The organism is Gilliamella sp. Pas-s27 (genome assembly GCF_009795865.1).
Classification (GTDB): domain Bacteria; phylum Pseudomonadota; class Gammaproteobacteria; order Enterobacterales; family Orbaceae; genus Gilliamella.
Genome location: NZ_WTEW01000009.1, coordinates 1 through 85,300, shown reverse-complemented (window position 1 = coordinate 85,300; position 85,300 = coordinate 1). Strand labels below are relative to the sequence as shown.

The 85,300-nt window shown below is 34.6% G+C and carries 83 protein-coding genes and 5 tRNA genes; 56 read left to right on the top strand and 32 right to left on the bottom strand.

The annotated features are described in order from the left end of the window. The first annotated feature begins 255 nt into the window (after positions 1 to 255). The 10 genes from rppH to gltP all read left to right on the top strand — a co-directional run bounded on the left by rppH (position 256) and on the right by gltP (position 11,793). Complete coding sequence (gene rppH / locus GQ589_RS05250) at positions 256 to 828, top strand: RNA pyrophosphohydrolase (RefSeq protein WP_160400471.1); 573 nt, start codon at positions 256 to 258, stop codon at positions 826 to 828. Continuing rightward, a complete protein-coding gene (gene lgt / locus GQ589_RS05245) occupies positions 825 to 1,694 on the top strand; it encodes a prolipoprotein diacylglyceryl transferase (protein WP_160424956.1) in 870 nt (289 codons plus the stop codon). The genes rppH and lgt overlap by 4 nt, the downstream gene beginning before the upstream one ends. Beyond that, positions 1,691 to 2,485 (top strand): thymidylate synthase, encoded by a 795-nt coding sequence (thyA, locus tag GQ589_RS05240; protein WP_160400473.1) that lies wholly within the window; start codon positions 1,691 to 1,693, stop codon positions 2,483 to 2,485. Before lgt ends, thyA begins: the two co-directional genes overlap by 4 nt. A 239-nt stretch (positions 2,486 to 2,724) precedes the next feature. Beyond that, positions 2,725 to 3,675, top strand: coding sequence for an LpxL/LpxP family Kdo(2)-lipid IV(A) lauroyl/palmitoleoyl acyltransferase (gene lpxL, locus GQ589_RS05235; protein ID WP_160400474.1), 951 nt, complete (start codon positions 2,725 to 2,727; stop codon positions 3,673 to 3,675). A 44-nt stretch (positions 3,676 to 3,719) separates the two neighbouring features. Continuing rightward, entirely contained in the window at positions 3,720 to 4,802 is a 1,083-nt protein-coding gene (gene rlmM / locus GQ589_RS05230; RefSeq protein WP_160400475.1) for a 23S rRNA (cytidine(2498)-2'-O)-methyltransferase RlmM, read from the top strand. 20 nt (positions 4,803 to 4,822) lie between these two features. After that, entirely contained in the window at positions 4,823 to 6,667 is a 1,845-nt protein-coding gene (locus GQ589_RS05225) for a penicillin-binding protein activator (protein WP_160412236.1), read from the top strand. Beyond that, a complete protein-coding gene (locus GQ589_RS05220; protein ID WP_160400477.1) occupies positions 6,639 to 7,004 on the top strand; it encodes a YraN family protein in 366 nt (121 codons plus the stop codon). The genes GQ589_RS05225 and GQ589_RS05220 overlap by 29 nt, the downstream gene beginning before the upstream one ends. Positions 7,005 to 7,019: 15 nt before the next feature. Next, positions 7,020 to 7,598 (top strand): SIS domain-containing protein, encoded by a 579-nt coding sequence (locus tag GQ589_RS05215; protein ID WP_160400478.1) that lies wholly within the window; start codon positions 7,020 to 7,022, stop codon positions 7,596 to 7,598. A 96-nt stretch (positions 7,599 to 7,694) separates the two neighbouring features. Next, positions 7,695 to 10,391: a DNA topoisomerase (ATP-hydrolyzing) subunit A gene (gene gyrA, locus GQ589_RS05210; protein ID WP_160400479.1), complete on the top strand. Its 2,697-nt coding sequence runs from the start codon at positions 7,695 to 7,697 to the stop codon at positions 10,389 to 10,391. A gap of 79 nt (positions 10,392 to 10,470) precedes the next feature. Continuing rightward, on the top strand, positions 10,471 to 11,793 hold the full coding sequence (gltP, locus tag GQ589_RS05205; protein ID WP_160400480.1) for a glutamate/aspartate:proton symporter GltP: 1,323 nt from the start codon (positions 10,471 to 10,473) through the stop codon (positions 11,791 to 11,793). A 145-nt stretch (positions 11,794 to 11,938) separates the two neighbouring features. Here gltP and rpmG read toward each other — a convergent pair whose 3' ends face one another. Then, a complete protein-coding gene (gene rpmG, locus GQ589_RS05200; RefSeq protein ID WP_034884348.1) occupies positions 11,939 to 12,106 on the bottom strand; it encodes a 50S ribosomal protein L33 in 168 nt (55 codons plus the stop codon). A gap of 15 nt (positions 12,107 to 12,121) precedes the next feature. Next, a complete protein-coding gene (rpmB, locus tag GQ589_RS05195) occupies positions 12,122 to 12,358 on the bottom strand; it encodes a 50S ribosomal protein L28 (RefSeq protein ID WP_034884345.1) in 237 nt (78 codons plus the stop codon). 392 nt (positions 12,359 to 12,750) lie between these two features. On the opposite strand from rpmB, the gene aroE reads away from it, so the two are divergent. From aroE to argA, 5 genes are all read left to right on the top strand, one after another. Next, the gene (gene aroE, locus GQ589_RS05190; RefSeq protein WP_160400481.1) at positions 12,751 to 13,581 is read left to right on the top strand and encodes a shikimate dehydrogenase; all 831 of its coding nucleotides are present in this window, start codon (positions 12,751 to 12,753) and stop codon (positions 13,579 to 13,581) included. Positions 13,582 to 13,744: 163 nt separating this feature from the next. Further along, entirely contained in the window at positions 13,745 to 14,098 is a 354-nt protein-coding gene (locus GQ589_RS05185; RefSeq protein WP_160400482.1) for a DUF1870 family protein, read from the top strand. Positions 14,099 to 14,320: 222 nt separating this feature from the next. Next, the gene (gene aroL, locus GQ589_RS05180) at positions 14,321 to 14,827 is read left to right on the top strand and encodes a shikimate kinase AroL (RefSeq protein ID WP_160400483.1); all 507 of its coding nucleotides are present in this window, start codon (positions 14,321 to 14,323) and stop codon (positions 14,825 to 14,827) included. Between the two features lie 129 nt (positions 14,828 to 14,956). Continuing rightward, positions 14,957 to 16,156 (top strand): MFS transporter, encoded by a 1,200-nt coding sequence (locus tag GQ589_RS05175; protein WP_160424954.1) that lies wholly within the window; start codon positions 14,957 to 14,959, stop codon positions 16,154 to 16,156. 232 nt (positions 16,157 to 16,388) lie between these two features. Then, positions 16,389 to 17,717 (top strand): amino-acid N-acetyltransferase, encoded by a 1,329-nt coding sequence (gene argA / locus GQ589_RS05170; RefSeq protein ID WP_160424952.1) that lies wholly within the window; start codon positions 16,389 to 16,391, stop codon positions 17,715 to 17,717. A gap of 50 nt (positions 17,718 to 17,767) precedes the next feature. On the opposite strand, the gene mutH is transcribed toward argA, so the two are convergent. From mutH to GQ589_RS05155, 3 genes are all read right to left on the bottom strand, one after another. Continuing rightward, complete coding sequence (mutH, locus tag GQ589_RS05165) at positions 17,768 to 18,439, bottom strand: DNA mismatch repair endonuclease MutH (protein WP_160424950.1); 672 nt, start codon at positions 18,437 to 18,439, stop codon at positions 17,768 to 17,770. Between the two features lie 73 nt (positions 18,440 to 18,512). Then, positions 18,513 to 19,061: an NADPH-dependent FMN reductase gene (locus GQ589_RS05160; protein WP_160400487.1), complete on the bottom strand. Its 549-nt coding sequence runs from the start codon at positions 19,059 to 19,061 to the stop codon at positions 18,513 to 18,515. Between the two features lie 82 nt (positions 19,062 to 19,143). Next, positions 19,144 to 19,680: a Dps family protein gene (locus GQ589_RS05155; protein WP_160400488.1), complete on the bottom strand. Its 537-nt coding sequence runs from the start codon at positions 19,678 to 19,680 to the stop codon at positions 19,144 to 19,146. 258 nt (positions 19,681 to 19,938) lie between these two features. Between GQ589_RS05155 and srlA the strand changes: the two genes are divergently transcribed. From srlA to GQ589_RS05125, 6 genes are all read left to right on the top strand, one after another. Continuing rightward, positions 19,939 to 20,487 (top strand): glucitol/sorbitol-specific PTS transporter subunit IIC, encoded by a 549-nt coding sequence (srlA, locus tag GQ589_RS05150; RefSeq protein ID WP_160412243.1) that lies wholly within the window; start codon positions 19,939 to 19,941, stop codon positions 20,485 to 20,487. A 20-nt stretch (positions 20,488 to 20,507) separates the two neighbouring features. Beyond that, positions 20,508 to 21,515, top strand: a complete 1,008-nt coding sequence (locus tag GQ589_RS05145; protein WP_160412244.1) for a PTS glucitol/sorbitol transporter subunit IIB — start codon at positions 20,508 to 20,510, stop codon at positions 21,513 to 21,515. Positions 21,516 to 21,578: 63 nt separating this feature from the next. Then, complete coding sequence (locus GQ589_RS05140; protein ID WP_160412246.1) at positions 21,579 to 21,956, top strand: PTS glucitol/sorbitol transporter subunit IIA; 378 nt, start codon at positions 21,579 to 21,581, stop codon at positions 21,954 to 21,956. 2 nt (positions 21,957 to 21,958) lie between these two features. After that, positions 21,959 to 22,738, top strand: a complete 780-nt coding sequence (gene srlD / locus GQ589_RS05135; protein ID WP_160424949.1) for a sorbitol-6-phosphate dehydrogenase — start codon at positions 21,959 to 21,961, stop codon at positions 22,736 to 22,738. Positions 22,739 to 22,819: 81 nt separating this feature from the next. Beyond that, the gene (gene gutM, locus GQ589_RS05130; RefSeq protein ID WP_160412250.1) at positions 22,820 to 23,185 is read left to right on the top strand and encodes a transcriptional regulator GutM; all 366 of its coding nucleotides are present in this window, start codon (positions 22,820 to 22,822) and stop codon (positions 23,183 to 23,185) included. Between the two features lie 100 nt (positions 23,186 to 23,285). Next, complete coding sequence (locus GQ589_RS05125) at positions 23,286 to 24,065, top strand: DNA-binding transcriptional repressor (RefSeq protein WP_160424946.1); 780 nt, start codon at positions 23,286 to 23,288, stop codon at positions 24,063 to 24,065. Positions 24,066 to 24,342: 277 nt separating this feature from the next. On the opposite strand, the gene serA is transcribed toward GQ589_RS05125, so the two are convergent. Together serA and rpiA are read right to left on the bottom strand one after the other, a co-directional pair. Then, the gene (gene serA, locus GQ589_RS05120; protein WP_160412253.1) at positions 24,343 to 25,584 is read right to left on the bottom strand and encodes a phosphoglycerate dehydrogenase; all 1,242 of its coding nucleotides are present in this window, start codon (positions 25,582 to 25,584) and stop codon (positions 24,343 to 24,345) included. A 73-nt stretch (positions 25,585 to 25,657) separates the two neighbouring features. Beyond that, the gene (rpiA, locus tag GQ589_RS05115) at positions 25,658 to 26,323 is read right to left on the bottom strand and encodes a ribose-5-phosphate isomerase RpiA (protein WP_160424945.1); all 666 of its coding nucleotides are present in this window, start codon (positions 26,321 to 26,323) and stop codon (positions 25,658 to 25,660) included. Between the two features lie 207 nt (positions 26,324 to 26,530). Between rpiA and GQ589_RS05110 the strand changes: the two genes are divergently transcribed. The 4 genes from GQ589_RS05110 (at position 26,531) to GQ589_RS05095 (ending at position 29,644) form a co-directional block, all read left to right on the top strand. Beyond that, positions 26,531 to 27,430 (top strand): LysR family transcriptional regulator ArgP, encoded by a 900-nt coding sequence (locus tag GQ589_RS05110; protein WP_160400491.1) that lies wholly within the window; start codon positions 26,531 to 26,533, stop codon positions 27,428 to 27,430. A 99-nt stretch (positions 27,431 to 27,529) separates the two neighbouring features. Beyond that, the gene (gene hemE, locus GQ589_RS05105) at positions 27,530 to 28,603 is read left to right on the top strand and encodes a uroporphyrinogen decarboxylase (RefSeq protein ID WP_160424944.1); all 1,074 of its coding nucleotides are present in this window, start codon (positions 27,530 to 27,532) and stop codon (positions 28,601 to 28,603) included. Beyond that, positions 28,596 to 29,189, top strand: coding sequence for a YjaG family protein (locus GQ589_RS05100; protein WP_160412259.1), 594 nt, complete (start codon positions 28,596 to 28,598; stop codon positions 29,187 to 29,189). Before hemE ends, GQ589_RS05100 begins: the two co-directional genes overlap by 8 nt. A 182-nt stretch (positions 29,190 to 29,371) precedes the next feature. Then, a complete protein-coding gene (locus tag GQ589_RS05095) occupies positions 29,372 to 29,644 on the top strand; it encodes an HU family DNA-binding protein (RefSeq protein WP_110434661.1) in 273 nt (90 codons plus the stop codon). 179 nt (positions 29,645 to 29,823) lie between these two features. Here the strand turns inward: GQ589_RS05095 and ybaK are convergent, their stop codons facing one another. The 4 genes from ybaK to glyQ all read right to left on the bottom strand — a co-directional run bounded on the left by ybaK (position 29,824) and on the right by glyQ (position 34,324). After that, a complete protein-coding gene (ybaK, locus tag GQ589_RS05090; RefSeq protein ID WP_160412261.1) occupies positions 29,824 to 30,309 on the bottom strand; it encodes a Cys-tRNA(Pro) deacylase in 486 nt (161 codons plus the stop codon). A 105-nt stretch (positions 30,310 to 30,414) separates the two neighbouring features. Continuing rightward, positions 30,415 to 31,233, bottom strand: a complete 819-nt coding sequence (locus tag GQ589_RS05085) for a hypothetical protein (protein ID WP_160424943.1) — start codon at positions 31,231 to 31,233, stop codon at positions 30,415 to 30,417. Positions 31,234 to 31,308: 75 nt separating this feature from the next. After that, entirely contained in the window at positions 31,309 to 33,381 is a 2,073-nt protein-coding gene (gene glyS / locus GQ589_RS05080) for a glycine--tRNA ligase subunit beta (protein ID WP_160424957.1), read from the bottom strand. Between the two features lie 10 nt (positions 33,382 to 33,391). Continuing rightward, the gene (glyQ, locus tag GQ589_RS05075; RefSeq protein WP_160400496.1) at positions 33,392 to 34,324 is read right to left on the bottom strand and encodes a glycine--tRNA ligase subunit alpha; all 933 of its coding nucleotides are present in this window, start codon (positions 34,322 to 34,324) and stop codon (positions 33,392 to 33,394) included. Positions 34,325 to 35,024: 700 nt separating this feature from the next. Between glyQ and envC the strand changes: the two genes are divergently transcribed. Further along, positions 35,025 to 36,236: a murein hydrolase activator EnvC gene (gene envC, locus GQ589_RS05070; protein ID WP_160424942.1), complete on the top strand. Its 1,212-nt coding sequence runs from the start codon at positions 35,025 to 35,027 to the stop codon at positions 36,234 to 36,236. Then, entirely contained in the window at positions 36,236 to 37,054 is an 819-nt protein-coding gene (locus GQ589_RS05065) for a divergent polysaccharide deacetylase family protein (RefSeq protein ID WP_160424941.1), read from the top strand. Before envC ends, GQ589_RS05065 begins: the two co-directional genes overlap by 1 nt. A gap of 8 nt (positions 37,055 to 37,062) precedes the next feature. Here the strand turns inward: GQ589_RS05065 and rapZ are convergent, their stop codons facing one another. The 4 genes from rapZ to dsbB form a co-directional block, all read right to left on the bottom strand. Next, positions 37,063 to 37,911: an RNase adapter RapZ gene (gene rapZ, locus GQ589_RS05060; protein WP_160424939.1), complete on the bottom strand. Its 849-nt coding sequence runs from the start codon at positions 37,909 to 37,911 to the stop codon at positions 37,063 to 37,065. Positions 37,912 to 38,001: 90 nt separating this feature from the next. Then, positions 38,002 to 38,595, bottom strand: coding sequence for an XTP/dITP diphosphatase (locus GQ589_RS05055; RefSeq protein ID WP_160401040.1), 594 nt, complete (start codon positions 38,593 to 38,595; stop codon positions 38,002 to 38,004). Between the two features lie 68 nt (positions 38,596 to 38,663). Then, a complete protein-coding gene (gene rluA, locus GQ589_RS05050) occupies positions 38,664 to 39,320 on the bottom strand; it encodes a bifunctional tRNA pseudouridine(32) synthase/23S rRNA pseudouridine(746) synthase RluA (protein ID WP_160412270.1) in 657 nt (218 codons plus the stop codon). A 77-nt stretch (positions 39,321 to 39,397) separates the two neighbouring features. Continuing rightward, the gene (gene dsbB / locus GQ589_RS05045) at positions 39,398 to 39,931 is read right to left on the bottom strand and encodes a disulfide bond formation protein DsbB (RefSeq protein ID WP_160412272.1); all 534 of its coding nucleotides are present in this window, start codon (positions 39,929 to 39,931) and stop codon (positions 39,398 to 39,400) included. Between the two features lie 148 nt (positions 39,932 to 40,079). Between dsbB and rluC the strand changes: the two genes are divergently transcribed. Together rluC and GQ589_RS05035 are read left to right on the top strand one after the other, a co-directional pair. After that, positions 40,080 to 41,051, top strand: a complete 972-nt coding sequence (gene rluC / locus GQ589_RS05040) for a 23S rRNA pseudouridine(955/2504/2580) synthase RluC (protein WP_160424937.1) — start codon at positions 40,080 to 40,082, stop codon at positions 41,049 to 41,051. A gap of 49 nt (positions 41,052 to 41,100) precedes the next feature. After that, positions 41,101 to 41,763: a histidine phosphatase family protein gene (locus GQ589_RS05035; RefSeq protein WP_160401044.1), complete on the top strand. Its 663-nt coding sequence runs from the start codon at positions 41,101 to 41,103 to the stop codon at positions 41,761 to 41,763. 67 nt (positions 41,764 to 41,830) lie between these two features. On the opposite strand, the gene GQ589_RS05030 is transcribed toward GQ589_RS05035, so the two are convergent. Both GQ589_RS05030 and proS read right to left on the bottom strand, forming a co-directional pair. Next, positions 41,831 to 43,282, bottom strand: a complete 1,452-nt coding sequence (locus GQ589_RS05030) for a M48 family metalloprotease (protein WP_160424936.1) — start codon at positions 43,280 to 43,282, stop codon at positions 41,831 to 41,833. 179 nt (positions 43,283 to 43,461) lie between these two features. After that, positions 43,462 to 45,183 carry a proline--tRNA ligase gene (proS, locus tag GQ589_RS05025; RefSeq protein WP_160401046.1) on the bottom strand — a complete coding sequence of 574 codons (1,722 nt, stop codon included), beginning with the start codon at positions 45,181 to 45,183 and terminating at the stop codon, positions 43,462 to 43,464. A 158-nt stretch (positions 45,184 to 45,341) separates the two neighbouring features. On the opposite strand from proS, the gene GQ589_RS05020 reads away from it, so the two are divergent. The 4 genes from GQ589_RS05020 (at position 45,342) to GQ589_RS05005 (ending at position 49,661) form a co-directional block, all read left to right on the top strand. Next, positions 45,342 to 45,746 carry a hypothetical protein gene (locus tag GQ589_RS05020; RefSeq protein WP_160401047.1) on the top strand — a complete coding sequence of 135 codons (405 nt, stop codon included), beginning with the start codon at positions 45,342 to 45,344 and terminating at the stop codon, positions 45,744 to 45,746. Positions 45,747 to 45,783: 37 nt separating this feature from the next. Next, positions 45,784 to 46,185 carry a hypothetical protein gene (locus GQ589_RS05015; RefSeq protein WP_160412281.1) on the top strand — a complete coding sequence of 134 codons (402 nt, stop codon included), beginning with the start codon at positions 45,784 to 45,786 and terminating at the stop codon, positions 46,183 to 46,185. Positions 46,186 to 46,833: 648 nt separating this feature from the next. Next, complete coding sequence (locus GQ589_RS05010) at positions 46,834 to 48,129, top strand: serine/threonine transporter (protein WP_160412283.1); 1,296 nt, start codon at positions 46,834 to 46,836, stop codon at positions 48,127 to 48,129. Positions 48,130 to 48,293: 164 nt separating this feature from the next. Further along, complete coding sequence (locus GQ589_RS05005; RefSeq protein WP_160424934.1) at positions 48,294 to 49,661, top strand: L-serine ammonia-lyase; 1,368 nt, start codon at positions 48,294 to 48,296, stop codon at positions 49,659 to 49,661. A gap of 111 nt (positions 49,662 to 49,772) precedes the next feature. Here GQ589_RS05005 and GQ589_RS05000 read toward each other — a convergent pair whose 3' ends face one another. The 5 genes from GQ589_RS05000 to xerD all read right to left on the bottom strand — a co-directional run bounded on the left by GQ589_RS05000 (position 49,773) and on the right by xerD (position 55,161). Continuing rightward, positions 49,773 to 50,132 carry a helix-turn-helix domain-containing protein gene (locus GQ589_RS05000; protein ID WP_160424932.1) on the bottom strand — a complete coding sequence of 120 codons (360 nt, stop codon included), beginning with the start codon at positions 50,130 to 50,132 and terminating at the stop codon, positions 49,773 to 49,775. 65 nt (positions 50,133 to 50,197) lie between these two features. Beyond that, the gene (gene mpl / locus GQ589_RS04995; protein WP_160424930.1) at positions 50,198 to 51,586 is read right to left on the bottom strand and encodes a UDP-N-acetylmuramate:L-alanyl-gamma-D-glutamyl-meso-diaminopimelate ligase; all 1,389 of its coding nucleotides are present in this window, start codon (positions 51,584 to 51,586) and stop codon (positions 50,198 to 50,200) included. Between the two features lie 118 nt (positions 51,587 to 51,704). Continuing rightward, positions 51,705 to 53,441 carry a single-stranded-DNA-specific exonuclease RecJ gene (gene recJ, locus GQ589_RS04990; protein ID WP_160424928.1) on the bottom strand — a complete coding sequence of 579 codons (1,737 nt, stop codon included), beginning with the start codon at positions 53,439 to 53,441 and terminating at the stop codon, positions 51,705 to 51,707. A gap of 81 nt (positions 53,442 to 53,522) precedes the next feature. Next, the gene (gene dsbC / locus GQ589_RS04985) at positions 53,523 to 54,221 is read right to left on the bottom strand and encodes a bifunctional protein-disulfide isomerase/oxidoreductase DsbC (RefSeq protein WP_160424926.1); all 699 of its coding nucleotides are present in this window, start codon (positions 54,219 to 54,221) and stop codon (positions 53,523 to 53,525) included. A 25-nt stretch (positions 54,222 to 54,246) separates the two neighbouring features. Continuing rightward, a complete protein-coding gene (gene xerD / locus GQ589_RS04980; protein ID WP_160424924.1) occupies positions 54,247 to 55,161 on the bottom strand; it encodes a site-specific tyrosine recombinase XerD in 915 nt (304 codons plus the stop codon). A gap of 156 nt (positions 55,162 to 55,317) precedes the next feature. On the opposite strand from xerD, the gene GQ589_RS04975 reads away from it, so the two are divergent. After that, positions 55,318 to 55,944, top strand: a complete 627-nt coding sequence (locus tag GQ589_RS04975) for a Pr6Pr family membrane protein (RefSeq protein ID WP_160424921.1) — start codon at positions 55,318 to 55,320, stop codon at positions 55,942 to 55,944. After that, positions 55,941 to 56,591: a glutaredoxin 2 gene (grxB, locus tag GQ589_RS04970; RefSeq protein ID WP_160412294.1), complete on the top strand. Its 651-nt coding sequence runs from the start codon at positions 55,941 to 55,943 to the stop codon at positions 56,589 to 56,591. Before GQ589_RS04975 ends, grxB begins: the two co-directional genes overlap by 4 nt. A gap of 151 nt (positions 56,592 to 56,742) precedes the next feature. Here the strand turns inward: grxB and GQ589_RS04965 are convergent, their stop codons facing one another. Next, positions 56,743 to 57,783 (bottom strand): tagatose 1,6-diphosphate aldolase, encoded by a 1,041-nt coding sequence (locus GQ589_RS04965; protein WP_160412296.1) that lies wholly within the window; start codon positions 57,781 to 57,783, stop codon positions 56,743 to 56,745. A gap of 292 nt (positions 57,784 to 58,075) precedes the next feature. Between GQ589_RS04965 and adhP the strand changes: the two genes are divergently transcribed. Beyond that, entirely contained in the window at positions 58,076 to 59,110 is a 1,035-nt protein-coding gene (gene adhP, locus GQ589_RS04960) for an alcohol dehydrogenase AdhP (protein ID WP_160424919.1), read from the top strand. Positions 59,111 to 59,294: 184 nt separating this feature from the next. Beyond that, the gene (locus GQ589_RS04955) at positions 59,295 to 60,740 is read left to right on the top strand and encodes an APC family permease (RefSeq protein WP_160424917.1); all 1,446 of its coding nucleotides are present in this window, start codon (positions 59,295 to 59,297) and stop codon (positions 60,738 to 60,740) included. Positions 60,741 to 60,816: 76 nt separating this feature from the next. Here GQ589_RS04955 and GQ589_RS04950 read toward each other — a convergent pair whose 3' ends face one another. From GQ589_RS04950 to GQ589_RS04940, 3 genes are read right to left on the bottom strand one after another with little or no spacing between them, the layout of a single operon-like run. Continuing rightward, complete coding sequence (locus GQ589_RS04950; protein WP_160424915.1) at positions 60,817 to 62,187, bottom strand: PTS ascorbate transporter subunit IIC; 1,371 nt, start codon at positions 62,185 to 62,187, stop codon at positions 60,817 to 60,819. A 20-nt stretch (positions 62,188 to 62,207) separates the two neighbouring features. Continuing rightward, the gene (locus GQ589_RS04945; protein ID WP_160401069.1) at positions 62,208 to 62,480 is read right to left on the bottom strand and encodes a PTS sugar transporter subunit IIB; all 273 of its coding nucleotides are present in this window, start codon (positions 62,478 to 62,480) and stop codon (positions 62,208 to 62,210) included. A 27-nt stretch (positions 62,481 to 62,507) separates the two neighbouring features. Beyond that, positions 62,508 to 62,951, bottom strand: coding sequence for a PTS sugar transporter subunit IIA (locus tag GQ589_RS04940; protein ID WP_160424913.1), 444 nt, complete (start codon positions 62,949 to 62,951; stop codon positions 62,508 to 62,510). Positions 62,952 to 63,544: 593 nt separating this feature from the next. On the opposite strand from GQ589_RS04940, the gene GQ589_RS04935 reads away from it, so the two are divergent. Together GQ589_RS04935 and GQ589_RS04930 are read left to right on the top strand one after the other, a co-directional pair. Further along, the gene (locus GQ589_RS04935) at positions 63,545 to 64,630 is read left to right on the top strand and encodes a PAAR domain-containing protein (RefSeq protein ID WP_160424912.1); all 1,086 of its coding nucleotides are present in this window, start codon (positions 63,545 to 63,547) and stop codon (positions 64,628 to 64,630) included. After that, entirely contained in the window at positions 64,627 to 64,824 is a 198-nt protein-coding gene (locus GQ589_RS04930) for a hypothetical protein (protein ID WP_160424910.1), read from the top strand. The genes GQ589_RS04935 and GQ589_RS04930 overlap by 4 nt, the downstream gene beginning before the upstream one ends. A gap of 610 nt (positions 64,825 to 65,434) precedes the next feature. Here GQ589_RS04930 and GQ589_RS04925 read toward each other — a convergent pair. Both GQ589_RS04925 and tgt read right to left on the bottom strand, forming a co-directional pair. Beyond that, a tRNA-Pro gene (locus tag GQ589_RS04925) sits at positions 65,435 to 65,511 on the bottom strand. Positions 65,512 to 65,584: 73 nt separating this feature from the next. Continuing rightward, entirely contained in the window at positions 65,585 to 66,721 is a 1,137-nt protein-coding gene (gene tgt, locus GQ589_RS04920) for a tRNA guanosine(34) transglycosylase Tgt (protein WP_160412298.1), read from the bottom strand. A gap of 136 nt (positions 66,722 to 66,857) precedes the next feature. Between tgt and GQ589_RS04915 the strand changes: the two genes are divergently transcribed. After that, positions 66,858 to 67,538, top strand: coding sequence for a M48 family metalloprotease (locus GQ589_RS04915; protein ID WP_160412301.1), 681 nt, complete (start codon positions 66,858 to 66,860; stop codon positions 67,536 to 67,538). Between the two features lie 83 nt (positions 67,539 to 67,621). On the opposite strand, the gene queA is transcribed toward GQ589_RS04915, so the two are convergent. Beyond that, positions 67,622 to 68,662: a tRNA preQ1(34) S-adenosylmethionine ribosyltransferase-isomerase QueA gene (gene queA, locus GQ589_RS04910; protein WP_160401085.1), complete on the bottom strand. Its 1,041-nt coding sequence runs from the start codon at positions 68,660 to 68,662 to the stop codon at positions 67,622 to 67,624. A gap of 156 nt (positions 68,663 to 68,818) precedes the next feature. Between queA and GQ589_RS04905 the strand changes: the two genes are divergently transcribed. After that, positions 68,819 to 69,577 carry a M48 family metalloprotease gene (locus GQ589_RS04905; protein WP_160412302.1) on the top strand — a complete coding sequence of 253 codons (759 nt, stop codon included), beginning with the start codon at positions 68,819 to 68,821 and terminating at the stop codon, positions 69,575 to 69,577. Positions 69,578 to 69,668: 91 nt separating this feature from the next. Next, positions 69,669 to 70,217 (top strand): hypothetical protein, encoded by a 549-nt coding sequence (locus tag GQ589_RS04900; RefSeq protein ID WP_160424908.1) that lies wholly within the window; start codon positions 69,669 to 69,671, stop codon positions 70,215 to 70,217. Positions 70,218 to 70,302: 85 nt separating this feature from the next. On the opposite strand, the gene GQ589_RS04895 is transcribed toward GQ589_RS04900, so the two are convergent. Beyond that, complete coding sequence (locus GQ589_RS04895) at positions 70,303 to 71,517, bottom strand: pyridoxal phosphate-dependent aminotransferase (RefSeq protein WP_160401088.1); 1,215 nt, start codon at positions 71,515 to 71,517, stop codon at positions 70,303 to 70,305. Positions 71,518 to 71,644: 127 nt separating this feature from the next. Between GQ589_RS04895 and GQ589_RS04890 the strand changes: the two genes are divergently transcribed. The 7 genes from GQ589_RS04890 to GQ589_RS04860 all read left to right on the top strand — a co-directional run bounded on the left by GQ589_RS04890 (position 71,645) and on the right by GQ589_RS04860 (position 78,638). Continuing rightward, the gene (locus tag GQ589_RS04890) at positions 71,645 to 71,914 is read left to right on the top strand and encodes an ACT domain-containing protein (RefSeq protein ID WP_160401089.1); all 270 of its coding nucleotides are present in this window, start codon (positions 71,645 to 71,647) and stop codon (positions 71,912 to 71,914) included. A gap of 35 nt (positions 71,915 to 71,949) precedes the next feature. After that, the gene (locus GQ589_RS04885) at positions 71,950 to 73,305 is read left to right on the top strand and encodes a PFL family protein (RefSeq protein ID WP_160424906.1); all 1,356 of its coding nucleotides are present in this window, start codon (positions 71,950 to 71,952) and stop codon (positions 73,303 to 73,305) included. 319 nt (positions 73,306 to 73,624) lie between these two features. After that, the gene (locus tag GQ589_RS04880) at positions 73,625 to 74,101 is read left to right on the top strand and encodes a PTS sugar transporter subunit IIA (RefSeq protein WP_160424904.1); all 477 of its coding nucleotides are present in this window, start codon (positions 73,625 to 73,627) and stop codon (positions 74,099 to 74,101) included. A 9-nt stretch (positions 74,102 to 74,110) separates the two neighbouring features. Beyond that, positions 74,111 to 74,389, top strand: a complete 279-nt coding sequence (locus GQ589_RS04875; RefSeq protein WP_065566501.1) for a PTS sugar transporter subunit IIB — start codon at positions 74,111 to 74,113, stop codon at positions 74,387 to 74,389. 10 nt (positions 74,390 to 74,399) lie between these two features. Then, positions 74,400 to 75,785: a PTS galactitol transporter subunit IIC gene (locus GQ589_RS04870; protein WP_160401093.1), complete on the top strand. Its 1,386-nt coding sequence runs from the start codon at positions 74,400 to 74,402 to the stop codon at positions 75,783 to 75,785. Between the two features lie 93 nt (positions 75,786 to 75,878). Beyond that, entirely contained in the window at positions 75,879 to 77,942 is a 2,064-nt protein-coding gene (locus GQ589_RS04865; protein WP_160424902.1) for a BglG family transcription antiterminator, read from the top strand. Positions 77,943 to 77,969: 27 nt separating this feature from the next. Continuing rightward, entirely contained in the window at positions 77,970 to 78,638 is a 669-nt protein-coding gene (locus tag GQ589_RS04860) for a class II aldolase/adducin family protein (protein ID WP_160412308.1), read from the top strand. A gap of 105 nt (positions 78,639 to 78,743) precedes the next feature. On the opposite strand, the gene dhaL is transcribed toward GQ589_RS04860, so the two are convergent. Then, on the bottom strand, positions 78,744 to 79,373 hold the full coding sequence (gene dhaL, locus GQ589_RS04855; protein WP_160401096.1) for a dihydroxyacetone kinase subunit DhaL: 630 nt from the start codon (positions 79,371 to 79,373) through the stop codon (positions 78,744 to 78,746). 1 nt (position 79,374) lies between these two features. Further along, entirely contained in the window at positions 79,375 to 80,379 is a 1,005-nt protein-coding gene (locus GQ589_RS04850) for a dihydroxyacetone kinase subunit DhaK (protein ID WP_160424900.1), read from the bottom strand. Positions 80,380 to 80,667: 288 nt separating this feature from the next. Between GQ589_RS04850 and tcdA the strand changes: the two genes are divergently transcribed. From tcdA to GQ589_RS04815, 7 genes are all read left to right on the top strand, one after another. After that, positions 80,668 to 81,462: a tRNA cyclic N6-threonylcarbamoyladenosine(37) synthase TcdA gene (gene tcdA, locus GQ589_RS04845; protein ID WP_160412313.1), complete on the top strand. Its 795-nt coding sequence runs from the start codon at positions 80,668 to 80,670 to the stop codon at positions 81,460 to 81,462. A gap of 319 nt (positions 81,463 to 81,781) precedes the next feature. Then, positions 81,782 to 84,481, top strand: a complete 2,700-nt coding sequence (gene adhE / locus GQ589_RS04840; protein WP_160424898.1) for a bifunctional acetaldehyde-CoA/alcohol dehydrogenase — start codon at positions 81,782 to 81,784, stop codon at positions 84,479 to 84,481. A gap of 155 nt (positions 84,482 to 84,636) precedes the next feature. Continuing rightward, a tRNA-Thr gene (locus GQ589_RS04835) sits at positions 84,637 to 84,712 on the top strand. A gap of 32 nt (positions 84,713 to 84,744) precedes the next feature. Continuing rightward, a tRNA-Tyr gene (locus tag GQ589_RS04830) sits at positions 84,745 to 84,829 on the top strand. A gap of 55 nt (positions 84,830 to 84,884) precedes the next feature. Next, positions 84,885 to 84,959, top strand: a tRNA-Gly gene (locus GQ589_RS04825). Positions 84,960 to 84,962: 3 nt separating this feature from the next. Beyond that, positions 84,963 to 85,038: transfer RNA gene (locus tag GQ589_RS04820), tRNA-Thr, on the top strand. Positions 85,039 to 85,215: 177 nt separating this feature from the next. Then, a partial coding sequence (locus GQ589_RS04815) for a GTP-binding protein (RefSeq protein WP_010312103.1) occupies positions 85,216 to 85,300 on the top strand: 85 nt, incomplete at its 3' end.

The following is an 85,300-nucleotide window of genomic DNA, read 5'->3' as shown; positions in this document are numbered from 1 at the left end:
TGTGAGAGTAGGGTGCCGCCAGACTTTTAAATAGATGAGCCCAGCAGTGATGCTGGGCTTTTTTGCTTTTGGGATTTTTATTTAGAGAAATAACGAAGCAGTAAGCTATGATGATTAATATTATGATAAATATTGATTAGTGTGAAAAATACACAGAAAAGGCGTATTTATTCTATTAGTACTATTTTTTTATTTATTTATTGCTTTATGTATGAAACAATTTAGCTGTATAAAAATAAATTTTTGAGGTAGTCAGTGATTGACAATGATGGCTACCGTCCAAATGTAGGAATAGTTATTTGTAACAGGTATGGTCAGGTACTTTGGGCTCGTCGTTATGGGCAAAATTCTTGGCAATTTCCTCAGGGCGGCATAAAACAAAACGAAACGCCTGAGCAGGCAATGTTTCGCGAATTAAACGAAGAAGTAGGTTTATCATCAAAAGATGTAAAAATTTTATCTGTTACTAATGGTTGGTTACGATACAAATTACCGAAAAGAATGATTCGTTGGGAAAATCAACCTGTTTGTATTGGGCAAAAACAAAAGTGGTTCTTATTAGAATTAATATCTGATGTATCTGTAATTAATCTTAATATGTCGTCAACTCCTGAGTTTGATGATTGGAAGTGGGTTAACTATTGGTATCCTATTCGGCAAGTTATTTCTTTTAAAAGAGATGTATATAGGAAAGCAATGAAGGAGTTCTCTTGTATTGTTTTTTCAATTCAAATTGAAATAGATGTACCTATTACCAATATTCCTAAAAAGAAACGATTTAATTTCTTTGCTCATAAACGTAAAAATAAAAAGCGTATAAAAAAATGAATCAATATTTGCAATTTCCTCAAATCGATCCAATAGCTTTTTCTATTGGCCCTATATCGCTCCATTGGTATGGTGCAATGTATTTATTTGGTGTACTTGGAGCCCTTTATTTGGCTAAACGCCGGGCAAATAAACCAAATAGCAAGTGGACATTACAACAGGTTGAAAATTTGTTATTTTGGGGATTTTTAGGCCTTTTTATTGGAGGTAGGTTAGGTTACGTTTTCTTCTATAATTTTGATTCATTTATAAAAGATCCTGTAATTTTATTTAAAGTTTGGGAAGGTGGCATGTCTTTCCATGGAGGCTTGATTGGCTCTATTTTTGTTATTGCTATTTTTGCCAAAAAGACAAAGAAAACTTTTATGCAAGTAGGTGATTTTGTTGCTCCACTCGTTCCAATTGGCTTAATGTTTGGACGATTTGGTAATTTTATTAATGGAGAACTTTGGGGAAGAGTAACTAATTTGCCTATTGGTATGCTATTTCCAACATCATCACATGCCGATTTTATGTTTGTTCAATCTCATCCTGAATGGTTTTCACTTTACTCTCAGCTCAATGGCATTTTGCCACGACATCCTTCACAGCTTTATGAAATGATGTTTGAAGGAATTGTACTATTTATTATTTTGAATATTTTTATCCGAAAACCAAGACCTACTGGCTCAGTATCTGGATTATTTTTGCTTTGTTATGGTTTATTTAGATTTGTTATAGAGTTTTTTAGACAACCAGATGAACAGTTAGGTTTATTTTTAAATGTTATTAGTATGGGGCAAATATTATGTCTGCCAATGATTATTGGTGGTATTTTAATTATTTTGTTTGCGTATAGATTTAATAATAAGGCGAAAATACGATGAAACAATATTTAGCGTTAATGCAAAAAATTTTAGATGAAGGCGTGCCTAAGTCAGATAGAACGGGTACTGGAACGCTATCTATTTTTGGGCATCAAATGAGATTTAATTTACAAGAAGGTTTTCCTCTTGTCACAACTAAAAAATGTCATTTACGTTCAATTATCCATGAGTTACTTTGGTTTCTAAAAGGCGATACTAATATCCAGTATTTAAAAGATAACAAAGTAACAATTTGGGATGAATGGGCTGATGCCAACGGTGACTTAGGGCCTATTTATGGGAAACAATGGCGTACATGGGGGACTACCGATGGTCGTCAAATAGATCAAATTTCACAATTAATTGATCAAATTAAAAATGATCCTGATTCTAGACGTATGATTGTTTCTGCTTGGAATGTTGGAGAATTAGAACAAATGGCATTAGCACCATGTCATGCTTTTTTCCAATTTTATGTTGCAAACGGTAAACTTTCTTGTCAGCTTTATCAGCGTTCTTGTGACGTGTTTTTAGGGCTACCATTTAATATCGCCAGCTATTCATTGTTAGTTCATATGGTTGCACAACAATGTGAACTGGATGTAGGTGATTTTGTGTGGACTGGTGGTGATACACACCTTTATTCTAATCATATAGAACAAGCCCATTTGCAATTAAGTCGTGCACCAAGAGTTTTGCCAAAATTAACTATTAAACGTAAACCTCTAACAATTTTTGATTATAGGTTTGAGGATTTTGAAATTGTTGGTTATGATCCCCATCCCGCAATCAAGGCGCCTGTTGCTGTTTGATTTTTTGTCAAAAAGTTTCAGAAAAATATTTGTCTCAGCATAAAAATAGGTAATTTTGAAAATTGAACATAGCTAATAGTTTTAATTATTAACGATGACTTAACTTAATATAATTTGATAACAAATATTACAACTGAATAATGATATGACGCCTTAAGCTTTGTTTATTTTTATGCTCCCGAAAAACAAGATATAGTATATAATAAATAACTGTATTATTAATAATATTTGATCTTAATATGAGTCAAAATCAAGAAATTCGCCCTATTTTTACTAAAAATTTATTATATCCCCGTTATTGGTTAACGTGGCTTGGTATTGGTGTTTTATATTTAATTGTTTTATTGCCATACCCAATTATTTATCAATTGGGAAGAGGGTTAGGATTACTCTCGATGAAGTTAATTGGTAAACGTAAAGAGACAGCGAGACAAAATCTTAAACTCTGTTTCCCTGAAAAAACACAACAAGAACGTGATCAGATGTTACGTGAGAATTTTATTTCTACTGGGTTAGCTATTTTTGAAACTGGTATGGCTTGGTTTTGGTCCGATAAACGTTTAGCGCGTCATACATCTATTATTGGTGATAATTATATAACAAAGGCGCAACAGTCAGGTCAAGGTGTTTTACTTATCGGTATCCATTTTTTAACATTAGAATTAGGCGCACGTATTTTGGGAATGAGTCATCCTGGTGTGGGGGTGTATAGACCGAATGATAATCCTGTTATGGATTATATTCAACTTAAAGGTCGTTTAAAATCAAACAAATATATGTTGGAACGTCATAACACAAAAGGTATGATTCGAGCATTAAAAAATGGTGAATTGCTTTGGTATGCCCCCGATCATGATTATGGTCCTAAAAATAGTGTTTTTGCTCCACTATTTTCAGTCGAAAAAGCTGCGACAACAGTAGGTACGCGTATATTAGTTAAGTTAGGTCATCCTGCTATTATCCCATTTACACCTAAACGGGAAAAAAGTGGCCGCTATATTGTTTATATTTCTCCTAGAGTTGAAGGGTTTCCTGTAGAAGATGATGTTTTAGCGGCAACGTTCATGAATAAAATCATTGAACAAGAAATTTTAAAAGCACCTGAACAATATATGTGGTTACATCGTCGATTCAAAACTCGCCCGAAAGGAGATGCCCCTTTATATTCTGATAGTGTGCAATCTGATTAATACGGTTTTTTATAATATCAGTTAAAAGAGCAAAAAATTACAATATGCAAAAACTAAATAAAATTATTTTATATTGTCGTCCTGGATTTGAAAAAGAGTGTGCGGCGGAAATTACAGATAGAGCTGCGAAAAAAGAAATATATGGTTTTGCTAAAGTAAAAGAACACAGCAGTTATGTTATTTTTGAATGTTATCAAGATGATGATGCTCAATTACTAATAAAGGATTTGTCTTTTCGGACACTTATTTTTGCACGACAAATGTTTGTTTCTGGTGACTTATTAGTTAATTTACCAACAAATGATCGTATATCTCCTATTACTAATGCATTATCTGGATGTATAGATAAAGCGGGTGATTTACGAGTTGAAGTTGCTGATACTAATGAAGGTAAAGCACTTTCAGGTTTCTGTCGTAAATTTACGGTTCCTCTTCGTCAGGCATTACGAAATAAACGTATTTTATTGAAAATTGAAAATCCTTCTCGTCCTGTTATTCATTTATTTTTTATCAATAATAATAGTTGTTATGTTGGTTATTCATTTAGCCAAAATAATTCCCCTTTTTATATGGGAATTCCACGACTAAAATTCCCTTCTGATGCTCCGAGTCGCTCTACGTTAAAATTAGAAGAAGCTTTTCATATCTTTATCCCTTATGAAGAGTGGGATGAGCGATTAAAAGGCGGGTTGAATGCTGTTGATTTAGGAGCTTGTCCAGGGGGATGGACTTATCAACTTGTAAAAAGAAGTATGATGGTTTATGCCATTGATAATGGATCGATGAATGAAAAATTAATGGAAACCGGTCAAGTCAAACATTATAGAGAAGATGGTTTTAAATTTATTCCTAAAAAGCATAATATTTATTGGTTAGTTTGTGATATGGTTGAAAAACCAACTAAAGTTACCGAATTAATAGCTAAATGGCTAATTAATGGTTGGTGTAGAGAGACTATTTTTAATCTTAAATTACCAATGAAAAAGCGTTATGAAGAAGTAAAACAAAGTTTACAATTACTAAGCAACGAATTAAATAATAAGAAAATTAATGTACAAATTCAGGCTAAACAGCTTTATCATGATCGAGAAGAAGTCACCGTTCATGTACAACGAATTTGGGGATAAAAACTTATAAGGGAATAGGTATGAATCTGAAACGCTCCTTTTGTGTTGTGTTAATAATGTCATTATTTGTATTTTTAGTGGGATGTAGTCTTAAATCAAACAAGTCCCTTGTCTTTGATGATCATCAAAACTCTAACTATTATTTGTCACAAGCGGATAATAGCACTGGTTCCATTAAAGTTAATTGGCAACTATTAGCTATTCGCGCTTTAATAAAAGAAAATAAATTTTCGCAAGCAAACGTATTATTATCAAATTTGCCTCTTAATCTTGATGCTGAACAACAGATAGAGAAGTTATTATCAGAGGGAGAAATTGCTGTAAAAAAGAGAAAAAAGTTTGACCTTAATCAATTTGCTCTCGAAAAATTTACTAATTCACAGTTATACCGTTATTACACTATAAAATTAGGGCTAGATATAAATAGTAAAGATATTAATGCCCAAGCTCATGATTATCTTCAATTAGAAAAATATGTATCAGAAGCTCAAAAAAGACAATTATTAAACAATATATGGAATTTTTTCCATAAATTGAAATCTGATAAACTTGGTAAAATTTTTGTTGATGAAAATGACATAGTATTAAGAGGTTGGGTTGAATTAGCTTATATTTATCAAAATAATACTAAAACACTCGCTTCACAAGATGAAGATACTCCAGAAACAATTGCTGCAAAATCTGAAAATCAAAAAAAATTATTGAATCAAGCTATCAACAGTTGGGCTACGCAATATCCAGATCACCCAGCTAACGATATTATTTCCATATTAACTGGTGGAAAAACACTTTCTGTTGATGCTAATGCAAAAAATGTTGCTTTATTATTACCATTAAACGGTTCTTCTCGTATATTTGGTGAAACTATTCGCCAAGGTTACATCAATGCTATAAATTTTTTCCCACAAGAACCCCAACAAAATGTGATTGTATTGGATACAACCAGTGCGCCTATAGATACTTTAATTCAACAAGCACAGGAACAGAATGTTGACTTAATTGTAGGACCTTTATTAAAAAATGAAGTTGCAAAAATAAAAGAACTAGCGCCACCTATTCCTGTTTTAGCCTTAAATAAGATTGATAACACGGCTGCTTCTGCTAATAAAATGTGTTTTTTTGCTTTATCTCCTGAGGATGAAGCAAAAGATGCTGCAGACCATATTTATTCTCAAAATAAAGTAAAACCACTACTATTAGTCCCCCAAACAGATTTGGGAAGACGAGTTGCACAAAGTTTTGCTGCACAGTGGTCACAATTATCGGCAAATAATTCACAAGCTTATGTACAATATTTTGGCAATACTACAACGTTAAGCGCCAATATGAATCGGAATGTAGGTATTAGCCTTACAGGAAATCCTATTTTGAATAATGAAGGCTTATCAGAGGGAATGTTATCTACTGGGTTTGATGCTATTTATGTTTACTCTTCATATGATGAATTGACATTGATAAAACCAATGCTTGATATGGGCGCAAATAAAACTATTGGCAATTCATCAACTATCATTCTTTATTCAAGTTCAAAAAGTCATGTTGCTAATGCTTCTAAAGATTTTAACTATGATATGAATAAAACTGAATATGCAGAAATTCCTATGATTGTGAATCAAAAGGATAATGTAAATACAAATATACCGAGTAATGTTCAAAAAGATTATTCATTAATGCGTCTATATGCAATGGGAATTGACGCATGGAGACTTGCTAATCGGTTTAACCAGCTTAATTCATATCAACCTAATTTTTTAGATGGAATGACTGGTAAACTATCCTCAACAGAACAATGTGAAGTGACTCGCTCACTCTCTTGGCAACAATATATCTATGGTGATGCTAAATCAGATTCTAAGAGCGAATAAAAAACAAATTGGTGAGCATTATGAAAATATTGCTTGCCAATATCTACTAAAGCAAGGTCTCAAACTTCTTGCTCATAATAGCCAATTTCGCTTTGGTGAGCTTGATTTAATTATGTTAGATAATGATTGTATTGTTTTTATTGAAGTACGTTATCGAAAAAATGCGAATTTTGGTGATGCCGAAATGACCGTAACATTAAATAAACAAAATAAGATAAAACAGGCTGCTCAGCTATGGATGATAGAGCAAAATTTAAACATTGAAGATACAGAGTTTAGATTTGATGTTTTTGCTATTACAGGTAAAAGGCAAAAGTGGATTATCAATGCATTTTAATTTTTAGGTGAAAACGTGCAAGATTTAATTAAAAACTATTTTACTGAAAGTATTCAGACTCAAATCGTGATGGCAGAATCACTTGGTTATTCTATCGAAAAGGCCGCAAATATCATTGTCGAGAGTTTGCTTAATGGCAATAAGATTGTGAGTTGTGGTAATGGCTCATCGGCGGCCAATGTACAAAGCTTTACTTCACGTTTAATCACTAGTATTAACATCGAAAGACCAAGTATTCCAGCAATAGCTTTAGTATCGGACAATGTTTTATTAAGTGCGATAGCCAATCATGAAGAAGTTTATGCTCGTCAAATTCAAGCATTAGGACAACAAAGCGATGTTTTAATTATAGCTACGTGTCAAGGAAATAGTCGCTCGATCATTCGAGCCGTCCAAGAAGCAGTAATTAAAGATATGAAAATTGTTGCATTAACAGCTTTTGATGGTGGTGAAGTAATTGGTTTATTAGGTCAAAATGATATTGAAATTAGAATCCCATCTTATAAAAAAGTGATGGCTTATGAAATGCATGCCATGATTTTAAATTGTCTATGCCAATTAATTGAAAATACATTGTTTATCCATAATGAATAAGTTGAAATAAAAGTAGTTTAGTTCTGCATTAATAGCTATTTTATGCTACAATTATGAACTGTTTGATGATTTAAATTAATAAGAGAACATGGTGTTATGACCGAACTAGCCAAAGAAATAACTCCCGTTAATATTGAAGATGAACTAAAGTCTTCATATCTTGATTATGCAATGTCAGTCATTGTAGGTCGAGCATTACCTGATGTGCGAGATGGTTTAAAGCCTGTGCATAGGCGTGTTTTATTTGCAATGCATGAAGCAGGGTATGATTGGAATAAACCTTATCGAAAATCGGCACGTGTTGTTGGGGATGTAATTGGTAAATACCATCCGCATGGTGATTCTGCTGTTTATGACACAATTGTGCGTATGGCTCAACCATTTTCATTGCGTTATATGCTAGTTGATGGGCAAGGTAATTTTGGCTCTGTTGATGGTGACTCGGCAGCCGCAATGCGGTATACCGAAATTCGGATGCAAAAATTTGCAGGAGCATTGCTTACAGATCTTGATAAACAAACTGTTGACTTTTCGCCAAACTATGATGGATCTGAAATGATTCCTGATGTGTTACCAACGCGAATTCCTAACTTATTGATCAATGGTTCATCAGGAATTGCTGTTGGTATGGCAACTAACATTCCTCCTCATAATCTATCTGAAGTTATTAATGGTTGTTTGGCCTTCATTGCAGATGAAAATATCTCGATTGATGGTTTAATGGAATATATTCACGGTCCAGATTTTCCAACAGCAGCATTAATCAATGGTAGAAAGGGCATCGAAAATGCTTATCGCACTGGTCGTGGTATTATCTATATTCGATCTAGAGCAACAATTGAAGTTGACGATCATAGTGGTCGTGAAACGATTATCGTTAACGAAATTCCATATCAAGTTAATAAGAAAAAATTAATCGAAAAAATTGCTGAATTAGTTAAAGATAAAAAAGTGGAAGGTATTTCAGCATTACGTGATGAATCTGATAAAGATGGTATGCGTATTGTTATTGAAATAAAACGCGATGCGGTTGGTGAAGTTGTTTTAAATAACCTTTTTTCTTTAACTCAATTACAAGTTTCATTTGGCATTAATATGGTGGCTTTGCATAAAGGTCAACCTAAACTGTTAAATTTGCGTGAGATGATTGAAGCATTTGTTCTTCATCGCCGTGAAGTAGTAACTCGTCGAACTATTTATGAACTACGCAAAGCACGCGAACGTGCTCATGTATTAGAAGGTTTGGCAATTGCACTAGCTAATATCGATCCTATCATTGAACTAATTCGTGCTGCAGCAACGCCTAGTGAAGCAAAAACTAAATTATTGAGTCAAGCTTGGCAACTTGGGAATGTTGCTGCTATGTTAGAAAAAGCAGGTAATGATGCAGCTAGACCAGAAGATTTAGCGCCAGAGTTTGGTATTCATGATGGACATTATTATTTATCAGAAGCACAAGCTCAAGCGATTTTAGATCTTCGCTTACACCGCTTAACGGGCCTTGAACATGAAAAAATTCTTGATGAATACAAAGAGTTGTTAGTTCAAATTGGTGAGTTATTGCATATTTTGGCAAGTTCAGAGCGTTTAATGGAAGTGATTCGTGAAGAGCTTGAGGCTGTTCGAGACCAATTCCAAGATGCTAGACGAACAGAAATTACCGCAAGCAGTGCAGATATTAATATTGAAGACCTTATTGCTCAAGAAGATGTGGTGGTTACTCTTTCTCATCAAGGTTATGTAAAATATCAGCCTCTTTCTGATTACGAAGCTCAACGTCGTGGTGGCAAAGGTAAATCTGCAACTAAAATTAAAGAAGAAGATTTTGTTGAAAAATTATTAGTGGCTAATACTCACGATACGATTCTTTGTTTTTCAAGCCGGGGTCGATTATATTGGATGAAAGTTTATCAATTACCTGAAGCTAGTCGTGGCTCTCGTGGTCGTCCAATAATAAATTTATTACCACTAGAAGAAAACGAACGTATTACTGCAATTTTACCAGTTCGAGAATTTGATGATGAACATTGTGTATTTATGGCAACAGCACAAGGTACAGTTAAGAAAACATCTTTAATTGAATTTAGCCGTCCACGAAGTGGTGGCATTATTGCGATTAATTTGCGTGATGATGATGAATTAATTGGCGTTGACTTAACCAGTAATGATCCTTCCGCTATGACTGATGATGAAGAAATGAATGATGATATCGTCATCGAAGACATTGATGTTGAAGATGCTGAAGTTGCGCAATGTTCAACGACTGAAGATATTATGTTATTCTCAGCAAATGGTAAAGTTGTTCGATTCCCAGCTAATAAAGTTCGTTGCATGGGACGAACTGCTGCGGGTGTTCGAGGTATAAGGCTTGATAGTGATGACAAAGTGGTATCTCTGATAGTACCTCGTGGAAACGGTGCAATATTAACAGCAACCCAAAATGGTTATGGTAAACGTACACAGCAAGAATTATATCCAACAAAATCACGAGCAACTAAAGGTGTTATTTCTATTAAAGTAAGTGAGCGTAATGGTGCTGTGGTTGGTGCGGTTCAGGTTGATGAAACGGATCAAATCATGTTAATTACAGATGCAGGAACGCTTGTTCGCACTCGAGTTTCAGAAGTAAGTATTGTCGGTCGTAATACTCAAGGCGTTATGCTTATTCGTACAGCAGAAACAGAAAAGGTTGTGGGATTACAGCGAATAGCTGAAACAGAGGATGATAGTGAATCCGATTTATTACCTCATAGTGAAGAGCGGAGTGATTTAGAACAAGGATCCGAAGAATAATTTTTAATTATAAAAAAGGATTAGTGATATTAACTAATCCTTTTTTATTTAGAATAACCTCGAAAAGGAATAGTATTAGATGGCATTTTTTACAAAAAAAATTTTAACAAATCTTGCATGGCAGATTTTAATTGCTTTGGTTTTAGGTGTTGCGATGGGAGCTTATTTATTTGAGCTTTCTGTTCCATCTCATCCATTACATTCTTATTATCAATTTTCGATAGTTAATATTTTTCAGCCTGCAGGCGATATTTTTATTCGTTTAATTAAAATGATTGTATTACCTATCATACTCAGTACATTAACGTTAGGTATTGCAGGTATTGGCGGTTCGAAAAGATTGGGAACTTTAGGTTTTAAAACAATACTTTATTTTGAGATTATTACCACTATTGCTATTTTATTAGGCCTTTGCTGGGGAAATATTTTTTCACCAGGATCGGGTATTGATTCATCTACACTTGCAACAACTGATGTGAGTAAATATGCAAAAGCAGCAGAAGAATTAAGCGGAAAACCACATGGTTTGATTGTTATGATTCTCGATATGATTCCTGCAAATATTTTTAAAGCTATGACGGATGGTGCTGTTTTACCAGTTATCTTTTTCTGTGTCTTTTTTGGTTTAGGATTAATGTCTTTACCTGACAAACAGCGTGAACCGTTTCTTTTCTTTTTAAAAGTAATTTCAGATACCATGTTTAAAGTAACCAATATGATAATGCGTTATGCACCAATTGGTGTATTTGCACTTATCACTGTAACTGTTGCTAAATATGGTTTTGAATCTTTATTGCCTTTATTTAAATTAATTTTGACTGTATATTCGGCAATGATCATTTTCACGTTAGTGGTACTTGGTCTGGTTTGCAAACTTTGTCGCTTCAATATTTTTACATTGCTAAGAATCTTAAAAGAGGAGCTAGTCATTGCATTTTCAACGGCAAGTTCAGAAACAGCGCTACCGAAGATTATTGAAAAGATGGAAGCTTATGGTGCTCCAAAATCAATAACTAGCTTTGTGATTCCAACGGGATATTCATTTAATCTTGATGGTTCGACACTTTATCAAAGTATAACTGTTATCTTTTTAGCTCAACTTTTTAAAATTGATCTCACAATTTTGGATCAAATTATTATTGTTATTACATTGATGATTGCTTCTAAAGGTATCGCAGGTGTTCCTGGTGCATCGATTTTAGTTCTATCGGCAACACTTGGTAGTGTTGGCATTCCTCTTGAAGGTATTGGTTATATTATGGGGGTTGAACGAATTTTAGATATGGGAAGAACTGTAGTTAATGTAGTAGGTAATGCATTAGCTGCAATAGTTATTGCTCGTTGGGAACATGTTTTTGATGATAATAAAGCAAGAGCTTATGAACAGCAATATTTAAAATAAAATCATTATTTGTTTACTAAAGCTTCAGCTAAAAACTGAAGCTTTTTTATTGCTTAAATAGTTATTGTGGCAAGCAATTAATAATATTCATATTAAAAAAACATAAAAAAACCCAGCATAGCTGGGCTTTTTTATTTATTTAAAACTATTTGATTTTAGCTTCTTTATAAACTACATGCTGACGAACTACAGGATCGTATTTTTTGATCTCCATTTTTTCAGGCATAGTTCTTTTGTTTTTGCTAGTGGTATAAAAATGACCTGTACCAGCAGAAGAAACTAATCTAATTTTTTCGCGTACACCTTTTGCCATGATATGGTTTCCTTATTAGTACTTTTCACCACGGGCACGAAGTTCAGCTAAAACTGCATCAATACCCTTTTTATCGATAGTACGCATACCTTTAGCAGATACACGTAGTTTTACAAAACGCTTTTCACTCTCAATCCAGAAACGGTGAGTTTGAAGGTTTGGTAGAAAACGACGTTTAGTAGCATTCATCGCATGAGAACGATTATTTCCTACTAAAGGACCTTTTCCTGTTACTTGGCATACTCGTGACATGTCAATAATTCTCCGAAATTTCTATGCTTAAGCCCTGGGCGTAATATGTTAATGGAATTAACCTCGTCAGGCTTTTAGTTTACTGCAGTTCTATCTGAGAAGCAGTTTACCTCTCACATTACACCCACAATAATGAGGTAGCGAAGTATACGCTGTTATACGAAAATTCTCAAGCATTATCTTATTTAAGCATAAAATAATTTTATTACTCAAATGAATATTAACAAATAGATAACATTTATTTTATTTTGTTATTATTAAAACAATTACTTTCTAATTTAAATTATTTTGATTAAATACAAAAACGGTTTAATTTTATAATAAATATGTTTTAATACTAAATTATAGATTTTACCTATTAAATTTTATTTTTTAATTTTCATGGAGGTTATATGAGCCAATTTACGCCATACAGTATATACGGCATTATCGGTTATCCTTTAGGACATAGTATGAGCCCTCTCATTCATACTACTTCATTCCAAGACTATGGCATTCCTGCTGTTTTAGTTCCTTTTGCTACACCTCCACAAGAGATTGCAACTCTATTTAAATCGGTAAGATTATTAAATATTCGAGGTTTATGTGTCACTATTCCGCATAAGCAAACGATTATTCCTTATTTAGATGAAGTGACAGAGCATGTAAAAAAAGCGGGAGCTGCTAATTTAGTGTATTGGCGTGGTGATAAGCTCTGTGGTGACAATACAGATATTGTTGGATTTATGGAACCACTTAAAAACAAAAAACTACCTGCAGAATATAACAAAGTGTTATTACTTGGTGCAGGCGGTGCTGCACGTGCAGCCGTTGTTGGCTTACAGGATCTTGGTTATACCAATATTACAGTAACTGATATTGTGGATGAGTCAGCTCAAATACTAGCTAATGAATTCAACTTAAAAATAATTAAATGGGAAGACCGCAGTGAGGTTGAAGCTCAAATCATAATTAACTCAACACCACTAGGCATGACGGGGAAATTTGAAGATCAAACTCCTTACGACCAAGCTTGGTTTAAAGGAAAAGGAGTAGCTTATGATATCGTTTATACTCCATACAATACACGTTTTAGACAAGAAGCAGAGCAAGCAGGTTGGGAATCTATTTCTGGACGTGAAATGTTTATAGGTCAAGCCAATGCTCAATTTAAAATTTGGACTGGAAAGGATCTTTCTGAGCGTGCAAAACAGGCTGTAATTGATGCTTTAACTAAAAAATAATTACCACAATGGCAACAACTGTGGCTAGTTAAATTAGAATTAGTTATTTTCGGTTATTTGGATAATTTATTTTGTGATTATTAAATTTGAGTTTTATTCAATTGAACTAAAAAACTAACAATATTAACTGAATAACCAATGAGAATTACAATAAGGAATATTTATGACTAACTTAGAATTACAAGCGTACCGTCGTTTTTTCATGTTAAAAGTATCAGAAGCCAGTAAATATATTGGAAAAACAGATATTGATACTTGGCATGATTGGGAAAACGGCACTAAATCTATTCCGGAGTTTGTTGCAACAGCAATGCAAGAGCTAAAAAAGCTTCGAATCGAAAAGATAAATATTATCATCAATAGTATCAATGATCGTGTTGGTAGCAATACTATTCGTTATTTTATGACATACGAAGAATTCAAAAAGGTAAATACTGATCTTGATATTATTCAGTGGCGATTACATCAATCGATTGCGACAGAGCTTTATTTTCGTGGTTTAGAAAAGCTCTGCTAATTGACATTACCAACAAAGTTTTAATTTTACTGTTATTTAGGATTTTCTATAATTTAATGTAAATAAATATTTACGATAATATTTTTATATGTTTTATTACATTTTTATAAAAAATTTTATTTTTCAACAAATTAAATAATGTATGAAAAATATATTGCAAAAAAAAGAACAAATCACTAGCATGGTTAACGTATTCTGTAAATCAGAAAGGACACCTCTAATATGAATAAAACAATTTTTTTGGTTGGTGCAAGGGCTGCAGGTAAAACAACGATGGGAAAAATGTTAGCTAATAAGTTATCGTTTTCTTTTATTGATACTGACAAGCACTTACTTGAAACAACTCAAAAAACAGTAGCCGAAATTGTTGAAAAAGAAGGTTGGGAAGGATTTAGGGCAAGAGAAAGCCAAGTGCTTGTTGACACAACTAAACCCAATTGTGTTATTGCAACTGGTGGCGGAATGGTATTAGCTGAGCATAACCGTAAATTTATGAAACAAAATGGTACAGTTATCTTTTTATCGGCACCTGTTGCGACCTTAGCGGCACGTTTAATGAAAGACCCTAATGTTGCTCAACGACCCTCACTAACAGGCTTGTCAATTATTGATGAGATGGAAAAAGTATTGGCTGAAAGACTACCTTTGTATCATGATGCTGCTCACCATGTAGTCAATGTTGACCAAGATGAAAGTCTGATTCTTTCTCAAATTCTTGAAATAATTTAAGTTTAATTTAATTTTTTTATAAAACGCCACTGAAAAAGTGGTATTTTTTGACACTAGAAAACAATTTAATATTGTTACTTATATTTTTAATAAAACAAAGTATTATGTTTTACATATGGAGTAAGACAAATGGATAATCGAAAGGTCAATCGTTATAGGATTGTTGGTTCTATTTATGCAAACTATATTATTCAAAGTATTGCGTTAATTGTAATTATGCAATTTTCTTTGGCACTTACAAAGCAATTAAATACCGATATAATAGGGCTTGGTTATGTAGCATCGGGTATCGGAATAGGTAAAATATGTTTAATGTTTTTTGGCGGAGTTTTATCGGATAAATTCGGGAGAAAGTTATTTATTTATCTAGGTATGACCTGTTATGCAATTTTCTTTGTGGGTATGACCTTTTGTACTGATATTAATATTGCCTTCTGTCTAGCAATTGCTGTTGGGGCTGGTAACTCTTTTTTAGATACAGGGTCAATGCCAGCTTTGACTGAGTGCTTTCCTAGCTCTGCAAGTTCAGCAAGCGTGCTTATCAAAGCTTCTATCTCTATCGGTACACTAATACTTCCTTTTATTGTTGCTTTCTTTTATACAAACGAGATATGGTATGGTTGGGCATTTCTTGGCTTTACTGCTTATTTAGCCATTAATGGTTTACTATTATTACCACAAAAATTCCCTTATAAAGATACGGTAATTAGAGGTAATAAAAGTTTTGGTAACTATTTCAAAGATAAACCTCGATTTGAATTAGAAGGAATTTTACTGATTATTATGGGGTTTACCACAACAGCAACATTTGTCATTATTTTACAGTGGCTCCCTATGATAGCGATGACAGGCGCTAGTATGAGTATGAGTTACGCTGGAAAATTGATTAGTTACTATAGTGCCGCATCGATCATATCGGTATTTATTACAGCCTTTGTTGTTAAACATCTCTTAAAACCAATAATTTGTATCATCATATTTCCTGCTTTTTCTGCACTAGTGTTAATTATTTTTTATTTCAATATATCGCCCATAATGTGTTTTGTTGCGGCAGTTGGATTGGGGTTTTTTGCAGCAGGTGGAGTATTACAATTAACATTAGTTGTCATGCAACAAATGTTTCCAACTCGCAAAGGACTTGCAGTTGGTTGCATGTATACATTAAGTGGATTATCCTTTTTTGTGATTCCACAGATTGTACCTAAACTAGCAATCATAGATGTTAGTTACGCTATTTTATTTGATTTTTTTATTGCTTTATCAAGTGTCATTTTAGGTTCAATTGTTTTTTACCGTTTTAAAAAGGTAATTGATTTAACAAAAATATAATAACGCTTTAATATTAAAGAGTATGTTAAAAAACATGCTCTTTTTTTATTATGTTTTCTAACTTTTTTAAACCAATTATTTTAATTAAACTGTTATCACTATTAAGTTTTTGCTATTAACAAATATTGGATATTAAGATTATTGATATTTTAAAAAAAGCTTGCCATAAAGCTTAAAATGAATAAAAATACGAAATTAATGAATTAATATTCAACTCAAGGTGTTTGTGAAAATGAAAGAGCGTACAACTGAGTTAGTTGATGGTTTAAGACATTCTGTTCCTTATATTAATGCACATCACGGTAAAATATTTGTAATTTTACTTACGGGTGCTGTTTTAAAAAGTAATAATTATTCAAATATTATTAGTGATATCGGTTTACTGTATAGTCTTGGCATTAAACTTGTTATTGTCAATGGCGCTCGTAATCAAATCGACGAGTCTTTAAAAAATCATAATATTACTCCTAGGTACCATAAAAGCACTCGTATTACTGATGCAACAACACTTGATATAATTAAACAAGTGACAGGATCATTACAGCTTAATATTACTGCAAGTTTATCAATGTGCTTAAATAACACCCCATTACAAGGTGCTCATATTAGTGTAGTCAGCGGTAATTTTGTTATAGCACAACCTTTAGGGGTTGATGATGGTATTGATTACTGTCATACAGGAAAAATCCGCCGTATAAACAATGAAGCAATAGCAGAGCAGCTAGATCGTGGTTCGATTGTATTATTAGGCCCTGTTGGTGTTTCTGTAACTGGTGAAAGTTTTAATTTAATATCAGAAGATGTTGCCGCTGAAGTTGCTATTCGCTTAAAAGCCGATAAATTAATTGGCTTTTGTGCTGAACAGGGGGTTTTAGATGAACATGGTTGTGTTATTACCGATCTTTATCCGGTAGATGCTGATAATTATGTAAAACAAAAAGAGCAACAAGGTAAACATTTATCTAGTGAAGTACGTTTTTTACGTGCAGCATCAAAAGTATGCCGCTACGGTGTAAGGCGAAGTCATTTAGTAAGTTATTTAGTTGATGGTTCGTTATTACAAGAACTCTTTTCACGAGATGGTATTGGTACGCAAGTAGCAATGGAGCATTCTGAACAAATTCGTTCTGCGACGATTAACGACATCGGGGGAATTTTAGAACTTATTCGCCCACTTGAAGAACAAGGTATTTTAGTAAAACGCTCGCGCGAACAATTAGAAATAGAAATTGATAAATTTACCATTATTGAACGTGATAACATGACAATCGGTTGTGCCGCTCTTTACCCTTATTCAGAAGAACAAATGGGTGAAATAGCCTGCCTAGCTATTCATCCTGAATATCGCAACTCATCTCGAGGTGATGTGCTTATTGACAAATTAACTGAAAGAGCAAAAGCACTCGGGCTTAAAAAAATATTTGTTTTAACAACACGAAGTATTCATTGGTTTAGAGAAAAAGGCTTTAATCCCGCTGAAGTCAAAGACTTACCAATTAAAAAAAAGCAACTTTACAATTATCAACGGAATTCAAAAATTTTAATGCTTGATAGTCTTTGATTTAAATTTAAGTCAGGCTAGTTAATATTAAATTTCTAAAAAAATAGTAATTAACATTTTACCGCAGAGCTTAAAATTTGCATTGTAAATGCTTTTTTTAAATAAAACCCTCGAGGACGAGTTAAAATAATCTGACCGTTTTCACCAATTGCCTCAGTAAGCGCTTTCCCATTTGCCGCTTTAGGCCTAATTTGTAAATAAGTACCGTAGCGTGCAGTAATTTTCTCAACTTGTCCAAGAGTTATCATATCCATCAATTCTTGCCAATCTTGCTTAAGTTGTTGCTCTTGTTCTGGGGTTGGTGTCCATAATATAGGATTTCCCACCTTTCTTTCTATTAAAGGAATCGTCCTTTGTCCTTCAATGGGTATCCAAAGGACTTTTGATAGTTTATATTTAACGTGGCTTGTTTCCCAAATAACGCCATGATTAGCCATTAATGGTGTAACACTCACAAAAGTAGTTTCTAATGGCTTACCTTGCTTATCAACAGGAATGGTTTTTAATTCAATTCCCAAACTAGCAAAATCACGTTCCGCCTTACTACCCGCATTCGCACCTAAAAAAGTTTCGATAAGATTACCTACCCAACCTTTTTGTTTGCTTAAATCAGCGGGAATAGGAATATTCAAATATTGTGCTATTTCACCAAAAGTATAGCCTGCCACTAATTGGGCACGATGTAATAATTCTTGTTCACTATTAGGTAAAAATAGATGCATGAGAAAACGAATTAACTTACTTGTTAAAAAAACAGCCAATTATATTGACTGTAAATCGTAAAATAAAGCGTTATTAACTTAACTTTTCAACCCAGCTTGCATAGTTATTAATAATAGCGGCTAAAAACGCTTTACTTTTGGCTGTAATATTACCGCTCTCATCAAAAGAAGCATTTACATTACCAATATAAGCTTCAGGTTGTTGTAGTGTTGGCATATCTAAGAAAACTAAAGACTGTCGTAATTGATGATTAGCGCCAAAGCCACCAATTGCACCTTGTGAAACAGAAACAACTGCTGCTGGTTTTTTTGACCAAATACTCTTACCGTAAGGTCGAGAACCGACATCTAATGCATTTTTTATGACTGCAGGTAACCCTCGATTATATTCTGGTGTAACAAAAATAACACCCTGACAATCAGCTATTTCTTTGCGAAAACGAGTATAAGAAAGTGGAGGGGAATCGGTATCAATATCTTCATTATATAAAGGTAAATCCCCAATTTGAATTATTTGTAATGAAAGTGATGGTGGTGCGATTTTTTGAAAAACTTTTGCTACTTTTAAGTTAAAAGAATCTTTACGTAAACTTCCAACCAATACTGCAATTTTTTTACTCATCTTCAATCCTCACTTATATTTAAACTATAAGAGGCACTTATGTGCCCCTTATGGGTAATTATTAATATTTTATTAGAAAATATTAATGACCAGATGAGTCCATTCTGCGTCCAGTTTCAAATAAGAACCAAGCACGTCTTTCTGTTTGATCAATCCATTCTTCGATTAAACTTGCAGTTGCTGTATCGTTATATTTATCACAAATATCATGTGCAACACGCATACGTTCTGTTAATTTCACATTATCTTGACAGAGTTCTGCAAGCATATCTGATGGTTCGACAAAATCTGCATCATTATCAGAAATACTTTGTAATTTAGCAATATGACCAATTGAACGTAATGTTGTACCGCCTAATTTACGCACACGTTCAGCAATTGGATCTGTCATAGCAAATAGCTCTTCACCATGATCATCTAGCATTAAATGGTAATCACGGAAGTGAGGACCACTTACATGCCAATGAAAGTTTTTAGTTTTTAAATATAAAGCAAATACATCAGCCAACACAGAATTCATTGCGCCAGAAATGTCTTTTGATGCTTTTTGACCTAAGTCAGTAGGGAATAAAATTGCTGCTTGTTGTAGTCTTTTAGTAGAGGTAGTACTTTTAGCCATAATATATTCTCCTTAAATAGAATAACGATGTAATTATGTATACAAATTACGCCAACTAAATAGTAAAGTCCAATAAAAATAGATGATTATTGGCTATTATTGTTATTTAAGTAACCGATGGTTTTTATTCTCGTCGGTTTTGTTTGAAACATTTTCTTTCACAATAAAAGGAAATCTTTCGAATTGTGATCCAGTTAAAAGTTTTATTCTTTCTTAATTGATAATATTTCCCCGAAATTTAACAAAATAGGAGGAAATATGATCGACGCAATCTCATTTGGTGCCGAATGGTTTATTGGTTTATTTCAAGAAGGTGGAAAAGTTTTTGTTGGGATGGTAACAGGCATTTTGCCTTTGTTAATTTCACTACTTGTTGTTATGAACGCTGTAATTAAATTTATTGGGCAAGATCGTATTGAGCGTTTGGCTCAAGCATGTGCAGGTAATCCGATTTCTCGATATCTTTTATTGCCATTAATAGGTACTTTTGTTTTTTGTAATCCAATGACATTAAGTTTAGGGCGTTTTATGCCAGAGTTTTACAAACCAAGTTATTATGCTGCTTCTTCTTATAGTTGCCATTCAATGAATGGATTATTCCCTCATGTTAACCCCGGTGAACTATTTGTGTATTTAGGTATTGCTGCAGGTTTAACTAAATTAGGTTTGCCACTGGGTCCCCTTGCTGTGAGCTATTTTCTTGTCGGTTTAGTAACTAATTTTTTTAGAGGTTGGATTACTGACTTTTGTACAGTTATTTTTGAAAGAAAAATGGGAATTAAATTAGAAAGAAAAGTTCATTTATAACAGTAATAAGGAATATAAAAATGGCTAAATTTATTCGAATTGAAAAAGGTGAAGTAGGTTGGGGTGGTCCATTAGAACTTCCCGTGATTGAAGGAAAAAAGATTGTTTATATTGCAGCAGGTACTCGTCCTGCAATAGTTGATACCTTAGTTGAACTAACTGGTTGGCAAGCTATTGACGGTTTTAAAGATGGCGAACCACCTAAAGATGAAATTGGTATTGCTGTGATTGACTGTGGTGGTACGTTACGATGTGGTATTTATCCTAAAAATCGTATTCCAACTATCAATATTCACGCAACCGGTAAATCTGGTCCTCTTGCTCAATATATAGTTGAAGACATTTATGTTTCTGCTGTTAAATCAAACAACATTAAAGTGATAGAAAAAGAAGACGATGTAATAACTGAAGTTCAATTAGATCATAAACAACAACAAGCAGATAATCCATCATCTGAATATAAAGAATATGATACTAACAAAAAAATCACTGAACAAAGCGATGGATTATTGGCAAAAATTGGTATTGGGATGGGATCTGGTGTTGCTGTCTTTTTTCAGGCGGGTCGGGACACTATAGATACTGTACTTAAAACAATATTGCCATTTATGGCGTTTGTATCTGCAATTATTGGGATCATTATTGCATCAGGTTTGGGTAATTTTATAGCTCACGGTTTAGTTCCGTTAGCAGATAACCCAATCGGCCTTGTTCTCTTAGCCTTAATTTGTTCTTTTCCATTACTTTCACCATTCTTAGGACCGGGGGCTGTTATCGCACAAGTTATTGGTACATTAGTTGGGGTACAAATTGGTTTAGGTAATATTCCACCTCAATTAGCATTACCTGCACTTTTTGCGATTAATGCTCAAGCTGCTTGCGATTTCATTCCAGTTGGTTTGTCGCTTGCTGAAGCAAAGCAAGATACGGTACGTGTTGGCGTTCCCTCTGTGCTTGTTGGGCGGTTTTTAACGGGAGCTCCCACAGTGTTACTTGCTTGGGCTATTTCATTCTTTATTTATCAATAATTATTTTTTATTTGCTAGGAACTAATATCTTAAAACTATATAAATATTTAAGCAGGTTAAATAATGTTAAAAACTATTTATCAATCAAGAATCAATCATATTGGAGAGTTTGCTCAAGAAGCCTTAGCTGATGGTATGTTAATCCTATTTAAGGATGGTGCTCCCTCAGATTTAGCGGATTATTGTTTTATTCATAGCCATGATAATTTTCAATTAGAACTATTGGCTGGACAAACACTTCAATTAGGTAATCAAAGTTATCTCATTACTTCAGTTGGCGAAGTTGCTAATGCTAATTTTCGTGAATTAGGACACATCACATTAAAGTTTGATGGTAACCATCAGGCTGAGTTACCGGGAACTGTTCACCTAGATGGGAAATGTCCGAATCAACTTTTTGTTGGTGATGAAATTAAAATTTTAAATCGATTAGGAGTCTAAAAATGAAACAAGTCGCTGTAATTATTGGTGGGGGGCAAACCTTAGGTGAATTTTTATGTAATGGTATTGCTGATGCAGGGTATTATGTTGCTGTTGCGGATTTAAATATCGACAATGCGAATAAAGTAGCTGAAGCAATTAATCAAAAACATGGAATTGGCACGGCAAAAGGTTTTGGTGTTGATGCTGCAAACGAAGAAAGTGTGATTCAATTAACCCAAGATATTGATAGTGTATTTAAACGTGTCGATTTAATGGTGTATAGTGCCGGCGTTGCAAAAGCATCGCCTATAACCAATTTTGCATTGAGTGATTTCCAATTATCCGTCAATGTTAATCTTACTGGCTATTTCTTATGTGCACGTGAATTTGCTAAATTAATGATCAAATACAATACTCAAGGTAGAATTATTCAAATTAATTCAAAATCAGGGAAAGTTGGTAGTAAACATAATTCAGGATACAGTGCTGCCAAATTTGGTGGTGTTGGATTAACACAATCTTTAGCCTTAGATCTCGCAGAGTATGGTATTACCGTTAACTCGTTAATGCTTGGTAATTTGCTTAAATCACCTATGTTCCAATCATTAATACCGCAATATGCAAAAAAACTTGGTATTCCAGAAAGCCAAGTTGAACAAGTTTATATTGATAAAGTGCCACTAAAACGCGGTTGTGATTATCAAGATGTGCTTAATTTATTGCTATTTTATGCAAGTGATAAAGCTTCTTATTGCACAGGGCAATCAATTAACATTACAGGCGGACAAGTAATGTTTTAGGTGAAATAAAGTGCGAAAAATTAATCCAAAATTTATCGCACTTTTTTGTTTTAACTTAAACTAATTGGAAAAATCACACATATGACGACTACTTTAATAGTTATTGCTATAATTGCTTGGTGCATTCAAATTATTTTTAGTTGGCTTCAAATTCATCGTTTTAATCGAGCTTTTTTAGCAATGAAACAAGGAACTTATTTGGGGATTGGGCGTAATAAAACAATGCGATTTAAACCAAGAGTATTAATTGCAATTTCATTAGATGAACATCAAGTAGTTGTTGATTCTGTATTAATGAAAGGTATTACTGTTTTTTCTTTACCAAAGCCAATTACTCAACTGCATGGCCTATCTGTTGCTGATATTATTCCTAATAATATTTTTCCTAATGATTCTGCCTGTCAAAATGCATTGGTTGTGGCTTTATCTTTAAAAAATAATAACTAGTAAACTTTTATTTTGAAAAAGATTCACTTTCATTATGAAATAAGATATTTTAAAGCAAGGTAATTTATTATGAATATCAATAGTTATGGTGGATCTAATAATGAAAGTGAAACAACGACAAACAGCGATTTTGGAGTATCTACAAAAAAATGGGCAAATTAGTGTTGAAGAGTTAGCTGAACATTTTAAAACAACAGGTACAACAATTCGTAAAGATCTAACACAACTACATGAAAGTGGTTTAGTTTTACGCACATATGGAGGTGCTATGCTCAACCGTGAGGTTGGAGATAGAGCTATTGACCATAAAACCTATATTAATACGGCACAAAAAAAGGCCATTGCAGAAGAAGCTGCTAAACTTATTCATGAGGGAGATTCTATCATTTTTGATGCAGGAAGCACTGTTGCGCAGATGATCCCTATATTAGCAAGGTTTAATAACTTAACAATTATGACCAATAGTTTACATATGGTTAATGAACTTGTGGCGAATGATAATGACCAAACCATTATTTTAACTGGTGGTACATTCCGTCGAAAATCAGCTTCTTTTCATAGCAATAATGCTTTAGCTATCGCTGCGTTTGAATCTTATACGTTTGATAAGTTATTTATGGGAGCCGATGGAGTGGATTTAATTGGTGGTGTGACAACTTTCAACGAAAGTTATCATGGTAGTGTAGCTATGAGCAAAGCCGCTGCGAAATTAATTTTATTAGCCGACTCTTCAAAATTTGGTCGCCGTAGTCCTAATATTGTTTGTGATTTGAGTGCTGTTGATACGATTATTACGGATGATAATTTAGATAATAAATATTATGATGCATTAACCCAAAAAGGAATTAATGTTATTAAAGTAAAAACTAACGGAATGTGATTAGCGCAAATAAAATAGATCTTGTTGTTTACTTCATAAAATAAAAAGAAATAAATATTTTGCAACAAGAATTAGTTTACGACGGAGCGATAAGTATTCTGTTATTAACTCAGTAAAACAATTATCGGATGGAAACTAGGGACTTATTACTATGAGGAAATAACTGTACGTGTAAGCCCTTAAGCTCAAACTATGACAGATTCGATCCAACTACTATCCCATTAAAATAATAATTAGCCACTTATCAAAAGATTGGTGGCTTTTAACTGAATCTAGGTTAAAACAGCAATCTCGCTCGAATTGTGCCCGGTACACATTTTAGTTTTGCAAGTAACTCTTCAGCTTTACTTTGCTCAACTCTATCAATGTCAATCACAACATAACCAATTTTGGCATCGGTTTGCAAATACTGTGCTGAAATATTCAATCCTTGCTCGGCAAATAGCGTATTAATTGCTGTTAACACACCAGGCTGATTATGGTGAATATTAATAAAACGGCTTGAGCCTTTAGCTGGAATAGGTAAAGAAGCCTCAGGAAAGTTAACGGCTGAAAGCGTTGCACCAGTATCTGAATATTTAGCGAGTTTTGTGGCAACTTCAATACCGATATTTTCTTGTGCTTCGCTAGTAGAACCACCAATGTGTGGTGTAATAATGACGTTATCAAATTGACATAATGGCGATTCAAATGGATCGTTATTACTAGCAGGTTCAGTTGGAAAAACATCAATAGCAGCCCCGCTAAGTTTATTTGCGTTTAGTGCATTGGTTAATGCATCGAGATCAATGACTTTACCACGCGAAGCATTAATCAAAATTGCGCCTGACTTCATAGCCTCGATTTCGTTATTACTGATCATTTTGATGGTAGTTGCGTTTTCTGGCACATGCATAGAAACAATATCACTTATCGCTAGTAATTCTTTCATTGTTGAAATTTGTTTAGCATTACCTAAAGGTAGTTTTGTTTCAATATCGTAAAAATAAACATTCATCCCTAATGATTCAGCTAAAATACTCAATTGACTACCAATATGTCCATAACCAATGATACCTAAATTTTTACCACGAGCCTCGTGCGAACCGGTGGCAATCTTATTCCATTTACCTTGGTGTGCTTTAGCGTTTGCTTCGGGAACTCGGCGCAATAGCAAAATAGCTTCTGCTAAAACAAGTTCAGCAACGGATCGTGTATTTGAAAATGGTGCATTAAATACAGGAATACCTTTTACAGTGGCAGCATCAAGATCGACTTGATTCGTACCAATACAAAAACAACCAATACCGGCAAGTTTGGGCGCTGAGTCAATAATATCTTTAGTTAATTGTGTTCTTGAGCGGATACCAATAAAACGGACATCTTTTAAGGCTTGTTTTAGTTCTTCGGACGATAGGGCACTTTTTTGATATTCAATATTAGTAAAACCAGCTGATTTTAATATATCTATTGCGCTAGGATGAACGCCCTCAAGTAACAAAAACTTGTTTTCATCTTTGGTTAAAGTCTGAATAACCATTATTTCCTCTCTTTCCTTTTTCCTTCAAAATGCAAATGGATAATTACTTGTTATACAACATGACAAGTTGATTCTAATGATCTAGTTTTAGCTCTTTTACACCAGTGCTACAGCCAACTAGTGCAATATCAGCCCCTTTATTAGCAAATAAGCCAACAGTGACCACACCAGCAATACTATTAATTCGATTTTCTAATTCCATTGGCTTTGAAATAACCAGATCATGAACATCCAAAATCACATTACCATTATCAGTAACGACGCCTTGACGATATATTGGTTTACCTCCCAATTTAAATAATTCGCGAGCAACATAAGATCGCGCCATCGGGATTACTTCAACAGGCAATGGAAATGAGCCTAAAACATCAACCACTTTTGATTCATCGACAATACAAATAAATTGCTTAGCAATAGCAGAAACAATTTTTTCACGCGTTAAAGCTGCACCACCACCTTTAATCATTTGTAAATGATGATTTATCTCATCTGCACCATCGACATAAACATCTAAACAATCGACCTCATTACAATCTAATACATTAATACCATAGCTTTTTAACTTTTGAGTTGATGCTTCTGAGCTTGAAACCGTACCTTTGATTTGATCTTTAATTGTTGCTAACGCATCAATAAAATGAGATGCCGTTGAACCTGTTCCCACACCGACATAAGAATCGGGTTTGATAAATTTTAATGCTGACCAACCTACGGCCTTTTTCAATTCGTCTTGAGTCATAGTATCACCCTAATTTAAGGATAATTTTCTAAAAAAATAAAATTTTGAAAGAAAAATTATTGAAGATATGGCATAGTACCCAATTAAAAAGTAAAAATCATCAGGATTTTAAGAAAATATATCAACTTTTTGATATGTGTGAAACTTATTGCGATATCAAACTAGCTTGAATATTCAAGCAATGATCAAATCATTAGTAAAGAGATTATGAAGCGTCCAGATTATAGAGCATTACAAGCGTTAGATGCAGTGATAAAAGAGCGAGGATTTGAGCGAGCAGCAGATAAACTGTGTATTACACAGCCTGCGGTATCGCAACGCATTAAGCAATTAGAAAGCTTTTTTGGTCAGCAATTGTTGGTAAGAACCATACCACCTAAAGCAACTAAGCAAGGCGAACATCTGCTAGGGTTATTGCATCAAGTTGAGTTATTAGAACAACAATGGCTGGGTGATAACGACCAAAACACCACACCATTATCATTATCTATTGCGATAAACGCTGATTCTTTAGCAACTTGGCTTTTACCTGCATTAAAACCAGTTTTAGATAAAAATATCTTACGATTTGATATACAAGTCAAAGATGAAGAACATACATTAGAACTATTGCGCTTAGGTACTGTCGTTGCGGCAATTAGCATTCAGGCCAATCCTTTACCGGGGTGTTTATCTGATTTATTAGGTGCATTAGACTACATTTTTGTTGCTTCGCCTGATTTTGCTAAAAAATACTTTCCAAATGGTGTTACTCGATCCTCATTATTAAAAGCCCCAGCGGTTGCATTTGATCATTTAGATGACATGCATCAGGCCTTTTTGCAAGAAAACTTCAACCTCACTCCTGGTAGTGTCATTTGCCATATTACCAGTTCGTCAGAAGCCTTTGTACAACTAGCTAAACAAGGTTCCGCTTGCTGTATGTTACCTAAATTACAGGTTGAACAAGAATTAAAAAGCGGCGAACTCATTAATTTAACCGAAGGGCTATATCAAAGGCGAATGCTATATTGGCACCGTTTTGCGCCAGAAAGTAGTGTGATGCAAAATATCTCTGAGACTTTGATTCAGTATGCTAAAAATACATTATCACAACCTCAAGATTAAGATCACAAGTAATAGATAAATTAGGTGATTTGTTTACTTAGACGCATACTTTTCTAAACTTTTTGACAAACCAACATCTTTATTTAAAGAGCTGAAGATATGAGCCAATTAAAAAATGATCGCTATTTACGCGCTTTGCAATGTCTACCTGTTGACTACACTCCGATCTGGATGATGCGCCAAGCTGGCCGTTATTTACCTGAATATCGTCAATTAAGAGCAAAAGCGGGTGATTTTATGAGATTATGTCAAACCCCAGAACTTGCTTGTGAAGCAACTTTACAACCTATTGCGCGATATGAACTTGATGCGGCTATTATTTTTTCGGATATTTTAACTATTCCTGATGCTATGGGGCTTGGTTTACATTTTGAAGCAGGTGAAGGCCCTAAGTTTACACAATCGATCACTTGCATGTCCGATATTGAGCAATTACCGACACCAGATCCTGAGCAATCACTTCGCTATGTGATGGACGCAATTCGTTTAACCCGAAAAGAACTCAATGGCAAAGTACCATTAATTGGATTTTCAGGTAGCCCATGGACATTAGCCACCTATATGATCGAAGGGGGAAGCAGTAAAGCATTTACTAAAATAAAAAAAATGCTTTACAGTCATCCTAAAGCGTTACATCGATTACTGGAAAAGCTCGCAGACAGCGTAGCATTGTACTTAAATGCTCAAATCGAAGCTGGAGCACAATCCATTATGATTTTTGATACTTGGGGCGGCGTATTAAGCCATCAAAGTTATCAAACATTTTCACTGCATTATATGCAATTAATCTTATCAAAATTAAAACGTGGTCAAAAAACTCAAGATATCACTTCATATGTACCTGTTACGTTTTTTACAAAAGGCGGGGGATTATGGTTAGATAGCATTGTCAATACGGGTTGTGATGCAATCGGTGTTGATTGGACAGTTAATTTAAGTACCATCACACAAAAAGGGCACATTGCCGTACAAGGCAACTTAGATCCATCGGTTTTATATGCAGACAAACTAACAATAGAATCTAATGTAGAGGGCGTTCTTAATGAATTTGGTGCTTATAATGGACATATCTTTAATCTAGGTCACGGTATCCATCAAGACATTCCTGTCGAACATGTACAATATTTAATTGAGGCAGTGCATCAACAGTCAAAAAGGTTTCATCATGATTAAAAATCCCGTTCAATTAAGAATAGAAAAACTACCGCAATGGCAACAACGTTTATTTATGGCTTGTTTATGTGAACGAATGTACCCTAATTTTGTTTTTTATTACCAGCAACAACAAAATGACGAAGCGCCAAAAAGTTACAAAAAAATACTAGATTTAGTTTGGGAATCACTACTGGTTGAAGATGCCAAAATCAATTTTGATTTACAGCTTGAAAAATTAGAAGCGATTATTCCTACAGTAACTGACGACAGCCCTTACATGGTCTACCCAGCTATTGATGCCTGTCATGCGCTTAGCGAGGTTTTACACTCTTATTTAAGTGGTGAAATTGCTGAACATAGTGCCAAAGTAAGCAGCCTATCTGCCACCACAGTTGCCGAATTTGAAATGACCAAAACTAATGTTGCGCTAACGGAAGATGAACAACAAACCTTACCTAGTGTAATTGATGAATTTGATTTACAGTGGGAACTGTTTCGATTATTGCGTGATGAAAACAACGAACAGAGTGAATTAATAAAAGGTTTAAAAGATGAAATCAGGTCTGTTAGAACAAGCAATATTGGTGTTTTTTTAAGCAATTAAGTCATTTCAAGTGTAATTTTTTTAGTTTTTATTAAATTTTTCTTTAACATTAAGCAAATATAGACTACATTTAACAGCAATGTAATCTAAACATTGTTTACAGTAGCGAAGTTAGAATTTTAGATTCTTACTTCGTGTATAATGTTAACTTTAACAATAAAATAATATGTAAGGATATACCCATGAATAAAACAGAACTTGTTGACGCTATTGCTAGCAAAGCTGATATTACTAAAGTTGCCGCTAAAACAGCGTTAGAAGCTACCTTAGCTGCTATTACTGAATCATTAAAAGCTGGTGAACCAGTTCAATTAGTTGGTTTTGGTACATTCAAAGTTAATGATCGTAAAGCACGTACTGGTCGTAACCCAAAAACAGGTAAAGAAATCAAAATTGCAGCAAGCAAAGTCCCTGCATTCGTATCAGGTAAAAGCTTAAAAGAAGCAATTAAATAAGTCGATTATTTTCTATCAATAATTTTATCGATAGAACATTTTAAGGGCATAAGACAACGTCTTATGCCTTTTTCATTGCACATAAATTATGTGCGCTGTAAAAATAAACACCTACCTAATTATCATATTAATTTACTAACCCATTGGCTATATTCAAGTTTGATTACCATTAACTATTTTTAAGTCGTTATTTCAATTAATGTAGCTTGTAATATATTGGCTAAATCTTGAGGGGAAATTTCGATTTCTAAGCCTCTTTTACCGCCAGACACAAACATAGTGTTGTACTGAGTGGCACTTAAATCAATAAGTGTTGGAAGCGTTTGTTTTTGACCTAAAGGGCTGATGCCTCCAACTAAATATCCCGTTACTTTTTGTGCTAAATTTGAATCTGCCAGATCGATTTTTTTACAGTTTAAGGCTTTTGCTGCTTTTTTAAGGTCTAAATGGCTATCAACGGGCAACACGCAAACACCTAGGGTTTTAGGGTTACCATTCAAACTTACAACCAACGTTTTAAAAACCTGAGCGGCAGTAACATTTAAGCTAGGATCAAGCTTATCGACAGCTTCTTGCCCATAGCGGGTTTGGTTTGGATCGTGCTTATACTGATGGGTATTAAATTTGATTTTTAACTTTTTAAGTAAATTAATTGCCGGTGTCATAATTGTTATCCAAGTAGTTTTGATTGGAACAAATATAATACACAGCGAATGGATATAGCAAGTTAGTTCCCCCTCACCAATCAAAATTGGTGAGGATAATAATAACTAAACGATCAAACTATCAGTTTCTTGTTGATCATCTTTTGTTGGAAGGTTTGAATTAGTAGGGTTAGTTGCTAGCGAATAAAGACGATAGAAAAAGCCAGTCAGGAAAATATCAAAAAAGAAAGAACAGAACGAAAGAATAGCTTCAACTGCTATATTCATATTGTTTTTATCGGTTATTGTAGAAAATATAGCAATAATTATTAAAAGTGCAATACTAATTAATAGCATGAGAAAAGAAGGAAGCCACTGTGTTTTTGTTAATTGAAAACTTAACGAAAATAACTCAAAGAAACTTTTTTGTTTAGATTCAGCCAATGCTCCAAAAAAGAAGTTAGTAAAAATAAAAAAAAGTACAGAAGGAAGAATTAGCGCTAAAGTAATAAATAAAATAATCAATGGTTTGGGTAATAGCAAACTTAAAATCATAAGGATTAACGATAAAAACAATACTATAAAAAATAAGGAAAAAATTATAATAAGATAAAAAGCAGTAATTTTTAATATACTTTCTAATACCTTAGATAGTAATAGTTTGGGGTTAAGTTTATCACTCACATAAAGGTTATGAATTGTTGCAATACTAATTGACTTTATAATGATAGAGACTGCAAATGTTATAATCATAACTGACACATAGCTAGTGATAGATTTTGATAAATCTAATTGCGTGTGCGTTTCTGGTTGGTAAAAGTAGTAAGTTATAGCTGTGTTAATTAGTGCTACTAATAGACTTATAAGTACAATTGATTTAATACGATTACGAACAAAATTAAGTGTTTGTGTAAAAACTAAAGAAAAAAGGATTGTTTTTTGCATCTCTATATAAGTTCCTTAGGTGTGGTAACAAATTTAGTTACCACAATTTATAATATAAATAACAAGACTTCTAAACTAGGCTTGTAATAATGAAATATCTGCTACTTTTAAAAATAGATTTTGTAGTTTTTCTAAAAGTGCTAATCGATTCACCTTAATTTGTTCATCATCGACCATCACCATTACCGACTCAAAAAAAGCATCGACAGGAGCTTTAAGTGCAGACAGCTCAATTAACGCATCTTGATAACGTCCATGACTAAAATAAGGCGCTAGCTTATCGGCTAATACCGCGACTTGCTTAGCTAATTCACCTTCTGCACCTTCTTCTAATAAAGCGACATTGATTTTTTCAGGAATTGCGATATTTGCTTTAGATAGAATATTTGACACTCGCTTATTGGCTTCAGCCAAAGAAGCGGCTTCAGGCAGTGTTCTAAAGTGAGTAACCGCCTTAACACGTGCATCAAAATCAGCAGGCTTGGTTGGATTCAACGCTAAAACAGCCTGAATGGTATCAATGGCAAAACCTTGCTCTTGGTACCAAGCACGGAAACGACCTTGCATAAAATTAACAACATCATCAACCACATTCTTATTGGTCAACTTATCGCCATATAATGACGCCGCATAACTTGCCAGTTCAACAAGATCTAACGGTAGTGCCTTTTCAACAATAATACGCAAAACACCAATTGCGGCACGACGCAAAGCAAAAGGATCTTTATCGCCTTTAGGATGTTGACCAATACCAAAAATACCCGCTAAAGTATCGAGTTTTTCAGCGATAGACACCGCACATGATACTGCGGTACTAGGTAACTCATCACCAGCAAAACGCGGCTTATATTGTTCTTCAATTGCGATGGCAACTTCACTGCTTTCACCATCTTTTAAAGCCAAATAACGCCCCATAATACCTTGAGTTTCAGGGAACTCAAAAACGGTATTGGTTACTAAATCACATTTAGTCAACTTACCTGCTCGTTTTGCTTGCTCAACATTGGCTGCTATTTTTTCAGCAATAAAACCAGACAACGCCTCAATACGAAGAGACTTATCCTTAACCGTACCTAATTGTTGTTGGAATAAAACCGTATCAAGGCGAGGCAAACGATCTTCTAAACGTTGTTTCAAATCGGTCTTATAGAAAAACTCAGCATCAGCAAGACGAGGGCGAACCACCTTTTCATTACCTGAAATCACCACTTGCGGATCTTTCGACTCAATATTGGCAACAAAAATAAAATTAGGTAACAATTTGCCTTGATGATCATAAACAGGAAAATACTTCTGATCGCCTTTCATTGTATACACCAACGACTCAGCAGGCACAGCCAAAAAGCGTTCTTCAAATTTAGCGGTTAACACCACTGGCCACTCAACCAATGAAGATACTTCCTCAAGCAGGCTATCGGTCAAGTCGGCTTTACCATTTAATTTTGCCGCAGCATCTTCGGCTTGCTGTTTAATGATTGCCTTACGCTTATCATAATCAGCCACCACCTTACCACGTTGCTCTAAAATTTCAGGATATTGATCAGCATTATCAATCATAAATTCTTGCTCACCCATAAAACGATGGCCACGAATAATACGGTTTGACTCAATATCTAAAATCGTACCAGCAACAAGCGCATCGCCATAAAGCATCGTTACCGTATGACAAGGACGAATAAACTCAACCTGACGTGCCGCCCAGCGCATAGGTTTTGGAATTGGCAACTTACTCAATGCAGTTTTAACCATATCACACAACAAATTAACCACAGGCTGACCTTTTTGATTTTGAGTATAAGACAGCCACTCGCCTTTATCGGTTTGTATACGCTCGGCCTGATCAACGGTAATACCACAACCCCTAGCCCACCCTTCGGCGGCTTTAGTGGCATTACCATTGGCATCAAAAGCGGCACTAACCGCAGGACCACGTTTTACAATTTGACTATCGGGCTGGGTATCGCTCAAATTTAACACCTTCAACGCTAAACGACGTGGCGAAGCATACCAAAGCACCTCGCCGTGTTCTAAATTAGCATTATCAAGCTGATCAATAAAATTAGCCGCAAAGCTTTCAGCTAAAGTGCGGAGTGATTTTGGTGGTAACTCTTCGGTACCGATTTCCACTAAAAATGTTTTTTGCATAATCTTCTCATTCCTACTTTGATGCACTGTCGTTAGCGCGTGAATTTTGACACATAGGGAACCCAAGTGCTTCACGAGATGCATAATATGCCTCGGCCACCATTTTTGTTAACGTCCTAATACGCAAAATATAACGTTGACGTTCTGTAACCGAAATCGCCTTACGGGCATCAAGCAAATTAAAACAGTGGGCGGCTTTCAAAATACGTTCATAAGCAGGTAACGGAAGTGGTTTTTCTAACTCAAGTAAAAACTTAGCTTCTTTTTCGTGTTGCTCAAAACAATAAAATAAAAACTCAACATTAGCATATTCAAAATTATACGTTGACTGCTCAACCTCGTTTTGATGGAACACATCACCATAGGTTGTCTTACCGAATGCACCATCGCTCCAGACTAAATCATAAACACTATCCACGCCTTGAATATACATAGCTAAACGCTCAAGCCCGTAAGTGATTTCGCCGGTGACAGGCTTACATTCAAGCCCACCAACTTGTTGAAAGTAAGTAAATTGGGTCACTTCCATCCCATTTAACCAAACTTCCCAACCAAGCCCCCATGCACCAAGGGTTGGGTTTTCCCAATTGTCTTCAACAAAACGGATATCGTTAACGGTAGGATCAAGCCCTAATTCTTTTAACGAACCTAAATAGAGTTCTTGGATATTATCAGGCGAAGGTTTTAAGATAACTTGAAATTGATAATAATGTTGTAACCTGTTTGGGTTTTCGCCATAACGACCATCGGTAGGGCGGCGTGATGGTTGAACATAAGCGGCATTAATCGGCTCAGGCCCTAGCGCTCGTAAACATGTCATAGGATGTGAAGTCCCCGCACCGACTTCCATATCTAAAGGCTGAATCACACTGCAACCCTGATTAGCCCAATAATCTTGTAACGTAAGAATTAACCCCTGAAAGGTTTTGACATTAAACTTTTGCATGATGTTATCTTTATGGTTGAATTGGTTTTTCGATAATTTAAACAGTGCTATATATTATACTTTTTATCAATACTTGTGAAATGTCTAATTGTTTTGAGTCTAAATATGTTGGTTGAGTTATAGATGGATGTGTTTTTGCAAAAAAACACCAAATAAAAACTTAAATAAAATCAATGCCTTTCCTGACTGGTTTTGAATAATAATTGCCTTAATTTTTAATAAAAAAGTAACTTATAGAAAAACATTTAAGGGTATATCGTCTGCTTTATTTCTGCGTCATAATGTACCGATAACAGAGTAAGGTTCGCATACCAAACAGGGGAGGTGGATTGTGATTTGTCTAGAGTTACACATTTTTCTGGAACAAATTTAAACATTTGAGCAAAGTGAAGGCGACTCCAAAAGCGAGTATCAGGATGATAAGAATAGTGTAGCCTAAGGTCATATTCTGTAGCCAAAGTATGAGGAGTTAGGGAATTCACTTTCACTCACTTGTTCAGAGGTGATCACCACGGCTATTTGCCACCAAAAACCGCTAAAAAATCATTAATTTTATTGTTATTTTTTTCTGGGGTGCTTTTTCCTAAAAAAACAAATCCCCCCCTCACATCATAGGTGGTTTTCATTTTGCATCTTGGTCTATTTATCGGTATAGTGACAGCATTATTATTGCTTGGTTATAAATTCTAAATATAACACCATGTCTATTTATCGGAAAATTGAGGTTATTGTTCTTATTGGATTGATGAACGTTAGCTTTTTATACGCTGCTGATGACAATCAGTTACTCCAATCCTTACGTCATTCCATTGAGGAACAAGAAAAACGCCTTGTGCAGCAAAAAAAAGAACGCACTGAACTGGTTAATGATCTTAAAGAACAAGAAACTGAAATCGCTAAACTATTAACTTCGATTGAAAAAAATGATTTGTCACTCAAAAAACTTGATCAAGATATCAATAAGTTAGTTAAACAAATTGATTTATTAACCGTCAAACAAAAACAGCAACGAATCGTGCTGGCAAAACAATTAGAAAGCGCATTTAAAATTGGTAATGCAACGGGGTTTGAGCTTGTGTTTTCGGGGGAAAAGAGTGAGCGTAATGAGCGTATTATTGCCTATTTTAGTTATATTAATAACGCACGACAGCAACAGATTGCGGAGCTTGAAGATACGCAAACTCAATTAGCCGATAAAAAACAACAGTTGCAAAAAAAACAAGAAACCCATCAGACTTTGCAAAGTAAGCAAAAAAAACAGCAAGCCAGGCTTGAAAAGAACCGCCAAAATCGAAAAAAGACGATATCTTCGCTTGAATTGTCAATGCAAGCCAATCAGCAAAAATTAGCCGATTTGCGTAATAATGAAGCCAAATTACAAGCCAAAATTGCTCAGGCAGAAAAAGAAAACCGTCGCATAGCCGAAGAAGAAGCAAAACAGGCAAAACACATTGCAGAAAAGCAAAAAAATACAAGTTATACCCTTAACCAAGATGAGCGGGCATTGATGGCTCGGGTGAGTGGTATAGGTAAGCCGCAACATCAGTTTAGTTGGCCTGTTAGCGGTAGTGTTGCTCACCGTTTTGGTGAGTCACTTCAAGGTGAGTTGCATTGGAAAGGAATAGTGATTAATGCGCAAGACGGTGCTCAGGTGCGGGCGGTTGCTGATGGTCGGGTGATATTGGCAAGTTGGTTGCAAGGTTATGGTTTTGTTGTGGCGCTTGAGCATGGCAAGGGGGATATGAGTTTGTATGGCTATAATCAACGTATGTTGGTTGAGGTGGGTGATAAGATTCAGAGCGGACAAGCCATTGCGTTAGTTGGTTCGAGTGGGGGGAAAAATGTGCCAGCTTTGTATTTTGAAATTCGCCGTGATGGTAAGGCACTTGATCCAAGTGGGTGGTTAAAGTAATGCGTCGTTTTATTGGTTTGTTATTTTGTTGTTTGCTAGCTGTTACTTCGCCTGTTTTGTCGGCAGGGCAGTTGGTGCTGGTTATTGATGATTTTGGATATCGCCAACATAATGAGGAGCAGATTATTGGCCTTTCGCCTTATATTACTATTGCCGTGTTGCCTCATTCGCCTAATGCTAACCATATTGCTACGTTGGCTCATGAACATGGTAATGATGTGATTATCCATTTGCCGATGGCACCAATTAATAAACAACCGTTAGAAAAGGATACTTTGTTCCCTTCAATGAGTGAAAGCGAAGTTAAAACCATTGTTGATAATGCCGTTGTTCGGGTTCCTTATGCTATTGGGGTTAATAACCATATGGGTAGTTTAATGACATCAAATCTAAACGGTATGACAAATGTGATGAAAGCGCTGAGTCATTATTCGATGTTTTTTTTAGATAGTAAGACAATTGGTAAAACGCAAGTTAAGAAAGCGGGTCTGGACTATAATATTCCCGTGTTGACACGTGATGTTTTTTTGGATGACAAGCAAACCGAAAGTGCAATTAGTCAGCAATTTGATTTGGCCATAAAATTGGCCCGTAAAAATGGTGTGGCAATTGCTATTGGTCATCCACATCCACAGACGGTTAATGTGTTAAGAACAAAGCTAGCTAATTTACCCGAGGATATTGAATTGGTTAAACTTCGTCAGTTAATTGTGTCAGATTCTGTAAGCCATAAACCTAAAATAACGTTGAAAGCGATTATTGAAAAATGCAAGCAACGCTTTGAGAAAATTGTAAACCTTAAGCTCGTTGATGAGTAGCGCTGTTTTTAGCGCTTTTCTAATGTTCGGTGGCGGATTTGTACTTGTTTGTTTTGGGCTTTGAAAAATGAGGCTAATTGTTCAGCAATATACACAGATCGGTGCTGTCCACCAGTGCAACCAATGGCGATGGTTAAGTAACTGCGGTTGTTTTTTTCTAGTAGTGGTAGCCATTGATTAAGGTAATTGGCAGTTTGGTAGATAAAGTAAGATACTTCGTCGTGTTTTTGTAAGTATTCTTTGACTGGCTGGTCAAGTCCTGTTAGTGGGCGCAAACTGGCATCCCAATGCGGGTTAGGTAAAAACCTGACATCAAATACAAAATCAGCATCAACGGGTAATCCATGTTTAAAACCGAATGATTCAAATATAATGGTTAATTCACGCTCTTTTTTGCCTAGAATGCGTGCTCTTAAAATATCGGATAGTTCGTGAACTGAAAGATTGTCGGTGTTGATAACTAAGCTTGCGTGGGATTTTAGTGGTTCTAGATAGGTTTCTTCAAGGTCGATGGCTTCTTCAAGGGCGTATTGTTGGTTAGCTAGTGGGTGTATGCGCCGTGTTTCGCTATAGCGTCGAATTAGTGTGTTGCGGCCGCAATCGAAAAAGATAATTTCTGGTGTTACTGATTGTGGTAAGCGTTGAAAAATGTCGTTATTGACGTCAAAATTTTTAGGTAAGTTTCGGATATCAATGCTAATTGCCACTGGTGTGTTGTTGTCTTTTAATGAGTTGGCTAATTGCGGTAATAGCGCAACGGGTATGTTATCAACACAATAAAACCCCATATCTTCTAACGCTCGTAGAGCTATTGATTTGCCAGAACCTGAGCGACCACTTACTATCATTAGAATCACAATATTAACTCCAATCTCATCAATGCGTTAATTATATACTGTTTGTTTCTTGATATACAATTTTGAATATAAATAATATTTCAATCATTACTATTCTGTTTTTATTTGGGCAATCAGTTGTTTTAGTGCTTGTCCTCGGTGTGATATTTGGCTTTTTTGTTCTTTGGTTAGTTGCGCTGCGGTGCAACCTAATTCAGGAATATAAAAAAGCGGATCGTAGCCAAATCCACCTTCGCCTTGTTGTTCATTTAAGATTATGCCATTCCACTTTCCTAAACAGACGATCGGTGTCGGGTCGGTTTCGTGTCGCATAAAGACTAGTGCGCAATAAAAATAGGCGGTGCGAGCTTCTTTGGGAACATTTTGTAATGCGATAAGGAGTTTTTCGTTGTTGCTTTTGTCGTTACCATGTACTCCTGCATAACGTGCTGAGTATATCCCAGGTTCTCCACCAAGCGCATCGACAGCTAAGCCTGAGTCATCGGCAATGGCGGGTAAGCCGGTTAATTTTGAGGTATGCCTTGCTTTTAAAATGGCATTTTCAATAAACGTTAAGCCTGTTTCGTCAGCGTCGGGAACGTTAAATTGGCTTTGTGCAACAATATCAAAACCTGCATCAGCAAGTAACTTTTGCAATTCATTGACTTTGCCTTGGTTGTTGGTTGCTAATACAATTTTTTGCATTTTAATTTCCTCTATTTTGATGGGGGGTAGCTTTTGGCATAAGCTGTTTTATTTGTATTATTTTTGTTTTAAAACTCTGGTTCGCAACTAAATGTCATGCTTTCTCCAGTTTTGGGGTGGTTGATTGTTAGTAGTTGGGCATGGAGTAGTAGTCGCTTTGACATGGCAAAGGCTTCTGGGTGTGCATAAAATTTGTCGCCTAAAATGGGATGCCCGATCGCTTGCATGTGAACCCGTAATTGGTGTGATCGCCCTGTAAATGGGAATAATTGTATTCGTGTGGTGTTGTCAGGGTTGCGAGCAATGACTTGGTATTCTGTTAGTGCGTGTTTGCCGTTTTCAATATCGACCATTTGTCTTGGGCGATTGGGCCAGTCACAAATTAGGGGTAATTCAACACGACCTGTGTCATGTTCAAGATGCCCATGAACAACAGCGATATAGTTTTTTTGGGGTATGCGTTCTCTGAACTGTTTTTTTATTTCACGATCGGCAAGTTTTGATAAGGCTGCAACCATAATTCCGCTAGTTGCCATGTCGAGTCGGTGTACAGATTCGACATAGCTATATTTTTGTTGTAAGCGGTGAATAATACTATCAATAAATTGCGGTTTATTTCCTGATACCGATAAGATCCCCGGTTGTTTGTTGACAACAACAATGTGATCGTCTTGATATAAAATAGAAAGCCAAGGTTCGATAGGTGGGTGATATTCCAAAAGCATTTTTGTGTGATTTGTAAAATAAAATTGCCACACATTCTAACAAAATCAACGAAAATCTCCAGTTTTATAAAACAGTGTTATTTGCCCCAAATTGAGACCTTAGGAAGTGAAAAGAGCTGTGATACTAATATGGCTAAACTGACGATAAGATAGCAAGCAAAGATGATAATCATCCACTGTGACATTTCGATAGTTAAAAATGTCCAAATTTTATCGGCGCAAGAACCATAAGCATTAAACAAGCTAGGGAACCATAAGTCTAGCGGTAACCAAGCTGGAAATTGGACGTTAATTGAGCAAGTGTCACTTAAATTTGGTTCAAATTGTAGGTGGGCATGGAATATTGCTAACGAAAATCCTTTATAAGCACTAAAAAGCCAAATTAAAATGCCGATTAATCGAGCAATTATGTTTTTAGGTATAATAAGTCCAACGATGCTAGCTAACATGATGCCAAATATGGCACAACGCTGATAAATACAAAGCGTACAAGGGGCGAGCCCTAAACCATATTGAAAATAAAGTGCGATTATTTCAAAGCTAAGAGTGGAAAAGAACAATAAGAACCAAGCAAATCTGCTTTGTGAGTATTGATTAAGCAGTGATAACATACTATTTTATTCCCCCATATTCCGTTATAATCGTTTAACTTTAATTATATTGAATATCATCTATCGTTATTCCTTAATGCCGATAGTGTAGTTTATTTTTGAATAATGTAAATGACTTTATTTATTGATAGCGGATTAATCATTTCTTATGGACTCAAATGCTCCACAAACAAAATTGCAAGTCTCATTTGTTACCATCTCAGAGGAAAATGTGACACAACGTATTGATAACTTTTTAATCACCTATTTAAAAGGTGTACCAAAAAGTATGATTTATCGTATTTTAAGAAAGGGCGAAGTGCGTGTTAATAAAAAGCGTATTAAGCCTGAGTATAAATTAAATATTGGTGATGAAATTCGTATTCCTCCTATTCGCATCGCTGAAAAAGCCACATCTGAAATTTCAACCAAGCTTAATAAGGTGGCTGATTTAGAAAGGGCTATTATTTATGAAGATGATGTTTTATTAGCGATTAATAAACCATCGGGTATCGCGGTTCATGGGGGGAGTGGTTTGAGCTTTGGGGTGATCGAGGGATTGCGTGCACTAAGACCTGAAGCAAAGTTTTTGGAGTTAGTGCATCGTATTGACCGCGAAACATCGGGCGTGTTGCTGATCGCCAAAAAACGCTCGGCATTAAAAGCGTTACACGAACAGTTACGCCTTAAGCAAATGCAAAAAAATTATTTGGCGCTTGTTAAGGGGAATTGGCCTTCTGAATGTAAGGTGATTCAGGCTCCTTTACTTAAAAATGTGTTGAAAAGCGGCGAGCGAGTGGTGAAAGTCGATAAAGAGGGTAAACCGTCAGAAACTCGCTTTAAAGTTGAAGAACGTTTTGATTTTGCTACTTTGATTAAAGCTAGTCCCGTTACTGGGCGTACGCATCAAATTCGCATTCATACTCAATATGCTAATCATCCTATTGCTTTTGATGATCGTTATGGTGATAAGCAATTTGATGCGTTGTTAGCAGGTACTAAGCTTAGTCGGTTATTTTTACATGCCGCAAGTGTTAAATTTATTCATCCTAAAAGCCAACAAGAGATGCAATTAAACGCACCTATGGATGATGCTTTACAGAACTGTTTAACTTATCTTAGAAAAGATAAATATTCTTAGAAAAATAAATATTAGAACACAGAATCTTAAAATAAAAAAAGGTATATGAATGAAAGATTTAAATTTATATTTAATTAGACATGGTCAAACGCAGTGGAATGTTAAAGATCAGATGCAAGGTTCAAAAGATTCTCCTTTAACTGAGCAAGGTGTGTTAGGTGCTAAATTAACTGGGCAATATTTAAAAGATGTTCCTTTTATACAAGCTTATTCAAGCCCACAAAAGCGTGCTATGGATACGCGTAATTATATCGTTAATGAAAATAATATGGCTATTAGTACTTTTGAGCTTGCTGATCTGCGCGAAATGGATTTTGGTCTTTGGGAAGGTAAGCATGTGCCTACTTTAAAACAAGATGTGCCCGAATTTAATGTTTATTTAACCGATCCAGCTAATTTTGATGCGTCAGTTAATCAAGGCGAAAATTATCTTGATAGTTTAACGCGTATGAAGCAAGGGTTAAATACCATTGTGCAAAATGCACCACAAGATTCAGGAAATATTTTGGTTGTGTCGCATGGCACGGTATTGCGCATATTGCTTTGTGTTTTAAATGGTGGCGATTGGCGTTTACATCGTGATGAGGCGTATTTTCCTCGGATGTTAAATACTAGCATTAGTGTGGTCAATTATAAGCAGCATGATGATCAAGCTTCAGGCGAATTTACGGTGAAATTCTATAATAATGTGGATCATTTGACCGACAAATAAGAGTTTGGGTTATACCTCGACTCATGCATATTTTAATCATGAGTCGAGGCGTTACAATTTTATTCTGTTATCGTGTATAAGCTGTATAGCGTTTTTGCAGTTGTTGTAATTGTTTGATTCTTGCATCCATTTTCGACATCATCGTTTGATTGCCTTTGGTTTGGTTTTTCGCATTTTGCAAAATGGTGATCGCTTGTTTAAAATTGCCTCTTAATGCGCTGATTTCTGCTTGTGCACTCATTTCTTGCGCTCTTGAACGTATTCCGCCATAAGCTGTAACAAGTAAATCCCAACCATTGATATCGTCATTATGGTCAAAAGTATAACGGTGTAATAAACTTATCGCTTGTTGGTAGTTTTTGCTTTTTATATATGCATTTGCTAGATTCAATTGTAATGCTGAGCTATCAGGTGCTTTTTTTAATGCCGCTTGCAAGCGTGTAATGGCTGCACTGCTGTTGTTGAGCGCTAAATCAATATCAGTCATTAAATCAATATACCATATGTTATTCGGGTCATTGTCTAGCAATGGTTGCAACTGTTGTTTGGCTTTTTGGTTGTTACCGTTTAGGTTGTCAGCTAAAGCACTACCATAAATAGCGGCAATATTGCTTTGTTCATTATTTAGCTTTTTATAAGATTGTATTAATAGTTGGCCTGCATTTTTTTTGTTATTAATTAAAATTGCTAAACGTGCTTTAGCTAAATAATAGTTTAGTGAAGGTGTTATGTTCTTTTTACTGTATTGCAAGGAACGATTGCGAATATCTGTTATTCGGCTATTAGGCAATGGGTGAGTAAGTAATATTTCTGGTGGTTTGCTACTAAAACGACTTTGGTCGGCTAGTTTTTGTAAAAATTCAGATGAGGCATACGGATCAAATCCCGCTTTTGATAGCGTTCTAAGACCAACACGATCAGCTTCTTGTTCGTTACTTTGTGTAAAGCTGATCATGTTTTGTGCTGAACCCGCCATAGTGCTCGTCATTGCTGCCATGCCCGCTTCGGGGTTGGCTAGAGTTAGTAAAATGGAGCCTAATGTTGCTCCCCAAACATAAGGGCTTGTGCGGCTTTGGTTTTCCATTGCTCGCGCTAAATGGCGTTGGGTAACATGACCAATTTCGTGGGCCATAACCGAGGCTAATTGGCTTTCATTATCGGTATCTAATATTAGTTTAGAGTGAATGACGACATTTCCACCAAAAAAGGCAAAGGCATTAAGTACATCACTTTTCATAATATAAAAATGGAAAGGCGTTTTTACCGATTCTGATTTAGCGACTAATTTTTTTCCCAGATCATTAATATATTGGTTTAGAACGGGATCATTGATTATTGGGGCGCTGTTTCGTAACATGCGTATATAATAGTCACCCATTTCCATTTCTTGACCAATGCTAAGGGTTGTAGACGCTGCGGTTCCTATATCGGGTAGGTTGATATTATCAGCATAAACAATAGGAGTGCTTTGTAGTAGTAACGAGGTAGATAGTGTAAATGCGATGACTTTTTTTAACATTATTTCAACCAATTAAGATAAGATTATTTTGATTTATTTTAGCTGAAAAAAAACACAATATCACTTTGAATTTTTAAAGCGAGTTTAATCTTTAGGCGATAGTTGTTTTGGATAACTAATATAAAAACACAACAGCAATTGGTTTATTACTGTTGTGTTTTGAAGGTTAATTTCAGAAGTTAAGCTAATTGACGGCGATGTTTGATAAAGTCGATAATATTGTCCACTTTTATCATTTCTTTATCACCACCAGCTCGATGTTTGTATTCTACTTCACCGTTTTCAAGGTTACGTTCGCCAATCACAATTGTGTGTGGAATACCAATCAATTCCGCATCAGCAAACATTACTCCAGGGCGTTCTTTGCGGTCATCAAATAAGACTTCAATGCCAGCAGCTTGTAGATCTGCGTAAAGTTTTTCTGCGGTAGCTTGAACTTTTTCAGATTTATGCATGTTCATTGGAATAATGACAACACTGAATGGGGCGATTGCTTCTGGCCAAATAATACCACGATCGTCATGGCATTGTTCAATAGCTGCTGCCACAATTCGGCTAACGCCAATGCCGTAACAACCCATGATCATAACGTGGTTTTGTCCATCTTCACCTTGGACGGTGGCTTTCATTGCTTGCGAGTATTTAGTGCCAAGTTGGAAGATATGCCCAACTTCTATACCGCGTTTAATTTGTAATGTGCCTTTGCCATCTGGGCTGATGTCACCTTCAACAACGTTGCGAATGTCTTCAATACGCGGCAGGGTAACGTCGCGCTGCCAGTTAATATTAAAGTAATGCTTATGATCGATATTCGCACCGGCACTAAAGTCACTCATAACCGCGACATCGCGGTCGATAATAATTGGCATATTGAGGTTAATTGGCCCTAATGATCCCGGACCTGCGTTGACAATGGCGCGGATTTCTTCTTCGGTTGCAAATTCTAATGGCGAGGCAACAATATCGATTTTTTCGGCTTTGATTTCGTTTAAGGTGTGGTCGCCTCGAACTAGTAGTGCAACAAGTTGGTGTCCGCTTTCTTTTGTGGCTTTAACCATTAAGGTTTTAACCGTTTTTTCAATCGGCACATTGAACTGTTCAACTAATTCGTCAATGGTTTTGGCATTAGGTGTATCGATCAGCTCCATGGTTTTAGTCGGTTCTGCTCGTTTTTGTGTTGGTGCTTGTGCTTGCGCCATTTCGATATTAGCGGCATAGTCTGATTCAGTTGAGAATACAATATCGTCTTCACCACTGTCGGCTAATACTTGGAATTCGTGTGACCAGTTACCGCCAATTGATCCCGTGTCAGCTCTAACCGCTCTAAAATTTAAGCCTGCACGAGTAAATACGGCACTATAGGCTTTGTACATGTCATCGTACGTTTCTTGTAGCGATTCTTGTGTTGTATGAAATGAGTAGGCATCTTTCATGATAAATTCTCGTGAGCGCATAACGCCAAAACGTGGGCGAACTTCATCACGGAATTTTGTTTGAATTTGATATACATTAAGCGGTAGTTGTTTATATGAGCTAACTTCGTTACGTAGTAAGTCTGTAATGACTTCTTCATGGGTTGGCCCTAACACAAAATCACGTTCGCCTCGATCTTTAATGCGTAATAGTTCTGGGCCATACTGTTCCCAACGCCCACTTTCTTGCCAAATATCTGCTGGTTGTACAACGGGCATGAGCACTTCAATTGCCCCTGCTTTGTTCATTTCTTCACGGACAATATTTTCAACTTTTTTAAGAACTCGGTAACCAGTGGGAAGCCAAGTATATAAACCTGCCGCAACTTTTCGGATCATACCGGCGCGTAGCATTAATTGATGACTAATGACTTCTGCATCAGCAGGGGTTTCTTTTAACGTAGAAAGAAGATATTTACTGGTTCGCATAAATTTATCCCGAAAAAATAATTTAGTTATAAATATAATAAAAATGTGAGTTAGTTTAACAGTACCAAGCGCAACACTAAAGCAATTTTATTGGTAATTATTGTGAATAATAAAGATTAATTGTAAATTATTAGCATGAGTAATTAAACGAAATTGATATGGAGAAATTAAATTTATCACGCTTAGTGACTACCTTATTTGTGGTTTTGGTATTATACCAACCAGCTAAATTTATTAGCTATTATTTAACTGATTTTAGTTATGAAGAAATGATGGATTTTATGTGGGTGGATGATCGTACATGTTATTACCCTGGTGAGTTGGGCAGCGGCAAATATAATTATGGTAAAGATTGTTCTATTTGTGAACAAATGAATCCGTATAAAAGTGACGGTATTTATATCAAAGAGGGGAATGGCTATATTATTGGTAATGATCTGATGAAAAAAGTTTATTTGAAAAGAAAACCTGATTACATTTCTTTAGAGCGATTTACTGGTGGGGAACTGTACGTTAAGGATTTTGAATCAGGCATTACCTGTAGCTTTTATTCATATGAGTAATTTAGTAATAAATAATAAAAAATAATTGCTTATGAAAATGATGAGAATCAAACAATTAAAAATATCGCATATTATTTATGTGCTATTAGTCTTTGCTATACTTTATTATCCTGTGAAAATAACCAAATATTATTTAATGGATTTAAGTTATGATGAAATTTTGGATTTTAACTGGAGAGGGTATGGGTGTGAAACTAAAGATGGTCATAGGGTAGATGGTAGAGATTGCCCCTGTGGTGGAGGAATGATGGGACCAGGTGATCCTTATAAAATTAGTAATGAAGGGGATTTTTATTACAATGATAAGCTTTTGGGAAAAGTTATCCTAAAAACAAAGCCAAGTTATTTTTCTGGTGGTGAAATTCTAACAGGCGGCGAATTAGAAATTGAGCATTTAGAAACAGGAATAATTTGTTATTATGATTCAGTTCTTGATTGAAATACAATCTTTAATATGTAGGAAAACACCCCGTTGTTTACACTTCATGGTTAAAATAATCTTCTAAAAACATTTAAGACATTTTTCAGAAAATCCTTTTATGCGATTTTTACGGTAATTTAATTGTTAATAAATTGTTCTTAAGCTTTTGTTTTCTATCTTTTAAATCCTGACCTATTTGCTGATTATGCTGTAAATTATCATAAATGCCTATGCATATTGCCTTTGGTGCTTGTGAGAAAATTTTGTTTAAATATATCTGCTGTTGTCTTTTTAGCAAAAATAAGTGTTTGAGGCTATAGTTGATGTTTTTATTATGGTTGCACATTATTACTTAATGTAGAGATTAATTACTAATATCAAATACTAATCGTCTGGTTATATAACCCCCCATTGACTTGTTTATTAAATTTAGCAGCTTTCATTTAAGCTTAGTTAAATTTGTGTTATAGCAAGTATCTTGCTCTGTTTTTTTTGGAATCAAAATTGATTCTTTAATTTTTTTTAAGTTATTAAGTATCAATTTGGATATTAATTATAACGTTGATTATATTTGATTTTTTGTTTTTATGTGATGCTGATCACTTTGTTAAAAATATTAAATTGATATCATATGCGGCAAATTTTAGATTAAGGAGTAGTAAAAAAATGAGTAAGCTAAGGGATAATCAAATAAATGCCAATAATGATTCAGCATTATCTAAATGGCGAAAAAGCGATTCATTATGGATGTTAAGCCTTTATGGTACTGCCATTGGCGCAGGTGTGCTTTTTTTGCCCATTAACGCTGGTGTGGGAGGGTTAATTCCACTGTTAGTGATGTTGATTCTTGCCTTTCCTATGACTTTCTTTGCACATCAAGCGTTATGTCGATTTGTTTTATCAGGTAAAAGTCGCGAAGGCGATATTACTGTTGTGGTCGAAGAGGCTTTTGGACGCACAGCAGGGAACTGGATAACAGTTCTTTATTTTTTTGCCATTTATCCAATATTATTGGTATATAGTGTTGGTATTACTAACACTGTTGATAGTTTTATGGTTAATCAACTTGGCATGTCATCGCTTCCAAGGGGATTGCTTTCATTTGTTTTAGTCGCATTTTTAATGTTGATTGTTCAATTTGGTGAAGATCTTATCGTTAAAGTTATGTCGATATTAGTTTTTCCATTTATTGCTGTTTTAATGATTTTAGCGTTGTTTTTAATTCCTGAGTGGAATGGTGAGCTTTTTGCTAATTGGTCGTTTAGTAGTGGTAGTGATGGTGGACAAAGTATTTTAATGACACTTTGGCTAGTTATTCCTGTTATGGTTTTTGCGTTTAATCATTCACCGATTATTTCATCTTTAGCGGTCGCGAAACGTAAAGAATATGGTGATGTTTATGCTGAACCTAAATGTACTAGAATTATTGCAGCAAGTAATATTATGATGGTTGTAACGGTGATGTTTTTTGTTTTTAGTTGTGCGCTTTGCTTGTCACCTGCTGAACTTTTAGATGCAAAAGCTCAAAATATTTCAACGTTATCGTATTTGGCTAATCGATTTAATTCACCTGTTATTGAGTATATTGGCCCTCCAATTGCATTTATTGCAATGGCTAAATCATTTTTAGGTCACTACCTTGGTGGTAAAGAAGGGTTTAATGGTGTTGTTAATAAATTCTTGCGTAGTCGTAATAAAACAATTTCAGAAAAGAAGCTTGATAAATTAGCTATTGCCTTTATGTTTTTAACAGCATGGGGCGTTGCAACATTAAATCCAAGTATTTTAGGCCTGATTGAGTCACTTGGTGGTCCAATTTTAGCGATCTTATTATTTTTGATGCCAATGTATGCCATTCATAAATTACCCGTATTGGCAAAATATCGTGGCAAACTAAGTAATATTTTTATTGTTGTGATGGGAATTGTTGCGATTTCAGCAGCTATTTATAATTTGCTATAAAATTTGTTTAATTGACTATAGATCATCTATTCGTTTTTTATTGGTAAAATTCGTTAGTATGCGTCGATGAATGGTGTTTTATTTATAAAAAAGCTTATAAGTAAATTTACAAAGGTATAACTAGGCTAGTACGATTAATTTGTGCTGCCTTAAAAAGGAAAAATATGAGTTCGGTATTTGAAATATTTAAAATTGGTATTGGGCCTTCAAGTTCACATACAGTAGGACCAATGAGGGCAGGGAAGGCGTTTATAGATCAACTTATTAGTAACGAAATGATGCCATCAGTAACAAAAATTGTGGCGGATGTTTATGGTTCTTTGTCGTTAACAGGAAAAGGGCATCAAACCGATATTGCTATCATTATGGGGTTAGCTGGTGAAATGCCTGATACTGTTAATATTGATGCTATTCCAGTTTTTATCGAAACGCTGAGCCAAACTGGCCGTTTACCTATTTATAATAATCGTTACCAAATCGACTTCCCTTTGGACAGTTGTATGGTGTTTCATTCTAAATTTTTACCATTACATGAAAATGGTATGACGCTAAGTGCCTATAATGGAAATACATTATTATTTCAAAAGACGTATTACTCTGTTGGAGGAGGGAAGATTGTTGAAGAAGAAAAATTTGGTCAACAAGAGCAAGATTCTGTAAAACTTCCTTATCCATTTGCTTCAGCTGAGCAATTATTAAAACATTGTGAAGATAACTCATTATCAATTTCTAGTATTATGATGAAAAATGAGCTGCAATTGCACTCTTATGAAGAAATTGAAACGTACTTTTCTCGTGTTGGGCAGACTATTTTGGAGTGTATTAAGCGTGGAATGAATACTGAAGGGTTATTACCGGGGCCACTTAAAGTTCCTCGTCGTGCGTTTTCATTATATCGGCAATTGTCTACCACCAAAGATAAGATTATTAGTGATCCAATGGTTATTATTGATTGGGTAAATATGTTTGCACTTGCCGTAAGTGAAGAAAATGCCGCGGGTGGACGAGTGGTGACAGCGCCAACAAATGGAGCGTGCGGTATTATTCCTGCAGTACTTGCTTATTATGATAAATTTATCAACGAAGTAACACCTGATATTTACATTCGATTCTTTTTGACATGTGGTGCAATTGGGCAACTTTACCAAATTAATGCATCTATTTCTGGTGCAGAAGTTGGTTGTCAAGGCGAAGTCGGGGTTGCTTGTTCTATGGCAGCTGCTGGACTTGCTGAACTTTTAGGTGGAAATCCTGAGCAAGTTTGTATGGCAGCTGAAATTGCGATGGAGCATAACTTAGGATTGACTTGTGATCCTGTAGCTGGTCAAGTGCAGGTACCTTGTATTGAGCGTAATGCGATTGCTGCAGTAAAATCAATCAATGCAACAAGAATGGCTTTAAGGCGAATTACGGCAGCCAAAGTATCATTAGATAAAGTGATTAAAACGATGTACGAAACGGGTAAAGATATGAATGCAAAATATCGAGAAACATCTCGTGGAGGCCTTGCGATTACTGTTCATTGTAATTAGCTTACTTTATTAGCTGTATTGTATTGACCGATTGTAAAATCGGCCAATACTTAAATAGTGTAGTTTGTGGTCGTTAATTAATTGTACTTGGTTGATTTAATCTAATTGAGTTTAATGTTTCCAACACATAGTGTTGACTTTAGAACGCAAGAAATCATTCTCTGTTAGCACGTTTACTTTTTCTGTTTTTGTTGTTTTTTGTTTTCTTTTTCGTTTAGGTTGTTCTATCGAGCTGTTGTGAATAACTTCGTTATAAGCAAGTAAATTGTTAAGCTGATCAAGCTCATCTAATCTACGAAGTACAGAAATTAACGTTTGTAATGTAATCGATTCGCCGTGTTCAATCCGTTTTATTATTGCAATACCAATTTCAGATTTTTTGGCAAGTTCTTGCTGAGATAAGTTTTTTACGATTCTTGCCATTTTTATTCTGCGACATAACGTAGCAACTATGTCGATATTTTCATTCATGAAATATCCTTTGTAGGATATGCCATGTGATAGGCATATCTTCTATCGCTATTAATATATTGTTATTAAATTAACGGCTGATCTTCTTTATCTTTGACTATTTTTTCTAGGCTTTCTAAAAGCTTTTTATGAATGTTATTAAATCCGCCATTGCTCATAATTAATATTGCATCTGTTGGTCGGGCTGATTTTGTGATCATTTCAACCAGTAAATCAATGTCACCAGTCCAGTAAGCTGGTTGAATACAAGCATCAACGATATCGGCAACTAACCAAGGTAATTGTTCTGGTTGAAAGATGAATATTTCGTCAGCACGTCCAAGCGATGGAGCAAGCTCTTCTTTGGAAACACCCAGTTTCATTGTGTTTGAGCGAGGCTCAAGTACAGCTAAGATTCGTCGATTTGCCCCAATTTTGCTACGCAAGGCTTCCAGTGTTGCTAAAATTGCCGTTGGGTGATGAGCAAAATCGTCATAAATTTCGATGTTATTAACTTCACCGTAGAGTTCCAAACGTCTTTTTGCATTTATAAATGTACCTAATGCTAAACATGCGTCCGCAGGCTCAATTCCTACATTATGTGCCGCTGCGATTGCCATCAATGCGTTGTGCATATTATGCTCACCTACTAATGAATATTTTACTTCACCTACTTTTTGATTTTTATAGTAAACAGCAAACTGACTTGCATCATTATTGATACGTTGCGCTAACCAGCCAGTTTTTGATTCTGTAAATACTTGTTCGCTCCAGCACCCCTTTGCTAATACTTGTTTTAAATTTACATCTTCTTGTGGTGATATGATTAGCCCTTTACTTGGTACTAAACGTACTAAATGGTGGAATTGTTTTTGAATTGAGCTAAGGTCGTCAAAAATATCTGCATGATCAAATTCTAAATTGTTCATGATTAGTGTCTTTGGGTAGTAGTGCATAAATTTTGAACGCTTGTCGAAGAATGAACAGTCATATTCATCCGCTTCAATAACAAAAAAGTTACCTTCCCCTAATCTTGCTGAGACTTCAAAATTACCGGGGACCCCTCCAATCACAAAGCCTTGTTTATAACCTTGTTTTTCTAAAATCCAATTGACCATGCCTGCAGTTGTGGTTTTGCCATGCGTTCCTGCAACAGCAATGACCCAACGGTCACGAAGTACATTGTCATGTAGCCATTGGGGGGCTGAAATATAAGGAATGTTATTGTTTAAAATGTATTCAACACAAGGGTTCCCTCTTGATAGGGCATTGCCGATAATGACTAAATCAGGTGTCGATGTTAGTTGTGATGGATCATATCCTTCAATAATATCAATGCGCTCTTTTTGTAAAAGCGTACTCATTGGTGGGTAAACATTTTTATCTGAACCTGTTACTCGATGACCTAAAGAACGGGCTATTAGTGCAATCCCTGCCATAAATGTGCCACAAATTCCAAGAATATGAATATGCATTTTGTATCCTTAACGTTGTATTAATTCTATATCAGTGATGTTGGGTAACCATTGTTAACTTGGCCTCAATCAGGTGTAAATCCAGCACAACTTTACAATTATAATCGATCCTACTTGCTTATGCGATAGGCCATAGGTGTTTTATGATTAAATTTGGTGATTGGTTACCTCGAAATTCATTGACATCTAAATGATAAATTATCTTTACATTTTTTATTGACTGATCAGGCCATTGCTGTCTATTTACATTAAAAAATATTCCTTCAGTAAGTGGGCCACCATTTTTAGGCTCTAATACTAATTTAAGGTGTTTTTCTGCAAGTAATTGTTGTCGGTGAATAATAAATTCGCCATCAAAAATTGGGGTACTAAATCCTTCTCCCCATGGGCCTGATTCTTTTACTTGTTTAGCTATTGCGTAAGTAAAGTCTTGGCTATCTATTTCACCATCGGTTTCAATGATTTGTTCTAGTAAATTAGGAGGTAATTGTTTGTCTGAAAGAGCTTCAATACTACTTTTAAAACGTTCTAAATCTTCTTCACGAATGGTTAATCCAACAGCCATTGCGTGTCCTCCAAAACTAACGATTAAATCTGGATGTTGCTGATTTAATTTATCAATAAAATCCCTTAAATGTAATCCTTTAATTGAGCGTCCTGAACCTTTTAAAAAGCCATCTTGGGTTGAGGCAAAAGAGATCACTGGGCGGTAATATTTGTCTTTCAAGCGAGCCGATAATATGCCAATAATACCTTGATGCCACTGGGGATGATAAAAGACGAGGAAGTTAGGAATAGCTGTGCTTTTTTTTTCAATTTCTTCAATAAACGATAAAGCTTCTTTATGCATCGTTTGTTCAATCAATTTTCGATCACTATTGAGGTTATCAAGATCTGTCGCCTTGCTGATAGCTAAATCATAATTATCACAAAGTAATAATTCAACACCTAATGTCATATTATCCATTCTACCAGCAGCATTTAATCGAGGCGCAATATAAAAAGCTAAATCTGTTGAAGTAATAGATGTAGGATCTTTTTTGGCTATCTGTAATAGAGCTTTGATCCCTTCGCTACAATAACCTGCCCTGATTCTGTTCACACCTTGGTAAACTAGAATACGATTATTGTGATCTAGCCGAACTACGTCAGCAATAGTACCTAGTGCCACTAAGTCGAGCAAATTTGTTATATTATATTCAGTCAAATTATTGTCAGTGAACCAGTTTTCTTTGCGCAATTTTGCACGTAAGGCTAACATAAAGTAAAAAGCTACTCCCACACCCGCTAAGTGCTTAGATGGAAAATCACAATTAGGTAAATTAGGATTGATTATGGCATCAGCATTAGGTAATTGCTCAGGACATAAATGGTGATCAGTAATAATGACTGATAAATTTGCTTGTTTGGCAAAATCGACTGCTTCAATAGCAGAAATTCCGTTATCAACAGTAATAATAAGTTGTGCTTTTTTTAAAATGGCTTTTTTAACCACCGATACACTCAATCCATATCCATCATTGAAGCGATCTGGAATGATGTAATCAACAAATTGACAGCCCATATTTTTAAGAGCTCTGATTGTTAAAGCGGTGCTTGTAGCTCCATCTGTATCAAAGTCACCAACAATCATAATTTGTTGATTATTCTTCATTGCTAAATAAAGAATTTCGACGGCTTTTTCAATGCCATTTAGTTTTTCGTAATTACATAAATTACGTGTGGTGTAGTCAAGCTCTTGTGCATGAGTAATACCACGAGATGCATAAATTCGTTGTAATAATAACGGAATATCATTAGGAAATTCTGGATATACCTCAACTAATTTGCGATGTATTAATTTATTTTTTTTCATATTTTATATGCTAGCGTATTGGCGCTAGCATGTATTTTGTAATTATGTTTTAAGTTTTAATAAGTGATTACTTGTTAATTTTTATTTAGTTGCTTTTTTATCTAAAATTTCAATTAATTTATCAGCAGGTAAATAGCCAGAAACTAATTGTCCGTTAGGTAAAACAATTGCTGGTGTACCACTAATGCCAAGTTGTTTACCAACATTAAATTGTTGTGTTACGTAAGGAATCATACTGCTAGCAGGAGAAATAGTATTGCCTTTATAAGCATTTTCAAATGCTGTTTTGCGGTTAGTCATACTCCAAATGGATTGCATATTTTTACCCACCTCACTATCAGCACCGGCACGAGGGAATGCAAAATAATGTACTGAAATACCTGCTTCTAAATATTTATCGATATTTTCGTGTAGTAGTTTGCAGTAATGGCAAGTGTAATCAGTAAAGACTGAAATAATATATTTTTCATTTTTGGCTTTATAAACAATGGCATCATTTTCAATCGATTTGATTAATTTAAGGTTGTTACCATTAGCGATATTTTCTGGTTCATCACCTTGAATATCATAAATAGGACCTTGGGTTAAGTATTTACCATCGTCTGTAACATAAAAAAGTCCATCAGGTGTAGTGACGCTTTTTAAGCCATTCACTGGGCTATTTGCAATTTTAATATTTTTATCACTATAACCTAATTTGTCCATTGCATTAATAATATCTGTATTATTTGCTAATGCTGTAGTTGATATTAATGCTAAACCTAAAACTAATTTTTTCATTTAATTATCCTTATTTTTTCGTGCGTTATGCTCGAGGATGATGTTTGCTGTGTAACTGTTTTAATCTTTCAGTCGCTACATGTGTATAAATTTGTGTTGTTGACAGACTACTGTGCCCAAGCAACATTTGTACAACACGTAAATCCGCTCCATGATTAAGTAAATGGGTTGCGAAAGCATGCCGAAGTACATGAGGTGAAAGTGCTTCGATATTGATACCCGTCAACATGGCATAGTATTTTATTCTATGCCAAAAGGTCTGTCGTGTCATTTTTTTACCTAATCGGCTCGGAAATAGCGCATCAATAGTGCCATTTTTTAGAAGATCGTTTCGGCCATATTTGAAATAGTATTCAAGCCAATAAACAGCTTCTTCACCTAGCGGTACTAAACGTTCTTTATTTCCTTTCCCAATAACTCTTATTACCCCTTGTCTTAAGCTAATATCACTCATTTCTAAATTTACTAACTCTGATACACGTAGACCTGTAGCATAAAGCACTTCTAACATGGCTTTATCTCTTAATTCTATAGGATCTTCTATACTGGGAGATTCAAGTAGAGAACTAACTTGTGATTCAGTTAAATCTTTTGGTAACTTTTTGGGTAATTTGGGTGATGATAATATCGCTGATGGGTCATCAGTTCGGTAATTTTCTTGATATAAATACTGAAAAAATCTTTTGATTGCGCTAAGTAAGCGTGCTGAACTACTTGCTTTATAACCATCTTTTACCCGTTGCATCAAAAATTCTTGTAAATTAATCGTTTGAGCTGTTAAACATGTTGTATTTTGCTGTTGTAAAGATTGGCTTAACGCTAATAGATCAAGTTTATAAGATTCAATGGTATTTTCAGCTAGGTTTCTTTCTAACCATAATGAATCTAAGAAATGCGCTATTAACATTTTGTTTTGGGGGGGAGCGTCTTGGTAAGACATCAAAATTATCTCTAAATTATATTTATTCGTTTGTTATATTATATACGAACTGTTAATAAGTTACAGTTTTGGGTAATGGGTATTTATGATGGCTGTTGTTACTTATTTTTATTAACTACTATATACTTAGGTTTTTGTTATTTTTTACTATTGTTTATGTTAAAGCGAAGTATTAATCTTTTTATTGCTCTGTTTGCTATTTCTATTATTGCTCTGGAAACCTATATTTATTGGCATACTCGGTTTCGTCCTTGGCAGCCTAGCTCTTCAATAGGGCGGTTAGTTTATTATTATAGTTTCTTTACTGTATTATCAAATTTAATGTTAGCATTGAGTTGTTTTTGGCTAACTATAAATCCTAATTGCCATCGGTATAGTTTTAAAGTTATTCGATTAAATGGATTAGTTGGTGTGATTATAACTACAATAGTGTATAACCTAATATTAAGAGGAATTCATTCACCACCTAATATATTATTAAAAATTGCTAATGAAAGTTTGCATGTTGTTATCCCTGTTTTGGGAATATTGACTTGGTTTATTTGGGGACCATTTCGGAAAATCAATATTAAAGTCATTGTAGGATCGTTATTGTCATTAATGGGATATGGCATTTATATTTTTGTTCGAGGCTATTATACAAGTTTATATCCGTATCCTTTTATTAATGTTGTGCAGATTGGTTATTTTAAAGCACTATTGGCTGTTAGTAAGGTATTTTTATTATTTTGGGGATTAGTTTTTTTATGTTGGGCAATTGACTGTTTAAGGAGTCAAAAATGAAACTGTATATTTATGAGCATTGTCCTTTTTGTGTTAGAGCGAGAATGATTTTCGGACTAAAAAATGTACCTGTGGAACAACAGGTATTACTTAGTGATGATTTTGCTACGCCTGAACATATGATTGGTGAAAAAATGGCACCAATTTTACAAAAAGATGATGGTAGTTATATGCCAGAAAGCTTAGATATTGTTAATTATGTTGATAATAACTATGGAGGAAATACTATTTTAATAGGTTCACAATCGTTAAATATTGCAGAATTAATAAAACAGTTACAACAATATGACTATAAATTAGTGTGTCCACGTTATATCAAACTAGGTTTAGCTGAATTTGCAACACAAAGTGCTATCGATTATTTTGTTACAAGCAAAGTTAAAAAAATGGGCTCTTTTGATGAATGTTTGTTGCAAAGTGATTTGTTAATTTCAAAGATTTCAGCTGTATTGTACAAACTTGATTCGTTGATTGTTTCGTCTGATGCGTGTAATGGGCAATTATCTCTTGATGATATCTGTTTATTCCCAATTTTACGTAATTTGACGTGTGTTAAAAAATTAACATTTCCGCCTAAAATTAAAGCTTATATTCAATCTATGGCAAACCTTAGTAAGGTTGATCTGTTTTTTGATAAGGCTATTTAAGCGAATGAGTAGAAATATAAAATTATTAGGTTTTACTTGATATTAAACCTGAACAGTAAAATTTAACTTCATAAAAAAAACAGGAAAAGTAAATCCTGTTCTTTTTTGCTTAACAATACCTTGCTACTATTGATTATTTAGGGTAATTTGGCTAATTGCTTAATTTAATATCAATAACTTCAATATTATCTTTACCACCGTAAATATCATACCAAGGTGTTGCATACTGTTTTAATATTTTGTTAAGGTGTTCAACATTTTCTCGTCCAGTTTGATCTAACCAACGTTTTAAACCTTCTGTACCACCATTTGCATAGGCTGCAACACCTTCAAACCACGTTGCACGACCACCTAAAATACCACTGTATTTAGCTCCATTTTCACCTGCAAAAATCAGCTCCTCGTGGAAAGTTTTTGTCGGTACCCCTGCACTCAAATAAATGAATGGCCTAGTTGCTGCATCACTTGCTTGTTTAAAATAGTCAGCAGCTTGTTTTTGAGTATAAACAACAATATTGTTGTCGTTAAATCCTTCTACATTTTTGAACAATACAGGAACTTCAACTTTTAAAACATCAATGTAATATTGTTCCTTTGTAAATTCTTTAATGGTATTAATGACTTTTTGTGGCTTTATTTTGGCAAATTCAGGACTTTTATCGTCAGTTATCACGTTATCATATACAATAGGTTCAACAAAAACAGGAATATCCGCTGCTCTAGCTTCATTGCCTAAACGTTCTAAGAATGCGTGTTTTTTGTCTAAAATATCTTGAGGGTCGTCGGGATTATAATAAACCAAGACTTTTGCAGCATCGGCTCCTTTTTTTATTAGGCGCTGTAATGAATCTTCGGGTAAAATATCGGGTAATCGGCCTGGAGTGTTGGCATCATATCCTGTTTTTTCATATGACATGATTAACCCGGAATTACTATTTTTGGCTGACATACCTTTAAAGCCATACTCTTCATCTAACAAAATTGCACTGACATATTTAGTTAATTCTTGAGAGACAAGTTCTTTAAATTCATAAACCATATCAATATGATAACGTTCTTTACCAACAGCTGATTCCATCATTTTAACCATTGAACCACGTTGATCTATCGCTAATGCAGCAATAACGCCATCTTGGTTTGATAATTGCTGCATGCGGGTAAATTTGCCACGAGAAATACATTTTTTAGCCATTTTATGACCTCCATTTAATAAGTATCTCTATTCTAGTTTTTTTGTTTGTCTATTTATTAATCATTTGTGCTGGTTTTTGTTATAGGCTTAATTTAAGTAAAAGCAATTATTATGTAATACCATTATCTAACTGATTTTATCAAAATACTTCAAGAAAACATGTGTTTTAATACTACTTATTAAAGCATCAATATTTTTTATAAAATTGTGAAATTACTCATATTTTTTCAAAATAATTCGTTTAGAATGAGAATCAATTATATTTTAACTTTAAATTATTTAGGAGAAAAATATGAAAGCTGCTGTTATCAAACAAGAATGTGATGGGCAAGTTGAAATTAAAGATATCCCAGTTCGTCCTTTAGAATCAGGAGAAGCGCTTGTTGATGTTGAATATTGTGGTCTTTGCCATACAGATCTCCATGTTGCAGCAGGGGATTTTGGTAAAAAACCTGGGCGCGTTATTGGTCACGAAGGCGTAGGGATTGTGATCAAAATCGCTCCTGATGTAAAAAGCCTGAAAATTGGAGATCGAGTTAGTATTGCTTGGTTTCATGCAGGGTGTGGTACTTGTGAGTATTGTATTTCAGGTAATGAAACATTTTGTCGAAGTGCTTTAAATTCTGGTTATACTGTTGATGGCGGTATGGCAGAACAGTGTATTGTTAAGGCCGATTATGCGGTTAAAGTGCCAGAAGGGCTCGATCCCGCACAAGCAACAAGTGTCACTTGCGCAGGTGTAACTACATATAAAGGCATTAAAGTAGCAAATACAAAACCAGGTCAATGGCTTGCTGTATTTGGCATTGGTGGACTAGGAACACTAGCAATTGAATATGGTAAAAAAGTATTTAACAATAAAGTAGTTGCAATCAGTAATAGTGATAGCCAATTAGAATTATGTAAAACATTAGGTGCTGATTTAGTTGTTAATCCTAAAAAAGTTGAAGATGTTGGCGCTTATATTAAAAAGCATACTGATGGTGGTGTTCATGGTGCCGTTGTAACTTCTGTGACTAAAACAGCATTCAATCAAGCTATCAATTCAGTGCGCCCTTTAGGACGTGTTGTTGTATTAGGTTTACCTTCTGAAAATATGGATTTAAGTATTCCTAAAACAGTATTGGATGGTATTCAAGTTTTAGGTTCATTGGTGGGTACTCGTGAAGATTTAGCTGAAGCATTTCGTTTTAGTGCAGAAGGAAAAGTTGTACCAATAGTCGAAAAAAGACCATTGGAAGATATCAATGATATGATTGACGAAATGAAAGCTGGTAGAATTCGAGGTCGTATGGTTGTTGATATGAAAATGAAGAAAAATAAATAAGTTAATTTTACTATCAATTCTAAAAGCTAGCTTAGTGCTGGCTTATTTTTATAAATAAAATTGTTTTATTTACTTGATTTTTATAATTTTAATATAAAAACTTAATCTTTCTTGTGTTTTACTAATAAATGCCTATTATAACCCAGTTTCGCTTATTTATTTTATATGTTTTAAGAGGACCTTTATGGCAGAACATAATTTAGAAAATAGCCTAAAGAAAGATCTTGGTTTAGTTTCAGCATTATCGTTGGTTGTTGGCATGGTTTTAGGGGCTGGGGCATTTATGAAACCACCAGCTGTATTAGAAGTTACTGGTGATTATAATTATGCATTATTAGCATGGATAATCGGTGGTGCTATTTCCATTTGTGGAGGCTTAACTCTTTGTGAACTTGGTGTTATGTTTCCAAAAACAGGAGGGATGCTGGTTTATTTAGAAAAAATCTATGGAGCTAAAGTTGCTCATCTTTATGGATGGATGATTACAGTTATTTTTTCCCCTTCTTTAGTTGGGGCATTAGTAGGTTATTTTAGTTCAGTATTTTGTTCATTGTTTAACATTAATGATGTTTATCGAATGGCTGTAAGTGCTGGAGTTTTAGGTTTTATCGCTTTCATTAACGCTATTGGTGTCAGGCAGGCTGGTTATTTACAGACGATTGCTACGGTTTGTAAACTAATTCCTATATTGTTATTAGCAATATTTGGGCTATGTGAAGGTAATGGTCAAGTGGCATTATTTACAGCTAGTGGGCAAGGTATTGAAACGTGTGCTCCTTTTGCTGTGGCCATCCTTGCAACACTTTTTGCTTATGATGGTTGGGCACAGGTAGCTTCAGTTGCTGGTGAGATAAATAATCCATCAAAAGTATTACCTAAAGCGATTATTTTTGGAATAGTTTTTCTTGTAGCCGTTTATGCTTGTATTAACATTGCATTATTTAAAATTTTTCCTGTGCAAGAGATGGTTTCTCTTGGGCATAAAGCATCATCTGTTGCTTCACAACGGATGTTTGGACATTTTGGGGGGAATTTGGTGGCCGTTGGTATTATGGTTTCGATTCTGGGTGGCATTAATGGATATATTATGACGTTATCTCGTACTATATTTAGTATGGCTGAGAGGGGAACTCTTATCGGTGCTCGTTATTTAAGTACTATTGATGATGATAGCCGTTCACCAGTTAATGCAATTATTGTTTTAGTTGTTTTTTCTTTTCTGTACTCAACGTTCCTTGATGCGGATCGATTATCTGAAATTTCAATGTTTTCTATCTGGGTATTTTATTTATTAACGTTTATTGGAGTGATGATTGCCCGTAAAAAATATCCAGATGTACCTAGGCCTTATAAAATTATTGGTTATCCAATAATCCCTATTATTGCAATGCTAGGGGCTATTTATGTTATTTATGGTATGTTAGTTTACCAAACCATAAATGGTATTATTTCTATTGTACTGACTTTAATTGGTTTACCTGTTTATTATTACTATTGTAAAAATAAAAATAGAGAACTTTCTCTTGGTAAAATTAAAAAATATAAAATAAAAAGAATGGTAACCATTGCAGTGTCAACAATTATTATTATTAGTTTGTTTGTTGCTTGTGGATTTTTTATTAGCAACTAAAAAATAAAAAGGGTTTATGAAAAAAGCCAGACAATTTGTCTGGCATAATATTTTTTGTAAATGAGATAGTAACCATTTACTCAACGTTCTCTCCGATATTTTTTTTAGGTTTAAATGTATAGTTGAATATTACCAATAATGCAAAAATAGCAATGAAAATACCCATTATAATATCTTTATTAAACCATTTTGCCATATTACCTAGAATAATCCCAATACCACAAAAATCGACATCAGAGAAAGTTGTATTTGCAAAACCAAGCGATCCTAAGACAGGCAATAAAAGAACCGGTAAAAATGTCACTAATAAACCATTAGCAAATGCACCAATCATTGCACCACGACGCCCCCCCATCGCATTACCAAAAACCCCAGCAGTTGCACCACAGAAAAAATGAGGAACAACACTAGGCAGTATAAGTACTGTGTTTAATTTACCTAGCACAAATAAACCGACTAGACCACCGATGAAGCTAAATAGGAAACCGATCAAAACTGCATTTGGCGCATATGGAAAAACAACTGGACAATCTAAAGCTGGTTTTGCGTTCGGTACCAATTTTTCTGAAAAACCAGTAAATGCAGGTACTATTTCAGCAAGGATAAGCCTAACACCTTGTAAAATAATAAAAACACCAGCGGCAAAGGTAATTGCTTCTATGATTGCATAAACGAGATAATTATCGCCTTTACTTAATGTTTTTTGGACATAATCAGAACCAGCAAATATAGCAAGAATCAAATAAACAATCATCATAGTTAATGAGATAGAAATTGAACTATCTCTTAAAAAGCTTAAATTTTTAGGTAAATTCATATCTTCCGTTGAGCGAGAATTTTTACCAAATAATTTACCAAGATAACCAGCTAGTACATACCCTAAAGTTCCAAAGTGGCCAAATGCTACATCATCATTTCCTGTAATCTTACGCATCTGTGGTTGAGCTAAAGCAGGGAAGAAAGCCATGATAAGACCAAGTATTAATGAGCCCGTTAATATTAATTGCCAGTTTCCAAAACCAGCTACAGTTAAAATAATACTAATCATACAAGCCATGTAAAAAGTATGATGCCCAGTTAAAAATATAAATTTCAAACGGGTAAACCTCGCAACGACAATATTAGCTACCATACCAAATGCCATAATTAAAGCTGTTGCTGTGCCATACTTAGTTAATGCCAAAGATACAATGGCTTCATTATTAGGAATAATTCCTTGTAATTTAAAAGCTTGTTCAAACATCATACCTAATGGAGTAATTGCGCTGATAAGTACAGTCGCACCGCCGCTTAATACCAAAAAACCTAAAATAGTTTTAACAGTGCCTTTTACTGTATCGGTAAATGATTTACGTTGAACGATAAGCCCAGCCATAGCAATAAAACCAACTAATATAGCTGGGGTTTTTAGAATATCAACAATAAATTTTATTATTTCTTGAATCATGGCAACACCTCATAATTTATTTAGTGCTTTGCAAAATATTCAACGAGTTTTGTTTCTAAATCGTTGATATCAATGATATTGTTTAATACCACTAATTTATCATCAGGAATTCCTGAACTGGCGGCTAAATCTTTGGTCATAACAAATAGATCGGCCTGATCTGGTGTTGCAGACGCCAAATCAGCATGCGTTACTTCAGCATTAATATTTAGTTTTTTAATAACTTTTTTAATATTCATTTCAACCATAAAACTACTACCAAGACCTGAACCACAAACAGCCATAATTTTCATTTTGTTTATCCTTTTGTTGAGTTTAATTTAATAGTTATTGATAACAGACAATATTTGAGCAGAGGTTTGTGCCTTAAAAATTTTCTGAATATCACTTGCCTCACCAAACAGTGCAGCCAATTGAGTTAATATTTCAATGTGGCTAGTATTATCATTCGCTGCTAATAAAGTAATTAAATAGACAGGATCATTTTCTTGTGAGTTAAATTTAACCCCTTGTTTGACCAATAACATGGATAGACTTAATTGGTTTACGCCTTGTTCTGGTCTGGCATGTGGCATAGCAATACCTGGTGCCAAAACGTAGTAAGGTCCTATTGATTCGTGTAACTGAAAAATAGCATCCACGTAATTTTGTGAAATGGCATTATTTTTTAATAGTGGTGTTGCACAAAGTTGTATCGCTTCTTTCCAGTCTTTAACCGAATCAATAATATTGACTGTTTGGTTGGTTAACCATTTATCTAACATTTTTCCTCCATTAAAACCGATATAAAGTTACTGTCTTTTCCAAAAATTAACATACTGCACAATAATAGAAATGAAAAAAATAATTGAAATGTGATAGCGTTATCAAAGTTAATATAAAATTTATCTGTTTTGTGATACAGATAACATTTTTAGTGAATGGATAAAAAAAATATTTTTTTAGAGTACTAATATTATATCGATAATAATGATTAAAAAACAGCTTAAACAATCTCCCTCTTGATTGATAGCCATACTTAAACTCATTTCACAGTTTTTGAATAAATAACCAGTAAATAATGAGGTTAACGTTTTTAATTACTAAACGTGACATAAATCAAATTATTAAAAAATAGGGTATTTTTTATTTTTGAGATTAAGATTTTTTCTTCATACCAAGGTGTTAAATTATGTATGTGTAAATAGGTATTATAAATAAGTTATTGTGTTATTTTTCGATAAGTTAAAATAAATTATACTGCTATAAAAATAGCATGACTACAGTTTTCCCGTTTGTTTTTTAATTTATTTGATATAGTATTAATTGTTTAAAATTTGTTAAATGGAAATATTGTAATGAGTAAAAAATTGCTGTAATGGGGGATGATACTACAACCGGTGGTAAAGTTATTTCGTCGTCAGTTCTAGGTTTTAACCAGCTCGATGCTATAGCCTGTTTAGGGGATTATGCTTCATGTCCTAAGTGTAAAAGTTCTGGAAAAATTATTGAGGCGACTGATAAATTAATCATTGATGGCAAACCAGCTGCTTATGATGGGTGTATTATTGCTTGTGGTTGTCGGCCTATAGGTGTTAATCGAATTATTGCAACCAAAAGTCTGATATTTGTTGATGTGGCAACCCCCTATTATACAAATAAGTCAAATCCTATTAATAATACATTTTCAACAATCGCGCAAAATGATATTCACACACAAATTAATTCATTAGTAGCATCAAATGAAGATAAAACAAAGATTCGCCTTGACGTTCAAAATTTACTTGATTGTGCGCATGAAGTTTGTGAAAAACACCTTTACCATGATGATATAAAACAAGATTTTATTGATGATATTAATAATTTTGCCACGCACATTGTAAATCAAGTCGAAAGCGGAGCGATGAGTTATGAACAAGGCTCAGAAGCGATAAAATCTGAAGAAAAGAATTTATGGGATCAAAGCCTGTACTGGCTAGGTCGGGGACTAAGTGTTTTAGGTGGTGCAGGCTTGATAGTGACGGGGTTTGCAATGTGCACAACTGGTGTGGGTTGTATACTTGGCTCATATGTAGCAGCGCATGGAGTTAATAGTATTCAAGAAGGGATAACCGATGAGGATGGTTTTTTAAAATCAGTGTATCAAGATGCGGCTGAAGGATTAGGAATGTCTAAAGAGGCAGGTTCTTTGGCTTATGATTTAGTTGATATCGGTCTATCCGTACATGGTAAACTTAAATTAGTTCCTAAAATTGATAAAAGTTTTGCAATTAATCAATTTAATCGTGCCAATTCAGCTAAATTCAAATTATTTCATTATGGTAGAGAGGATTTGACACGAGCATATAGACAGATGAATGAATGGTTGTTAAGTTCTGAAATAGTAAGTGATGTTATGTCTTTAAGTGAAATTTATGAACAAAGCAAAAATATTTTTTTAAAAACAATGAGCTTGATGAGATGAATCTATATATTTCAAATCCCGAACAGATTGATAATATAGAGAAAATTGTAGATAGTTGTACAATAGTAATACGTATTACAGGTAGCGAATCTGATGTAGATGACCAACCTAATTATTCATTGTGCACGCGCTTGGATGGTACTACATATCGGCAATATTTTGATGGCCATATTGAAGAAGGTTCTATTGAATAACAGGAATAACACAGATGATTATATTGATTTACATTGCGTATTACTTTTTCTCAATTTTGCCTATTATTATTACTTATCGTTTTAGACAATATACAATAAGTGATTATCAATATAATAAACGTTTGAAATGGCAAAGGCGCATCATGTTGGTTTTCAATTATATTGCTCTGGGTATCCAAATTATAATTGTAAGAGAACTTAAAATTATAGTACGTTCTAATCAAGATTATGGTCCTCTTTTATTATCAGCATTTATATTTCTAATTGTTTATACTATTTTTCCAATATCCTGGTTAGAAAGCCCAAAAGAGTATTTAAAAAAGAAAAAATGGAAATAATAATGACTTTAGTGAAGTTAGCTTTCCACCATTAACGACTGTCGCATTATCTTCCAAACAAATTGGAGGATATATGGCAACTTTAATATTACATAAATTAAATAATAAAACGGATTTGGTTGAACCAAAATTATCCCCATTAGCGCCAGTGATTCAATCACGAGTAAGTTTATAGTTGTTTGTGTTAAATAAGAGAATACAATAGGAAAATTTTTTCTCAAAACGCAGAAATAAAAAAAGCCCGCTTAGAAAAGCAGGCTTTTTATTTAAATTGGTCGGCGAGAGAGGATTCGAACCTCCGACCCACTGGTCCCAAACCAGTTGCGCTACCAAGCTGCGCTACTCGCCGTTAGGAAGCGCATGATACTGCGCTAACTAAAAAGTGTCAATACCTATGATAAAAAATTATATCTGTTATGATTTTATTTTGATAACGGCGCAGGTGTTTTACCAATTCGTTGATAAAATTCAATAACAAAATCTTCGTAGCGGTTGTTTGCAACAGCTTCACGAATTTTAGCCATTAAGCGTTGATAGTAACGTAAATTGTGGATAGTGTTTAAACGCGCACCTAGAATCTCGCCACATTTATCTAAATGGTGAAGATAAGATTTAGTATAATTTTTACACGTATAACAATCGCAATGCGGATCAAGCGGTGTGGTGTCATCTTTATATTTTGCATTACGTATTTTTATTACGCCATTTGTCACAAACAAGTGACCATTACGGGCATTACGTGTTGGCATTACACAGTCAAACATATCAATTCCTCGCCTAACACCCTCGACTAAATCTTCTGGTTTACCAACGCCCATCAAATAACGGGGTTTATTGGCAGGTAATTGTGGGCATGTACCTTCTAGAATTCGGTGCATATCAGCTTTAGGTTCACCAACAGCCAATCCACCGACTGCATAGCCATCAAAGCCGATTTCGGTTAATCCTTTAATTGAAATATCACGTAGCTCTTGGTGTATACCACCTTGCACGATACCAAATAGTGCATTTTTATTGCCTAATTCATCAAAACGCTTTCGGCTGCGTTTAGCCCAGCGTAACGACATTTCCATTGATTTTTTAACATAATCCCAGTCAGCAGGAAATGGTGCACATTCATCAAAAATCATTACTATATCTGAACCTAAATCGTATTGAATTTCCATCGAAATCTCAGGTGACAAGAAAATCGAATCACCATTAATTGGATTTCGGAAATAGACACCTTCTTCTTTTATTTTACGAATATCACCTAGGCTAAAAACTTGGAAACCACCTGAATCGGTTAAAATAGGACCATGCCATTGCATAAAGTCATGCAAATCACCATGTTTTCGCATAATTTCTTGTCCTGGCCTTAACCATAAATGGAATGTGTTACCAAGTAATATTTGTGCACCAGTTGCGGCAACTTCTTCTGGTGTCATACCTTTTACTGTACCATAAGTCCCGACTGGCATAAATGCCGGTGTTTCAACAGTATATTCAATTCCCCGGCGTTCAAATTTCATACGCCCTCGGCGAGCTAATCCATCGGTATTATCTAGTTCAAATTTCATTTTTGTTAACCTCTTGCGACCAAATAAACAGTTTGGCGCTAATTATTGTTATAATACGTTATTGTATTATTAGTTTGCTGCGCTAGTTTATCGTGCAAGGAAACAATAGACAATATTAGAAGGGAGATTAAGACGTTTGAAGCGTATTATTTTATTTTTGATATTATGTTTTTTATTTTGTTTATTGGTTTCTTGTCAATCCTCAAATAAGAAACCTACATTTATTATTACATCAGAACAAATTAAACATCTATCTGAACAAGATATTGAGGCTATTGGTAAGCAAGTATGTGTTGAATCAGATAAACAATCTGTTGTTGTTAACGAAAACAGTTGGCTTGATAAAAAACTTCAAATGCTAGCTCAAACTTTACCAAAAAAGATTAACAATATTGAATTAACTTACAAAGTTTATTTAAATACTTCCCCCAATGCATGGTCAACCGCTAATGGTTGTATTCGTATAAATAGTGGATTGATTAAATTACTTAACGATAATGAATTACAGGCTGTTTTAGCGCATGAACAAGCTCATATTGCTCTTAAACATACTATAAAATCGTTTAGACAGGCTCCTTATGTGGAAATAACTAATAAAGAGATATTCGTTCTTATTAAAGAAGATATTGCTCAGCAATATGAGTTCGACGCAGATTATTATGCTTTTGATTTATTAATGCGTGAAAATATCAACCCAATAGGTTTGGTAACCATGTTAAAAAAGATGCAGAACCATTCAACAAAAAAGCTGATAACATCGCATCCACCAAATATAAGCCGTATTAATCATATTTTAGATAGGTTAGGTGGTAAATAAGTATTTATATAAATCGTTTTGAAATAACTGATTAACTTTAATTGCTAACATAATTTTATTCGGTTATTTTTTATAAAATATTGTTAATATTTTTCGCTTAAATCTGTAATAAACATGGCATCACCATAACTAAAAAATCGATAGTTTTCTTTAACGGCATGCTGGTAGGCTTTCATTGTATTTTCGTATCCCGCAAACGCTGAAACAAGCATAATAAGCGTCGATTCTGGTAGGTGAAAATTGGTAATAAGTGAATCAATGACTTTAAATTGATAGCCCGGGTAAATAAAAATTTGGGTATCAGCAAAAAAAGGGGCAATTTTACCTGTTTTTTTAGCTGCACTTTCTAATGCTCTGACAGACGTTGTCCCTACTGCGATAACTTTATTGTTTCTTGCTTTGCATGCTAATACCGCTTCCACAACTGACTCTGGAACTTCTGCATATTCCGAGTGCATAATATGCGTTTCAATGTTTTCAACTCTAACTGGTTGGAATGTTCCTGCTCCGACATGTAAGGTAACAAATGCCATTTCAACACCTTTTTGCTTTAATTTTTCTAATAAAGGTTGATCAAAATGAAGCCCCGCAGTGGGTGCCGCAACAGCTCCGGGAACCTTATTATAAACCGTTTGATAAACCTCTCGGTCTTGTTCATTGTCAGGTCTATCAATATAAGGTGGTAATGGTATATGACCAATTTTATTTAAAATGCTAAGAACATCATCAGGGAATTGTAATTCAAATAAAGTATTGTGGCGTGCTAACATAGTAACATTGATAGTGCTGTCTTCTCCTAGAATTAATTCCGCTCCTACCTTCGGTGATTTTGAAGCTTTAATATGTGCAAGAGCTCGATTATTCTCTAGTAGTCTTTCTATTAATATTTCGATTTTTCCGCCTGAAGCTTTTTTACCATATAAGCGAGCAGGAATAACTCTGGTATTATTAAAAATAAGTAAATCCCCAGGATTGATTTTATCAATAATATCAGTAAATACATTATCTTCAATTTTACCCGTGTGACTATCAAGCGATAAAAGTCGACATGCACTTCTGGTTTCTGAAGGATGTTTGGCAATTAGCTCTTTGGGAAGATAAAAATCAAAATCGGATAGTTGCATAATCGTGTTCCTTAAAAAATTAGGCACTAGTCTAAAGCCCTCATAATGTCTGATCAAGTAATTATTTGTTGATTATTATGAAAGTTAAGTTAAAATTCCAAACTATCTAACAAATGTTAGATAGAAATTGATTTATATAGATATAAGGAAAACAGTATGAAAAAACATCAGAAAAAATTATTAGTCGCTTTACCTTTAGTTGCCGCAATGTCACTAGTTGGTTGTAAAAATATGAGTGTAGATGACTTAACGAGTCTTGGAATGAAAGGTTTGAAAGCTGCTACTTTAAGTGATAATGATGTGAAAGAATTAAGTAAACAATCATGTGCAGAGATGGATGCTCAATCAAAAATTGCTCCAGCCAAAAGCGCTTATACTAAACGATTGAATAAAATTGCTAAGGCGCTTGGTAATAACCTAGATGGCACACCGATTAATTATAAAGTTTACATTACAAAAGATGTTAATGCGTGGGCAATGGCAAATGGTTGTGTTCGTGTTTACAGTGGTTTAATGGATATGATGACTGATAACGAAATTCAAGGTGTTTTAGGCCATGAATTAGGACATGTTGCTTTAGGTCATAGTAAGAAAGCAATACAAGTTGCTTATGCTACTGAAATCGCACGCGATGCGGCAGCAGCATCTAGTAATGCTCAAATTGCCTCTTTATCTAAATCTAGCTTAGGTGCTTTAGCATCAGCAGTTATTAATTCTCAGTTTTCACAAAAACAAGAACAAGATGCGGATAATTACTCTTTTGATTTCTTAGTTAAGAAAAAAATTAATCCTGCAGGTCTTGCAACTGCATTTGATAAATTAGGTGGTGGTGATTCGTCTATATTAAGTAGTCATCCATCTTCATCAGATCGTGCTAAAAATATTCGTAAAAAAATTGCTGAACTTAAAAAATAAAAATTGCACTTTTTAATCTAAAGCGCCATAAATGGCGCTTTTTTATTTGATATTAACCAAATACTACAAATACTAATAGCGGAGAAATAGAATGGATTCAAGCCATAAGGAAAATCAAATTGATGAAATAAAAAAAGTAAGTTTTTGGGTTAGCCAACTTTTTATCCTGATTGCAACCATTGTAGGAGTTTTTTTAGCAGCGAATCAAGGGTTTAAACAAGCTGTGCAATTCGAGAATATGAAAAGTTATAAAGAAAACTACTACCTCCAAAAATCTTTACAATATGAATTACTCGATAATATTGCTATTTTAAAAGCTTATATGGCAAAAAGCCAAGACAGTAGTTATTTTGGTGCCCGTAGTGAACCTTTAAATTTTTATACACTGGTTTGGGATAATATGAAATTTTCTTCAACGACACTCGGAACTCCACCTAAGTTCTTGCGTGATTCTCAACGTTTTTATCGAGAAGTTAATCGCCTTCATGATGAGATCGCTAAAGGTAATATGGCTATTGCTATTGGCATTACAAAATTACAAGAACAAATAGACCTTGTGGAAAAAGATCTTTTGCCAGCATTAGATGCAAGTACGAAAGAAATTACAAAAATGTTTGAAAATACTGATGTTATCTTATAGATATCAAATAGTTATTCACTCCCTCTAGATTACCTAAGGGAGTGAATAACTAAATTTGGGTAATGGCTTTTTACGGTTAAAAGGTTTATTGTTTATAACTCGATAAAAATTTAGCAAATCGTTCAATAGCATCTTTGAGTTCACCTGTATGAGGTAAAGCAACAATTCTAACATGATCTGGTTTATGCCAGTTAAAACCAGTTCCTTGAACAAGTAGTACTTTTTCTTGTAATAAAAAGTCTAATACTAATTTTTGATCATTATAAATATTAAATTTTTTCTGATCTAATTTTGGAAATAGATATAACGCACCTTGCGGTTTGGTACATGAAACTCCAGGAATATCATTAAGCATTTTCCATGCAGACATGCATTGATCGTACAAACGTCCACCAGGTATGATAAATTCATTAATGCTTTGGTAACCTCCTAGTGCACCTTGAATAGCATGTTGTAATGGCACATTAGCACATAAACGCATGGAAGCAAGCATATTCAACCCCTCAATATAGCCTTTTACATGGTGTTTAGGACCACAAAGTGCCATCCATCCTTGTCTAAATCCTGCTACGCGATACGTCTTTGACAACCCACTCATGGTAATAACAAATAAATCAGGTGCTAATGCTGCAATGGAATGATGCACAGCATCATCATATAGAATTTTGTCGTAAATCTCATCAGCAAAAATGATCAAGTTGTTTTGACGAGCTATTTCTGCGATCTCAAGTAACACTTCTTTACTATAAACAGCCCCCGTTGGGTTATTTGGATTAATAATGACAATACCTTTTGTTTTAGGTGTGATTTTTTGTTTAATATCATCTAAATCTGGCGACCAGTTTGCTTCTTCATCACAAAGATAATGTACCGCATTACCTCCAGACAAGCTAACAGCCGCTGTCCATAATGGATAGTCTGGCATAGGTACCAGTATTTCATCACCAGTGTTAAGTAATGCTTGCATGGACTGAACAATGAGCTCAGATACGCCGTTACCTATATAAATATCTTCAACATCTAAACTTGTGATCCCTCTAGCCTGATAGTGTTGCATAATTGCTTTTCGTGCCGAGTAAAGTCCTTTTGAATCACAATACCCTTGTGATGCTGGTAAATTGCGAATAACATCAACCAATAATTCATCTGGTGCGGCAAAACCGAATGGAGCTGGATTTCCAATATTGAGTTTTAAGATTGTTTGACCTTCTTCTTCTAGTCGTTTTGCATGCTCAAGGATTGGTCCTCGGATGTCATAACAAACATTATCCAATTTGTTGGATTTTTGGAAATTTACCATAATGTCGCTCTTTTTTTGTTTTTACTGAAAAAAATAATCTACTCCTATTTCGATAATTTTTGAAGATGCTATTATGGATAGGGTAATAAATATTATTTAATTGTCTAAATTTTGTGCGGAGAGTGTTATGAAAACCATTTTAACGGTTATTGGTAAAGATCAAACAGGAATTATTGCAGGTATTAGTCAGAAATTATATGAATTAGACATTAATATTTTAGATGTCAGCCAAACTATTATGGATGAATATTTCACGATGATTATGCTACTTGATTTAACCAAAGTTAATATCTCATTTGAAGAAGCAAAAACAGCACTTATTCAAACGGGCGATAAGCTGAAAGTCAAAGTTAATTTACAACGTGAAGAAATTTTTGATGCAATGCATCGTTTATAATTTAATCTTTATACTTTTTAGTAAGGATAATACGAATGGAAACTAAGCAAATCCTCGAAACTATTAAAATGATCGAGGAAGAAAAACTCGATATTCGCACAATAACTATGGGTATTTCATTGCTTGATTGCATTGATAGTGATGGAAAAAAAGCTCGTCAAAAAATCTATAATAAAATTACACATCTTGCTAAAAACCTTGTTACTGTCGGTGACGAAATTGCAGCTGAATTTGGCATTCCAATTATTAACAAACGTATTTCAGTTACCCCTATTTCTTTAATTGCCGGTGCTAGTGATGATAAAGATTATGTTGAATTTGCCAAAACACTTGACGAAGCAGCCAAAGCGGTCGGTGTTAACTTTATTGGTGGTTTTTCGGCATTAGTACAAAAGGGTTACCATAAAGGGGATGATATTTTAATTAAATCAATTCCACAGGCGCTTGCACAAACAGAACGAGTTTGCGCATCGGTCAATGTCGGTTCTACCCAAACCGGTATCAACATGGATGCGGTAAAACAGATGGGGAAAATCATCAAAGAAGCAGCTGAATTAACGGCAGATAACAGTAGTATGGCATGTGCTAAATTAGTGGTGTTTGCTAATGCAGTTGAAGATAACCCTTTTATGGCAGGCGCTTTTCATGGGGTAGGAGAAGCGGATTGTGTTATTAATGTTGGGGTAAGTGGTCCTGGCGTTGTTAAACGTGCTCTTGAAAAAGTTAAAGGGGAACCATTTGATGTTGTTGCTGAAACGATTAAAAAAACAGCGTTTAAAATCACTCGTATGGGACAGTTGGTTGGTAAAGAAGCCTCTGAACGTTTGGGCGTCAAATTTGGTATCGTTGATTTATCATTAGCACCAACTCCAGCAATTGGTGATTCGGTTGCTCATATTCTCGAAGAAATGGGATTACAGTCCGTTGGTACTCATGGTACTACAGCCGCTCTAGCAATGCTTAATGATGCAGTTAAAAAAGGTGGCGTAATGGCCTGCGGTCATGTTGGTGGATTAAGTGGTGCATTTATTCCTGTTTCAGAAGATGCAGGAATGATTGATGCAGTAAATAATGGCGCACTCAATCTTGAAAAACTTGAAGCGATGACCTGTGTTTGCTCGGTTGGGCTTGATATGATAGCGATTCCTGGCGACACACCAGCTGAAACGATTTCTGCGATCATTGCTGATGAAGCAGCAATAGGTGTAATTAATCATAAAACAACTGCTGTTCGCATTATCCCTGCTGTAGGCTTAAATGTTGGAGATAATATTGAATTTGGAGGTCTACTTGGTCACGCGCCAGTTATGCCAGTAAATAAATTTAGTTCATGTAATTTTATTAATCGAGGTGGACGAATTCCAGCTCCAATTCATTCATTTAAAAATTAATGTATTAAATTTTAAATGAAAATATATTTCTTTTATTCCGTCTACATTATTAAAGTAGACGGAATGTCAAAAAACTAATCTTACTGTTATTTTCGTAAATTACCTTTTAGCTCTTACTTAATAGTCTGTTTTTGTTGTTCAACATAATTGTCCCTGTGATGAGCAATATCATGGATATTATTTGGTATCAAATCTATTCGTTTCTTTTATCTTAATTCCCTAAAATTAATGATATCAAATTAGTGCTGATTTAATTCAGGCAATATCAAATTAGTTATATTGTTATAAATTTGCAGATCACACCATGATGGAGGACGAAATGGGAAATGAATCTAACGACCAAATGTTTTTTGAAAATTTGATCCTTTTAGATAAAAACTTTCAAAATGCTAATCAATTTTTCGATTTTACGTTTCCTATTTTAAAAAGTGGTGGTTATGTTAATCATTCCTTTTTAGATGCAATAAAGCAAAGAGAATCTTTGTTCCCAACCGCACTACCAACAGAACCTTATGTAGTTGCTATGCCCCATACTGATGTTGAGCATGTTATTAGACCCTTTATTTACTTTGCTCGAGCCAAAGGTACGATTCCATGGTGTGAAATGGCAAATAATGACAATGTATTAAGGACTAACTTTGTTTTTTTACTTGGGTTTAATCAACCGAATGGGCATATTGATTTATTACAAAAATTGATGGACTGTTTTATGAATTCGAATTTTTTAGAAGCGCTTTATCACGCAGAAACCGAACGTGAAATTTTTACATTATTGACGTCGAATATCAATTTATAAGGAGGCATTATGAAAAAAGTTATTGTTGCATGTGGCAGCGGAGTGGCTACATCACAAACTGTGGCTAGTAAAGTAACTCGTTTATTAAAAGAACGGAATCTTGATGAGATAAAAGTGGAAGTTGTTGATCTTAAGTCTGTTGATACTCACATTAAAAATAGTGCTGCTTATATAGCGATAACTAAAATTGAAAAACAGTATCCTATTCCCGTTATCAATGGTATTGCATTTTTAACAGGGATAAATATGGAAGCGGAATTACAAAAAATTATCGATGCCTGTAAATAGGAGTACGAATATGGACTTTTTAGGAACAATTATAAATTATATTTTGAATTTAGGTGCCCCTGTTTTTGTACCCTTCATTATGTTAATTGCTGGTTTAATTGTGCGCATGAAATTTAGAGATGGAGCTTCAGCTGCAATTACCTTAGGCGTTGCATTTGTTGGTATGAGTATGCTAATTGGATTTATGGTTGGTGCTATTGGTTCAGCTGCGCAAACAATGATGGAACGAACAGGTATTGAACTTAGTATTGTTGATGGTGGTTGGACTACTATGGCAAATGTATCTTGGGCTTGGCCGTATGCATTTTTAATGTTTCCTTTGCAAGTGGGGGTTAATATTTTGATGTTGGCATTAAAAAAGACTGATACTTTTAATGCTGACTTATGGAATGTGTGGGGGAAAATTTTCACAGCATTTATTGTTGTTGCTGTAGCTACTCCAATTTTAGGTTCTGTTATGGCTTTAGTCGTTGCTTTTATTATTGCTACTTTGCAGATCATATTAGAACTTAATTCCGGTGATATTAATCAACATCGAATTGAAAAATTAACAGGTATTCCAGGTGTAACTTGTACTCATAGAATGTTATTTTTTAGTGCGATTTATTATCCTTTTGATCTCTTACTGCGCAAAATACCTATTTTAAATAAACCAATGGATGCAGCAACATTACGTTCAAAAATTGGAGTTTTTGCTGAAAATCATGTTATTGGTTTTTTATTAGGTGTGACTTTTGGAATTATTGCTGGTTATGATGTTGCAGCTATTTTAATGCTTGGTGTGCAAGCTGCTACTGCTCTTATGTTGTTTCCAATGATCTCTAAGCTATTTATGCAAGCACTATCGCCAATTTCTGAGGCAATTAGTGATTATATGAATAAACGTTTTGCTGGTCGTAAATTATTTGTTGGTTTGGATTGGCCATTTATGGGTGGTTCAAGCGAGATTTGGTTTACAGTAATTGTTGCCATTCCTTTTACCTTAATTTGGGCTGTTATTTTACCTGGTAACAAAATTCTACCTTTTGCAGGTATTATTAATGTTGCGCTTATTGTTCCTGCTTATATATTAACTAAAGGAAACACCTTAAGAATGGTGATTTTAGCCATTATTGGTGTGCCATTCTTTTTATTTGTTGGAACACAATTTGCACCGATTATCACCGATTTAGGATTAACCACTAAAGCTATTGATATTCCATCTAATCAGTTAATTTCAAATAGTTCTATTGATGCACCTATTTTTACTTATGCGTTTTCATTTATTTGGCAATGTTTACAAGGCTATTTTGTTCCATTGATTTTTGCTGTTTATTGGTGTGTGGGTTATTTCCTCTATGCTCGTGAACTACGCAAAGAAGTTGCACAAGATATAGTTGAGAAAAATAATGAATAAATGATAGTTAAAGTATTCGTTGAACATAATCTGCAGTAAATCTGATGGTAATGTTTATTACCATCAGACAACGAACAATAAGGTAATTGTTATATGGTTATCGATAAGCGAATTCATGCTGTATTAAAAGCATTAATTCATAATCCAAATATTAGTGGAGTTGAGCTTCAATCTGAATTCGGGTTAACTCGTAAACAACTTAGTTACACTGTTAAAAAAATTAATGATTTTCTTGAATCATCTAACCTTGAATTAATCAGACGATTTAAAACTGGTAAATTTAGTGTTCCCAAATTAGTGATCGAAACATTTAGAGATGAACCAGTATCTCTTGCTATTGGACGTTATATTTATTCTGAAGATGAACGTATTCATCTGCTTCTTTTTTTCTTGTTAATTAGAACAGAAAGGTTGTCATTAATACATCTATCTTCGTCCCTGACTGTCAGCCAGAATACAGTTATAAATGATATTAAAAAAGTGCAGACAATGATTGTCCAATATCATTTACAAATCAACTATGATCGCGAAAATGGTTATCGTATTATCGGTGATGAAATAGACAAACGTTATTTGTTACTAAAATTAATTCGTAGAATTATTAGTATGCCAATAGCTGATAAGATTTTTAGAGAAAATGAGATTATTACCCAAGGGCATTTAGAACAAGTAGGGCAGGTTTTTAGTGAAATAGAAAGAAAATTAAAAATTGTTTTTACTGATGAGCAGTTGCAAGAATTAACCTACTTTATTTGTTTTATATTGCAGCGGATAGAAACAGATAAAAAAATTAAACGTTTACCTGAAAATTATGCTGAGGCAGCAAATAGCCGTGATTTTCAACTATTAAAAAAACTGATTGAAAAATTTGGTATTACTGATCTGAATGAACAAATCTTTTTAATGGTATTAGTGCAAAGTTCTAATATACAAACAATATCTGATAAATATTTTCATTTAGATGCGGTTTTGTTAGAAAGTGTCGTTGAAGTTATTAATAATTTTGAACAGATCAGTTGCATAGCTTTTCAAGATAAAAGCGAACTTATTGAACGTATATATCAGCATTGGAAACCTGCTTATTATCGCATTCGTTATCACATTACCAATATTAATAGTGTATATGGTATCGTATTACAAGAGTTTGGTCATTTACATGAAATGGTTCGAAAAGCAATTTACCCTTTTGAAAAAATTTTACATTGTAATATGCCAGATGAAGAAGTCGCTTTTATTACTGTCTTATTTGGTGGATGGTTAACTCGAGAAGGTTTGATCAATCAAATTAAAACTAAAAAGATAGCTATTTTTGTTTGTGAAAATAGTGCAACTGTTTCAACTTACCTTTATTTAACTTTACAAGTATTACTTCCTGAACTACATTTTTCTGACGCCATGTCTAAACGTGAGTTTGAAAAATATAATCACTATTACGATATTGTTTTTTCTACTTCATATTTATCTACTGATAAATTGTTATTTATTGTCAACTCGTTACTCAATAACTCCCATAAAAATGCTTTTCGTAATCAAGTGATTGGTGCTTTACAAGGTATTGATCCGAGTATAATTCAAGTAGAAGAACTTATATCTATTATTGAAAAATACAGCAATATTAAAGATCAAAAAGCATTACAAAAAGAATTAACAGCATATCTTTATAACGATGAAGTGAATGATAATCCCGTACGAATAACACAACAGGAGGTTCCCTCATTAGCTGACTTAATGCAAAAAGAACACATCAATATTACAGAAAAGGTTGATATAGCATGGCAAGAAGCATTGGCATTAGCTGCTCAACCTCTGTTAAATAACCAAGCCATAGAAAGTTATTATCTTGAAAGAATGATTAATAAAATCCAATTCGAACAACCTTATATTATGTTGGTTAATGGATTAATTATTGCTCATGCTGGTATTGATGATGGTGTGAATAAAGTTTCAATGTCTCTACTTAAGTTATCTGAAAAAATCAATATTTGTGGTTATATGAAAGCTGATTTAATTGTTGTTTTAGCAACAAATAATCCACAAAAACATCTTAAAGCTCTTGCTCAATTAAATGAATTATTAGAATTAAATGACGGCGCAACTCGCATAAGAAATGCTAAAAATAGCAATGAAATCTGGGAATTGTTTGCCAATTATCAATGAAATATCTTGTGAAAATAGGAGTTGAAAATGTTAGAGATACAAAAACAATATGTTGTCGATATGGCTAAAAGGTCGAGTGAGTGGGGATTGTGTAAACATAAAGCTGGTAATTCTAGTGTTCGCGATAAAGAAACAGGATATGTGCTTGTTACTCCAACAACAATTGATAAAAAATTGTTAACAATTCGAGATATTGTTGTGATGGATCTTGAAGCAAATGTTATTGAAGCTGATTCTGGATTGAGACCAACGAGTGAATGTTTAATGCATCTTGAGATTTATAAAGCTCGCCCTGATATTTTTGCTATTTCGCATACTCATTCTATTTTTGCAACTTCATTTGCCGTATTAGCCAGACCTATTCCAGCGGTTGTTTATGAATGTGCCATTCTTAATTTAAAAGATGGTGTTATTCCTGTTGCACCTTATGGACGACCAGGAACTCCAGAACTTTCAAATAGCGTTATAGAACCTATAAAACGAGCTGATGCAATTTTGATGGAAAAACATGGCGCAATTGCTGTAGATAAAGACCCTTATGAAGCTGTATTAAAGGCTGCTTATATTGAAGAAATGGCTGAAATTTACTATCACGCTCTGCTTATTAATGGTGGTAAAGATCCTGGAGGATTCCCTTCACAGGAGTTACAAAGTTGGGCATATCCTTCGCAAATTAAGTTTAAAAATAATTTTTAGTTTATTAATTTTAATACGTTAACTAAAAAATAGTGAGAAAGGAAGGTTTTATTTTATCGATATCTTTATAATAAATCCGCCGATATTATCGGCGGATTTATTATTTTATTGGATTTGAATATACTCATTCATAAATTTCAAAATATACGCCATTGAAACAGAACCAGGATCCATATGGCCAATTGCTCGTTCACCTAAATTTTTAGCTCGACCAAATACAGCGATCATTTGTTTCGTTTTTTCTGCTCCTTCCATAGCAGATTGTGCTATTTTAGGTAGCGCATCTTTTAATTTCAAAGTAGTTAATCTGCTTGCCGTTGTTGCACTAGCTGCTAAGGCATCAACCATAGTTTTATCTCCAGGTTTAGCGTTTCCTCGTTGATAGACAGCTTGCCAACCCTCATTAAGTAGTGTTGATAGTGCGCTTGAATCAAATTCTGTGATTCCAGTAATACTTTTTCCTCCTGCTCTAAATAAAGTACCAAAAATTGCTCCTGAGGCTCCCCCCATACTTGTCATTAATTTTGTGCCAATTTGAATAAAAAAGTCACCTATATTTGTTGGTTGAAATCTTTCATCTTGTAGTAACACAATGATAGCTGCAAACCCTCGCTTCATACCGATGCCGTGGTCACCGTCCCCCACAATTTGATCTAAAGATGTTAATGTTGGTTCACTTTCAATCATTTTTTCGGCTGTGAATAACATCATTTTGCGAACTTGTGATAAATTCATTTTAATTTCTCCATCCTAGTGTTTTGCAAGGTAAATCATAAAGATATTGTAGTTCTTCATCTAACTTCATCAAGGTGATTGAAAAGCCTGACATTTCAAGCGATGTACAAAAATGACCAACAACGACATCGTGGCTGATTATGCCTCGAGTATCAAGTTCAATACCTACTTTACGCGTTATGATGAGTAGTTCCGTGTTACTAAGTGTTCCTAAATTATTAATCAACACACACACTCGGTCATTCTTTTTAAAAGGTAAATCATCACAAAGGCGATTTATCATATCCTTGACAACCTCATCTGATGATGTCATTTCTTGTCGACGTAATCCTGTTTCACCATGAATACCGATGCCAATTTCAATTTCGTTATCTTTTAACTCAAAATTAAATTTATTCGACTGAGGTAATGCACATCCATCTAGGGCTACACCTATAGTTCGAACGTTGTTATTGGCTTTTGATACTACTTGATAAAGATTATCAAGATCGTATTTTTCAAATTGTGCCGCAGCGCCTGCAATTTTGTATAAAAACATAATACCCGCAACACCACGGCGATCTGAAATTTTTGATAATGGAGCTGAAGCAATATCATCCGTAGCACGAATTGTTTTAGTAGTAATATTGTTTTCAGCTAATATTTCGGCTGAAATATCAAAATTCATTCCATCCCCAGAGTAGTTGCCATATAAAAATAGTACACCTTTCCCTTTTTCTATAGTTTTAGTTACTTCAATAATTTGATCTGGTGATGGTGATGTGAATACTTCACCGAGTGCACAGCCATCAATACCTCCTTTACCAATAAATCCAGCAAAGGTTGGTTCATGACCACTACCACCTCCTGAAACAATAACAACTTGATCGCTTGCAATATGGCTGCCATAAACGGCACAATGTTCTGGAATTGCAGTTAATTTTCCCTGATAGGCATAAATCAACCCCTGCATAACTTCTTGTCTTACATTATTTGGATCATTGAGTAGTTTTTTTGGTTTACGCATTCATTATTCCCTCTTAAGTAATCGTAGTTAACAATGTTTATTGTAGGAAAAAGTAATAATTCAAACGAATACAATTAATGACAAATAATATCCTACTGATTGCTCATCATCGGGATGATATTGTTGATCTTTATAAGAGTTATGAATTTAGTTTTTTTATTTGTGAAAGGTATAATGTTATCTAATATTTATAGATAAATTGTTTAAATAAAGAATAATACGGTTATAATTTGTAAAAAAGTTTCAGGAGAGTAGGTGTTTTAGTATAAACACTATTATAAATTATCAATGAATAAAGAATCTTATTTTCAACGTTTTAGTGGTATAGCTAGGCTTTATGGTGAGTCGGCTTTACAGAGTTTTTCACAAGCACATATTTGTGTAATAGGTATTGGTGGTGTAGGTTCTTGGGTCGCAGAATCGCTGGCGCGGAGCGGTATTGGTCAAATTACCTTAATTGATATGGATGATGTGTGCATAACCAATACGAATCGTCAAATTCATGCGTTACAATCTAATATAGGTAAATCTAAAACCTCGGTTATGGCTGAGCGAATTGTAGAAATTAATCCTGAATGCATTGTGAATGAAATTGATAATTTCATTAATGCTAATAATGTCAGTGAGTATTTAGGAACAAAAACGTCACCACGTTATGATTATATTATCGATGCTATTGATAGTGTTCGTGATAAAGCAGCAATTCTTGCTTATTGTAAGCGACAAAAGTTAAAAATTATTACCATTGGTGGGGCTGGTGGGCAAAAAGATCCTACACAAATTAAAATTGCCGATTTAGCTAAAACAATTCAAGATCCATTGGCTGCAAAATTACGAGAAAAACTAAAACATGATTATAAATTAAACAAAGATAGTAAAGGTAAATATGCTATTCCTTGTGTATTTTCGACTGAACAACTAACTTATCCTTCCCAAAATGGATTAGTTTGCGTTTCAAAAAGAGATGCTAACGGGCCTAAAAAAATGGATTGTGAATCAGGGTTTGGTGCTATTACTACGGTTACAGCGACCTTTGGTTTTGTTGCTGTAAGCTATGTGTTAAGTAAATTGTCTAAAGTTTAAATATAGACCGAATGAATAAACGTAAATCAAGCCGTTGAAAGGCTTGATTGGGCTTTTTAACATTAAATCACTCTTAATGATTATTATCTAATCTATCTTTAAAGTAGTATTAATTTTCTATCAAAAAAATCTATCCTTAAATTTTTCTTATCAAAATTACCATATAACATTTGTTTTTTGTGCAATATCTTATTGTATAAATTAAAAAACTGATTTACGATAACGTCAATTTCGTTTTGTTATTATGCTTAAGCATTAAATAGTTTCAAGGAAGACGCCAAACGATCCAGATTTATTTTTTAATTTCAAGGAGAAATCTATGGCAGTAACTAACATAAATGAGTTAAATGAGTTAATGGCTCGAGTCAAAAAAGCACAAGAAACATACTCAACTTATACTCAAGAACAAGTCGACAAAATTTTTGTGGCAGCCGCAACAGCCGCAGCTGCAGCACGCATTCCACTAGCTCAACAAGCTGTTGCTGAGTCAGGAATGGGGATTGTCGAAGATAAAGTTATAAAAAACCTTTTTGCCGCTGAGTACATTTTAAATAAATATCGTCATGATAAGACTTGTGGTGTTGTAGCTGAAAATGAACCATTTGGCACAATAACATTGGCTGAACCACTAGGTATTATTTGTGGTATTGTTCCAACAACCAATCCAACTTCCACTGCAATCTTTAAATCTTTAATTAGTCTAAAAACGCGTAACGCGATTGTCTTTTCTCCACATCCTAGAGCTAAAAAATCAACAATTGAAGCTGCTCGTATTGTTTTAAATGCGGCGATTAAAGCTGGAGCTCCAAAAGATATTATTGGTTGGATTGACGAACCCTCTATCGAATTATCAAATGCACTAATGCATCATGATGATGTTGCCGCTATTTTAGCTACAGGCGGTCCAGGCATGGTTAAGGCTGCTTACAGTTCAGGGAAACCAGCACTAGGTGTAGGGGCTGGTAATACGCCTGTTATTATTGATGAAACTGCTGATTTAAAACGTGCTGTTGCTTCTGTATTAATGTCTAAAACATTTGATAACGGTATGATTTGTGCATCAGAACAAGCCATTGTTGTGGTTGATTCGGTTTATGATGAAGTGCGTCGTTTATTAACACAATACGGTGCTTATGTTTTAAATGCTAAAGAAACTAAAGCAGTACAAGGTATTATCTTAAATGACAAAGGTGCCTTGAATGCCAATATTGTTGGTCAACCAGCAACTAAAATTGCCGAAATGGCAGGTATTAAAGTACCAGCAGATGCAAAAGTATTAGTAGGCGAGGTTTCTAAAGTTGATCTATCAGAACCATTTGCTCACGAAAAATTATCTCCAACACTGGCCATGTTTAAAGCTAAAGACTTTAACGAAGCAGTAGAAAAAGCAGAAAAATTGGTCGAAATGGGCGGTATGGGGCATACTTCTGTGCTTTACACAGATCAAGATAGTAACCGTGATCGTGTGACTTATTTTGGCAGTAAAATGAAAACCTGCCGTATTTTAATCAATCAACCGGCTGCTCATGGTGGTATTGGTGATTTATATAATTTTGATTTAGCGCCGTCTTTAACACTAGGATGTGGTTCTTGGGGTGGTAACTCGGTATCTGAAAATGTCGGTCCGAAACACTTAATCAACAAGAAAACAATCGCTAAGAGAGCAGAAAATATGTTATGGCACAAATTACCAAGTTCTATCTATTTTAAACGTGGTTCACTTCCAATTGCTTTAAATGAAGTTATTGAACAAGGCGCAAAACGCGTATTTTTGGTAACGGATAAGTTCTTATTTAATAATGGTTACTCAAAACAAATTACCGACCAATTAGAAGCTCAAGGTGTTATTTGTGAAACTTTCTTTGATGTAGAAGCTGATCCAACGCTAAGTGTGGTTCATAAAGGTACGGATTCAATGCGATCATTCCAACCAGATACTATCATTGCCTTAGGTGGTGGTTCTCCAATGGATGCCGCGAAAATCATGTGGGTTTTATATGAACATCCTGAAACAAAATTCGAAGAATTAGCATTACGCTTTATGGATATTCGTAAACGTGCTTGTCATTTCCCTAATATGGGACAAAAAGCAAAACTTATTTGTGTAACAACAACGTCAGGTACAGGTTCTGAAGTAACGCCATTTGCTGTTGTAACTGATGATGCAACAGGACAAAAATACCCATTAGCTGACTATGCGATTACACCACACATGGCGATTGTTGATGCTAACTTAGTTATGAATATGCCACGCTCACTTTGTGCGGCTGGTGGTTATGATGCAGTAACACATGCTTTAGAAGCTTATGTGTCGGTGATGGCAAGTGAGTTTTCCGATGGACAAGCATTACAAGCATTAAGTCTATTAAAAACCTACTTACCGACAAGTTATAAAGAAGGGGCTAAAAACCCTGTAGCACGCGAAAAAGTGCATAGTGCTGCAACATTAGCGGGTGTATCATTTGCTCAAGCGTTCTTAGGTGTTTGTCACTCAATGGCTCATAAAATTGGTGCGGCATTCCATATTCCTCATGGTGTTGCTAATGCAATGTTGATTAGTAATGTTGTGCGTTTTAACGCAACTGACAAACCAACTAAACAAGGTACATTTAGCCAATATGGTTACCCTAAAGCGGTTGCTCGTTATGCTGAAATTGCGGATCACTTAGGTTTAACAGCAGCTACGGATAAAGATGAGAAGAAAGTTGAAAAGCTAATCGATTGGTTAGATCAGCTTAGAAAAGATCTTGATATTCCTTTCTCAATTAAAGAGTTTGGTATTGATGAAAAAACTTTCTTAGCACAAGTTGATCAACTTGCAATTGATGCATTTGATGATCAATGTACTGGTGCAAATCCACGTTATCCGTTAATTGCTGAGCTAAAACAAATTTTGCTTGATACTTACTATGGACGTGCATATAAGGATAATGGCAATATTAGTGAAGATGTTGCTATTCATACAGAAGCAAAAGGAGTAGCTACAACAACTAAGAAAAAAGCAACCAAAAAGAAATAATATAAATTAATTATTATTGATTAAATAAAATCCTGAAATAGTCTATATTTCAGGATTTTTTTATGTTTTTGATTTTTTTTTAATCAAACAAAATAAAATTTGTTTTTTTTTGCTTGCAAGGATAAAAGTTCTAGTTCATAATGCGCAGCACTTAGGCCGGCTTAGCTCAGTAGGTAGAGCAACTGACTTGTAATCAGTAGGTCACCAGTTCGATTCCGGTAGCCGGCACCATTTTCCTAAGTAAACAGTTTATAAAGATTCGGGGTGGGGTTCCCGAGCGGCCAAAGGGAGCAGACTGTAAATCTGCCGTGTCACACTTCGAAGGTTCGAATCCTTCCCCCACCACCATCATCTAATATTAGCAATAGCTAATTGAAGCATTTAGGTAGCCGAGTTTGAACATGCGGGCATCGTATAATGGCTATTACCTCAGCCTTCCAAGCTGATGATGCGGGTTCGATTCCCGCTGCCCGCTCCAATTGCTGATATAGCTCAGTTGGTAGAGCGCACCCTTGGTAAGGGTGAGGTCGGCAGTTCAAATCTGCCTATCAGCACCATTCTTGTTAATTTCCTAAACTTCTAAAAATATCGAATTTGACTGCTTTATAGCTTGTCACTCGATAGCTTTATCTGTTATCATTCAGAGCTAATTTAAAATTAGTATTATATTAAATATGATACTTGGTTAATGTGGTGATTCACCACCGATTTGTATTACATTTGAGGGACGATAAATGTCTAAAGAAAAATTTGAACGTACAAAACCCCACGTTAACGTTGGTACAATCGGCCACGTTGACCATGGTAAAACAACTTTAA

What these genes read in the sequence shown, in the direction of transcription:
- lgt (WP_160424956.1), top strand. Translation starts at nt 825, where the DNA reads ATGAATCAATATTTGCAATTTCCTCAAATCGATCCAATAGCTTTTTCT.
- thyA (WP_160400473.1), top strand. Translation starts at nt 1,691, where the DNA reads ATGAAACAATATTTAGCGTTAATGCAAAAAATTTTAGATGAAGGCGTG.
- lpxL (WP_160400474.1), top strand. Translation starts at nt 2,725, where the DNA reads ATGAGTCAAAATCAAGAAATTCGCCCTATTTTTACTAAAAATTTATTA.
- rlmM (WP_160400475.1), top strand. Translation starts at nt 3,720, where the DNA reads ATGCAAAAACTAAATAAAATTATTTTATATTGTCGTCCTGGATTTGAA.
- GQ589_RS05225 (WP_160412236.1), top strand. Translation starts at nt 4,823, where the DNA reads ATGAATCTGAAACGCTCCTTTTGTGTTGTGTTAATAATGTCATTATTT.
- GQ589_RS05220 (WP_160400477.1), top strand. Translation starts at nt 6,639, where the DNA reads ATGCTAAATCAGATTCTAAGAGCGAATAAAAAACAAATTGGTGAGCAT.
- gyrA (WP_160400479.1), top strand. Translation starts at nt 7,695, where the DNA reads ATGACCGAACTAGCCAAAGAAATAACTCCCGTTAATATTGAAGATGAA.
- gltP (WP_160400480.1), top strand. Translation starts at nt 10,471, where the DNA reads ATGGCATTTTTTACAAAAAAAATTTTAACAAATCTTGCATGGCAGATT.
- rpmG (WP_034884348.1), bottom strand. Translation starts at nt 12,106, where the DNA reads ATGGCAAAAGGTGTACGCGAAAAAATTAGATTAGTTTCTTCTGCTGGT.
- rpmB (WP_034884345.1), bottom strand. Translation starts at nt 12,358, where the DNA reads ATGTCACGAGTATGCCAAGTAACAGGAAAAGGTCCTTTAGTAGGAAAT.
- aroE (WP_160400481.1), top strand. Translation starts at nt 12,751, where the DNA reads ATGAGCCAATTTACGCCATACAGTATATACGGCATTATCGGTTATCCT.
- GQ589_RS05185 (WP_160400482.1), top strand. Translation starts at nt 13,745, where the DNA reads ATGACTAACTTAGAATTACAAGCGTACCGTCGTTTTTTCATGTTAAAA.
- aroL (WP_160400483.1), top strand. Translation starts at nt 14,321, where the DNA reads ATGAATAAAACAATTTTTTTGGTTGGTGCAAGGGCTGCAGGTAAAACA.
- GQ589_RS05175 (WP_160424954.1), top strand. Translation starts at nt 14,957, where the DNA reads ATGGATAATCGAAAGGTCAATCGTTATAGGATTGTTGGTTCTATTTAT.
- argA (WP_160424952.1), top strand. Translation starts at nt 16,389, where the DNA reads ATGAAAGAGCGTACAACTGAGTTAGTTGATGGTTTAAGACATTCTGTT.
- mutH (WP_160424950.1), bottom strand. Translation starts at nt 18,439, where the DNA reads ATGCATCTATTTTTACCTAATAGTGAACAAGAATTATTACATCGTGCC.
- GQ589_RS05160 (WP_160400487.1), bottom strand. Translation starts at nt 19,061, where the DNA reads ATGAGTAAAAAAATTGCAGTATTGGTTGGAAGTTTACGTAAAGATTCT.
- GQ589_RS05155 (WP_160400488.1), bottom strand. Translation starts at nt 19,680, where the DNA reads ATGGCTAAAAGTACTACCTCTACTAAAAGACTACAACAAGCAGCAATT.
- srlA (WP_160412243.1), top strand. Translation starts at nt 19,939, where the DNA reads ATGATCGACGCAATCTCATTTGGTGCCGAATGGTTTATTGGTTTATTT.
- GQ589_RS05145 (WP_160412244.1), top strand. Translation starts at nt 20,508, where the DNA reads ATGGCTAAATTTATTCGAATTGAAAAAGGTGAAGTAGGTTGGGGTGGT.
- GQ589_RS05140 (WP_160412246.1), top strand. Translation starts at nt 21,579, where the DNA reads ATGTTAAAAACTATTTATCAATCAAGAATCAATCATATTGGAGAGTTT.
- srlD (WP_160424949.1), top strand. Translation starts at nt 21,959, where the DNA reads ATGAAACAAGTCGCTGTAATTATTGGTGGGGGGCAAACCTTAGGTGAA.
- gutM (WP_160412250.1), top strand. Translation starts at nt 22,820, where the DNA reads ATGACGACTACTTTAATAGTTATTGCTATAATTGCTTGGTGCATTCAA.
- GQ589_RS05125 (WP_160424946.1), top strand. Translation starts at nt 23,286, where the DNA reads ATGAAAGTGAAACAACGACAAACAGCGATTTTGGAGTATCTACAAAAA.
- serA (WP_160412253.1), bottom strand. Translation starts at nt 25,584, where the DNA reads ATGGTTATTCAGACTTTAACCAAAGATGAAAACAAGTTTTTGTTACTT.
- rpiA (WP_160424945.1), bottom strand. Translation starts at nt 26,323, where the DNA reads ATGACTCAAGACGAATTGAAAAAGGCCGTAGGTTGGTCAGCATTAAAA.
- GQ589_RS05110 (WP_160400491.1), top strand. Translation starts at nt 26,531, where the DNA reads ATGAAGCGTCCAGATTATAGAGCATTACAAGCGTTAGATGCAGTGATA.
- hemE (WP_160424944.1), top strand. Translation starts at nt 27,530, where the DNA reads ATGAGCCAATTAAAAAATGATCGCTATTTACGCGCTTTGCAATGTCTA.
- GQ589_RS05100 (WP_160412259.1), top strand. Translation starts at nt 28,596, where the DNA reads ATGATTAAAAATCCCGTTCAATTAAGAATAGAAAAACTACCGCAATGG.
- GQ589_RS05095 (WP_110434661.1), top strand. Translation starts at nt 29,372, where the DNA reads ATGAATAAAACAGAACTTGTTGACGCTATTGCTAGCAAAGCTGATATT.
- ybaK (WP_160412261.1), bottom strand. Translation starts at nt 30,309, where the DNA reads ATGACACCGGCAATTAATTTACTTAAAAAGTTAAAAATCAAATTTAAT.
- GQ589_RS05085 (WP_160424943.1), bottom strand. Translation starts at nt 31,233, where the DNA reads ATGCAAAAAACAATCCTTTTTTCTTTAGTTTTTACACAAACACTTAAT.
- glyQ (WP_160400496.1), bottom strand. Translation starts at nt 34,324, where the DNA reads ATGCAAAAGTTTAATGTCAAAACCTTTCAGGGGTTAATTCTTACGTTA.
- envC (WP_160424942.1), top strand. Translation starts at nt 35,025, where the DNA reads ATGTCTATTTATCGGAAAATTGAGGTTATTGTTCTTATTGGATTGATG.
- GQ589_RS05065 (WP_160424941.1), top strand. Translation starts at nt 36,236, where the DNA reads ATGCGTCGTTTTATTGGTTTGTTATTTTGTTGTTTGCTAGCTGTTACT.
- GQ589_RS05055 (WP_160401040.1), bottom strand. Translation starts at nt 38,595, where the DNA reads ATGCAAAAAATTGTATTAGCAACCAACAACCAAGGCAAAGTCAATGAA.
- rluA (WP_160412270.1), bottom strand. Translation starts at nt 39,320, where the DNA reads ATGCTTTTGGAATATCACCCACCTATCGAACCTTGGCTTTCTATTTTA.
- dsbB (WP_160412272.1), bottom strand. Translation starts at nt 39,931, where the DNA reads ATGTTATCACTGCTTAATCAATACTCACAAAGCAGATTTGCTTGGTTC.
- rluC (WP_160424937.1), top strand. Translation starts at nt 40,080, where the DNA reads ATGGACTCAAATGCTCCACAAACAAAATTGCAAGTCTCATTTGTTACC.
- GQ589_RS05035 (WP_160401044.1), top strand. Translation starts at nt 41,101, where the DNA reads ATGAAAGATTTAAATTTATATTTAATTAGACATGGTCAAACGCAGTGG.
- GQ589_RS05030 (WP_160424936.1), bottom strand. Translation starts at nt 43,282, where the DNA reads ATGTTAAAAAAAGTCATCGCATTTACACTATCTACCTCGTTACTACTA.
- proS (WP_160401046.1), bottom strand. Translation starts at nt 45,183, where the DNA reads ATGCGAACCAGTAAATATCTTCTTTCTACGTTAAAAGAAACCCCTGCT.
- GQ589_RS05020 (WP_160401047.1), top strand. Translation starts at nt 45,342, where the DNA reads ATGGAGAAATTAAATTTATCACGCTTAGTGACTACCTTATTTGTGGTT.
- GQ589_RS05015 (WP_160412281.1), top strand. Translation starts at nt 45,784, where the DNA reads ATGATGAGAATCAAACAATTAAAAATATCGCATATTATTTATGTGCTA.
- GQ589_RS05010 (WP_160412283.1), top strand. Translation starts at nt 46,834, where the DNA reads ATGAGTAAGCTAAGGGATAATCAAATAAATGCCAATAATGATTCAGCA.
- GQ589_RS05005 (WP_160424934.1), top strand. Translation starts at nt 48,294, where the DNA reads ATGAGTTCGGTATTTGAAATATTTAAAATTGGTATTGGGCCTTCAAGT.
- GQ589_RS05000 (WP_160424932.1), bottom strand. Translation starts at nt 50,132, where the DNA reads ATGAATGAAAATATCGACATAGTTGCTACGTTATGTCGCAGAATAAAA.
- mpl (WP_160424930.1), bottom strand. Translation starts at nt 51,586, where the DNA reads ATGCATATTCATATTCTTGGAATTTGTGGCACATTTATGGCAGGGATT.
- recJ (WP_160424928.1), bottom strand. Translation starts at nt 53,441, where the DNA reads ATGAAAAAAAATAAATTAATACATCGCAAATTAGTTGAGGTATATCCA.
- dsbC (WP_160424926.1), bottom strand. Translation starts at nt 54,221, where the DNA reads ATGAAAAAATTAGTTTTAGGTTTAGCATTAATATCAACTACAGCATTA.
- xerD (WP_160424924.1), bottom strand. Translation starts at nt 55,161, where the DNA reads ATGTCTTACCAAGACGCTCCCCCCCAAAACAAAATGTTAATAGCGCAT.
- GQ589_RS04975 (WP_160424921.1), top strand. Translation starts at nt 55,318, where the DNA reads ATGTTAAAGCGAAGTATTAATCTTTTTATTGCTCTGTTTGCTATTTCT.
- grxB (WP_160412294.1), top strand. Translation starts at nt 55,941, where the DNA reads ATGAAACTGTATATTTATGAGCATTGTCCTTTTTGTGTTAGAGCGAGA.
- GQ589_RS04965 (WP_160412296.1), bottom strand. Translation starts at nt 57,783, where the DNA reads ATGGCTAAAAAATGTATTTCTCGTGGCAAATTTACCCGCATGCAGCAA.
- adhP (WP_160424919.1), top strand. Translation starts at nt 58,076, where the DNA reads ATGAAAGCTGCTGTTATCAAACAAGAATGTGATGGGCAAGTTGAAATT.
- GQ589_RS04955 (WP_160424917.1), top strand. Translation starts at nt 59,295, where the DNA reads ATGGCAGAACATAATTTAGAAAATAGCCTAAAGAAAGATCTTGGTTTA.
- GQ589_RS04950 (WP_160424915.1), bottom strand. Translation starts at nt 62,187, where the DNA reads ATGATTCAAGAAATAATAAAATTTATTGTTGATATTCTAAAAACCCCA.
- GQ589_RS04945 (WP_160401069.1), bottom strand. Translation starts at nt 62,480, where the DNA reads ATGAAAATTATGGCTGTTTGTGGTTCAGGTCTTGGTAGTAGTTTTATG.
- GQ589_RS04940 (WP_160424913.1), bottom strand. Translation starts at nt 62,951, where the DNA reads ATGTTAGATAAATGGTTAACCAACCAAACAGTCAATATTATTGATTCG.
- GQ589_RS04935 (WP_160424912.1), top strand. Translation starts at nt 63,545, where the DNA reads ATGGGGGATGATACTACAACCGGTGGTAAAGTTATTTCGTCGTCAGTT.
- GQ589_RS04930 (WP_160424910.1), top strand. Translation starts at nt 64,627, where the DNA reads ATGAATCTATATATTTCAAATCCCGAACAGATTGATAATATAGAGAAA.
- tgt (WP_160412298.1), bottom strand. Translation starts at nt 66,721, where the DNA reads ATGAAATTTGAACTAGATAATACCGATGGATTAGCTCGCCGAGGGCGT.
- queA (WP_160401085.1), bottom strand. Translation starts at nt 68,662, where the DNA reads ATGCAACTATCCGATTTTGATTTTTATCTTCCCAAAGAGCTAATTGCC.
- GQ589_RS04905 (WP_160412302.1), top strand. Translation starts at nt 68,819, where the DNA reads ATGAAAAAACATCAGAAAAAATTATTAGTCGCTTTACCTTTAGTTGCC.
- GQ589_RS04900 (WP_160424908.1), top strand. Translation starts at nt 69,669, where the DNA reads ATGGATTCAAGCCATAAGGAAAATCAAATTGATGAAATAAAAAAAGTA.
- GQ589_RS04895 (WP_160401088.1), bottom strand. Translation starts at nt 71,517, where the DNA reads ATGGTAAATTTCCAAAAATCCAACAAATTGGATAATGTTTGTTATGAC.
- GQ589_RS04890 (WP_160401089.1), top strand. Translation starts at nt 71,645, where the DNA reads ATGAAAACCATTTTAACGGTTATTGGTAAAGATCAAACAGGAATTATT.
- GQ589_RS04885 (WP_160424906.1), top strand. Translation starts at nt 71,950, where the DNA reads ATGGAAACTAAGCAAATCCTCGAAACTATTAAAATGATCGAGGAAGAA.
- GQ589_RS04880 (WP_160424904.1), top strand. Translation starts at nt 73,625, where the DNA reads ATGGGAAATGAATCTAACGACCAAATGTTTTTTGAAAATTTGATCCTT.
- GQ589_RS04875 (WP_065566501.1), top strand. Translation starts at nt 74,111, where the DNA reads ATGAAAAAAGTTATTGTTGCATGTGGCAGCGGAGTGGCTACATCACAA.
- GQ589_RS04870 (WP_160401093.1), top strand. Translation starts at nt 74,400, where the DNA reads ATGGACTTTTTAGGAACAATTATAAATTATATTTTGAATTTAGGTGCC.
- GQ589_RS04865 (WP_160424902.1), top strand. Translation starts at nt 75,879, where the DNA reads ATGGTTATCGATAAGCGAATTCATGCTGTATTAAAAGCATTAATTCAT.
- GQ589_RS04860 (WP_160412308.1), top strand. Translation starts at nt 77,970, where the DNA reads ATGTTAGAGATACAAAAACAATATGTTGTCGATATGGCTAAAAGGTCG.
- dhaL (WP_160401096.1), bottom strand. Translation starts at nt 79,373, where the DNA reads ATGAATTTATCACAAGTTCGCAAAATGATGTTATTCACAGCCGAAAAA.
- GQ589_RS04850 (WP_160424900.1), bottom strand. Translation starts at nt 80,379, where the DNA reads ATGCGTAAACCAAAAAAACTACTCAATGATCCAAATAATGTAAGACAA.
- tcdA (WP_160412313.1), top strand. Translation starts at nt 80,668, where the DNA reads ATGAATAAAGAATCTTATTTTCAACGTTTTAGTGGTATAGCTAGGCTT.
- adhE (WP_160424898.1), top strand. Translation starts at nt 81,782, where the DNA reads ATGGCAGTAACTAACATAAATGAGTTAAATGAGTTAATGGCTCGAGTC.